Origin of the sequence: Salipiger bermudensis (assembly GCF_017309175.1) — a bacterium.
In the GTDB taxonomy this organism is placed as follows: domain Bacteria; phylum Pseudomonadota; class Alphaproteobacteria; order Rhodobacterales; family Rhodobacteraceae; genus Salipiger; species Salipiger bermudensis.
The window spans coordinates 1-113,844 of the sequence record NZ_JAEKJV010000005.1; the positions used below are offsets into that span (position 1 = coordinate 1).

The 113,844-nt window shown below is 67.1% G+C and carries 103 protein-coding genes (1 of these 103 only partly in view); 67 read left to right on the top strand and 36 right to left on the bottom strand.

Annotated features, from left to right (window positions below; all coding sequences use genetic code 11):
• The first annotated feature begins 167 nt into the window (after positions 1-167).
• Entirely contained in the window at positions 168-1,799 is a 1,632-nt protein-coding gene (locus JF542_RS08055) for a flavin-containing monooxygenase (RefSeq protein WP_207075464.1), read from the top strand.
• 1 nt (position 1,800) lies between these two features.
• Here the strand turns inward: JF542_RS08055 and JF542_RS08060 are convergent, their stop codons facing one another.
• The 3 genes from JF542_RS08060 to JF542_RS08070 all read right to left on the bottom strand — a co-directional run bounded on the left by JF542_RS08060 (position 1,801) and on the right by JF542_RS08070 (position 5,089).
• On the bottom strand, positions 1,801-2,685 hold the full coding sequence (locus JF542_RS08060; protein ID WP_207075465.1) for a helix-turn-helix domain-containing protein: 885 nt from the start codon (positions 2,683-2,685) through the stop codon (positions 1,801-1,803).
• Positions 2,686-2,775: 90 nt separating this feature from the next.
• On the bottom strand, positions 2,776-3,975 hold the full coding sequence (gene acmB, locus JF542_RS08065; protein ID WP_207075466.1) for a methyl acetate hydrolase AcmB: 1,200 nt from the start codon (positions 3,973-3,975) through the stop codon (positions 2,776-2,778).
• Positions 3,976-4,081: 106 nt separating this feature from the next.
• Positions 4,082-5,089, bottom strand: coding sequence for an AraC family transcriptional regulator (locus tag JF542_RS08070; protein WP_207075467.1), 1,008 nt, complete (start codon positions 5,087-5,089; stop codon positions 4,082-4,084).
• A gap of 400 nt (positions 5,090-5,489) precedes the next feature.
• On the opposite strand from JF542_RS08070, the gene JF542_RS08075 reads away from it, so the two are divergent.
• The 3 genes from JF542_RS08075 to JF542_RS08085 all read left to right on the top strand — a co-directional run bounded on the left by JF542_RS08075 (position 5,490) and on the right by JF542_RS08085 (position 10,309).
• Entirely contained in the window at positions 5,490-7,229 is a 1,740-nt protein-coding gene (locus JF542_RS08075) for a sigma-54-dependent Fis family transcriptional regulator (protein WP_207075468.1), read from the top strand.
• A gap of 140 nt (positions 7,230-7,369) precedes the next feature.
• Positions 7,370-9,169: an NAD(P)/FAD-dependent oxidoreductase gene (locus tag JF542_RS08080; protein ID WP_207075469.1), complete on the top strand. Its 1,800-nt coding sequence runs from the start codon at positions 7,370-7,372 to the stop codon at positions 9,167-9,169.
• An 87-nt stretch (positions 9,170-9,256) separates the two neighbouring features.
• On the top strand, positions 9,257-10,309 hold the full coding sequence (locus tag JF542_RS08085) for a 2,3-butanediol dehydrogenase (RefSeq protein ID WP_207075470.1): 1,053 nt from the start codon (positions 9,257-9,259) through the stop codon (positions 10,307-10,309).
• A gap of 254 nt (positions 10,310-10,563) precedes the next feature.
• Here JF542_RS08085 and JF542_RS08090 read toward each other — a convergent pair whose 3' ends face one another.
• The 5 genes from JF542_RS08090 to JF542_RS08110 all read right to left on the bottom strand — a co-directional run bounded on the left by JF542_RS08090 (position 10,564) and on the right by JF542_RS08110 (position 17,441).
• Positions 10,564-11,925, bottom strand: a complete 1,362-nt coding sequence (locus JF542_RS08090) for an efflux transporter outer membrane subunit (RefSeq protein ID WP_207075471.1) — start codon at positions 11,923-11,925, stop codon at positions 10,564-10,566.
• 33 nt (positions 11,926-11,958) lie between these two features.
• Positions 11,959-15,084 (bottom strand): efflux RND transporter permease subunit, encoded by a 3,126-nt coding sequence (locus JF542_RS08095; RefSeq protein ID WP_207075472.1) that lies wholly within the window; start codon positions 15,082-15,084, stop codon positions 11,959-11,961.
• A gap of 10 nt (positions 15,085-15,094) precedes the next feature.
• Positions 15,095-16,300, bottom strand: a complete 1,206-nt coding sequence (locus JF542_RS08100) for an efflux RND transporter periplasmic adaptor subunit (RefSeq protein ID WP_007799266.1) — start codon at positions 16,298-16,300, stop codon at positions 15,095-15,097.
• Positions 16,301-16,404: 104 nt separating this feature from the next.
• Positions 16,405-16,776: a DoxX family protein gene (locus tag JF542_RS08105; protein WP_007799269.1), complete on the bottom strand. Its 372-nt coding sequence runs from the start codon at positions 16,774-16,776 to the stop codon at positions 16,405-16,407.
• A 62-nt stretch (positions 16,777-16,838) separates the two neighbouring features.
• The gene (locus tag JF542_RS08110; protein WP_207075473.1) at positions 16,839-17,441 is read right to left on the bottom strand and encodes a superoxide dismutase; all 603 of its coding nucleotides are present in this window, start codon (positions 17,439-17,441) and stop codon (positions 16,839-16,841) included.
• Positions 17,442-17,530: 89 nt separating this feature from the next.
• Between JF542_RS08110 and JF542_RS08115 the strand changes: the two genes are divergently transcribed.
• On the top strand, positions 17,531-18,193 hold the full coding sequence (locus JF542_RS08115; RefSeq protein ID WP_224886805.1) for a helix-turn-helix transcriptional regulator: 663 nt from the start codon (positions 17,531-17,533) through the stop codon (positions 18,191-18,193).
• A 342-nt stretch (positions 18,194-18,535) separates the two neighbouring features.
• Here the strand turns inward: JF542_RS08115 and JF542_RS08120 are convergent, their stop codons facing one another.
• A complete protein-coding gene (locus tag JF542_RS08120) occupies positions 18,536-19,501 on the bottom strand; it encodes a Gfo/Idh/MocA family protein (protein ID WP_207075475.1) in 966 nt (321 codons plus the stop codon).
• A 351-nt stretch (positions 19,502-19,852) separates the two neighbouring features.
• Here JF542_RS08120 and JF542_RS08125 point away from each other — a divergent pair, with 351 nt between their 5' ends.
• From JF542_RS08125 to JF542_RS08155, 7 genes are all read left to right on the top strand, one after another.
• A complete protein-coding gene (locus JF542_RS08125) occupies positions 19,853-20,953 on the top strand; it encodes a transporter substrate-binding protein (RefSeq protein ID WP_007799278.1) in 1,101 nt (366 codons plus the stop codon).
• A complete protein-coding gene (locus JF542_RS08130) occupies positions 20,950-21,552 on the top strand; it encodes an ANTAR domain-containing response regulator (RefSeq protein WP_207075476.1) in 603 nt (200 codons plus the stop codon). Before JF542_RS08125 ends, JF542_RS08130 begins: the two co-directional genes overlap by 4 nt.
• The gene (locus JF542_RS08135; protein WP_263624415.1) at positions 21,545-22,435 is read left to right on the top strand and encodes an ABC transporter permease; all 891 of its coding nucleotides are present in this window, start codon (positions 21,545-21,547) and stop codon (positions 22,433-22,435) included. Before JF542_RS08130 ends, JF542_RS08135 begins: the two co-directional genes overlap by 8 nt.
• Positions 22,435-23,355, top strand: a complete 921-nt coding sequence (locus JF542_RS08140; protein WP_207075477.1) for an ABC transporter permease — start codon at positions 22,435-22,437, stop codon at positions 23,353-23,355. Before JF542_RS08135 ends, JF542_RS08140 begins: the two co-directional genes overlap by 1 nt.
• Before the next feature lie 128 nt (positions 23,356-23,483).
• A complete protein-coding gene (locus JF542_RS08145) occupies positions 23,484-25,103 on the top strand; it encodes an ABC transporter substrate-binding protein (protein ID WP_207075478.1) in 1,620 nt (539 codons plus the stop codon).
• 4 nt (positions 25,104-25,107) lie between these two features.
• Entirely contained in the window at positions 25,108-26,067 is a 960-nt protein-coding gene (locus JF542_RS08150) for an acetamidase/formamidase family protein (RefSeq protein WP_007799290.1), read from the top strand.
• Positions 26,064-27,863, top strand: coding sequence for an ABC transporter ATP-binding protein (locus JF542_RS08155; RefSeq protein ID WP_207075479.1), 1,800 nt, complete (start codon positions 26,064-26,066; stop codon positions 27,861-27,863). The genes JF542_RS08150 and JF542_RS08155 overlap by 4 nt, the downstream gene beginning before the upstream one ends.
• On the opposite strand, the gene JF542_RS08160 is transcribed toward JF542_RS08155, so the two are convergent.
• The 3 genes from JF542_RS08160 to JF542_RS08170 form a co-directional block, all read right to left on the bottom strand.
• Complete coding sequence (locus JF542_RS08160; RefSeq protein ID WP_207075480.1) at positions 27,860-29,233, bottom strand: class I SAM-dependent methyltransferase; 1,374 nt, start codon at positions 29,231-29,233, stop codon at positions 27,860-27,862. The genes JF542_RS08155 and JF542_RS08160 overlap by 4 nt on opposite strands.
• 189 nt (positions 29,234-29,422) lie before the next feature.
• Entirely contained in the window at positions 29,423-30,196 is a 774-nt protein-coding gene (locus tag JF542_RS08165; RefSeq protein ID WP_207075481.1) for a DsbA family protein, read from the bottom strand.
• A gap of 54 nt (positions 30,197-30,250) precedes the next feature.
• Complete coding sequence (locus JF542_RS08170) at positions 30,251-31,591, bottom strand: M48 family metalloprotease (protein ID WP_207075482.1); 1,341 nt, start codon at positions 31,589-31,591, stop codon at positions 30,251-30,253.
• Positions 31,592-31,647: 56 nt separating this feature from the next.
• Between JF542_RS08170 and JF542_RS08175 the strand changes: the two genes are divergently transcribed.
• From JF542_RS08175 to JF542_RS08185, 3 genes are all read left to right on the top strand, one after another.
• Positions 31,648-32,793 (top strand): pyridoxal phosphate-dependent aminotransferase, encoded by a 1,146-nt coding sequence (locus JF542_RS08175; protein WP_207075483.1) that lies wholly within the window; start codon positions 31,648-31,650, stop codon positions 32,791-32,793.
• A 129-nt stretch (positions 32,794-32,922) separates the two neighbouring features.
• Positions 32,923-34,125 carry an N-acetylmuramoyl-L-alanine amidase gene (locus JF542_RS08180; protein ID WP_207075484.1) on the top strand — a complete coding sequence of 401 codons (1,203 nt, stop codon included), beginning with the start codon at positions 32,923-32,925 and terminating at the stop codon, positions 34,123-34,125.
• A 104-nt stretch (positions 34,126-34,229) separates the two neighbouring features.
• On the top strand, positions 34,230-36,767 hold the full coding sequence (locus JF542_RS08185) for a penicillin-binding protein 1A (protein WP_007799304.1): 2,538 nt from the start codon (positions 34,230-34,232) through the stop codon (positions 36,765-36,767).
• 253 nt (positions 36,768-37,020) lie between these two features.
• Here JF542_RS08185 and JF542_RS08190 read toward each other — a convergent pair whose 3' ends face one another.
• Genes JF542_RS08190 through JF542_RS08205 form a run of 4 tightly spaced genes read right to left on the bottom strand, consistent with a single transcriptional unit; the run spans position 37,021 to position 40,777 of the window.
• Entirely contained in the window at positions 37,021-37,983 is a 963-nt protein-coding gene (locus JF542_RS08190) for an ABC transporter substrate-binding protein (protein WP_207075485.1), read from the bottom strand.
• A 12-nt stretch (positions 37,984-37,995) separates the two neighbouring features.
• Complete coding sequence (locus JF542_RS08195; RefSeq protein WP_207075486.1) at positions 37,996-38,814, bottom strand: ABC transporter ATP-binding protein; 819 nt, start codon at positions 38,812-38,814, stop codon at positions 37,996-37,998.
• Complete coding sequence (locus tag JF542_RS08200) at positions 38,814-39,647, bottom strand: ABC transporter permease (RefSeq protein WP_207075487.1); 834 nt, start codon at positions 39,645-39,647, stop codon at positions 38,814-38,816. The genes JF542_RS08195 and JF542_RS08200 overlap by 1 nt, the downstream gene beginning before the upstream one ends.
• A complete protein-coding gene (locus JF542_RS08205; protein WP_242533670.1) occupies positions 39,638-40,777 on the bottom strand; it encodes an aryl-sulfate sulfotransferase in 1,140 nt (379 codons plus the stop codon). Before JF542_RS08205 ends, JF542_RS08200 begins: the two co-directional genes overlap by 10 nt.
• A 157-nt stretch (positions 40,778-40,934) precedes the next feature.
• Here JF542_RS08205 and JF542_RS08210 point away from each other — a divergent pair, with 157 nt between their 5' ends.
• The 4 genes from JF542_RS08210 to JF542_RS08225 all read left to right on the top strand — a co-directional run bounded on the left by JF542_RS08210 (position 40,935) and on the right by JF542_RS08225 (position 45,810).
• Positions 40,935-41,963, top strand: coding sequence for a LacI family DNA-binding transcriptional regulator (locus JF542_RS08210; protein WP_207075489.1), 1,029 nt, complete (start codon positions 40,935-40,937; stop codon positions 41,961-41,963).
• Positions 41,964-42,083: 120 nt separating this feature from the next.
• A complete protein-coding gene (prfB, locus tag JF542_RS08215; protein ID WP_007799315.1) occupies positions 42,084-43,205 on the top strand; it encodes a peptide chain release factor 2 in 1,122 nt (373 codons plus the stop codon).
• Between the two features lie 225 nt (positions 43,206-43,430).
• On the top strand, positions 43,431-44,864 hold the full coding sequence (locus JF542_RS08220; protein WP_207075490.1) for a phospholipase D-like domain-containing protein: 1,434 nt from the start codon (positions 43,431-43,433) through the stop codon (positions 44,862-44,864).
• A 139-nt stretch (positions 44,865-45,003) separates the two neighbouring features.
• Complete coding sequence (locus JF542_RS08225) at positions 45,004-45,810, top strand: DUF2189 domain-containing protein (protein WP_007799318.1); 807 nt, start codon at positions 45,004-45,006, stop codon at positions 45,808-45,810.
• Between the two features lie 18 nt (positions 45,811-45,828).
• Here the strand turns inward: JF542_RS08225 and JF542_RS08230 are convergent, their stop codons facing one another.
• Positions 45,829-46,626: a helix-turn-helix domain-containing protein gene (locus JF542_RS08230; protein WP_207075491.1), complete on the bottom strand. Its 798-nt coding sequence runs from the start codon at positions 46,624-46,626 to the stop codon at positions 45,829-45,831.
• A 253-nt stretch (positions 46,627-46,879) separates the two neighbouring features.
• Here JF542_RS08230 and JF542_RS08235 point away from each other — a divergent pair, with 253 nt between their 5' ends.
• Positions 46,880-47,251 carry a hypothetical protein gene (locus tag JF542_RS08235; protein ID WP_007799321.1) on the top strand — a complete coding sequence of 124 codons (372 nt, stop codon included), beginning with the start codon at positions 46,880-46,882 and terminating at the stop codon, positions 47,249-47,251.
• A 161-nt stretch (positions 47,252-47,412) separates the two neighbouring features.
• On the opposite strand, the gene ilvN is transcribed toward JF542_RS08235, so the two are convergent.
• Genes ilvN through JF542_RS08250 form a run of 3 tightly spaced genes read right to left on the bottom strand, consistent with a single transcriptional unit; the run spans position 47,413 to position 50,803 of the window.
• Positions 47,413-47,976, bottom strand: coding sequence for an acetolactate synthase small subunit (ilvN, locus tag JF542_RS08240; protein ID WP_007799323.1), 564 nt, complete (start codon positions 47,974-47,976; stop codon positions 47,413-47,415).
• A 16-nt stretch (positions 47,977-47,992) separates the two neighbouring features.
• Positions 47,993-49,021, bottom strand: a complete 1,029-nt coding sequence (locus JF542_RS08245) for an acyltransferase family protein (RefSeq protein ID WP_207075492.1) — start codon at positions 49,019-49,021, stop codon at positions 47,993-47,995.
• Positions 49,022-49,048: 27 nt separating this feature from the next.
• Positions 49,049-50,803, bottom strand: a complete 1,755-nt coding sequence (locus JF542_RS08250; RefSeq protein WP_207075493.1) for an acetolactate synthase 3 large subunit — start codon at positions 50,801-50,803, stop codon at positions 49,049-49,051.
• Between the two features lie 778 nt (positions 50,804-51,581).
• Between JF542_RS08250 and JF542_RS08255 the strand changes: the two genes are divergently transcribed.
• Positions 51,582-51,797: a hypothetical protein gene (locus tag JF542_RS08255; RefSeq protein ID WP_207075494.1), complete on the top strand. Its 216-nt coding sequence runs from the start codon at positions 51,582-51,584 to the stop codon at positions 51,795-51,797.
• 52 nt (positions 51,798-51,849) lie between these two features.
• Here the strand turns inward: JF542_RS08255 and JF542_RS08260 are convergent, their stop codons facing one another.
• Both JF542_RS08260 and JF542_RS08265 read right to left on the bottom strand, forming a co-directional pair.
• Complete coding sequence (locus JF542_RS08260; protein WP_007799332.1) at positions 51,850-52,494, bottom strand: response regulator transcription factor; 645 nt, start codon at positions 52,492-52,494, stop codon at positions 51,850-51,852.
• Positions 52,491-53,912, bottom strand: a complete 1,422-nt coding sequence (locus JF542_RS08265; RefSeq protein ID WP_007799334.1) for a cache domain-containing protein — start codon at positions 53,910-53,912, stop codon at positions 52,491-52,493. Before JF542_RS08265 ends, JF542_RS08260 begins: the two co-directional genes overlap by 4 nt.
• A 231-nt stretch (positions 53,913-54,143) precedes the next feature.
• Between JF542_RS08265 and JF542_RS08270 the strand changes: the two genes are divergently transcribed.
• The 3 genes from JF542_RS08270 to JF542_RS08280 all read left to right on the top strand — a co-directional run bounded on the left by JF542_RS08270 (position 54,144) and on the right by JF542_RS08280 (position 58,683).
• Positions 54,144-55,229 (top strand): TRAP transporter substrate-binding protein, encoded by a 1,086-nt coding sequence (locus JF542_RS08270; protein ID WP_007799336.1) that lies wholly within the window; start codon positions 54,144-54,146, stop codon positions 55,227-55,229.
• A gap of 155 nt (positions 55,230-55,384) precedes the next feature.
• The gene (locus tag JF542_RS08275; RefSeq protein WP_007799338.1) at positions 55,385-56,314 is read left to right on the top strand and encodes a TRAP transporter small permease subunit; all 930 of its coding nucleotides are present in this window, start codon (positions 55,385-55,387) and stop codon (positions 56,312-56,314) included.
• A gap of 14 nt (positions 56,315-56,328) precedes the next feature.
• Positions 56,329-58,683 (top strand): TRAP transporter large permease subunit, encoded by a 2,355-nt coding sequence (locus JF542_RS08280; RefSeq protein ID WP_007799339.1) that lies wholly within the window; start codon positions 56,329-56,331, stop codon positions 58,681-58,683.
• A 254-nt stretch (positions 58,684-58,937) separates the two neighbouring features.
• Here the strand turns inward: JF542_RS08280 and edd are convergent, their stop codons facing one another.
• The gene (gene edd / locus JF542_RS08285) at positions 58,938-60,743 is read right to left on the bottom strand and encodes a phosphogluconate dehydratase (RefSeq protein WP_207075495.1); all 1,806 of its coding nucleotides are present in this window, start codon (positions 60,741-60,743) and stop codon (positions 58,938-58,940) included.
• Positions 60,744-60,972: 229 nt separating this feature from the next.
• Here edd and JF542_RS08290 point away from each other — a divergent pair, with 229 nt between their 5' ends.
• The 3 genes from JF542_RS08290 (at position 60,973) to JF542_RS08300 (ending at position 63,894) form a co-directional block, all read left to right on the top strand.
• Positions 60,973-62,169 carry an RSP_2647 family RNA methyltransferase gene (locus JF542_RS08290; RefSeq protein WP_207075496.1) on the top strand — a complete coding sequence of 399 codons (1,197 nt, stop codon included), beginning with the start codon at positions 60,973-60,975 and terminating at the stop codon, positions 62,167-62,169.
• Complete coding sequence (locus tag JF542_RS08295) at positions 62,166-62,723, top strand: RSP_2648 family PIN domain-containing protein (protein ID WP_207075497.1); 558 nt, start codon at positions 62,166-62,168, stop codon at positions 62,721-62,723. The genes JF542_RS08290 and JF542_RS08295 overlap by 4 nt, the downstream gene beginning before the upstream one ends.
• Positions 62,724-62,814: 91 nt before the next feature.
• Positions 62,815-63,894 (top strand): ABC transporter ATP-binding protein, encoded by a 1,080-nt coding sequence (locus JF542_RS08300; RefSeq protein WP_007799349.1) that lies wholly within the window; start codon positions 62,815-62,817, stop codon positions 63,892-63,894.
• Positions 63,895-63,903: 9 nt separating this feature from the next.
• Here JF542_RS08300 and JF542_RS08305 read toward each other — a convergent pair whose 3' ends face one another.
• On the bottom strand, positions 63,904-64,806 hold the full coding sequence (locus JF542_RS08305) for an AEC family transporter (RefSeq protein WP_207075498.1): 903 nt from the start codon (positions 64,804-64,806) through the stop codon (positions 63,904-63,906).
• Positions 64,807-64,967: 161 nt separating this feature from the next.
• Here JF542_RS08305 and JF542_RS08310 point away from each other — a divergent pair, with 161 nt between their 5' ends.
• Positions 64,968-65,426, top strand: coding sequence for a GNAT family N-acetyltransferase (locus JF542_RS08310; RefSeq protein ID WP_207075499.1), 459 nt, complete (start codon positions 64,968-64,970; stop codon positions 65,424-65,426).
• Between the two features lie 156 nt (positions 65,427-65,582).
• Entirely contained in the window at positions 65,583-66,191 is a 609-nt protein-coding gene (locus JF542_RS08315) for a hypothetical protein (protein ID WP_007799354.1), read from the top strand.
• 6 nt (positions 66,192-66,197) lie between these two features.
• Here the strand turns inward: JF542_RS08315 and JF542_RS08320 are convergent, their stop codons facing one another.
• Positions 66,198-67,040, bottom strand: a complete 843-nt coding sequence (locus tag JF542_RS08320; protein WP_007799355.1) for an AAA family ATPase — start codon at positions 67,038-67,040, stop codon at positions 66,198-66,200.
• A gap of 459 nt (positions 67,041-67,499) precedes the next feature.
• Here JF542_RS08320 and dksA point away from each other — a divergent pair, with 459 nt between their 5' ends.
• Together dksA and JF542_RS08330 are read left to right on the top strand one after the other, a co-directional pair.
• On the top strand, positions 67,500-67,922 hold the full coding sequence (gene dksA / locus JF542_RS08325) for an RNA polymerase-binding protein DksA (protein ID WP_007799358.1): 423 nt from the start codon (positions 67,500-67,502) through the stop codon (positions 67,920-67,922).
• Between the two features lie 129 nt (positions 67,923-68,051).
• A complete protein-coding gene (locus tag JF542_RS08330; RefSeq protein ID WP_007799359.1) occupies positions 68,052-69,230 on the top strand; it encodes an FAD-dependent monooxygenase in 1,179 nt (392 codons plus the stop codon).
• A gap of 165 nt (positions 69,231-69,395) precedes the next feature.
• Here JF542_RS08330 and JF542_RS08335 read toward each other — a convergent pair whose 3' ends face one another.
• Entirely contained in the window at positions 69,396-69,854 is a 459-nt protein-coding gene (locus JF542_RS08335; RefSeq protein WP_007799361.1) for a CreA family protein, read from the bottom strand.
• Between the two features lie 21 nt (positions 69,855-69,875).
• The gene (locus tag JF542_RS08340; protein WP_207075500.1) at positions 69,876-70,346 is read right to left on the bottom strand and encodes a pyridoxamine 5'-phosphate oxidase family protein; all 471 of its coding nucleotides are present in this window, start codon (positions 70,344-70,346) and stop codon (positions 69,876-69,878) included.
• A 156-nt stretch (positions 70,347-70,502) separates the two neighbouring features.
• On the opposite strand from JF542_RS08340, the gene JF542_RS08345 reads away from it, so the two are divergent.
• The 36 genes from JF542_RS08345 (at position 70,503) to tdh (ending at position 105,883) form a co-directional block, all read left to right on the top strand.
• A complete protein-coding gene (locus JF542_RS08345) occupies positions 70,503-71,666 on the top strand; it encodes an isovaleryl-CoA dehydrogenase (protein ID WP_207075501.1) in 1,164 nt (387 codons plus the stop codon).
• Between the two features lie 100 nt (positions 71,667-71,766).
• The gene (locus tag JF542_RS08350) at positions 71,767-73,341 is read left to right on the top strand and encodes an AMP-binding protein (RefSeq protein ID WP_207075502.1); all 1,575 of its coding nucleotides are present in this window, start codon (positions 71,767-71,769) and stop codon (positions 73,339-73,341) included.
• Positions 73,338-74,942, top strand: coding sequence for a carboxyl transferase domain-containing protein (locus JF542_RS08355; protein ID WP_207075503.1), 1,605 nt, complete (start codon positions 73,338-73,340; stop codon positions 74,940-74,942). The genes JF542_RS08350 and JF542_RS08355 overlap by 4 nt, the downstream gene beginning before the upstream one ends.
• Positions 74,943-75,174: 232 nt before the next feature.
• On the top strand, positions 75,175-77,121 hold the full coding sequence (locus JF542_RS08360) for an acetyl/propionyl/methylcrotonyl-CoA carboxylase subunit alpha (RefSeq protein WP_207075504.1): 1,947 nt from the start codon (positions 75,175-75,177) through the stop codon (positions 77,119-77,121).
• On the top strand, positions 77,118-77,783 hold the full coding sequence (locus JF542_RS08365; RefSeq protein WP_207075505.1) for a glutathione S-transferase N-terminal domain-containing protein: 666 nt from the start codon (positions 77,118-77,120) through the stop codon (positions 77,781-77,783). The genes JF542_RS08360 and JF542_RS08365 overlap by 4 nt, the downstream gene beginning before the upstream one ends.
• 288 nt (positions 77,784-78,071) lie before the next feature.
• On the top strand, positions 78,072-78,923 hold the full coding sequence (locus JF542_RS08370; RefSeq protein ID WP_207075506.1) for a hydroxymethylglutaryl-CoA lyase: 852 nt from the start codon (positions 78,072-78,074) through the stop codon (positions 78,921-78,923).
• A gap of 36 nt (positions 78,924-78,959) precedes the next feature.
• The gene (locus JF542_RS08375) at positions 78,960-79,736 is read left to right on the top strand and encodes a crotonase/enoyl-CoA hydratase family protein (RefSeq protein ID WP_007799379.1); all 777 of its coding nucleotides are present in this window, start codon (positions 78,960-78,962) and stop codon (positions 79,734-79,736) included.
• Between the two features lie 134 nt (positions 79,737-79,870).
• Positions 79,871-80,197: a hypothetical protein gene (locus JF542_RS08380; protein WP_207075507.1), complete on the top strand. Its 327-nt coding sequence runs from the start codon at positions 79,871-79,873 to the stop codon at positions 80,195-80,197.
• 236 nt (positions 80,198-80,433) lie between these two features.
• The gene (locus JF542_RS08385; RefSeq protein WP_007799381.1) at positions 80,434-80,799 is read left to right on the top strand and encodes an NADH-quinone oxidoreductase subunit A; all 366 of its coding nucleotides are present in this window, start codon (positions 80,434-80,436) and stop codon (positions 80,797-80,799) included.
• Positions 80,790-81,410 carry a NuoB/complex I 20 kDa subunit family protein gene (locus tag JF542_RS08390; protein WP_007799382.1) on the top strand — a complete coding sequence of 207 codons (621 nt, stop codon included), beginning with the start codon at positions 80,790-80,792 and terminating at the stop codon, positions 81,408-81,410. Before JF542_RS08385 ends, JF542_RS08390 begins: the two co-directional genes overlap by 10 nt.
• A gap of 19 nt (positions 81,411-81,429) precedes the next feature.
• Positions 81,430-82,035, top strand: coding sequence for an NADH-quinone oxidoreductase subunit C (locus JF542_RS08395; RefSeq protein ID WP_040544730.1), 606 nt, complete (start codon positions 81,430-81,432; stop codon positions 82,033-82,035).
• Between the two features lie 76 nt (positions 82,036-82,111).
• The gene (locus tag JF542_RS08400) at positions 82,112-83,341 is read left to right on the top strand and encodes an NADH-quinone oxidoreductase subunit D (protein WP_207075648.1); all 1,230 of its coding nucleotides are present in this window, start codon (positions 82,112-82,114) and stop codon (positions 83,339-83,341) included.
• 106 nt (positions 83,342-83,447) lie between these two features.
• A complete protein-coding gene (locus tag JF542_RS08405; protein WP_207075508.1) occupies positions 83,448-83,783 on the top strand; it encodes a hypothetical protein in 336 nt (111 codons plus the stop codon).
• An 83-nt stretch (positions 83,784-83,866) separates the two neighbouring features.
• Entirely contained in the window at positions 83,867-85,015 is a 1,149-nt protein-coding gene (locus tag JF542_RS08410; protein WP_207075509.1) for an NADH-quinone oxidoreductase subunit E, read from the top strand.
• A gap of 35 nt (positions 85,016-85,050) precedes the next feature.
• Positions 85,051-85,776: an NADH-quinone oxidoreductase subunit E gene (locus JF542_RS08415; RefSeq protein ID WP_207075510.1), complete on the top strand. Its 726-nt coding sequence runs from the start codon at positions 85,051-85,053 to the stop codon at positions 85,774-85,776.
• A gap of 112 nt (positions 85,777-85,888) precedes the next feature.
• Positions 85,889-86,107 carry a DUF5337 domain-containing protein gene (locus JF542_RS08420; protein WP_040544732.1) on the top strand — a complete coding sequence of 73 codons (219 nt, stop codon included), beginning with the start codon at positions 85,889-85,891 and terminating at the stop codon, positions 86,105-86,107.
• A gap of 4 nt (positions 86,108-86,111) precedes the next feature.
• Positions 86,112-87,407, top strand: a complete 1,296-nt coding sequence (nuoF, locus tag JF542_RS08425; RefSeq protein ID WP_007799389.1) for an NADH-quinone oxidoreductase subunit NuoF — start codon at positions 86,112-86,114, stop codon at positions 87,405-87,407.
• A 2-nt stretch (positions 87,408-87,409) separates the two neighbouring features.
• Positions 87,410-87,862 (top strand): DUF5333 family protein, encoded by a 453-nt coding sequence (locus JF542_RS08430; protein ID WP_007799390.1) that lies wholly within the window; start codon positions 87,410-87,412, stop codon positions 87,860-87,862.
• 8 nt (positions 87,863-87,870) lie between these two features.
• Positions 87,871-88,224 carry a hypothetical protein gene (locus tag JF542_RS08435; protein ID WP_007799391.1) on the top strand — a complete coding sequence of 118 codons (354 nt, stop codon included), beginning with the start codon at positions 87,871-87,873 and terminating at the stop codon, positions 88,222-88,224.
• A 128-nt stretch (positions 88,225-88,352) separates the two neighbouring features.
• On the top strand, positions 88,353-88,766 hold the full coding sequence (locus tag JF542_RS08440) for a DUF5333 domain-containing protein (RefSeq protein WP_207075511.1): 414 nt from the start codon (positions 88,353-88,355) through the stop codon (positions 88,764-88,766).
• Positions 88,767-88,862: 96 nt separating this feature from the next.
• Positions 88,863-90,863, top strand: coding sequence for an NADH-quinone oxidoreductase subunit NuoG (gene nuoG / locus JF542_RS08445; RefSeq protein WP_207075512.1), 2,001 nt, complete (start codon positions 88,863-88,865; stop codon positions 90,861-90,863).
• Positions 90,864-90,865: 2 nt separating this feature from the next.
• On the top strand, positions 90,866-91,261 hold the full coding sequence (locus tag JF542_RS08450; protein ID WP_207075513.1) for a hypothetical protein: 396 nt from the start codon (positions 90,866-90,868) through the stop codon (positions 91,259-91,261).
• Positions 91,262-91,271: 10 nt separating this feature from the next.
• A complete protein-coding gene (gene nuoH / locus JF542_RS08455; protein ID WP_007799395.1) occupies positions 91,272-92,309 on the top strand; it encodes an NADH-quinone oxidoreductase subunit NuoH in 1,038 nt (345 codons plus the stop codon).
• Between the two features lie 8 nt (positions 92,310-92,317).
• The gene (gene nuoI / locus JF542_RS08460; protein WP_207075514.1) at positions 92,318-92,812 is read left to right on the top strand and encodes an NADH-quinone oxidoreductase subunit NuoI; all 495 of its coding nucleotides are present in this window, start codon (positions 92,318-92,320) and stop codon (positions 92,810-92,812) included.
• Between the two features lie 102 nt (positions 92,813-92,914).
• The gene (locus JF542_RS08465; protein ID WP_007799398.1) at positions 92,915-93,319 is read left to right on the top strand and encodes a carboxymuconolactone decarboxylase family protein; all 405 of its coding nucleotides are present in this window, start codon (positions 92,915-92,917) and stop codon (positions 93,317-93,319) included.
• Entirely contained in the window at positions 93,316-93,924 is a 609-nt protein-coding gene (locus JF542_RS08470; RefSeq protein WP_007799400.1) for an NADH-quinone oxidoreductase subunit J, read from the top strand. The genes JF542_RS08465 and JF542_RS08470 overlap by 4 nt, the downstream gene beginning before the upstream one ends.
• Positions 93,925-94,123: 199 nt before the next feature.
• The gene (nuoK, locus tag JF542_RS08475) at positions 94,124-94,429 is read left to right on the top strand and encodes an NADH-quinone oxidoreductase subunit NuoK (RefSeq protein ID WP_007799404.1); all 306 of its coding nucleotides are present in this window, start codon (positions 94,124-94,126) and stop codon (positions 94,427-94,429) included.
• A gap of 6 nt (positions 94,430-94,435) precedes the next feature.
• Positions 94,436-96,592 carry an NADH-quinone oxidoreductase subunit L gene (nuoL, locus tag JF542_RS08480; RefSeq protein ID WP_207075515.1) on the top strand — a complete coding sequence of 719 codons (2,157 nt, stop codon included), beginning with the start codon at positions 94,436-94,438 and terminating at the stop codon, positions 96,590-96,592.
• Positions 96,592-98,142: an NADH-quinone oxidoreductase subunit M gene (locus tag JF542_RS08485; protein ID WP_207075516.1), complete on the top strand. Its 1,551-nt coding sequence runs from the start codon at positions 96,592-96,594 to the stop codon at positions 98,140-98,142. Before nuoL ends, JF542_RS08485 begins: the two co-directional genes overlap by 1 nt.
• 11 nt (positions 98,143-98,153) lie before the next feature.
• Complete coding sequence (gene nuoN / locus JF542_RS08490) at positions 98,154-99,596, top strand: NADH-quinone oxidoreductase subunit NuoN (RefSeq protein WP_207075517.1); 1,443 nt, start codon at positions 98,154-98,156, stop codon at positions 99,594-99,596.
• A 126-nt stretch (positions 99,597-99,722) separates the two neighbouring features.
• On the top strand, positions 99,723-100,469 hold the full coding sequence (locus tag JF542_RS08495; protein WP_207075518.1) for a biotin--[acetyl-CoA-carboxylase] ligase: 747 nt from the start codon (positions 99,723-99,725) through the stop codon (positions 100,467-100,469).
• Positions 100,470-100,483: 14 nt separating this feature from the next.
• Complete coding sequence (locus JF542_RS08500; protein ID WP_007799414.1) at positions 100,484-101,263, top strand: type III pantothenate kinase; 780 nt, start codon at positions 100,484-100,486, stop codon at positions 101,261-101,263.
• Complete coding sequence (locus JF542_RS08505; protein ID WP_007799417.1) at positions 101,260-102,927, top strand: ribonuclease J; 1,668 nt, start codon at positions 101,260-101,262, stop codon at positions 102,925-102,927. Before JF542_RS08500 ends, JF542_RS08505 begins: the two co-directional genes overlap by 4 nt.
• A 50-nt stretch (positions 102,928-102,977) precedes the next feature.
• Positions 102,978-103,547 (top strand): helix-turn-helix domain-containing protein, encoded by a 570-nt coding sequence (locus JF542_RS08510; RefSeq protein ID WP_207075519.1) that lies wholly within the window; start codon positions 102,978-102,980, stop codon positions 103,545-103,547.
• 114 nt (positions 103,548-103,661) lie between these two features.
• On the top strand, positions 103,662-104,849 hold the full coding sequence (locus tag JF542_RS08515; protein ID WP_207075520.1) for a glycine C-acetyltransferase: 1,188 nt from the start codon (positions 103,662-103,664) through the stop codon (positions 104,847-104,849).
• Entirely contained in the window at positions 104,846-105,883 is a 1,038-nt protein-coding gene (gene tdh / locus JF542_RS08520) for an L-threonine 3-dehydrogenase (protein WP_207075521.1), read from the top strand. The genes JF542_RS08515 and tdh overlap by 4 nt, the downstream gene beginning before the upstream one ends.
• A gap of 69 nt (positions 105,884-105,952) precedes the next feature.
• Here the strand turns inward: tdh and JF542_RS08525 are convergent, their stop codons facing one another.
• From JF542_RS08525 to JF542_RS08565, 9 genes are all read right to left on the bottom strand, one after another.
• A complete protein-coding gene (locus tag JF542_RS08525) occupies positions 105,953-106,405 on the bottom strand; it encodes a MarR family winged helix-turn-helix transcriptional regulator (RefSeq protein ID WP_007799425.1) in 453 nt (150 codons plus the stop codon).
• An 89-nt stretch (positions 106,406-106,494) separates the two neighbouring features.
• Positions 106,495-107,196: an ABC transporter ATP-binding protein gene (locus tag JF542_RS08530; protein ID WP_207075522.1), complete on the bottom strand. Its 702-nt coding sequence runs from the start codon at positions 107,194-107,196 to the stop codon at positions 106,495-106,497.
• Positions 107,189-107,959 (bottom strand): ABC transporter ATP-binding protein, encoded by a 771-nt coding sequence (locus JF542_RS08535; protein ID WP_007799429.1) that lies wholly within the window; start codon positions 107,957-107,959, stop codon positions 107,189-107,191. The genes JF542_RS08530 and JF542_RS08535 overlap by 8 nt, the downstream gene beginning before the upstream one ends.
• Positions 107,959-109,815, bottom strand: a complete 1,857-nt coding sequence (locus tag JF542_RS08540) for an ABC transporter permease (RefSeq protein WP_207075523.1) — start codon at positions 109,813-109,815, stop codon at positions 107,959-107,961. The genes JF542_RS08535 and JF542_RS08540 overlap by 1 nt, the downstream gene beginning before the upstream one ends.
• Before the next feature lie 201 nt (positions 109,816-110,016).
• The gene (locus JF542_RS08545) at positions 110,017-111,225 is read right to left on the bottom strand and encodes an ABC transporter substrate-binding protein (protein ID WP_007799435.1); all 1,209 of its coding nucleotides are present in this window, start codon (positions 111,223-111,225) and stop codon (positions 110,017-110,019) included.
• A gap of 67 nt (positions 111,226-111,292) precedes the next feature.
• Entirely contained in the window at positions 111,293-112,363 is a 1,071-nt protein-coding gene (locus JF542_RS08550; protein ID WP_007799437.1) for an aromatic ring-hydroxylating dioxygenase subunit alpha, read from the bottom strand.
• Between the two features lie 52 nt (positions 112,364-112,415).
• The gene (locus JF542_RS08555; protein ID WP_207075524.1) at positions 112,416-112,994 is read right to left on the bottom strand and encodes an amino acid synthesis family protein; all 579 of its coding nucleotides are present in this window, start codon (positions 112,992-112,994) and stop codon (positions 112,416-112,418) included.
• Positions 112,991-113,575 carry an amino acid synthesis family protein gene (locus tag JF542_RS08560; RefSeq protein ID WP_207075525.1) on the bottom strand — a complete coding sequence of 195 codons (585 nt, stop codon included), beginning with the start codon at positions 113,573-113,575 and terminating at the stop codon, positions 112,991-112,993. The genes JF542_RS08555 and JF542_RS08560 overlap by 4 nt, the downstream gene beginning before the upstream one ends.
• Positions 113,568-113,844, bottom strand: the final stretch of a protein-coding gene (locus JF542_RS08565; RefSeq protein WP_207075526.1) for a UPF0280 family protein. The gene runs 587 nt beyond the window's last position; only the last 277 of its 864 coding nucleotides appear in the window; the start codon falls outside the window, past its right edge — the gene reads right to left on this strand; it ends in the stop codon at positions 113,568-113,570. The genes JF542_RS08560 and JF542_RS08565 overlap by 8 nt, the downstream gene beginning before the upstream one ends.

Here is a 113,844-nt window from a genome sequence, read left to right on the forward strand (position 1 = left end):
CCAACATCCCACACTGTGCTCCCCGATGACCTCGGGGGCATCATCCACATCAGTGTAAGGGGGTCATTTTTGGACGCCGATCACCCCGCTACGGGGTCAATTTTGCATGCCGGTTCACAGGCAGAGGAGACCGCCCCGGCTGCTAGGAAACCTGAAGGGAGAGAGACATGACGCGCAAGATTGACGCCCTCGTGATCGGCGCAGGCGTGGCGGGGCTGTACCAGCTTCACCAGCTTCGAGAGATGGGGATGGACGTGCACGGGGTCGAGGCGGGATCGGACCTCGGCGGCACGTGGTACTGGAACCGCTATCCCGGGGCCAAGTTCGACAGCGAGAGCTATATCTACCAGTACCTGTTCGACGAAAAGCTCTACAAGGACTGGACCTGTTCCGAACGCTTCCCGGCGCAGCCCGAGATCGAGCGCTGGATGCACTACGTTGCCGACCGGCTCGACCTGCGCAAGGATTTCACCTTCTCCGCGAGGGTGACGAAGGCGGATTTCAACGAGGACACCGGCCGCTGGAATGTCGCGACCGACACCGGCGAGACCTATGACACCCAGTTCCTTATCGGCTGCACCGGGATGCTCTCGGCACCGCTCACCGACCGCTTCAAGGGGCAGAACAGCTTCCGGGGCGAGATCGTTCATACCGGGCGATATCCGAAGGGCGGGCTTGATCTGGAAGGCAAGCGTGTCGGCGTCATCGGCATCGGCGCCACGGGGATCCAGGTGATCCAGACCATTGCGCCCATCGTCGGCTCGATGACGGTCTTCGTGCGCACCCCGCAATACGTGCTGCCGATGAAAAACCCGAAATACGGGCCTGACGAGGCCGCGGCCTACAAGGCGCGCTGGGACGAGCTGACGACCAACCTGCCGCACACCTTCACCGGCTTCGAATACGATTTCGAGCACAAATGGGCTGATTGCACGCCCGAGCAGCGCCGCGCGATCCTCGAGGAGATCCACGCTGACGGCTCGCTGAAGCTGTGGCTGGCGTCCTTCGCCGAGATGTTCTTCGACGAAGCGGTCTCGGAGGAGATCAGCCAGTTCGTCCGCGAGAAGATGGAGGCTCGGCTGAAGGATCCGAAGCTTATCGACATCCTCGTGCCAAAGCAGGGCGACTACGGGTTCGGCACCCACCGCGTGCCGCTGGAGACCAACTATCTCGAGGTCTACCTGCAGGACAACGTCACCGCCGTGTCGGTGAAAGAGAACCCCATCGCCGAAATCGTTCCCGAGGGCGTGAAGCTCGAGGACGGCACCGTGCACGCGCTTGACGTGATCATCATGGCGGTCGGCTTCGATGCGGGCTCCGGGGCTCTGAGCCGGATCGACATCACCGGCCGCGACGGTCTCAAGCTGAAGGACGAGTGGGGCAAGGAGATCCGCACCACGCTCGGACTGCAGAAATACGGCTTCCCCAACCTCTTCATGACAGGCGCGCCGCTCGCGCCGTCCGCCGCGCTTTGCAACATGACCACCTGCCTGCAGCAGCAGACCGAGTGGATCACCGACTGCATCAAGGCGATGCACGCGCAGGGGGCCACGGTGATCGAGCCCACCGCCGAGGGCGAGGAGGCCTGGGTGCAGCATCACGACGAGACGGCCAACGCGACGCTGATCGCGAAGACCAACAGCTGGTACACGGGCTCGAATGTGCCGGGCAAGCCGCGCCGGGTGCTGAGCTACACCGGCGGCGTCGGCACCTACCGGGCAAAATGCCAGGAGGCGGCGGACAAGGGCTACGAGGGCTTCGCCATGAGCAAGGCCCACGAGGTCGAAGCCGCCGAGTGAGCTACTGCGCCCGCCGTCGGAAAACGGCGGGCGTCTCTCCGAAGGCCGCCGAGAACATCCGTGTCAGGTGAGCCTGATCGGAAAAGCCGCAATCGGCGGCGATGGCCTTGATCGGCTCGGCGCTGCGGGCCAGCTTTTCGCGCGCCTTCTCGAGGCGGCGGGCGGTGACGAAGGCGTAGGGCGGCTTGCCGAAGCTGCGCCGGAACTGCCGGGCAAAACGGCAAGGTGTCAGGTCCAGTGCCTCGGCCATGCACCTGAGATCCAGCGCTTCGCCAAGATGGGCCTCGATGAACTCGAGAACGCGGGCCTTCTGTGCGGCGCTGAGCGTCCCGTCTTCGAACCGCTCCGGGGTCCGCGCTTCGGCGTAGCGGCGCAGCAGGTGCACGATCAGCCCCCGCGCCACGCTGTCGACGTAGAGCGCACCGCCGATGGCCTGGGCCCGCGCCTCCGCCGCGATCATGCTCATGGCGTGGGTCATCACCTCGTCGTCAGTCCGAAGCACGTCGGCCAGCGCCACGTCGGTGACGCAGCAATCCAGAACCTCGCTCGCCACTTCGGCGACCAGCGCGCTCGAGAGATAGACGTGGCAGACGTCGATCGGCGCATCCCACGACCAGGAGGCCTGTTGCGCCCGCGTCAGCAGGGAGGCCGCGCCGGGACCGAGTGTTTCCCGGCTCCAGCGCCCGTCGAAACGGCGCTGCATCGGCGTGACACCGTCGCGGTAGCCCACCAGCATGAAATCCTTCATCGCGGGGACGATCACGTCCTGCCCCTCATAGTGATAAGCGCGCAGGCCGACGCCGCGCCAGCCCAGCCCGTCGCTGGCCAGCAGCACCTTGCCCGGCACATGCGTCGGCAAGGCCTCGAAATCGATCAGGTCGGTCATCGCATCCTCCTCCCAAAGTCATGCGAAACGTCAGTGTCATGGCGGGGGCGACCTTTGGGCCGCCCCCTGCCGCTCGGCGATCCTCCCCGCTCAGGTCGCGCGCAGCGCGTCGTAGACGGCGGTCTCGAACGCGAGATAGCCGGGGAAGGAGATCGGATCGCCAAAGGGCAGGATCTGGGTCGCCCAATAGCCGCCGATGCCGTTGTGCCGGTCGATCCAGTAGAAGCTGTTGGCGAGCCCCGCCCAGCCGATGGCCCCGGCCGGGCGGCCGGTCGGGGCCTCCTCGGTGTTGACCATGAACGTGTATGACCAGTCCTTGCCGAGGCCCGGGAAGAACTCGGCGTCATTCGACAGGGACGGGATGACGCCGGGCAGCATCGTCACCTTCTGCGGCGGCACCAGCGCGCCCTTGACGGCCCAGTCCACGGTCTCCGGCTTCAGCACCCGCCCGTTCGGGCCGTCGCCGTCGTTCAGCCACATGCGGATGAACTTCATGTATTCCGGCACGGTGCCGTAGAGACCATGCCCGCCCATGTCGATCTCCGGGTTGTCGGGCAGGGCGAAGCCGTCCATCGGATCGAGCGCCATGCCGTCGCCACGGGCGTGGATGGTCGCGCTCCGGTCCTTCATCGCGTCGCTGCGGGTAAAGGCGATCTCGTTCATGTCCAGCGGATCGAAGACCCGCTCGCGCATGACCTCGCCAAGGCGCTTTCCCCGGATGCCCTCGACCACTTGGCCGACCCAGTCGATATTGGTGCCGTATTCCCACTTTTCGCCCGGATCGAAGAGCAGAGGCGTCTCCAGCGCCGCGCGGGTCCCGGTGACCACCGAGGGCTGACCGTGCTCTTCGGCCATGCGCTTGTACATCTCGTTGAAGAAGTCGTAGCCAAAACCCGCGGTGTGCAGCATCAGCTGCCGCGTGGTGATCTCGGTCTTCGGTGCGCGCAGGCGCGGCTGCCCTCCGGCATCGAAGCCTTCGAGCACCTGCACCTCGCCCAGCCAGGGCGCGTAGTCGCTGGCCGGCGCATCGAGGTCCAGAAGACCGTCCTCGACGCATTGCAGGGCGCAGGTGCCCGCGATGGCCTTGGTGGTCGAGAAGATGGCAAAGACGGTGTCCTCGGTCATCGGGTGGTCACCGAGGCGGCGGTCTCCGGCGGCACCGGAATAGATGTCACGCTCACGGTCGGTCACCATGGCGACGACGCCCGGAACGCGGGTCGATCCCTCGGTCACCTTGGTCAGAACCGCGTCCAGCGCGGATGCGAGATCTTCGGTATGGATGTCCTTCATCTTGTCCTCCCATTGAACATGCGAGAACCAGGATGCCTGCTCGCCGGGGCGGCCGCTGTCACCGAACGGCAGCGCCTGTTCGCGTTCGGAAGCCAAATTGCGCGCGTCAGCCGCTCTTGCGCCTGCGGGTCTGGGAGGGCGTCTCGCCGAAGCGCGCGCGGTATCGGCCCGCCAGCGCGCCGAAATTGCTGAAGCCCCAGGCGCTGGCGATCGCTGTCACGGTCATCTCCTCGGGCAGGGTTTCGAGGTCCTGCCGGAAGCCCTCCAACCGCCGCGCCACGAGAAAGCCACGCGGGGACAGGCCGCGAAACTTGCGGAACCCTCCCGAGAGCGTGCGTGCGGTGACCCCGACGCGTGCTGCCACATCGCCGATCGACGGCGCCTCGCGCGCCTCGGCGGTCAGGATCTCTTCCGCCCGGCGGACATATCCCGGGGCGGCACAGCGTGCGCCGGTCTCCAGCGACAGGCCCGCCGCGCCGGCCCATTGGCGCAGAAGCTCGACGCAGAGGATTTCCTCGATATGGCGCGCCATCGCCGTCTCGTGCGAGCCGCCATCGGCACGCACCAGCGTCCGCGCCGCGTAATCAAGCAGCGACAGCCAGGCCGATCCCGGCCCGCCGAACTTGACCCTGCGGGTCCAGAGATCGTCATCGGGGACGAAGCCGTACCAGCGCTCGGCGGTGTCTGCCATGACCTGATGCGGGATGGTGAGGTTCAGCTGCATGTGGTCCGGGTCGCCCTCGAGCCAGTAATCGGTGCGTGAGCAGTCCACCACGAAGCTCTCCCCAGCCCCGGTGGGGACCGAGCCGCCGTCGGTCTGGTGGTCGAGCGCGCCCTTGAGCGTGTTCAGCACCAGGATGTTCCCTGCCTCAGGGTCGAAGCGGTCAAGATGAATGCCCGTGCCGTAGGAAAAGCGGGTCATGGTCACCCGCCCGGCTCTTGCCGAGATCATCGTGGCATCCGGGTGTGCGTGTCTAACAAGGGGCCTGACCCGATAGGGCATGTAGACCGTCTGACAGAAAGCCTCGACCTCGTCCCAATCCATCGAGCGGGTCGCGCCGCCATGATGGATCCGTCGGCCTTCGGCATCCCGCACGAGGGCATCTTCCAACAAAATCCCGCTCCTCCTCGCGATTTCGATGAGCGCCGACGGTAACACAGTTTCGAGTTGGATCGATCTACTTTGGTGGCGCCTGGGCGCGTTGCGGCGCAACCTGCGCAAGTCCAGCGGCCTGCCAGCCCCGTGGTGGCGCAACTACTGGCGGCCCGTTCGGCGCCCGCCAACGCCGATGCGGACGTCATGGCGCGCCTCTTCGACCAAAGACGGCGGATGCCAAGCATCAGGAGCGAGTGGGAAATGCCCGCGCGGGCCGGCACGTCCCGACCCGTCAGCCGAATGGAGGCGTTGCGGCAAGCCGGCTCGCCCCTGTCGGCGGAGTGTCGCGGATATCGACCAAAGTTCATCCGGCGTTTGGGTTGGCCCGTGGTAGGGTCTGTGTCGAGGAGGGGCACGCATGATCGGGAGCAAGCATATCGAAGAGATCGCGCAGGTCCTGGATGGTCTTGCCACCGGGCGTGACAGCTATGTGGATGCGTCCTGGCGACGCTGTGTCGAACTCTACGGGATGGATCCCGAGCGCAGCGAGCCCGCCCATATTGTCACCGAAGCCGAATTCCGCGCCCATCGTGATCAGGCTGACTGGATGATCGGCGCAGCCCGCGCGAGCCTGCAGAGCCTCTTTCGGCAGGTCGCGGGGCAGAATTACGTGCTGCTGCTGACCGATGCCAAGGGCGTCTGCGTCGACTTCTTCGGTGACAGCCTCTTCGCGGACGAACTGCGCGGGGCGGGACTCTATCTCGGCTCGAACTGGTCCGAGGATCTTGCCGGAACCTGCGGCGTGGGAGCTTGCATCGTGACCGGCGAGCCGGTCACGGTCCATCAGGACGACCATTTCGGCAATGCCCACACGGCGCTCTCCTGCACCTCTGCGCCGATCTACGACAGCCTCGGCCAGCTGGCCGCGGTGCTCGACATCTCTTTGCTGCGCTCGCCCTCGCCGAAGAGCAGCCAGAACCTTGCCATGTCGCTGGTGACTGCGGCGGCGCGGCGGGTCGAGATGGCCAACCTGATGGCCGCGAGCCGTCGCGAATGGGTTTTGAGGTTTTCCTCCAGCCCGGAGTTCCTTGATGTGGACCCCGAGTGCGCGGTTGCTCTTGACGGCTCGGGCCGGGTGATCGGGGCCACCCATGCCGCGACACGGATGCTCTCGCGTGGGGGGCAGTTGATCGGAGAAAGGATCGACGGTCTGCTCGGGATCAGCGTCGACGATCTTCCCGACCTGATGCGTGATCGCCCGACCGAAGAGCGTGTCGTGGCGCTTGGCGATGGCGGTGCGGTCTTCGGTCACGCGATCGCGCCACAGGCTCCGCGCCGGCCACCGGGGACGACGGTCTCCCGCAGCTCCGGCGGCGTCCTGAACGGGCTCGCGGGCAGTGATCCCGGCTTGGACCGCCTCTTGTCGCGGGTGGAACGGCTCGCGCCGACAGAGGTTCCGCTGGTGCTCTGCGGAGAGAGCGGCAGCGGCAAGACAAAGCTCGCCCGCGCCGTTCACATGGCCTCAGGGCGGGGCGGATTCGCTACACTGGACTGCGCCGGGATGCAGGCCGACGAGATGGCCTCGGTAATCGAGGTGCAGCCCCGACCTGCGACGCTGCTGCTTCGGCGCATCGAGGACCTTTCCGAGACAGCCGCGCTTGCGCTGCCCGGGCTTCTGGATGCGCATTCCGACCTGCGACCGATCGCAACCAGCGGCCTCTCGCCAAGTGCTCTTCTTTCGCACGAGATCCTGCCGTGCGCGCTCTATCACCGACTTGCCGGGGCTGTCTTCGAGCTGCCGCCGTTGCGCGAGCGGCAAGATCTTGGCTGGCTGATCGAGCGGCTGCTGCGGCGGCGGTCCGGCGGCGAGATGCGTCTCACGCCCTCGGCCCGCGCAGAACTGATGGCCCGCGACTGGCCGGGTAATCTGCGCGAGCTGGGCAATGTGCTCGACGTGGCCTGTGCCCTGGCCGAAGGCTGCGTGATCGACCTGCCGGATCTGCCCGAGCCGCCGCGGCCCTGCGCCGAGGAGCAGAGCCTCGAGGCGGTGCTCGACGCCTGCAATTGGAACATGGCCCGCGCCGCACGGCGGCTCGGGGTGAACCGCTCGACGGTTCTGCGCCGGATCCGCAAGGAAGGGTTGCGCGCGCCGAACTGATGCGTTGCGCGGCGTTGCGTTTGCAACATGCTGCGATGCCGCAATCTGAGAGGCAGCCAAAATTGTCGGATTCGCGTGGCCCGAGGGCGGCAGGGCTCGCCACACTCTCCTCATCACATTGCCTATGAGGAGGATACGCAATGCTCGACTCGACCGTCACCGCCGAAGTGCAGGACATGCTCGACAGCCTGAACGCCGCCCTGGAGGAGGGCGACGCGCAGGCTGCCAGTGCACTCTTTGCCACCGACAGCTACTGGCGCGACCTGATCGCCGTCACCTGGAACCTGAAGACCGTGGAGGGGCCCGCCGGCGTGCAGGACATGCTCGCGGCCCAGCTCAAGCACACCAAGCCGCGCAGCTTTGCCATTCAGAAGGGAGAGCTCCCTGGAGAGGATGGCGGCGTCATCACCGCGTGGATCACCTTCGAGACCGCCGTCGGGCGGGGCTGGGGGCTGATGCGCCTGAAGGACGGCCGCATCTGGACGTTGCTGACAGCGCTGCAGGAGCTGAAGGGGTTCGAGGAAAACCGCGGCAAGCGCCGCCCGATGGGGGCCGAGCACGGTGCCGCGAAGAACCGCAAGTCGTGGAAGGAAAAGCGCGAGGCGGAGGCGGCTGAGCTCGGTTATACCGAGCAGCCCTATACCGTCATCATCGGCGGCGGGCAGGGCGGTATCGCGCTTGGCGCGCGGCTGCGTCAGCTCGGCGTGCCGACCATCGTGCTCGACAAGCATGACCGTCCGGGCGACCAGTGGCGGTCGCGGTACAAGTCGCTCTGCCTGCACGATCCGATCTGGTACGATCACCTGCCGTATATCAAGTTTCCCGACAACTGGCCGGTCTTCACGCCCAAGGACAAGGTCGGCGACTGGCTCGAGATGTACACCAAGGTTATGGAGATCAACTACTGGACCCGATCCGAGGTGCAGAAGGCGGCCTATGACGAGGCCACCGGCACATGGGAGGTCAAGGTCAATCGCGACGGCGAAGAGGTGACGCTGCGCCCGATCCAGCTGGTTCTGGCGACCGGCATGTCGGGCAAGGCCAACATCCCCTCCTTCCCGGGCATGGAGAGCTTCAAGGGCACGATCCAGCATTCCTCGCAGCACGAGGGGCCGGACGCGTGGACCGGCAAGAAGGTGGTGGTCGTCGGCTCGAACAACTCGGCGCACGACATCTGCGCTGCGCTCTGGGAGGCCGATGCCGATGTGACGATGGTGCAGCGCAGCTCGACCCATATCGTGCGCTCGGACACGCTCATGGAGATCGGCCTCGGCGCGCTCTACTCGGAGGAGGCTGTTGCCAGCGGCATGACGACCGAGAAAGCCGACATGGTCTTTGCTTCGCTGCCCTACCGGATCATGCACGAGTTCCAGATCCCGCTCTACGACCAGATGAAGGAACGCGACGCCGAGTTCTATGCCGGGCTTGAGAAGGCCGGGTTCGATCTCGACTGGGGCGATGACGGCTCGGGCCTGTTCATGAAGTACCTGCGCCGCGGTTCAGGATATTACATCGACGTAGGCGCCAGCCAGCTCATCATCGACGGTGAGGTGAAGCTGGTGAAGGGGCAGGTGGAACGCTTCGACGAGACCGGTGTGGTGCTGGCCGATGGGACGCATCTCGAGGCCGACCTCGTGGTGATGGCCACGGGCTACGGCAGCATGAACGGCTGGGCCGCGGATCTCATCAATCAGGAGGTGGCGGACAAGGTCGGCAAGGTCTGGGGGCTCGGCTCCGACACCACCAAGGATCCCGGCCCCTGGGAGGGCGAACAGCGCAACATGTGGAAGCCGACGCAGCAGGAGAACCTCTGGTTTCACGGCGGCAACCTGCACCAGTCGCGGCACTACTCTCTGTATCTCGCGTTGCAACTGAAGGCCCGGATGGAGGGCATCGACACCCCCGTCTACGGCCTGCAGGAGGTGCATCACCTGTCGTGATGCCCTCTCCGGCGCGCCGCGATGGCGCGCCGCGCGCCCGGCCAGTCCTCCCGCCGGGCGCATCCTTTCTGACATCGGAGAAAAGACATGAAAGCAGCACGTTGGCATGGCGTGAAGGATATCCGCGTCGAAGATATCGCAGACCCGCAGCCCGGTAAGGGCGAGGTGAAGGTCAAGGTTGCCTGGACCGGAATCTGCGGCAGCGACCTGCACGAGTACCTGGCCGGGCCGATCTTTGTGCCGGTGGACGAAGACCACCCCCTGAGCCACGACAAGGCGCCGATCACCATGGGGCACGAATATTGCGGTACGGTCGCCGAGCTGGGCGACGGCGTCACCGAGCTCGCGGTCGGCGACCGCGTCGCGATCGAGCCGATCTTTGCCTGCGGGGCTTGCCCGGCCTGCCTCGAGGGCAAGTACAACCTCTGCGACAGCCTTGGCTTTGTCGGCCTGTCCGGCGGACATGGTGGTTTCGCCGCGCACAGCGTCGTGCCCGCGCGCATGGTCCACAAGATGCCTGAAGGACTGTCGATGGAACAAGGCGCGCTCGTAGAGCCTGCGGCCGTCGCACTGCACGCTGTGCGCCTGTCCAGGATCAAGGCCGGTGACAAGGCCGCCGTCTTTGGCGCGGGCCCGATCGGGCTTCTGGTGGTGGAGTCGCTGCGCGTGGCCGGCGCCTCCGAAATCCACGTCGTCGAACCGTCGCACGTTCGGCGACAAAAGGCGCTGGATCTCGGCGCGACATCGGTGATCGATCCGACGGCGACCGACGCAGTGGCTGACATCCGCGCCGCCACGGGTGGGGTTCATGTCGCCTTCGAAGTGACCGGTGTGCCTCAGGTCCTGCCGCAGTGCATCGACGCGACCCGGCACGAAGGGCAGGTTCTGGTCGTTTCAATCTGGGAACAGGAGGCCTCCTTCCAGCCCAACACGGTCGTGCTCAAGGAGCGACAGGTGCAGGGCACCATCGCCTATCGCAACGTCTATCCGGCGGTGATGGCGCTGATGACCCAAGGCTATTTCAGCGCCGATCAGCTGGTCACGAAGCGCATCGCTTTGGAGGATATCGTCACCGAAGGTTTCGAGGCACTGGTCGCGGAGAAATCTCATGTGAAGATCCTCGTCGAGGCACCCGGCTGACGCCCCACCAGATAGAAAGCCGGCCGCCCGGGAAACGAAGGGCGGCCGGCGTCCCGCAAATCGCGACAGGCTGGTCAGAGGCGTGCGCCGACATGCCGCGAACATTCTGGTTCATATGCACGTCCGATCACACTTCCGAATTGCAGGTGTGAGCCCGGTCCGGCAGGATCACGTTCCGGCGTTCCCTACAGTGCCGTTTCTTGTGTGGATGGCCGCGCATGGCGGCCATCCCGGCGGACGACCGGACGTGCTGGTCAGCCGCCGGAGGTTGGTGGAAGGGACCAGCCCTTGCCTGCAGCGACCTGCAGTCTTGCCCAACTTGCCGCGAGATCCCGCACGCTGGATGCCAGCGTCAGGCGGGCGCCAGCGAGAGAGCGCTGGACCTCGAGATAGTCGAGCAGGGTTGTCGTTCCTCCTTCGTAAGTCGTGCGCGACAGCGCCACGGCCCGCTCGAACGAAGCCACGCTGCGCCGGTAGCCGGCGACCGCGCGGCGGTCGCGCAGGACGTCGCTCTGCGCCGCCTGCACCTCCTCGACTGCGCCCAGGACGGCGCCGCGCCACCCGAGCTCCGCTTGCTGCGCCTGCGCCACGGCGGCGTCGCGATTGGCGCGCAGCACGCCTTGGTTCAGCACCGGGATCGACAGTTGAGGCCCATAGCTCCAGCTGTTCACGCCTTCGGAAGTGGAGACCGTTCCGCCAAGCCGCAGAGACGGGTAAAGCTGCGCCTCGCTGACCCCGACGCGGGCCGTTGCGGCGGCAAGCTCGGCCTCGGCGGCGCGCAGGTCGGGGCGGTTGCGCAGCAGATCCGCCGGAACCCCCGCCGAGGCGCTGCTGCCGGGACGGGGCTGGGCGGCGCCGCGTTGCAGGCGGGCCTCGAGACCCTGCACGGGCTGCGCCAGAAGCGTCGCGATGGCATAGGTCGCGGCGTAGTAGCCCTGTTCGAGACCGGGCAGCGTGGCCTGCGCCTCGTCGAGCGCCGCTTGCGCCTGTGCCTCGTCCAGCGCGGTGGCCGCGCCCGCCTCGCGCTGGCTCTGCACGAGGCTGAGCGTATCGCGCCGGGTTGCCACGGTCTCGCGACTGATCGCGAGTGCGTTCTGGTAGTAGCGCAGGTCGATGTAATTGCTGACAAGCGCCGAAAGCAGCGCCAGCCGCGCGGTGCCGACGCCCAGCTCTGCCGCTTGCAGGTCGGCGAGCGCCGCCTCGCGGGACCGCCGCTCGCCGCCGAAGAGGTCGAGCATCAATGCCGGGGCGAAGATCGCGCCGGAGGTGTTGGTGGTCCCGGAGATCTCCTCGCCGCCGGCGCGGATGGTGTCCGCCGTCAGCCCGCCGCTGACCTGCGCCGGCAGGCCGGTCGCGCGGGCGGCGGCCTGCGCCTCGGCCACGCGGCTCAGCGCGGTCCGGATGTCGAGGTTCTGGCGCAGGCCGGCCTGCACGAGTTCACTCAACAGCGCATCGTCATATGAGCGCCACCACGATTGCAGTGCAGCATCGCCCACCGGCTGCGCATCGCCTTCGGCAAAGGTGGCCGCAAGCGGCTGGATCGGGGGTTCATGATCGGGGCCGACGGTGCAGGCGCAGAGCGCCAGCACGGCCGGAAGGAGGGCGTAACGTATCATGGTCTGTCTTTCAGAAAAGGACGGGCAGGGCGGTCAGTCCTGCGCAGGCGTGCCGAGGCGCTTGTGGGTGCCGGTGAGCTTCATCACGAAGACGAAGAACACCGGCGCGAAGATCACCCCCAGAACGGTGGCCGAGATCATCCCGCCCACCACGTTGATGCCGATGGCGTTCTGGCTGGCCGCCGAGGGACCGGTGGCGATGGCCATCGGGATCACCCCCATGGTGAAGGCCAGCGAGGTCATCAGGATCGGGCGGAAGCGCAGGCGGCAGGCCTCGACCGTGGCGTCGATGAGGCCCTTGCCCTCGGTGATGAGATCCTTGGCAACCTCGACGATCAGGATGGCGTTCTTGGCCGATAGCCCGACGATGGTGATGAGGCCCACGGTGAAGAACACGTCGTTCGACAGCCCCGTCAGCGTCACCGCCGCCACCGCCCCGATGGCGCCCATCGGCACGATCAGCATCACCGCCAGCGGGATCGACCAGCTTCCGTAAAGCCCCGCGAGGCAGAGGAAGACGAAGAGCACCGACAGCCCGATCAGGATCGGCGCCTGGCTGCCGCTTTCGATCTCCTGCAAGGACTGCCCGGTCCACTGGTAGCCGAAGCCCGGCGGCAGCTCTGCCGCGATGCGCTGCATCTCGGCCAGCGCCTCGCCCGAGGAGTACCCCGGCGCGGCCTCGCCGTTGATGCGGATCGATGGGTAGCCGTTGTAGCCGACGATCTGCGACGGGCCGAAGCCCCACTCGGCGCTCGCAAAGGACGACAGCGGCACCATCCCGCCCTGCACGTTACGGACGTTGAGCTTGAGCACCTCTTCGATACTGCTGCGCGCCTCGGCCTCGGCCTGCACGATCACGCTCTGCATCTTGCCGTCATTGGGGAAGTCGTTGACGTAGCCCGACCCGAGCGCGACCGAGATGGTGCGGTTGATCTCGCCGAAGGTGACGCCGAAGGCATTGGCCTTCTCGCGGTCCACGTCGAGACGCAGCTGCGGCCCGGGTTGCAGCCCTTCGATATACATCTGGCCAAGGATCGGACTTTCGGCACCCGCGCCCATGATCTGGCCGGCTGCCTGTTGCAGCGCGGCGTTGCCGAGGTTTGCGCGGTCCTGAAGCCGGAAGCTGAAGCCCGAGCCGGTCCCGAGGCCCTGAATGGGGGGCGGCGAGATGGCGAAGGCAAAGCTGTCGCGGATCGAGAACAGCATCCCCGACAGTTTCCCGGCAAGCGAGGCCGCGCCCAACTCGGGGCGTTCCCGTTCGGCCCAGTCCTCAAGCGTCACGAAGCTGACGGCAGAGTTCGGCCCCTGTCCCGAGAAGGAGAAGCCCTGGATCGTCACCACGTCGGCCACGCCCTCGGTCCCGAGGGCGAAGGCCTCGGCCTGCTTCGTCACTTCGCGCATGCGGAACGAGGTCGCCTCGGGCGGCGACTGCATCGACGCGATGAGATAGCCCTGGTCCTCCTGCGGCAGGAAGGCAGCGGGGATCTGCACGTAGACATACCCCAGCCCCGCCACCAGCGCGGCATAGATCACCATCATCCGCCCCGAACGCTTCACCAGCCCGCGCACGCCCCCGGCATAGCCTTTCGACGCGCGTTCGAAATTGCGGTTGAACCAGCCCGCCGGACCCTTGCGGGCATGGCCGTGGCCCTTGGGGATCGGCTTGAGGAAGGTCGCACACAGGGCAGGGGTCAGCGACAGCGCGAGGAAGGCCGAGAAGAAGATCGACACCACCATCGTGAGCGAGAACTGCTGGTAGATGATGCCCACCGAGCCGGGGAAGAAGGCCAGCGGGATGAACACCGCCATCAGCGCCAGCGTGATGCCGACGATGGCACCCGAGATCTGGCCCATCGCCTTCTTCGACGCCTCGCGGGGGGAGAGCCCCTCCTCGGACATGATGCGCTCGACGTTTTCCACCACGACGATGGCGTCGTCGACGAGGATGCCGATGGCGAGGATCATCGCGAACATGGTCAGCACGTTGATGGAGAAGCCCGCGGCGAGCATCACCGCCAGTGTGCCCGCCAGCGCGATCGGCACCACCAGCATCGGGATCAGCGTGTAGCGCAGGTTCTGAAGGAAGATCAGCATCACCACGAAGACCAGCGCCACCGCCTCAAGCAGCGTATGCACCACCTTCTCGATCGACGCTGACACGAAGGGCGTGGTGTCATAGGGGATCGACGCCTCGACGCCTTCGGGGAAGCCCGCCGACAGCTCGTCCAGCAGGGTGCGGACGCCTTCGGCAGTGTCGAGCGCGTTGCCGGTGGGCGACAGCTGAATCCCGATCTGCGCGGCTTCCTCGCCGTTGAGATAGGCCTTGAAGGAGTAGAATTCGGCGTCCATTTCGATGCGCGCCACGTCCGACAGGCGCACGATGGAGCCGTTTTCGCCAGCCCGCAGGACGATCTGGCCGAACTCCGCAGGGGTGCGCAGCTGGCCGGTGACCAGAAGCGTCGCCTGGGTCTGCTGGCCCTCGGGCGCGGGATCAACGCCGACGGAGCCCGCCGAGACCTGCGCGTTCTGCTCCGAGATGGCGGCGGTGATGTCGGTGACCGACAGATCGAGCCCGACAAGCTTGGCCGGGTCGATCCAGACCCGCATTGCCCGTTCGGCCGAGAACAGCTGCGCCTTGCCGACACCCTCGACCCGGCGGATTTCGTTCAGCACGAAGCGGGTGGCGTAATCGGCAAGCCCCACGGAATCATATCCGGACCCCGGAGCCCCGGCGAGCGAGACGAACATCAGGTAGCTGCTGCCCGCCTCCTCGACCAGAAGGCCCTCCTGCTGCACCTGCGGCGGCAGCGAGGATTCCACCCGGCGCAGGCGGTTCTGCGTTTCCACCACGGCCTGCGACACGCTGCTGCCGGAGGCGAAGGTGACGGTGATGGTCACCGCGCCCGTCGCCTCGGAGGTCGACTCGAAGTAAAGCAGGTTCGGAATGCCGTTCAGCTCTTCCTCGATGGGGCGGGTGACCTGTTGATAGAGGTCCTCGGGCGAGGCCCCGGCGAAACGGGTGGAGATGGTGACCTGCGGCGGGGCGACATCGGGATATTGCGCCACCGGCAGCGACGGCAGCGACAGCGCCCCCGCCAGCGTGATGAAGATCGCGATGACCCAGGCAAGCACCGGGTTGTCGATGAAGAAACGTGCCATGGATCGGGCCTCAGTTCGCGGCTGCGGGCTGCAGCGCGTCGATGGCGCGGCTGCAGGTGTCGGTGGGCGCATCCTCCGCGCCCGCGGGATCGGTCCAGCAGACCGGGGTGACCGGCGCCCCGGGGCCAATCTTCTGGAACCCGTCGACGATCACCATGTCGCCGGGGGCAAGACCCTCTTCGATGGTGAGGCTGTTGTCGTCGCTGCGCCCTTCCGAGACGGGGCGGGGCGCAACAGTTCCGTCTTCGGCGACAAGCATCAGCTGCGCCTGACCCGAGGCGTCGCGCCGCAGCGCCTGCGCCGGGACGACCAGTGCCGCCTCGCGCACTGCCTGTGCCACGCGCACGCGCACATACATGCCGGGCAGCAATGTGCCGTCGGGGTTGGGCACCTCGGCGCGCAGCGTCACCTGCCCGCTGGAGCGCTCGACCGACGCCTCGGAGAACAGCAGCTTGCCGGGATGCGGGTAGAGCGAGCCGTCGTCGAGATAGAGTTGCACCTCCGCGGCACCGGGGGCCAGCTCGGTGATCTCGCCCGCTTCCATCGCGCGGCGCAGGCGCAGCAGTTCCGATACCGGCTGCTGCATGTCGGCATAGACCGTATCGAGCGCCTGGATCGTGGTCATCACCTCGCCCTGTGCGCTCACCAGCGCGCCCTCGGTGGTCAGCGCCCGGCCGGTGCGCCCGGCAATGGGGGCGCGCACCTCTGCGTATCCGAGATTGATCTCGGCAGCGCGCAGCTGCGCCTGTGCTTCGGCCAGCGCGGCATTGGCCTGAAGCACGGCGGTCTGCGCGGTGTCGAGATCCGCTTGGCTCGCGACATTGCGAGACCGCAGGGAGCTCAGGCGCGTTTCGGTCTGGCGGGCGTCGGCAACTCCTGCCTCGGCCCGTGCGACGGTGGCGCGGGCGGCGTCGACGGCGACCTCGTAGGGCTGGCGGTCCAGCTCGTAGAGCACGTCGCCCGCCTCGACGGTGCTTCCTTGCGTGAAGACGCGGGCCTCGACGATGCCGCCGATGCGGGGGCGGACCTCGGCGACGCGGGTGGGGCTGATGCGGCCGGGCAGCTCGGAGGCCACCTCGACGCGCTGCGGTTCGGCGACGATGACACCGACCGAGGGCGGCGGATAGCCCTGCGCCCCCGCAGGGGCAGGAGCAAGCGCCAGAACGGCAAGCAAGGGAAGGGCGGCACGGCGCGCGGGCCGAGGGATCGGGTACATATCGGAACTCCGGGGAAAGGGCCGCCGGTCGGCCCTCCGCGGTCGGAGGGCCGGTGCGCTGTCACCGCAGGCGGGTCAGGTCTTGGGCAGAAAGGTTGGGGAAGTCAGCCGCCGGGGCGGAAGCCTTTCGGGCGGCGTACCGGGCGCCACAGCGCGGCGGTCAGCAGCGCGACGGACATCACGATGAGCGGGGGCACCGCGTGCCCGTATTCACCGTGCAGCAGCACCGTCAGCGCTGCCGCGGCCATGACGGACGCACCCAGAAGGCTGCCGACGAAGCGGGTGCGCGGCAGCAGGATCAAGAGCGCCGCGAGCCATTCGAGAAGGCCGGTGAGGCGGTTGAAGCCGCTCGGGTAGCCCCAGCGGTCGTAATCGGCGAGGATCTCGGGCGAGGCGAACATGTTGAGCGTGCCGCCGAGCAGGAAGAAAGCTGCAAGCAGCCAGGCCGGGATGGCGCGCCAGGGGAGGGATTTCATCGGTAGGCTCCTTCTACGCGGCGGGTTGGCCGGCCCCATGCGTCGGGGCCGGCCGCTTGGCGTCAGGCCAGGTTGGCTTCGGCGAACTCGTAGCTCGCGAGATTGTCGAGGAAGTTGGTCACGTAATCCGGACGGCGGTTGCGGAAATCGACGTAGTAGCTGTGCTCCCACACGTCGAGACCGAGCAGGGCGGTGCCCTCGCCGGTGGCCAGCGGGTTGACGCCATTGGCGGTCTTGGTGACGCCGAGGCTGCCGTCGGCCTTCTGGATCAGCCAGGCCCAACCCGAGCCGAACTGCGTGGTCGCGGCGGTCTTGAACGCGGCCTTGAAGTCGTCGACCGAGCCGAAGCTGTCGATCAGCTTTGCCTCGAGCGTGCCGGGGATGCCGCCGCCATTGGGCGACAGAGCGTTCCAGAAGTGGATGTGGTTCCAGTGCTGACCGGCCTGATTGAACACGCCCGCGAGCGCATCGTCAGCGTAGCTCAGCGTGACGATCTCCTCGAGGGTTTTGCCCTGAAGGGCGGCGTTGCCGTCGACGAAACCGTTGAGCGCGGTGACATAGGCCTGGTGGTGCTTGTCGTGGTGGAGCTCAAGGGTTTCCTGGCTCATGCCACGCTCGGCAAGGGCGGAATGGGCGTAGTTCAGGGCGGGAAGTTCGAAGGTCATCTTTGGTCTCCTGTCGAGCCAGCGCTTGCGCGCCGGGACCCGTTTGGTTATTTAAGCAAGCAAAGGCTTTGAAAAACATTGGAGCGAATATGTCAAGCGATGACTTGGAAAAAGGGGCGTGGTCCCCGCGCGCCCCTTCCGAGCGGCTGCTGATGACGCTCAAGATGCATGGCGCCCAGACGTCGGCAGACGTCGGTCGGCGACAGGGCATCACTGGTGAGGCCGCACGCCAGCAGCTTGGCAAGCTGCAGGAGGATGGGCTGGTGCGTGAAGAGCGGCGCAGCGCCGGGCGCGGGCGACCCGCGGTCTACTGGCACCTGACCGACAAGGCGCAGGCGCGGTTTCCCGACACCCATGCCGCGCTGACCGTGGACATCCTCCGCAGCATCTCCGAGGTGCTGGGCCCGGAAGCGCTGGACCGGATCATCGCCGAGCGCGAGGGGGTGACGCTCGAGAAGTACCGCACCGCCATGTCCGGCTGCAGCGACACCCGCGACCGGCTCGAGAAGCTTGCCGAGATGCGCAGCGCCGAGGGCTACATGGCGCAGGTCGAAGTGGACGACGATGGCACGCTGCGGCTGGTCGAGAACCATTGCCCGATCTGCGCAGCGGCGAGTTTCTGCCAGGGCTTCTGCCGCGCCGAGAAGGCCGTGTTCCAGAACGTGCTCGGCCCGAACGTCCGGATTGAACGGGATGAGCATATCGTCGGTGGCGGACGGCGCTGCACCTACCTTGTACGCGAAGGCGCGTAAGGCTGTCGGGTCCAGGCCGACAGACCCGGGATCACCGTGACACCGGAGGGGCCGCGCAGGACAGTCGGACACAAGTCGTATCCTCCCGGACAACTTGCGCCGCGTGGATCGTTTCTGCCCCGAGGCTCGGCTGGCGCAGCTTTTGGGAACACCGGGCTCTCGTTGGCCTTGGTGACTGCAACGGTGATGACCCCAAGCCAACAGGGCGGCGCCGTTGCAGAGCCGCAGCCCTGGGCGTGAGCGCCGCTTGCCTCGCCGAGGTCAGGTCACCCGGACGATCTCGGCGGTGCCCGGGGTCTTGAAACGGATCTCCCCCGGTCTGCGGTTGCCTTCGCGTCGCGGCTAGCGGTCTGAGCCACGCAGCATTTCTTCGACCAGCCGCTGCACGTCGAGCGCCTCGCGCGGGGTGGCGAGCGGGTGCGGTCGGCCCGCGACGCAGAGCGCAAGCGCATCGAGCTGCGCGCGGAGCGCCACCGCGCGCGGATCGGCGGGGGCAGGGGAGACCGGCTCGAAGGGTCCCCCGCGCGACACCGACTCGTCCGAGAAGTTCGACACGCGATGGCTGGCCAGGCTGCCCTTCACGGTGAACTCCTGCCGGTCTGGCTGCGCGCCGCCGACACTGGCGAGTATCGACACCGGCACACCGCCCACGGTCTCGAGCCGCGCCAGCAGCGCGGTTTCGCAAAGCACCGGGTCGGCGGGATAGGAGGGCTGCGCCCAGACCACCGAGAGCGGCCCGAGGATGCGCTGGGTGAAGAACAGGAAATGCGACAGCACCTCGCGGGTCATGCCGCCCTCGGCGCGGAAGCGCAGCCAGTCCGCCGCCTGTTGCCATGCCCGCGGCCAGGCGGCGTAGGTTACCACCATGTCGACGCCCGCCATCTCGCCCATCGCGCCCGAGGAGGCTGCGTCCGAGATGTTGGCGAGCGCCGCTCCCGCGGCTTGCGTGAAGTTCACCGCCGCCGGCACGCCGCTGGCCTCGAGCGCCGCCACCAGCGCCTCGCTCTCGCCGAGGTCGACCCCGAGCGGCTTTTCGAGGAACACTGCCTTGCCCGCAGCGGCGGCGGCGAGGGCGTAGGCCTTGCGCGGCACCGGCGGGCAGGCGAGGTAGACCACATCGGCCGCGGCCATCGCCGCTTCGGCAGAGGCGGCAAGCGGTACGCCGGGGGCAAGCCGTTGTGCCTCGGCACAGGCCTCGGGGGCCGGATCCCACATCGCCACGGGGGCAAACTCTTCATGCGGGAGCATGTGCTCCAGCATCCGCCGCCCCATGATTCCCAGCCCGATGATCGCCGTCTTGACCGCCATGTCCGTTCCCGTTCCTGCAGCTTTCGTTGCGGGTCGTTGTAGCGGCCACCCGGGAGGGAGCGCCATCACAAAGCCCGTGCATGTCCCGTTTTGACCGAGAGGCCGGGGCCGGCGATGCCGTCTCCGGGAGGTGTGGCAGCGGTCGCACCGCGCGGGGCTGCCTGTTTTCTGTGCGTCCGGGGCCGGAGCGGGACGCGCGAGCGCCGCATTTCCGGCCGGCCAAGTTGACATAGAGTCCACGACGCGCCGATAGTGACCTCAACATAGCTGGCAAAAGCGCCTCGCGATCCTGCGGTCCGTCTCTCGAGACGGCTGGGATCAGCGGGGCTTTTTTCGTTTTTGGAGGGCGTCTTGACGCGCGAAATCGACCTCGGAATCCTGTTCTCCCGCTCCGGAACCTACAGCCTGATCAGCGAGGCCAAGCGGACCGGCGCGCTGAAGGCGGTGGCGCAGGTCAACGCCGATCCCGCGCTTGATATCGTGTTCAACCCGGTGGAGCGCGACCCGCAGGGCAATATCGACGCCTATGCGCCGCTCTGCGAAGAGATCCTGCGCGACAGCGGGGCGCGGCACGTGATCGGCTGCACCACCTCGTGGAGCCGCAAGGAGGTGATCCCGGCGCTCGAGCGCATGGACGGGGCGCTCTGGTACCCGGCGCCCTACGAGGGGTTCGAGGCGTCCGACCGCATCGTCTATGCCCATGCCTGCCCGAACCAGCACCTGCTGCCGCTGCTCGACTATGCCTTCGCGCAGTTCGGGCGGCGCAGCTACCTGACCGGCTCGAACTACATCTGGGGCTGGGAGATAAACCGGCTGGCGCGCGAGATCGGCAGCCGCACGGGGGGCGAGGTGCTGGGCGAGCGCTACCTGCCGCTGGGCACCACCGAGGTGGCGCGCATCGTCGACGAGATCGCCGCGCTGAAGCCGGATTTCGTGCTCAACCAGCTGATCGGGAAGTCGCAATATGCCTTCCTCGACGCCATCGCCGAGCTGCGCCGAAGCGATCCGTTCTTTGCCGAGGGCCATTGCCCGGTGCTGTCGTGCAACCTTACCGAATGCGAGCTCGGTGCCATCGGGCCATCGGCCGAGGGGGTGATCTCGGCAGGGCCGTGGTTCCGCGGCCTGCACCCGGCGCTGCCGGGCAATGGCGGCCGCGAGGATTTCGGCTCGTCGCTCGAGGCGGCGGCCCATGCCTCGGTGATGACGCTGGCGCAGCTGCTCAACGGCGCGCCCGGTGCCGAGGCGCTGTCGCTCTCCGAGCTTCTGGCGCAGCGCCGCGCGGCCGAGCTCGGGATCAGCCCGCGCACCCACCACACCCGCCTGCCGGTGGCCATCGCGCAGGTCAGGGCAGGGGCCTTCGTGCCGCTGCGCACCGGGGCGCCGGTCGAGGCCGATCCCTATCTCACCCGCGAGCGCGACCCCGCGCCGGTGCCGCTTCGGGTGGTGAAATGAGACGCCGTCTGCGCATCCCGGATCTGGGCGGCGCGCGCGCCGCGATCCTGCATCGCCCGCATGCCACGGTCACCGCGCTGGTGCGCCAGCTTCAGGCCATCGGGCTCGAGGTGGATTGCCACTGGCCCGACCTGCCGGCGTCGGCCCGGGCGGCGGATTATCTCTTCATCGATGTCGACACCGCCTATGATGACCAGTTCCCGTGGGAGCCGGGCGAGGCACCGCTGCCGACCATCGCGCTGGTGGGCTCCGAGGCGCCGGGCCGCATCGAGTGGCTGATGAATTTCGGCGCCGATGCTCAGATCCTCAAACCGGTGGGCGATGGCGGGGTCTATTCGGCCCTGCTGATCGCGCGGGCCACCTTCGACGCGCGCGTCGAACTGGCCGACGAGATCGACGCCCTCAAGCGCCGTCTCGGCCAGCGCCAGACGGTGGTGCAGGCGGTGGCGGTGCTCGCCGCGCGCGGCAAGACCGAGAACGAGGCCTACGAGCAGCTACGCGGCATGGCGATGGCGTGGCGCGTGAGTTTCGAGGACGCCGCCGATCGCATCGTCGCCGCCGCCAAACCCACGCATCAGGACGAGATCGACCATGGCTGACATCGCCCCCATCGAGACCCGCCCGGCAGCGCCGGCGGGCGCGCTGCGCCGCCTGATGCGCCGCAAGCTGGCGCTGTTCGGCCTCGCCATCATCGCGCTGGTGGTCGGCGGCGCGGTCTTCGCGCCATGGATCGCTCCGTTCGAGCCCGACGAGCAGCTCTTCGAGGGGCTGTCCCTCTACGGCGAGCCGATGCCGCCCGGCGGGCCGTTCCTGATGGGCACGGACCTCTTGGGGCGCGACCTGTTCACCCGGATGCTCTATGGCGCTCAGACCTCGCTGGTGATCGGCGTGGTGGCCAATGGGGTGGCGCTGGTGATCGGTACGCTTGTGGGGGTGCTCGCAGGGTTCGTGCGCGGCTGGTTCGGCGCTGCGCTGATGCGCTTCACCGACCTGATGATGGCCTTCCCGGCGCTGTTGCTGGCGATCTGCCTTGCGGCCTTGTTCCAGCCCTCGCTGTGGATCGTCGCGATGGTGATCGCGCTGGTCAACTGGGTGCAGACTGCGCGCGTGGTCTATACCGAGACTACCAGCCTTGCCGAGCGCGAGTTCATCGCCGCGGAGAAGACGCTCGGCGCCTCGCAGTCGCGCATCCTGTTCCGTCACATCCTGCCGCACCTGATCCCGACACTGATCGTCTGGGGCACGCTCGGAATCTCGGTGACGGTGCTGCTCGAGGCGACGCTGAGCTTCCTCGGTGTGGGCGTGCAGCCGCCGACGCCCTCATGGGGCAACATCATCTTCGAGAACCAGACCTATTTCCAGGCCGCGCCCTGGCTGGTCTTCATCCCCGGCGCGGCGATCCTGCTGCTGGCGCTGGCCTTCAACCTCGTGGGCGACGCGCTGCGCGACGTGCTCGACCCGACCCAGAGGGGGAACGACTGATGCTCGGCTACCTGACCCGGCGCCTGATCCAGTCCGCCCTGATTCTGCTGGGGGTGAGCTTCATCACCTTCATCCTGCTCTACGTGCTGCCCGCCGACCCGGTGCGCCAGATCGCCGGGCGTTCGGCCACCGCGCAGACGGTGGAGAACATCCGCCACCAGCTCGGGCTCGATCAGCCGCTGCTGGTCCAGTACTGGCGCTATCTCACCGGGCTGGTGCAGGGCGACATGGGGCGCAGCTACCTGCAGAAGACCGAGGTGGCGACGCTGATCGCGGCGCGTTTGCCGGCCTCGCTGCTGCTGATGGCGGGGGGCATCGTTTGCGAGCTCCTGATCGGCCTGACGTTCGGCATCGTCGCGGCGGTGTTCCGCGGCCGACCGCTCGATCAGGGGCTGATGGTGACGAGCTTCGTCGCGGTCTCGGCGCCGCAATTCGTGGTCGGCCTGCTGCTTCTCTACCTCTTCGCGGTGCAGCTCGGCTGGTTCCCGATCGGGGGCTACGGCACCTTCGCGCATCTGGTACTGCCCGCGATCACCCTCGGGATCATGGGATCGGGCTGGTACAGCCGCATGATGCGCTCTTCCATGGTCGAGGTGCTGCGGCAGGACTACATCCGCACCGCCCGCGCCAAGGGTCTGACCCGTGGCCGCATCCTGCTGCGTCACGCGCTGCCCAACGCCATCCTGCCCATCATTGCCATGATCGGCATCGACATCGGCATCTTTATGGGCGGCATCGTCGTGGTCGAGAGCGTGTTCGGCTGGCCCGGCATCGGCCAGCTCGCATGGCAGGCGATCCAGCGCGTCGACATCCCCGTGATCATGGGCGTCACCATGGTCTCGGCCACCGCCATCGTGCTCGGCAACCTGCTGGCCGATCTCGTCACCCCTCTCATCGATCCGCGCATCAAGCTGCGGTGACCCCGTTTCCAAACGGTCCCGGCATCGTTGCCGGGGCTCAACGCCACCACCCACGGACGACACACGACCCAAGACCAGAGCCACCACTCACGGACCCGGCCATACCATCCAACAGGGAGTAATAAAAAATGAAAGCACTTCTCACCTCCACCGCGATCCTGCTCGCTTCGGCGATCCCGGCGCTTGCGCAGGGCTATACCCCCGATCCCGACGCCACGCCCGGCGGCATGATCACCGTCACCTACAAGGATGACGTCGCCACGCTCGACCCGGCGATCGGCTATGACTGGCAGAACTGGTCGATGATCAAGTCGCTGTTCGACGGTCTGATGGATTACGTGCCCGGCACCACCGAGCTGCGCCCCGGTCTTGCCGAGAGCTACGAGGTCAGCGAGGACGGCACCGTCTTCACCTTCACGCTGCGCGAGGGCGTCACCTTCCACAACGGACGCGAGATGACCGCCGAGGACGTGAAGTATTCGCTCGACCGCGTCACCACCCCCGAGACCCAGTCGCCGGGTGCGGGCTTCTTCGCCTCCATTGCCGGCTTTGATGAAATCTCCGCGGGGGAGGCCGACACGCTTTCGGGGGTCGAGGTGGTCGATCCGCTGACTGTCAAAATCACCCTGTCGCGCCCCGACGCCACCTTCCTGCACGTGATGGCGCTGAACTTCGCCTCCATCGTGCCCAAGGAAGCGGTCGATGAGTACGGCACCGATTTCGGCAAGCACCCGGTCGGCACCGGCGCCTTCAAGCTCGGCGAGTGGACCATTGGCCAGCGCCTCGTGTTCGAGAAGAACGCCGAGTACTGGCGTGACGGCGTGCCCTATCTCGACGGCGTGACCTTCGAGGTCGGGCAGGAACCGATCGTGGCGCTGCTGCGTCTGCAGCAGGGCGAGGTCGACGTGCCCGGCGACGGCATCCCGCCGGCGAAGTTCCAGGAGGTCATGGGGGATCCGGATCAGGCGGCCCGCGTCGTCGAGGGCGGCCAACTGCACACCGGCTACATCACGCTGAACGTGGGCATCGAGCCGCTCGATCAGCTGCCGGTGCGCGAGGCGATCAACATGGCGATCAACAAGGAGCGCATCACCCAGATCATCAACGGCCGGGCCGTACCGGCGACCCAGCCGCTGCCGCCGTCGATGCCGGGCTACACCGGCGGCTACGAGGGCTTTGCCTTTGACGCCGAGTCCGCCAAGGCCAAGCTCGCCGATGCCGGTCTGGGCGACGGGTTCTCGACCGAGCTCTTCGTGATGAACACGGATCCCAACCCGCGCATCGCGCAGGCCATCCAGCAGGACCTCAAGGCGATCGGCGTCGATGTCGAGATCCGCTCCCTCGCGCAGGCCAACGTGATCGAGGCCGGTGGCGCCGGCGAGGCGCCGATGATCTGGTCGGGCGGCATGGCATGGATCGCCGACTTCCCGGATCCGTCGAACTTCTACGGCCCGATCCTCGGCTGCGCCGGCGCGGGCGAGGGCGGCTGGAACTGGTCCAAGTTCTGCGACGAGAGCATCGACGCGATGGCGACCGAGGCCGACAGCTTCACCGACCCCTCGGCGCCCGAGCGGCTCGAGATGTGGTCGGACGTCTACATGAAGGTGATGGAAGAGGCGCCGTGGGTGCCGGTGTTCAACGAGCAGCGCTACACCATGAAGTCCGAGCGCATGGGCGGTGACGACGCGCTCTATGTCGATCCGGTCTCGATCCCGGTGAACTACGATTACGTCTACGTGACCGAGTGATCCTATGTGCAAGCACTGCGACTACACGATCCACGGCGCGCAGCACCATTTTGGCTGGGACAATTCCATTGTCCCGGCCCTGACGGTGGCACCGGGATCGACAATCCTCTTCAATTGCATGGATTCTTCGGCGGGCCAGCTTGGCCCGTCGAGCACCGTCGCCGATGTCGAGGCGCTGGATTTCGGCAAGATCAACCCGGTGTCGGGGCCGGTCTATATCGACGGCGCCGAGCCGGGCGACGCGCTCAAGATCACCATCGAGGGCTTTAGCCCGCAGAAGCGTGACGGCACCGCATGGGGCTGGACCGCCAACATCCCGGGCTTCGGCCTGCTGGCGGACCAGTTCACCGACCCGGCGCTCACCATCTGGACCTTCGACGCCGACACCATGGCGCCGGCGCTCTGGGGCGAGCAGGGCCGCGTGCCGCTGAAGCCGTTCACCGGCACCATCGGCGTCGCGCAGGCCGAGCCGGGGCTGCACTCGATCGTGCCGCCGCGGCGCACGGGCGGCAATCTCGACGTGCGCGACATTGCCACCGGGACCGAGCTCTACCTGCCGGTCGAGGTGGCCGGCGCGCTGTTCTCGGTGGGCGACACCCATGCGGCGCAGGGCGATGGCGAGGTCTGCGGCACTGCCATCGAAAGCCCGATGGACGTGACGCTGACCCTCGATCTGGTGAAGGGCGCCAATCTGAAGATGCCGCGCTTCACCACGCCGGGGCCCGTGACCCGGCATCTCGATGCCAAAGGCTATGAGGTCACCACCGGGGTCGGACCCGACTTGATGAGCGGCGCCCGCGATGCGGTGGCCGGCATGGTCGACCTGCTCTCGGCGCGCTACGGCATGGCGCCGGTCGATGCCTACATGCTGGTCTCGACCTGCGGCGATCTGCGGATCTCCGAGATCGTCGACATGCCGAACTGGGTAGTGTCGTTCTACTTCCCCCGCGCGGTCTTCGAATGACGGCCGCGGCGCAGACCCTTGCCGCCCCCGCAACGGGGGCGGCCGCCGCGCCGTTGCTCTCGGTGCGCGAGCTGACCGTGTCGGTGCGCGACCGGGGCGTGACGCGCCCGCTGGTCGAGGGGCTGAGCTTCGATCTGCGCGCCGGTGAGACGCTGGCCATCGCCGGAGAGAGCGGATCGGGCAAGTCGATCACCTCGCTGGCGCTGATGGGGCTGCTGCCCAACAACGTCACCGTCACCTCCGGTCAGGCGCTGCTCGACGGCACCGACCTGCCGTCTCTGCCCGAGGCTTCGATGCGCGACTATCGCGGTGCGAAGGTGGCGATGATCTTCCAAGAGCCGATGACCTCGCTCAACCCGGTGCACAGCGTCGGCAGCCAGCTGGTCGAGGCGATCCGCGCCCACGAGCCGGTCTCCCGGCGCGAGGCCCACGCTGCCGCCGTCGAGGCGCTGCGCCGGGTGCGGATCTCCGAGCCCGAGCGCCGCATGGGCCAGTACCCGCACGAGCTGTCGGGCGGGATGCGCCAGCGCGTGATGATCGCCATGGCGCTGGTGATGAGCCCGGCGCTGCTGATCGCTGACGAGCCCACCACGGCGCTCGACGTGACGGTGCAGCGCGAGGTGCTCGACCTGCTGCGCGACCTGCAGGAGAGCACCGGCACGGCGATCATCCTGATCACCCATGACATGGGTGTGGTGGCCGAATCCGCCGACCGCGCCGTGGTCATGAAGGCCGGGCGCATGGTCGAGGCCGGCCCGGTCGAGACGCTCTTCCGCGCCCCGCAGGAGGCCTATACCCGTGACCTGCTCGCCGCCGTGCCGCGGCTCGGGGCAGGGGCCGAGCGCGCCGCGCCGCTGCCGCCCGAGGCACCGGTTCCGGTGGCCCGGCTGGTCGAGGCGCAGGTGCAGTTCGACATCGGCGCGAATTTCTTCGGCCGCCCGACCCACCGCGTGCACGCGGTCGAGGGGGTGAGCTTCGACATCCGCCCCGGCGAGACCTTCGGCCTCGTCGGCGAGAGCGGCTGCGGCAAGTCCACCATTGCCAAGGCGCTGGCCGGGCTGGTGCCGCATGAGGGGCATGTGGAGGTTGCAGGCAAGCGCCTCGCCACGCTGACCGCGCAGGGCCGCAAGGAGATCTGCCGAGACGTGCAGATGGTGTTCCAGGATCCGATGGCGGCGCTCGATCCGCGCATGACGGTGGGCGAGGCGGTGGCCGAGCCGCTGCTGATCCACGGCGTCGGAAGCCCCGATGAGCGCCGCGCCCGCGCCGAGGAGCTGTTCCGCCGTGTGGGCCTCACCCCCGGGCAGATGAGCCGCTACCCGCACGAGTTCTCCGGTGGTCAGCGGCAGCGCATCTGCGTCGCCCGCGCACTGGCGCTGCGTCCGAAGCTGATCATCTGCGACGAGAGCGTCTCGGCGCTTGACGTCTCGGTACAGGCGCGGGTGCTGGAGCTGCTCGAGGAATTGCAGCAGGAGACCGAGGTCTCCTACCTGTTCATCAGCCACGACATGGCGGTGGTCGAGAACGTGGTCGACCGGCTGGCGGTGATGTATCTCGGCCAGATCGTCGAGATGGGCACCCGCGATCAGGTCTTCGACAACCCCCGCCATCCCTACACGCAGCGCCTGCTCGACGCGGTGCCGGTGCCCGATCCCTCGCGCAAGGGGCGGCCCTATGCCCGGCCCGTGGGCGACATGCCCTCGCCGATCCGGGTCATCGGAGATGCACCGGCGCGGCTGCCGCTGCGTGACATCGGCGACGGCCATCTGGTGGCGGACGGGGGCCCCGGGCTCTAGAGCGTGAGCCCCAGCGCCTGCATCCGGTCGATCTGCGCCGGATCGCCCGACTCGAGCCCGAAGCCCGCGCGCTGCAACGTCTTCGGCACGATCACCACGCCACCGGTTTCGGGCGAAACGAGGCCGGGCAGGATGCGCCGGCCAGCCTCGAGATGGTGTTTGGCCACGGTGTTGAAGGCCCGGGTGCGATCGCGCGCCGCCGCCACCTCGGCCTCGTCGCGCACCGCCATCAGGTTGCCCTTGATGAGCTGCACCAGCACCGTCTGCAGTGCCCTCTGGGGATCGAGGTCGAGCCCGTCGACGATCTCGCCGATGGGATGCGCGCCGTCCGCGGCGAGCTCCGCCACACGCGCCTCGATCTCGGGCGTGGCCACGGGTGTGTCCTTGACCGGCAGGTCGGCGAGCAGGCCGAAGCCCGCCTCGCGGCTCCAGCCCAGAACCCTGAGCGCGCGCAGCTCGGCGATCATCTCCGAGGTGGTGAGCCGCAGCGCGCCGCGGTGGAACAGGTCGGCGCGGAAGGTGCGGTTGTACGAGAGATCGCGCGCGGTCTGGCCCCAGCCCTGCTCGCCGCCGCGCCGGATCAGGTCGAGCCGGGTCCCGTCGAGGAACAGCGCGTCGAACTGTTCGTGCAGCTCGCAGGGGCAGGCGAAGCCGAGCTTTGCGGGCTCGAGCGCCTCGGCCAGGTCGGTAAACCAGACCGCGCTGCCATGCGCCGCGCCCAACTCGTGGGCGAGGAAGGCGTCGGACTGTTTCGAGAGCCGCTGCCAGAGCGCGTCGAGGGCCGGGTTCTGGGCATAGGAAAGCCATGCCGCGACGGCATCGCGTGCAGCTGCGTATCGCGTGTCGCCCGCGCCCGCAGGCGCCTCGCGGAAGATCTGCCGGATCGGTGCGGCAGCGGCCCAGCCGGCGGCGCAGTTGTAGCCGTTGTAGACCAGCGCGCCGGGCGCCAGCCAGCCGCCCAGAAGCGCGACGATGTCGCCGCGGGTCTCGGCGTCGACCCAGCTCCAGACGCCGTGCATGGCGGCATAGTCGAACCGGTCCTCGGGGCGCTGGGCCGCGAGATCGGCAAAGCCCGCCTCCTCGACGCGGATGTTGGTGAGGCCGATCTCGGCGATCAACGCGCGGGCGCGGACCACGTGTTCGGGCATGAAGTCGATCCCGAGGAATTCGGCCTCGGGATAGCAGGCGGCCAGCGCGATCAGCGTATGCGCCGAGCCGCAGCCAAGCTCGAGAAAGCGGAAGCGCCGGGTCGAAGGGCCCGAGATGCGCGCGGTGAGCAACGCCGGACGCCAGCGGAAGGGCGAGATCTCGGGCTGCATGGTATCGAAATAGGCGCTATCGACGGGATAGCCCCGGGACCAGTCGGACATGACAATAATCTCTCTCTCAAACGCGGGCATCCTGCCAGAGGCCGGGGGCTCGCGGAAGGGCCGTTCGAGAGATCGCGGCGTTTGGCCCGGGCGAGGGGCCAATGCGGCGCGCGCAGGCGCCTGACCGAGCTGTCGTTTGTCCGACGAGATGCGCCGCCCGGCGCGGGCGAGCGAGCGGCGCGGGAGGTGTCAGCCCTCGGAGCGGATCTGGTCCACCAGCTGGCGCATGCCGTCGAGCGGCACGTAGCCGCGCAGCATCTGGTCGCTGAAGACGAAGCTCGGCGTGCCGTTGATCTGAAGCCGCGTCGCCAGTTCGCGGGTCTCCTGGATGCGGCGCGTCACTTCCTCGTCCGACATCCGCGCGATGATCGCCTCGGCATCGAGCCCCAGCGTATCGGCCAGACGGCGCAGCACCGGTTCGGAGGGCTCGCCCTCGAGGGTGATCAGCGCGTCATGCACCGCCTTGTAGGCCTCGTCGCCGGCCTCCATCAGCGTCGCGATGGCGAAGCGCGAGGAGGTGACCGAGGCCTCGCCGAGGATCGGGAACTCCTTCATGATGAAGCGGATGTTGCCGTCGCTCGAAATCAGCTCCTCGACTTCCGGAAAGGCACGGCGGCAATAACCGCAGCGGTAGTCCGAGAATTCGACGATGGTGATGTCGCCGTCGGGGTTGCCGCCGACATAGGAATAGCCGTCGCGGAACAGCGCGTCGGCATTGTCGGCCACGATCTGCTGATCGGCCACCGCCTGCTGCTCGGCCTGACGGTTCTCGAGCGCGTTGACCGCCTCCATGATGACCTGCGGGTTCTCGAGGAGGTACTCGCGCACCTGTGTGCCGAAGGCCTCGCGCTGCTCGGGTGTCATGGCGGAGAAGTCGAAGTCCTGCGCTGTCGCCGGCAGCGCGGCGGCGAGACCGGCGGCGAGGGTCAGCGCGGCGGCGGGGCGGGTCAGTCGGGTCAGCATGGCAGCTCCTGTCTTTGTTCGTTGAGAGACCTGTATCGGTCGCATCGTCCGGTGTCAGCGTTTCTTTTCGGCTCGGGCGGCGGCATCGGCCACGTCCTGCGCCCGGCGATAGGGGGCGGAGCCGCGCGGCAGGAGCCCCAGCGCGCGATTGGCGTGGATCCCGGCATCGTGCAGGCGGCCCTGAAGCGCGTAGCGCTGTGCCGTGGCCTCCGACGCCATGCCGGTGTTGCCGGTCTTGGCGTAGGCCACCGCGAGGTCACGCAGCACCCGGTTGTCGCGCCAGTCGCGGTCTCGGGCCTCTTCCAGCGTGCGCAGCGCGGCGTCGTATTGCCCGGCGGCAAGCTGTGCCCGGCCGAGCCCGGCGAGGATCTGGGCGTTGCGCGGGGCGAGCTGACGGGCCTGGCCGTAGACCTGCACCGCCGGCCCGGCCTGCCGACTCTCGAGCAGGATCTCGCCCTTGAGGTCGCGCAGGAAGGGATCGTTGGGGCGCAGCGCGATGGCGCCGTCGATGGCGCGCAGGGCGCGCCTCAGGTCGGATTGCCGGTGCTGCGCCACGGCCTCGGCCATCATCGCGATGTCCTTGCTCGGCAGGCGCTCGAGCCGGCGCAGCGTCCAGCTGGGCGCGCGCAGGAAGGCGGCGAGCTTGGCGCGGGCGCGGGCGAACCAGTAGACGGTTGAAGGATCGGCGGCGGCCCCCTGTCCCGGCGAGGCGGCGACCAGCCCCTGCAGTGCGCGCAGGCGGTCGCGGGTGAGCGGGTGGGTCTGGACGTAAAGGTCCTGCCGCGGCGCCGAGAGCAGCTCCTGCCCGCGGAAGATCTCCTGCACCTCGACGGCGCCGCGCGGGTCGAGCCCGGCATTCACCATGCTGCGGATCGAGCTGATGTCCGCGGCGCTTTCCTCGGCGCGGGTGTGGGCCATGAACTTGTTCATTGCCGAGGCCGACGAGCCCATCATGATCGCGGCGGCGGCATCTCCGCTGCCGGTGCTGACCCCGGTGGCGGCAGCCAGCGCCATGCCGAGCAGCGTGGCGGTGCGGGCGTTGCGCATGTTGCCGAGCCGGCGGGCGATGTGGCCATTGGTGATATGGGCCGCCTCGTGCGCGATCACGGCTTGCAGCTGCGCCGGGGTGTCGAGCTTCAGGATCAGCCCGGAATGGATGTAGATGGTGCTGTTGTCGACGATAAAGGCGTTGAGGCTGTCATCCCTGACCATCACCACCTTGACCTGAGACGGGCTGAGCCCGGCGCCGCGCAGCACTGGCGCCGCGACCATCGCCAGAGCGTGCTCGATATCGGCATCGCGCAGCAGGGTGACGGCGCGCGCGGGCAGGGCAGCCACGAGCAGGGTGGCCACGAGCAGCAGCGCGGCAAACGGTCGTGCAACGGCGGCGGACATTGACCCTCCCCGGTATCCTCAATACTCCCAATCCCGAGCCACCATGGGAGAGCAGGATGCGAAACTCAAGCCGCGGCGCGGTCGATCCCTTCATCGTGATGGATGTCATGGAGGCGGCGCGCGCCGCCGAGGAAGCCGGACGCCACATCATTCACATGGAGGTGGGCCAGCCTTCGTCTCCGGCGCCCGCCCATGCCCGCGCGGTGCTGGCCGAGACCATGACATCCGATCCCCTGGGCTATACCGTGGCGCTCGGCCTGCCGGCGCTGCGCCAGCGCATCGCGCGGCTCTATGGCGAGTGGTACAACGTCGATCTCGACCCGGCCCGCGTGGTGGTCACGCCGGGCTCGTCCGGGGGCTTCATCCTCGCCTTCACCGCGATGTTCGACGCCGGAGACCGGGTGGCGCTGGGGATGCCGGGCTACCCGTCCTACCGGCAGATCCTCAAGGCGCTCGATCTGGTGCCCGTGGAGGTGCCCGCCAAGCCCGAGAACGGCTACCAGCTCGAGCCCGGGGATCTGACGGGCGTCGACTATCAGGGGCTGATGATGGCCTCGCCGGCGAACCCCACCGGGACGATGCTCGACCGTGCCGAGCTTGGCGCGATGATCGAGACATGCCAGGCGCAGGGCGCGGCGTTCCTGTCGGACGAGATCTATCACGGCATCGAGTATGACAAGCGCGCGGTGACCGCGCTCGAGCTGTCGGACGATGTCTGCGTGATCAACTCGTTCTCGAAGTATTTCTCGATGACCGGCTGGCGCGTCGGCTGGCTGGTGCTGCCCGAGCGCTCGGTGCGGCAGGTCGAGCGGCTGGCGCAGAACCTGTTCATTTGCCCGTCGCACGCGGCGCAGGTGGCGGCGCTGGCGGCGATGGATTGCGGAGAAGAGCTGCAGGAGAACCTCGCGGTCTATGCACGCAACCGGGAGTTGATGCTCGAAGGGCTGCCCAAGGCCGGCTTCGACCGTATCGCGCCTCCGGACGGGGCCTTCTACGTCTATGCCGATGTCAGCCACCTGACCGAGGACAGCCGCGCCTTTGCGGCCGAGATCCTCGACAAGGCGGGGGTGGCAGTGACGCCGGGGCTGGATTTCGATCCCGAGCGCGGCCACGGCACGCTGCGGTTTTCCTATGCCCGCAGCACGGCGGATATCGAGGAGGGGCTGTCGCGGCTTCAGGATTTCATGAAGACGCGTGGGTAAGCCCAAGATTTTTAGGACTAAAAATCTTGGGCTGAAGAATTTCCGCACGAAAATTCTTGGCCGTCGCGCGGGCTGCAAATCCGGCTGGGGCGTGCTAGCGTGATGCAAAACAACATGATCGATTGGCGGATGAGCAGGATCTTCCTTCTTCTGGCGGCGCTCTTTCTGGGCTCCGCCGCAGCGGCACAGGACCTTGGCGGGCGCGCTCTGTTCGAGCGCGGCGCGCTTGAGGACCGGCGTGGCGGCACCGAGTTGACCCTCGGCCTGAGCCAGGGCGTGCCGTGGCGCGCCTTCACCCTGACAGATCCGGCCCGACTGGTGGTGGATTTCCGCGAGGTCGACTGGCAAGGGGCGGATCCCGCGGCCATGGGCCGGTCCGACACGGTCGAGGCGCTGCGCGTCGGGCGCATCCGATCGGGCTGGTCGCGACTGGTGGCCGAGCTCGCCGAGCCGATGGTGATCGGGCGGGCAGGGATGCGCGTCACCGAGACCACCGGCGAGGCGCGGCTGTCGCTGCGCCTCGAGCCCGCCAGCCCCGAGGAGATGGCCGCCGCCTCCGGCGCGCCGCGTGACCCGCGTTGGGATCTGCCCGAGCCCCGCGCCACTGCCGCGCCGCCGCGCGATCCCTCGGCGCCGCTGCGCATCATGCTCGATCCCGGGCATGGGGGCATCGATCCGGGCGCGCAGCGTGACGGCCACAGCGAAGCCGACCTGATGCTCACCTTCGCCCGAGAGCTGCGCGACGTGCTGCGCCGTGCCGGCTACGCGGTCGAGATGACCCGCGAGGAAGATGTCTTCGTCTCGCTCGAGGCGCGCGTGGCGCTTGCGCATCAGGCTGGCGCGGACCTGTTCGTGTCCTTGCACGCGGACGCCATCGAGGAGGGCATCGCCCACGGCGCCACCGTCTACACCCTGTCGGACGACGCCTCGGACGCGGCCTCGGCGGCGCTGGCCGAGCGCCATGACCGTGACGACATCCTCGCCGGGCTCGATCTCTCGGGGGCCGATGATCGGGTCGCCGACGTGCTGCTCGACCTCGCCCGGCTTGACAATTCCCCGCGCAGCACGGCGCTGGCGAAGCATCTCGTCGACCGCATCCGCAACGCCGTGGGCACGGTACACAAGCGGCCGCTGCGCCATGCGGGCTTCTCTGTGCTCAAGGCGGCCGACATTCCCTCGGTGCTGGTCGAGGTCGGGTTTCTGTCCACGGCCAAGGATCTCGACAACCTGCAGGACGCGTTCTGGCGCGCCGGCATGGCGGCGGGCATCCGCGACGGCATCGCGGCCTGGGCGCTCGAGGATGCGGCGCTGGCACGGTTGCGCAGGCAATAGACGCGGCCTGACCGGTGGCAGTGCCCTGCCGTCACGCCCCCGTGTGTTTTGACCGCGGGCCATGCAGGGTATAAGGACACGGCAATCTTCAGAGGCGGCCCTCAGTGACTCGGTTCATTCTTTCCTTTTTCGGCGGCATCTTCAGCATCATCACGCTGGGGATCATGATGTTCGCGCTCACGGTGGGCGCGGTGATCTGGATCTATGGTCAGGACCTGCCCAGCCACGAGAGCCTGGCGCAGTACACCCCGCCGACGATCAGCCGGATCTACAGCCAGGAAGGCCGGATCATCGACGAGTTCGCGCAGGAGCGGCGGCTGTTCACCCCTGCTGACCAGATCCCCGACCTGGTGAAAGAGGCGTTCATCTCGGCCGAGGACAAGAACTTCTACACCCACCAGGGCTATGATCCGCGCGGCATTGCCGCGGCGGTGGTCGATGCAGTGAAATCCCGCGGCCGCGACGTGCGCGGTGCCTCGACCATCACCCAGCAGGTCATGAAGAACTTCCTTCTCGACGGCGACCGTCGCGCCGAGCGCAAGATCAAGGAGATCATCCTTGCCACCCGCGTCGAGCAGGCGCTGAGCAAGGAAAAGATCCTCGAGCTCTATCTCAACGAGATCTTTCTCGGCCAGAACTCCTACGGCGTGACCGCTGCGGCCCAGACCTATTTCAACAAGACCCTGTCAGAGCTCGAACCGCACGAGGCGGCGTTCCTCGCGTCGATGCCGAAGGCTCCGTCGGACTATCACCCGGTGCGCAACAAGGAGCGGCTTCTGCAGCGCCGCGACTACGTCCTGCGCGAGATGCATGACAACGGCTACCTCTCGGACGAGGTCTACGAGCAGGAGCGCGCGCAGCCACTGCGTTCGGTGCAGAACGGCGATTTCGAGCCCTACCAGCGCTCGCTGCCGCCGCGCGATTATTTCACCGACGAGATCCGCCGTCAGCTGACCCGCGACTTCGGCGAGGGCGAGTTCTTCTCGGGCGGTTTCAGCGTGCGCGCCACGCTCGATCCCGAGATGCAGACCAAGGCGGCGGAATCGCTGCGCATCTCGCTCGAGAACTATGACCGCAGCCTCGGCCGCTGGCGCGGCACCGGCAAGACCATTCCCGAGGAACAGCTGGGCTCGGAAGAGGCCTGGCGCGAGGCGCTGTCCAACACCTCTGTGGCGCGCGACATCGACCTCGAGAGCGAGTGGCTCCCGGCGGTGGTGCTCGAGGTCGGTGACAGCGCCATGCGCCTCGGCATCGAGGGCGTGGCGACCGATGACGCCCGCGGCACGTCGGTCCCGCGCGACGACATCTCGTGGGTCCGCGGCAGCTTCCGCGACAATTTCGAGCGCGGCGACGTGGTGCATGTGCGCGAGATGACCGCCGACAATGACGGCAGCTTCATCCGCTGGACGCTGCGGCAGGTGCCGCGGGTGCAGGGCGCCTTCATGGCGATGGACGTGCACACCGGCCGTGTGATCGCCATGCAGGGCGGCTTCTCGTACCAGGATTCGGTGTTCAACCGTGCCACCCAGGCGCAGCGCCAGCCGGGCTCGTCCTTCAAGCCCTTCGTCTACGCCTCGGCGCTCGACTCGGGCTATGCGCCCTCGACCATCGTGATCGACGCACCGATCGAGATCGACACCCCGCAGGGCGTGTGGCGTCCGAAGAACTCGTCCAACACCTATTACGGTCCGACCCCGCTGCGCACCGGCATCGAGCAGTCGCGGAACCTGATGACCATCCGTCTCGCACAGGAAATCGGCATGGACACGGTGGGCCGCTATGCCGAGAAGTTCGGCGTCTATGATCACCTGGGCCGCTTCCTGTCGAACGCGCTCGGTGCCGACGAGACCACGCTCTACAAGATGATCTCGGCCTATGCGATGTTCGCCAATGGTGGCGAGCGCGTCGAGCCGACGCTGGTCGACCGGGTGCAGGACCGCTACGGTCGCACGATCTACAACCATGAAAGCGCCAAGGGCAATGAGCGGGTCTGCATCGACTGCGCCGAGGACAGCCTGCCGCCGGGGGTGAGCCCCACGATCCGCAACAACCGCGAGCGCATCATGGATGCGGTCACCGCCTATCAGCTGACCTCGATGATGCAGGGCGTGGTCGAGCGCGGCACCGCCGCGCGGGTGGTCGATCTGGGTGTGCCCACCGCCGGCAAGACCGGCACCACCAACGACGCGAAGGACGTGTGGTTCATCGGCTTCACCTCGAACATCGTGGCGGGCTGCTACATCGGCTACGACAACCCCAGCCCGATGGGGCGTGGTGCCTACGGGGCCTCGATGTGCGGCCCGGTGTTCCAGCGCTTCATGACCGAGGCAGTGCAGAAATACGGTGGCGGTGCCTTCGACGTGCCCGAGGCTTGCGAGTTCATTAATATCGACCGTTTCTCGGGCGCTCGCCTCGGGCCGGATGCGTCGGGCCCCAACGTGGTGGCCGAGTGCTTCCGCCGTGGTCAGGAGCCGATGTTCGGGATCCAGCTCGATGGCGGCTGGGCGATGTCTGGCAATTTCGACCTGATCCAGCCCGATGGCAGCACCCGGGCGCGCGAAGTCACCACCTCGACCGGGCGCAAGGCGACCGTCGGACCGAAGGCGAGCTTCGGCACGCTGTCCTCGGGCGGGCTGTACTGAGCGCAAGGCGCGGTTTCCGCCCGCCTGCGCGGGCGGACAGGCTTGGGGGGCGCTGCCCCCCACGCGCGCCGGGCGCGCGTTCCCCCCGAGGTATTTTCGAACCAGAGAAGGGATGGGCGCCGGGACAGGCGGCGGGCGCGTTCGCGGGCTGGCCGAGTGGCTTGATGGGGTGGATCAGAGCCGGACTTGGGACGTGAAAAGCCCCGCCGGCGCGCGACGGGGCTTGGTCTTTTCTGGACGGAGGGGGCGGGCCTCAGGGCAGGTCGACCGCCTCCGGTGCCGCTTTCTCGAGCGGGGCGGGGGCGAAATGCGTCAGCATCTCGGCCCGGTCGACGGCCTCGCCCCTCACCACGCCTTTCGACAGCACCCAGTCGGCCTCGGCCACCAGCAGATCGGCGAGCGCGGTGTCGAGCTTGAGGCCGACATCGACATCCTGCCACATGGTGGCGAGCGCCTCGGGGCTCATTGCGCCCTGCATCGAGGCACTGACCGCCTCCATCGCCGCCGCCGGGTCGGCCTTCACATCGGCATCCGCCTTGGCCAGCGCGGCCATGAAGGCCTCGAGCGTTGCGGACCGGTCGCCGGTCATCTCGGGCGAGGCGGCGAGAATGTAGTGCACCTCGTAGCCGGGCACCCGCAGTTCGGCATAGTCGTCGCCGAGCGTGTTGGCGGCGGCGCCGTAGAAGGTCGGGAAGGGCACGATGGCATCGAGATCGCCGCGCGCCAGCGCCGGGACCAGATCCGGCGGTGCCGCGCCGACCACCTCGGCCTCGACACCGGCCTCGGCGAGGATCTCGTCGAGGTAGAAATTGACGTTGGTGCCGATGGTGGTGCCGATCTTCTTGCCGGCGAGCTCGGCTGGCGAGGCGACCGCGCCCGAGGCGGTGTTCACAATCACCCGGGAGCCGGTGAAGCGCGCGAGATCGCCGATCACGGCGAACTCCTGCCCGGTCAGGGCGCCGACCGCGGCCGGGAATTCCGCCATGAAGGTGACATCGACCTGACCGCCGATCATCGCCTCGAAGCCTTCGCGCCCGGTGCGGAAGGCGACGAACTCGATGTCGAGCCCCGCCTCTTCGAAATAGCCGTTCTGGATCGCCACGTCGACCTGAGGCGTCTGCGGGTTCGGGGTCCAGGCGAAGGTCAGCTCCTCGGCGCTTGCCGCAAGCGGAGCGAGCAGCGCGGCGGCCAGTGCCAGTTTGGAAAGGTGGGTCACGGTAAATCTCCCTTAGAGGCTGTCTGCGAGGTCTGTCTTGGGGTGAAGGAGGTCGAGGATCTCGTCCCGGATCTCCAGAAGGTCGCTTCCCGAGCGGCTGAAGGCGCGCGGGCGCTGCTGGGTCAGGTGGTAGTGGCGGATCAGCCGCCCCGGCGCCTGGCTCATGACCTGCACGTGGTCCGAGAGCAGAAGCGCCTCGTCCACGTCGTGGGTCACGAAGAGCACGGTGGCGCGGTGCTTGCGCCAGATATTGAGAAGAAGCTCGTGCATCACCAACCTGGTCTGCGCGTCGAGCGCGCCGAAGGGTTCGTCCATCAGCAACACCTTGGGCCCGACAGCGAAGGTGCGCGCGATGGCGACCCTCTGCTTCATGCCGCCCGAGAGCTGCTGCGGGTACTTGTCGGCATGGGCCTCGAGCCCGACCTCGGCGAGGGCGGCGCGGGCGCGGTCGATCTCTTCGCCCTGGGGCAGGCCGAACTGCTTGAGCCCGTAGCGCACGTTGTTGAGCGCGGTGAACCACGGGAACAGCGCGTATTGCTGGAAGATCACGCCAACCTCGGGGGAAGGGCCCGCGATTGGCTTGCCGTCGAGGCGCAGGCTGCCTTCGGAGGGTTTCACGAAGCCTGCGATGGCGTTCATCAGCGTGGACTTGCCGCAGCCCGAAGGCCCGATCAGCGCGGTGAAGGTGCCCGGCTCGAGCACGTGGGAGGTGCGCGAGAGCGCCGTCACCGGCCCCTGCCGCCCCTTGAAGCGGATCACCACGTCGTCGATCTCGACGCGGCCTTTCTGAGTGTCGGTCTTGTGAGTGTCGGTCATGAGATCTTCAGCCATCAGCCCTGCTCCCAGTGCACGAGTTTCTTGCCGATGGCGTGGACGATGAGGTCCGCCACCGCGCCGAGGATGCCGAGGATGATCAGCAGCGAGAACATCCGGTCGGTGCGCACGTATTGCCGTGCTTCCTGAAGCCGGAAGCCGATGCCCGACGAGGCGCCGGACAGTTCGGCCGCCACGAGGCTCAGGAAGGCCAGCGCCACGCCGAGCCGGATGCCGGCGAAGATGTGCGGCGCGGCGGCGGGCAGCACCACGGTGAGGAATTCGCGCATCCTCGAGGCCCCCAGCGAGCGCGAGGCGCGCAGGTAGGTTTCGGGGACGTATTCCATGCCGTGATGGGTGTTGAACCAGACCGTGAGGAACACGGTGTAGCTGACCACGAAGTATTTCGAGCCCTCTCCGATGCCGAACCAGACGATGGCCACCGGGACCAGCGCGATGGCCGGGATCGGGCGCAGCAGGTTGAGGAACGGGTTGAGCAGGGTCCGCACCAGCGCCACGCGGCCGGTGAGCAGACCCAGCGCCACGCCGAGCGTGGCACCGATGCCGAAGCCCACGCCGGCCCGGCCCAGCGATTTCGCGAGGTCTGTCTGCAGCGTGCCGTTCTGCCACATCTCGACCGTGGCGGACCAGACCGACCACGGCGCGGGAAAGATCGCCTCCTTGACCATGCCCGAGGCGCCCACCAGTGCCCAGATGCCGAGGATGAAGGCAAAGGAGATCAGCGGCAGCCCGGCCTTCGCGCCCCATTTCGCGCCTTGCGACAGGAAGGGGGCGATCCTTGGCGATGTGCGTCCTTTGGTCGGGTCTTCGCTCATGTCGGTCACAGCCATGTCACCTGCTCCGCGCTGTAGCGATGCGCCCGGAAGCAGCCATTGTGAGAGCCCTTGATGAACTGGTTCACCGGGGCAGGGTACTCGGCGAAGTCGGGGATCACGAATTCCCAGACGGTCTCGCCTGCCGGCGTCACCTCGAAGAGCCGGCCAAAGGCGCTCTCGCAGATCAGGGTGTTGCCGTTGGGCAGCCGCTCGGCGCTGCCCATGAAGGGCGAGAAGAAGCTCGGCGCGTTGGGGTCGGTGTAGCTCCATGTGACCTGCATGGTCGCGGGATCGAACTCCAGCGCACGCGAGAACGGGTTCGAGGAGCCCATGCGCAGGTTGCCGTTGTCGAAGACCAGCACCGTGCCGCCCTCCATCATGATCGGCGTGTGCTGCTGGGCGACGAGGTCGGCGCCCGCGTGCCAGACGATGCGGCCGCTCGCCTTCTCGACCGCGATCACGCCCGAGGTGGTGCGCAGGCTCATCAGGATCAGCCCGCTCTCGGTCTCGGACACACCGTTGATCATCGGCCAGTGGCGGCGGTCGAAGATCGGGTGAACCGGCAGGTCGGCGGGGTCGATGTGGTCCCAGATGCACCATTCCCAGACCACCTCGCCCTTGCGGTTCACCTGCCGCACGATGTCGGACTGGAAGATGCCGTCAGCGCCGTCCTTGCGCGGGTCGCCGCCGCAGATGCGCTTGGCAAGGTGCGCCGGGAGCTCGGCGGCCACGGTGTAGAGCAAGTCGCCATTGGGCAGCCACTGGGCGTCGTGGTGGTGGTAGATGTCTTCATGGCGCCAGACGATCTCGCCCTCGGGCGTCGCCTCGTAGAAATCGCCGCCATGCCAGAGATCCCATGCCGGGTAGAGTGCGGCCGAGGTGGCGTGGCTGCCGTTGTAGCCGAGATTGCCATTGGGCAGCAGTACCGCGTCGCGGCCCGGGCGCACCGGCATCTGCCACTGATGCGCGATGCGGCCTTCGACATCCACCATGTCGACCACGCCGCCGCCGGTCTGGCGGGCATAGAGCGTGTAGCCGCCGAAGCTCTTTTCCCGGTCGAGCGCGGTCAGCCCGAGCCGGCGCCGCTCCAGCGTCACGGCGCTGGCCTGTTCGGGGTCGAAAGTGCCTTTGGTCGTATCGAGCATTGCCGTCTCCATAAGTTGTAAAACGTTTTAATGCACTATTGCCTTGCGCTGGGTGTTGTTAAAACGTTTTAATGACTCAAAAGGCGCGATTTCTTGATGACGCCGCCCGAACGGGCGGAAACAAGCGTCTAGCGACGAAAAAACAGGCGGAGTTTGAATGGCGATGGGCGCAGACGGTCCCCGCAAACGGGCAACCATCAAGGACGTGGCGCAGGCGGCCGGGGTGTCTCCGGGCACGGTCTCCAACGCGCTCAGCGGGAAGCGGCGGGTCGATTCGGCGACGCAGGCGCGGATCACGGCGGCGATCGAGCGGCTGGGTTACGTGCCCAACCTCGCGGCACGGGGCATGCGCACCGGGCGGGCGGGCACCATCGCGATCTTCTCCTCGATGCCGACCGCCGTCGCCGCAGGCGCAGCCCGGCTCGGCTTCCTGATGGAGATCGCCGCCTCCGCCGCGATTGCCGCGCTCGAGAGCAACACCGCCCTGTTGCTGGTGCCGCCGATCGAGGATCCGGTTCGCGCGCTCTCCACCATCGCCTTCGATGGCGCGATCCTCGTGGAGCCCGAGACCGAGGATCCCTACCTGTCGCTGCTGGCGGCGCGCGGCGTGCCCACCATGGTCATCGGCCCTGCCACCGAGGACCAGCCCCTTGCGGTGCGGATCGACTACCGCCGGATGGCCGAAACACTGTTCGACCACCTGCACGATGTCGGCGCCCGGGATATCCTGCTGGTCGTGGGCCAGAGCGGACGGGCCTCGAACATTGCCTTTCGCGAGGTCTTCAGCCAGCGCAGCACGGCGCACGGTCTGCCGGGGCAGGAAATCGTCCTGCCGGAGGCCGAGGCGGAGCGCGGCGCGCAGGCGGCGCTGCGCGCGCACGTGGCCGAGTTCGGTGCCCCGGACGCGGTGCTCGTGCCCATCGACGCCATGGCCACCGGCGTCATGGCCGCACTGAGGGAGCTTGGGTTGACGGTGCCGGGCGATGTGCGCGTCGCGACCCGCTACGACGGCATCCGGGCGCGCAGCGAGAGCCCGGCGCTGACTTCGCTCGACCTGCATCTCGATCAGGTTGCCGAGCTTGCGGCCCGGGGCCTTGTCGGCGCGCTGGACACCGGCGCCGGCGCGATGGTCGTCGATGCACCCGAGCCGGACCTGCTGGTGCGGGGCTCGACGGTTTTGTCCTGACGCCCCTTGCCCGGGGGGCTTGGCAGGCCTTGCCCGCAAACGAGGGGAGGCGGGCGCTTGAAGGGGAGGCGGTGCTGGTTTATGTCCCCCTGACCACAGTTTTCCCGAAAAGAGACCGCCATGCGTGCCGAGACCCAGAAGACCGTCGAAAAGATCGAGAAGTCGCTCGACCTGCTTGGCCAGCGGCTCGACTGGGAGACCGCGCCGCACCGGCTCGAGGAATTCAACGCCCGCGTCGAGGATCCCAACCTCTGGGACGATCCGCAGGCGGCACAGAAGCTGATGCGCGACCGCCAGTTCCTCGTCGATGCGATGGAGACCTATACCTCGATCAAGCAGGAGCTGTCGGACAATGTCGAGCTGATCGAGCTTGGCGAGATGGAAGAGGATGATGAGGTCGTCTCCGAGGCCGAGGGCGCGCTCAAGGCACTGGCAGAGAAAGCCGGCCAGAAAGAGCTCGAGGCGCTGCTCGACGGCGAGGCCGATGGCAACGACACCTTCCTCGAGATCAATGCCGGCGCGGGCGGCACCGAGGCCTGCGACTGGGCCGCGATGCTGCAGCGGATGTACGTGCGCTGGGCCGAGAAGCGCGGCTACGAGGTCGAGCTGCAATCGGAGGAAGCGGGCGCCGAGGCGGGCATCAAGTCGGTGGCCTACAAGATTTCCGGCACCAACGCCTATGGCTGGCTGAAATCCGAGAGCGGCGTGCACCGGCTGGTTCGGATCTCGCCCTTCGGCAAGGGCACGCGCGAGACCTCTTTCGCGTCGGTCTGGGTCTACCCTGTGGTCGACGACAACATCGAGATCGACGTGAACCCGTCGGATATCCGGGTCGACACCTACCGCTCCTCGGGCGCCGGTGGCCAGCACGTGAACACCACCGACTCGGCGGTTCGGATCACCCACATGCCCACCGGCATCGTGGTGACCAGCTCGGAGAAGTCGCAGCACCAGAACCGCGACATCGCCATGAAGGCGCTGAAATCGCGGCTCTACCAGATGGAGCTTGACCGCCGTAACGCCGAGATCAACGCCCAGCACGAGGCCAAGGGCGATGCCGGCTGGGGCAACCAGATCCGCTCCTACGTGCTGCAGCCCTATCAGATGGTGAAGGACCTGCGCACCAGCCACGAGACCTCGGACACCCAAGGGGTGCTCGACGGTGATCTCGATCCGTTCATGGCGGCCACGCTGGCCCAAAAGGCGGCGGGCAAGAGCCGCGCCGACGCGCAGGCCGACTAAGGACGGATCGCGCCCCGCCCGGGCGCTTGCCGCGGTGTGGAGCGCTCGCTACTCTTGCCGGAAAACGGCCAGGGCAGGGCGATGGGCAACACGATCATGACAGCGACCGCGGGGGCGGCCGGGGCAGGGCGCCGCGGTCTGTGGCTGATGGCAGGCCTTGTGGCTCTGGCGCTGCTTTCCGGCTGCGCAGCGCCATGGCGCGCGGACTATCCAAGGCAGCACAGCGTGGCATTCGCCCAGAGCGCGGACACCCGGCTCGCGCGGCAGGTGCGGGCGCTTGGCGATCCGGGCGATGGACGCTCCGGCGTGGCGCTGGTGAGCGACGGTCCCACTGCGCTGTCGCTGCGGCTGGGACTGACAGGGCGTGCCGAGCGCAGCATCGACGCGCAGTATTACCTCCTGCATGATGATCCCTCCGGTCATCTCTTCGTCGGCCAGCTGATGCGCGCGGCGGATCGCGGCGTGCGCGTGCGGCTGCTGCTCGATGACATGGATGCGGCGGCCTATGACGACATCCTGACCGCGCTGGCTCGGCATCCGAACGTGCAGATCCGCCTGTTCAACCCGTTCCCGCGCGGGCTTGCGCGGCCGGTGGTGACCGCGCTCGAGTTCCTGCGGGTGAACCGGCGCATGCACAACAAGTCGATGACCTTCGACAATGTCGTCACGCTGGTCGGCGGGCGCAATATCGGGGATGAGTACTTCGCCGCCAAGGACGAGAGCAACTACAATGATCTCGACCTGCTGGCGGCGGGGCCGGTGGCCGCCGAGGTCTCGCGGCAGTTCGATGCCTACTGGAACAGCGACAAGGCGGTGCCGGTGGCGGCGGTCTCGGACGACGGGCTGTCGCTCGCGGCGGCGCGCGAGCGGCTCGGGCGCCGCATGCAGGCGGCGCTGCATACGCCCTACGGCGAAGCGCTTGAAGCAGGGCGGAAGGCGTTCCTTCCCGGGGCGGAGACCCGGCTCGACTGGGTTCCGGCGCGGGTGATCGCGGATCCGGTGGAGAAGTCGAGCCGACGGGCGCGCAGCAGCGACAGGGTTACCGGGCAGATCCTGCCCTACATCACCGGTGCGCAGGAGGAACTCTTCGTGTCCTCGGCCTATTTCGTGCCGCTCCGGCAGGGAGTCGACCTGCTTGGCGGCCTTGCGGATCGCGGGGTCGAGGTGACGGTGCTGACCAACTCGATGGACTCGACCGACGTGCTCTCGGTCTATGGACATTATGCGCTCTGGCGCAATGCGCTGCTTCGCCGCGACGTGGCGCTCTGGGAGCTTCGCGCCGACAGCGCGCGGCCCGACCGGGATCGGCTCGGACTGGGGGCGTCCCAGTCCTCTCTGCATACCAAGGCCTTCGCCATCGACCGGCGCCATCTGTTCGTGGGCTCGTTCAACTGGGATCCGCGCTCGGTCTGGATCAACACCGAGATGGGCATTCTGATCGACAGTCCCGCGCTGGCAACCGAAGCGACAGAGCTGTTCCGCAAGACACTCGTGGAAAACGCCTATCGTGTCACGCTGAACGACGAGGGTGACCTGCTCTGGGAAGAGCGGCGCGATGCCAGGACGCTGGTGCTGCACCGCGGCGAGCCCATCGACTCGCACTGGCGGGCGTTCATGAGCCGGCTTTACGCGCTCTTGCCGATCGGCGGGCAGCTCTGACCGTTTCTGGCACCGAAACTGCGGGCCTGTCCTCGCGCCCCGGCGGCACGTCTTCCGCGCGCAAAGATCTTGCGCGGGGCCACGGGTTCCGGGTTACACTCGGCTTCGGAGGAGAGGTCGTGCCAGAGGGAGGTTCGCGATGCCTGAGACGCCGCAGCATGGGGTGCCGCCGCTGGGAGAGGTCAGCTTCGCCACGCTGAAGGAAGCGCTGCGGCGCGGGGGCCTCGACATGATGCGTGCGCCGGGCTTTGCGCTGGTCTTCGCAGGCTTCTACGTGCTGGCCGGCCTGGCGATGAGCTGGATCACCTGGGCCACCGGGCAGAGCTACTGGCTGGTGCTGGCGGCGATCGGCTTCCCGCTGCTGGGGCCCTTCGCGGCCGTCGGGTTCTACGACGTGAGCCGCCGGCTCGAGCGCGGCCTGCCGATGGACTGGATGCAGATCTTCAGCGTCATCCTGCGCCAGTCGAAGCGTCAGCTGCCGTCGATCTGCGCGGTGATCGTGATCGTCTTCCTGTTCTGGTTCTTTCTCGCGCACATGATCTTTGCGCTGTTCCTCGGGCTTTCGGTGATGACCAACGTCTCATCGAGCTTCGACGTCTATCTGAGCATGGAAGGGCTGACGATGCTGGGTGTGGGGTCTGTGGTCGGGGCGGGCTTTGCGGCACTGCTCTACATGATCACCGTGTTGGCGCTGCCGCTGCTGCTCGACCGCGAGGTGGATTTCGTCACCGCGATGATCACCTCGTTCCAGTACGTCCAGGCCCACCCTGTGGTGATGTTCGCATGGGCGGCGTTCATCGCCGTGGCGACCTTCCTCGCGATGCTGCCGGCGTTTCTTGGCCTCTTCCTCGTGCTGCCGCTGCTCGGCCATGCCACCTGGCACCTCTACGACCTGATCAAGTCGGGCGCAGCCCCGGAGACGACCGGCGGCGCCGTGGCGGCCTGACGCGGACCCGCGTCGGCCTCAGACGAAGGGGTCGCCGATCCGCAGCTGCTTGCGGTGGAAGGTGGGAAGCTTGTCCTCGGTGACGTAGCCTGCGGTGCGGGCCGTCGCGAGCACCTGGTGCATGTCATGGCCGAGATACTCATAGACCAGCCGCGCGGCGCGGCGCGTGGTCGGGCTCTCGGGCGTGGTGCGCAGCGTGTAGCCGACCCAGTAGATCTTGGCGAGCGCCGGAATCCGCGCGAGGTAGTTGAACGAGCTCGTCACCGAGTCCCGCCGGCTCACGAGAATTGCCAGCCCTTCGGCCTGAGGCATGACCAATCCGCGGAATTCGCGGGTCGGCGCATCGGTTGACATGCCATGCATTTCCATCGCCGCTTTCGGCTCGAAACCGCGCAGGAAGGCGAAGTTGTCACGCCGCGAGATCTGTACCAGTCCCACGATGAAACTGTCGGGATCTGTAAAAGAGGCGCGGGAAAAACGGTAGAACCCCGACGGAAAGTCGGCCTCGTCGATCGGAATGACGACGCCGCCGCCCACGAAGTCCGAGATATAGGGGTGATGCAGCAGCCCTTTCGGGTCTCCGCCGAGTTCATCGACCGGTTCGAGCAGAATTCGGGCATCAACGCCGAAGAATTTGCAGATCCGGTGAAGAACATCTGGACGCGGGAAACTCTCCCCGGCAAGATACCGGTTAAATTGAGTGCGGTTGATGCCCAGGTCGCGGCATAGTTGCGAGACGGACGCCGCAGTTTGTCCAAGCTGACGCAGATTCGCGCCAAAGACGCTTCGTAATTCGGCCGGACTCCGCTGGTTCATGTGTCTATCTGTCTCGAGTTGTATCCGGATCGCCGCCAAGGGCCAGGAGATTGTGGCTAAACCTTGTCGTCAAATGGGCGAAAACACACACAAAATTCCCGATTGACGCCAAGTAGCGTCTAAGGTGACGCTGCTTCGCATCAACCTTTATCGAATTTGCCACAAATTGCAACCCGGAGACACGTTTCGCGGAATGTGATGTGACAGGGAAATGCTCCACCTTGTTTCACATCGAATTGTTGGGAACGTGAAAATGTCGCAGACGATGTACGGGGTTGTCCTCTGGGCGGACCACAAAGATCAGAAAGCTGTCATTTGGTGCGAGGATCACGGAGATCTCGCCCTCTATCACGACGCCGAGGCGAGCGTGCATGACGGAGTGTCGCTCGACGAAGGCGATCTCATCGAATTCGATCTCAAGCAGGAAGAGAACCTGCGCCTGGCTCAAAATCCCCGACGGCTGGCGCAGAATCACTATCCCGGTCTCGCTCAGGCACTGCGTCACGCCGATGCATCCCGAAACACCGGCCCGACGGTGCCAAATGAGACCGGGAACGTGATCCCTTTCCGGGGTCGCACTCCCGCTTATCCGACCGGACCGCTCCGCGCGATCCACGCAAGCTGATTTCCCGGCTTCCACTCACACCCACACTCACGCTGAAGCGCCCGGCCCCCGAAAGGCCGGGCGTTTCTACTTGTGCGCGTCGGGCGTGGCCGCAAAGAAAAGGCCCGGGACGCGCGTGCAAGCAGCGTCCCGGGCCGTGACTGGCGGGCGGAAAAGTGCGGTCAGTCAGTGCCGCGCGACAGCGCCGCGACACCGGTACGCGCCACCTGCACAAGGCCCAGCGGGCGCATCAGGTCGGCGAAGGCGTCAATCTTGTCGGGCGCGCCGGTGAGCTGGAAGATGAAGCTCTCCAGCGTCGAGTCGACCACCTGCGCGCGGAAGATATCGGCCAGGCGCAGCGCCTCGACCCGCTTGTCGCCGCTGCCATTGACCTTCATCAGCGCCAGCTCGCGCTCGACCGAGCTGCCCTCGGCGGTCAGGTCGTGCACGTCGCGCACCGAGACGATGCGCCCGAGCTGGGCCTTGATCTGCTCGATCACCTGCGGCGTGCCGGTGGTGACGATGGTGATGCGCGACAGGTGACCTTCGTGATCGACCTCGGCCACGGTCAGGCTGTCGATGTTGTAGCCCCGGCCCGAGAACAGGCCGATGACGCGGGCCAGCACGCCCGGCTCGTTCTCGACCAGCACGGTGATGGTGTGCGCCTCCTGCACGTCCGAGAAGGTCGGGCGCAGGTTGTAGGCCGAATGCTTGGACGAGCCTTTCTTGATCTGTAGCGCGGACATGGTCGTTCCTTTCTGGTCAGAACCCGGCAAGGCGCGGGTCGGCGAATTTGCGCAGCAGCGCGTTCAACAGGATCGGTCCCGCCAAGCCGATGGCGGTGCCGGAGACAAGGTGCAGCGTGGCGTCATCGCTGACGCGCTGCAGCGCCACACGGGTGGCGGCGGAAAAGATCGTGTGCGCGAGGAAGATCGGCATCGAAAGGACGCCGAGCCACGCGAGCAGCCGTCCCGGCGCGCTCTGCGCCGGAACCAGCCCCGCCAGTGCCGCGCACAGGCACAGGCTCAGGGCAATGGAGGCCGCTAGGTAGGGGCCAAGCCGCTCGGGCAGGTCCGGCACCGTCAGGCCGGCCATCTCGATCGCGGCGAAGAGCGCGACCGCGGCGAGGCCGGCGGCAAGGCCGATCCGCGGCAGCGGCAGGCGCGCCAGCCAGATCCCCAGCACGAACACCGCGGCGTGGATCGCGGCGGGGCTGAACAGCACGCCGAAATCGATGCCCGAGAACAGCACCAGCGCCAACACCGCGAGCAACAGGCCGAACCACGTCGCGGTGGGCAGCGGCGTCCGGGGCAGGGCGCAGACCGGCAGGGCGAGCGCGTGCAGGATGAACAGCGCCCAGAGGAACCACAGGTGGTTCTGCGGCGGCAGCGGCAGCACCATCAGAGCCTCGAGACCGACCGGCGAATTGGCGGCGGCTCCGGCAGCGATCTTGAAGCCGGCAAAGACATAGGTCCACAGAACCAGCGGCCAGAGCAGCCGCAGCACCCGGCTCTTGAGCGCCTCTCCCAGCCTCCGTCGTCGCGCCCAGCCCTCGAACGTGTAGCCCGAGAGCAGGAAGAACAGCGGCATGTGGAAGGTGTAGATCAGTTGCTCGACGGTCGCGATGGTGCCGGGATCGGACAGGATGCCCGATCCCGCGAGCCCCAGCCAGCAATGGCCGACCACCACGAGCACGATGCCCACGCCCTTGGCCTGGTCGAGCCAGGCCACCCGCGCTGCGGTGGGGGGGATGGGCGCATCGCTGCGCGCGGCGGTCGCGACCGGGCTCACCTTGGCCTCCCTCCGGCCGTGCGGTCCTCAGACCAGCACGGCGCCCTTGCCGGCGATGGCGTTGGTGGCCTGAGCGTCGCCCAGCAGCATCTTGTTGTGCGGCTCGCCCGACGGGATCATCGGGAAGCAGTTCTCGTGCTTCTCGACGAGGCAGTCGAAGATCACCGGGCCGTCGTGGTTCAGCATCTCCATGATCGCGTCGTCGAGATCGGCAGGATCCTTGCAGATGATGCCCTTGGCACCGAATGCCTCGGCGAGCTTGACGAAATCGGGCAGGGCCTCGGACCAGCTCGAGGAATAGCGCTCGCCATGCAGCAGCTGTTGCCACTGGCGCACCATGCCCAGGCGCTCGTTGTTGAGGATGAACTGCTTGACCGGCAGACGGTACTGCACCGCGGTGCCCATCTCCTGCATGTTCATCAGCCACGAGGCCTCGCCCGCGACGTTGATCACCAGCGCCTCCGGGTGCGCGACCTGCACGCCCACCGAGGACGGGAAGCCGTAGCCCATGGTGCCGAGGCCACCGGAGGTCATCCAGCGGTTGGGATCCTCGAAGCCGAGGTACTGCGCGGCCCACATCTGGTGCTGGCCGACCTCGGTGGTGATGTAGCGATCCCGGCCCTTGGTCAGCGCCTCGAGACGCTCGAGCGCGTATTGCGGTTTGATCGTGGTCTCGGAGGTCTTGTAGGTCAGGCACTTGACCTGCTTCCACTCCTCGATCTGGCGCCACCACTTGGCCAGCGCCTCGCGGTTGACCTTGCGGCCGCGGGCCTTCCACACCTTGAGCATGTCCTCGAGCACGTGGCCCACATCGCCGACGATCGGCAGGTCGGTCTTGATGACCTTGTTGATCGAGGACGGGTCGATGTCGATATGCGCCTTCTTCGACTTCGGCGAGAACGCGTCGAGCCGGCCGGTGATGCGGTCGTCGAAGCGGGCGCCGATGTTGATCATCAGGTCACAGCCATGCATCGCGAGGTTGGCCTCGTAGAGGCCGTGCATCCCCAGCATACCGAGCCAGTTCTTGCCCGAGGCCGGGTAGGAGCCCAGGCCCATCAGGGTCGAGGTGATCGGAATGCCGGTGGCCTCGACCAGCTCGCGCAGGAGCTGGCTCGCCGCCGGACCGGAATTGATCACGCCGCCGCCGGTGTAGAACACCGGGCGTTCCGCCGTCTCGATGGCCTCGACCAGCGCGGTGATGGTCTCCATGTCGCCCTTGACCTGCGGCTGGTAGTGGCCGACCGGCGCCTTGGGCTTCGGCGTGTACTCGCTGCTGGCGAACTGCACGTCCTTGGGGATGTCGATCAGCACCGGGCCCGGGCGGCCCGAGGCCGAGACGTGGAACGCCTGATGGATCACCGAGGACAGGTCCTTGGTGTCCTTCACCAGCCAGTTGTGCTTGGTGCAGGGGCGGGTGATGCCGACGGTGTCGGCCTCCTGGAAGGCATCGGAGCCGATCATGAAGGTCGGCACCTGGCCCGAGAGCACCACGATCGGGATCGAGTCCATCAGCGCGTCGGTGAGGCCGGTGACCGCGTTGGTCGCGCCGGGGCCCGAGGTGACAAGCGCAACACCCACCTTGCCGGTCGAGCGGGCATAGCCTTCGGCGGCGTGCACCGCGGCCTGCTCGTGGCGGACAAGGATGTGCTGGATGTCGTTCTGCTGAAAGATCTCGTCATAAATCGGTAGAACGGCGCCGCCGGGATAGCCGAATACCGTGTCCACACCCTGATCCTTGAGGGCCTGAACCACCATTTTCGCTCCGGTCATCTGACGTGTCATCGCGTGTCTCCGTTTACGACGTCATTCATTGTCTTGCGCATAAAAAAGCCCCCGAGGATTTCGGGGGCGCATGGGGGACCATTATGGTTCCGAGTTACCGGCCCATGCGCCATTTTCCTACAATAAGTACCAGACGATCCACGGCGTGGACTCCTTCATTGCGCCGCGGGACCTTAGGAGGATGGGGAGGGGGCGTCAACCTCGCAAACCGGCAAAAAGCACGGGTTGCGTGAGATTATTTTTCCGGAAGTTGCTTTGAGGAGGTGAATTGGGACATTTTCAGAAAGAAATTCGACCCAATGCGAAATGGGGCAGGAGGGCTCACCCTTTTCGCGGGGCCGAGAGCGGGGGCTGATCCGTTCCGGGGAATGGCTGCGACCATGCGCCGAGCGAGAGGGATTCTCTCTGCTCGGAAGCTCAGCACGTCGCCTGCGCGGAACACGGCCGCAGGCCGCGGCGTCATCGTCTGCCCGACCCGAGGGGCTGGCGATCGGGCCGGATCTGGCGCAGAGGTTCGGGGTCGTTCGGACTTGGCTGGTCTGGACAAGAGGATCGGGCGGCAGATCGTCCGCGCGGGACGGCGATGTCGCGTCAGGCGTCCCCATCAGCGAGAGGGCAGCAACCGCAAGGCAGCATTCCGGAGATCGGCACCAGTCCCTCTGCCGCAAGCGCGACCCCCTGACGCGGTCACGGATCCGCGCGGCTTCGTGAGTTGCGTGAAACATGATATCCCGGCACACTGAACCAAACAGTTCAATAATGCCGAAGGGAGAGTGACATGGCTTTTTACTGTGCGAACCGCCTGAACTCGGGTCGTGATTTCACGATGTTCCGTGCCGGCATTCTGATGGCGCTGCTGGCGCTCGTGCATCTCATGGGCAGCCTGCAGATCGACGAGGGCGAGGTGGCGCGTGACGCGCAGGCTCAGCCGCACGTGATCCCGGCCATTGCCGCATCGGAAACGGCAGACTCCGAGGCCGGCCCACTGATCTGACGCAGGATCAAGCGCCGGACCGGTCCTCGCGTGGCCGGTCGTCACCTATTTCTCAGACATTCACCCCGGTGCCCTGCAGCACGCCATGCTCGAGCGCGTAGCGCGTGAGCCCGGCGGTGGAGCTGATCCCCAGCTTGCGCTTGATGTTCTTGCGGTGCGTCTCGACGGTGCGCACAGAAATATCCAGCGCCAGCGCCACCTCCTTGTTCGACTTGCCCTGCGCCAGCTGCAGCAGCACCGTCTGCTCGCGGTTGGTGAGCTGCTCGCGCCCGCCCGACATCACCGGGCGCAACGCGCCCTCGGCGCCGGTGCAGAGATAGCGCTCACCGGACATCACCGCATCGATGGCGCGCTTGATCTCGTCGGTGGGCACGTCCTTGAGGACGTAGCCCATCGCCCCATGGCCGAGCGCGTTCGAGATGTACTCCGGCGTGTCATGCATCGACAGCACGAGGATGCGGGTCTCTGGGCGCTGCTCGAGGATCATCTCGGTGGCCGAGAGACCGTTCAGACCAGGCATGTTGAGATCCATCAGGATCACGTCGGGGGCCAGCGCCTCGAGCCGGTCGATCACCTCTTGTCCGCCTGACAGCGTGGCCGCGACCTCAATGTCGTCGTAGCTCTCGAGGATGGCCTCGATGCCTTCGGCCACGAGCGGGTGATCGTCGACGATGACAACACGGGTGGGACGGGTCATGCACGTGCCCTCGGCGGATTGGCGGCCCCCTCTTCGGGGGGCAGCAGGTGGGACAGGGGGATTTGGGCTTCGATAACCGTGCCCGAGCGCGAGGACAAGACGCGCAGGCTGCCGCCGAGCTGATCCATGCGCTCCTGCATGTTGCGCAGCCCGATTCCCGGGCGTCCGGTGCCTTCCTCGGGGGCAATACCGCAGCCGTTGTCGGAAACCCGCAACGTGGCGCCACGGCGATGGCCGCGCAGGTCCATCTCGACCCGGGTGGCGCCGGAATGGCGCTCGATATTGGTCAGCGCCTCCTGCGCAATGCGGTAGAGCGCAATGCGGCCCTCCTGGTCGATGCGGTTGCGGAACACCACGGTCTCGAAGCGGGTGTCGATGCCGGTGCGGGCGTGGAAATCCTCGGTCAGCGCCTTGAGCGCCGGGCCAAGCCCGAGATCGTCGAGCATTCCCGGCCGCAGGTCGCGGCTGATCCGGCGCACCTCCTGGATGGCGCCCGAGAGGTTCTCCTGCCCGCGCTCCAGCGCCTGCTCGGCGCGGGCGTCTCCGGTGGCGAGCCGGCGCCGCGCGATGTCGAGCGCGTATTTCACCCCTACGAGGATCTGGCTGATGCCGTCATGCAGTTCGCGCGCCACCCGGCCGCGCTCTTCTTCCTGCGCGTCGAAGACACGCTGGGTCAGCTCCTTGAGCTTGGCATCCGCCAGCCGCCGCTCGCGCAGGTTCATCATCAGCCCGGACAGGAACACGGTGAGCAGGGCGATGAGCGTGATCGCCCCGATATAGAGGAAGGTGCGTTGCACCCGCGCCTCGACCCCGGCGCGCGCAAGCGCCACCTCCTCGACGATGTCGTCGATCCAGACGCCCGTGCCCACCGCCCATTGCCAGTCCTGGAAGCCCAGCACGAAGGTGATCATCCGCGCCTCCTCGCCGGTCGAGGGCTTGGGCCAGAGATAGGTGTGATAGCCCGAGCCCTGCCGGGCGATCTCGATCAGCCGGTCCGTGATCGGGGTCCCCTCGCTGTCGGTCAGGCCCGACCAGTCCTTGCCGATCATCGAGGTGCGGCGCGGCGAGACCAGGTTGGTGCCGTCGTAATCGTAGACGAAGAACGAGCCGTCCTCGCCGTAGATCATCGCCGCGAGGATCTGGGCCACGCGGGTCTTGGCCTGCTCGTCATCGGGGGCCGCGACGCCGTAGATGAAGTAGAAGCCGTTTCGCGCCTGGGTGACGTAGTTGCGCAGCTCCTGCTTCTTGGTCTCGATGAGCGTGGTCTCGAGCGCCCGGATCTCGCGCTCGGCCACGGCGCGCGACTGCCACGCCACGACCGCCGCGATCGCCGCGGCGGCGAGGATCAGCGGCACAGAGGCGAGCAGGAACAGTTTCTGCCCGTAGCTTGGGCGCAGGCGGTCGAGAATCGAGGGCATGGCTTTCGATAGTCGGTGATTCGGGTCTGATCAAACCACGAAACCGCAGGCTTCCCCAACGGCAGCAGGTTTCAAACCTGCCGTTTTGCAGAGCTTTCGCGCAAGATTGCTGCCGGTCTCCGTAGCAATGGGTATTTTCGCGCGGGATTTCACGAACTAGTGTGACCGGACTTAAACGATCCGCGCGTGCCGGAGGAGCGGTGTGCGCAACAATACCATGGGAGGATATTCATGGATCGTCGTTCCTTTCTGAGGGCCACCACTGCCGGTGGCGCTGCCGCTGCCGCGTCTGCACTTGCCGCCCCGGCCTATGCGCAGGGCAAGCGCACCCTCACCCTCGTGACCACCTGGGGCCGTGGCCTCGCCGGCGTTCACGACAGCGCACAGTACTGCGCAGACCAGATCACTGCCGCCACCGATGGCGAGCTGACCGTCGAGCTGAAGGCCGCCGGTGAGCTCGTGGGCGCCTTCGAGGTGTTCGACGCGGTCTCCGCCGGTCAGGCCGACATGTACCACGGCGTCGACTACTACTTCCTCGGCCAGCACCCGGCTCTGAGCTTTTTCAGCCAGGTGCCGTTCGGCATGAACTTCATGGAATACGCCAACTGGTTCTACCACGATGGCGGCCGCGAGCTCTGCGACGAGCTCTACTCGATCTTCGGCCTCAAGGCGTTCCCCGCCGGCAACACCGGCCCGCAGTCGGGTGGCTGGTTCTCCAAGGAGATCGGCTCGCCGGAAGACTTCCAGGGCCTCAAGTTCCGCATGCCGGGGCAGGGTGGCCAGGTGCTTGGCAAGCTCGGCGCCTCGGTGCAGAACCTGCCCGGCGCGGAAGTATACCAGGCGCTGTCCTCCGGCGCGATCGACGGCACCGAGTGGATCGGTCCCTGGGCCGACGAGAAGGCCGGCTTCCAGGAGATCACCAAGATCTACTACACCGCTGGCTTCCACGAGCCGGGCCCGAACCTGAACCTGACGATGAACCTCGAGGTCTTCGAGAGCCTGACCCCGGGTCAGCAGAAGATCGTCGAGCAGGTCTCGCGCGCGTCCAACCTCTGGAGCATGTCGCTGTTCATGGCCAACAACTCGGCCGCGCTGCAGCGGCTGCAGTCCGGTGGCGTCACCCTGATGGAATTCCCGGACAGCGTCTGGGATGCCTTCGGCGCCGCCGCCAAGGAGGTCATGGAAGAGCCGATGGGCGACGAACTCTACAAGCAGACCTACGACAGCTACATGGCGTCGCTGCAGAGCTCGGCCAACTGGGGCAGCCGCTCCGAGGGCGCGTTCTCGGCCCAGCGTAACCGCGTCATGGGTCTCTGAGACGACTCTAGAGCATGATCGACGCTCCCGCCTCGCGCGGGGGCGTCATCGCTTTTTAACAAAGCACCTGCGCCGCAGCGCTCCCCGGGACGGAGACGCGGCCCGCAGGACCGGACACACCGCAAAAGACACCGCAAAAGACAGGGGCACAGGTCATGGAAGAGGCGGCCACAGGCGGAGCGTTCAGTGCAATTCTGAGCGGCTTGGCCTGGTTTTTCGGCAATATAGCCATGTCCTTCTACAATCTTGGCTACGCGCTGACGCATCCGTCGAGCTGGCTGGACTGGTCGGACAAGGAAGCGATCATGCGGTTCGTCTACTACGGCGGATCGACCGAGTTCTTCTTCATCGTTCTCACCACTTTCTTGGTGCTCACCGGCATCGGCATGTGGCGCCACAACTTCATGTGGGCGCTGGTGCGCGGCTGCGAGGCCTTCGGCAACTCCGTGGGCCGCATCGCCGCATGGGCGGGCCTGATCATGGTGCTGCAGCAGGTGGTGATCATCTTCGTGCAGCGCATCTTCGCGCGGCCCGACATCTCGTTCGGCTTCGGCCTGCCGGTGACCTTCGATGTCAGCTGGTGGTCGGAAGAGCTCAAGCTCTACAACGCCATCGTGGTGACGCTGTGCCTGGCCTATACCTTCATCCAGGGCGGGCACGTGCGCGTCGACCTGATCTACGCGCCGGTGAAGTACCGCACCAAGAAGGTCATCGACATGTTCGGAAGCCTGTTCTTCATGATGCCGATGGCGACGCTGATGTGGCTCTACTCGTGGTTCTTCCTGTGGCGCCACCTGATCGTTCCCAACCCCTCGGCCTCCGAGACCCTTGAGCGTCTCGTGATGAAGGCCCGGGCGCTGCGCTGGAACGTCGAGACCATCGCCTTCAGCCCGAACGGCTTCTCGGCCTATTTCCTCTTCAAGATCCTCATCGTCGCCATGTGCGCCTTCATCTTCCTGCAGGCCGCGACGTTCTTCTGGCGCTCCTACCTCGAGTGGAAGGAAGGCCCGGAGAGCGAGGGCAAGTACCACGATCACGACCGGGTCGAGCAAGGCGAAGAAGCCTACGACCACGCCGAATTCTGAGAAGGACCACGTAAATGCTATTCGGACTCGATGGCGTCGAGATCGGCCTGATCATCGTCTTTCTCACGCTCTTCTCCGCGATCCTCTCGGGCTTCCCGGTGGCCTTTGCCATCGGCGGCGCGGGGGTGATCTCGTTCTTCATCATCGCGGCGCTCGACAGTGCCGGCCTGCTCGTTCACCAGGCCATCGACAGCGGCTCCGATGCCTACCGGGCACTGGTCGCGACCGGCGTGCGCGAGGACTCGATCTCGATCTTCCGCTACCCGGACCTGCCACGCTATGCGATGCCGGTCTTCGAGCGGGGCTGGGAGGTCGCGCTCGACCGCAACGTGTCGTTCATCGTCAACCGCATCAACGAGCGCGTCATCGCAGGCGCCAGCATCGAGACGCTGCTGGCGGTGCTGATGTTCGTGATGATGGGCATCGTGCTCGAGCGGTCCAAGATCGCCGACGACCTGCTCAAGACCATGGCGCGGGTGTTCGGCCCGCTGCCCGGCGGCCTTGCGGTGTCGATCGTGGTTGTGGGTGCCTTCCTTGCCGCCTCCACCGGCATCGTCGGCGCCACCGTGGTCACGATGGGCCTGCTGGCCCTGCCGACCATGCTGCGCAACAACTACTCGCCCGAGCTCGCCACCGGCGTCATCGCCGCGTCGGGCACGCTGGGCCAGATCATCCCGCCATCCATCGTGATCGTGCTTCTGGGCACGCTGGCGGGCGATCTCTACTCCACCGCGCAGGAGGCCCGGGCGCAGTCCATGGGCTGCACCGACGCGCTGACCTATCTTGGTGAGCCTGCCGTGGTCTCGGTCGGGACGCTGTTCCAGGCGGCGCTGCTGCCCGGCATCCTGCTCGCCGGTCTCTACGCGCTCTATGCCTTCGGCTTCGCGATGCTGAACCCGTCCAAGGCGCCGCCGGTGCATGGCTCGGGCGGCATGGGCGAGCCGGTGACCCGCGGCGAGGCCTTCACCTGGTATCTCGGTGTGCCGCTGCTGCTGATCGTGGCGACCATCGGCTTCAGCCAGATCAACGTGGTGGGCAGCCAGTCGACCGTGGTGTCGAGCTTCTCCGAAGCCGGCCAGGCCGCCAGCCTGCGGACCAACGTGGGCGAGCAGTGCCAGGCGGCGATGATCGAGCTGCACGGCCAGAGCGCCTGGGACCAGGCCGTTGCCGAGCAGGCCGAGATCGAGGCCGCGGGCGGCGTCGACACCGGTCATCGCCTCTCGGAAGAGGAGCGGGCCGCCGCAACCGCGGCCAAGATCGCGGGTGCCGCGCCCATCGGCACCGGCATCGCGATCCTGACGGTGCTGCTCGGCATCACCCTGGCCTGGGGCCGGGCGGTGTCGCCCAGCTCCGAGCCGCTGCCGCTGCAGATCGGCGCCGCCGGTCTGGCGCTGGGGCTGGTGATGGACGCGCTGTTCATCACGCCCACGACCTCGTCGGGGGCGACGGTGGTTCTGATGGCTGTGCCGTGGCTGCTGGCGCTCTACGGCTGCAAGCACGCGGCGCAGCGCCTGTCGCAGAACGAGCTGATCCGCGTGGTGTTCCCGCCGCTGGTGCTGATCGTGGCGGTGCTGGGCTCGATCCTCGGCGGCATCACCAACCCGACGCCCGCCGCGGCGCTCGGCGCGGCCGGTGCCATCATGCTCGCGGCCTATCGCAAGCTGCGCGAGGATGACCGTTCGCCGAAGATCATCCTGTGGTCGACCTTCGCGGTGATCATCATGATCCTCGTCGGCACCAACTTCGACCTGCGGGTCAATGCCGAGGAGGTCAGCGCTGAGAGCTGGATCGCCTTCATCGTGGCGCAGGCGGCGTATCTCTACGCGCTGTTCGGCCTGTTCTTCGCCTGCTGGGTGCTGTTCAAGGCGGGCGTGCTCGGGCCGGCGGTGCGCGAGACGGCGAAGGTCACATCGATGGTGTTCACCATCCTCGTGGCCTCGCAGCTGCTGAACCTCGTGGTGATCTCCTTCGGGGGCGAGCATTACATCCAGCAGTTCCTTCAGAGCTTCGACAACGAGCACAAGGTGTTCCTCGTGGTGATGCTGGTGCTCTTCGTGCTGGGCTTCGTGCTGGATTTCCTCGAGATCATCTACATCGTGGTGCCGATCGTGGGGCCGGTGATCTATGGCGGCTCGTTCGATCCGAAATGGGTGACCATCATGATCGCGGTGAACCTGCAGACCTCGTTCCTCACGCCGCCCTTCGGCTTCGCGCTGTTCTACCTGCGCGGCGTGGCACCGGCGAGCGTGACCACCGGCCATATCTACCGCGGCGTGCTGCCCTTCGTGGCGATCCAGGTGGCGGGGCTGGCACTGCTGTGGTTCCTGCCGGGCATCGTGACCATCGTTCCGGACCTGATCCCGAACTGATCAAGTCAGCTCCGGCAAAAGAAAAAGAGCGGGCCCTCGGGTCCGCTCTTCTCGTTTGGATCGCCCGTGTCCCGGGCCGGCAGGGGGGGGCGCTGCCCCCCGTCGCGTGCCGCGCCTCCCCCCGGGATATTTTCGGCCAGAAGAAGCAGGGGCGTCGTCAAGAGCCGGCAGGTCTTCTTCTGGCTCTAAATATCCCCGCCGGAGGCAGGCCGGACGGCGCGGCCGGGTGCGCCTTCCGATCGGGGCGGAGCGGTTCAGACCACCACGGCGGCGCCGTTCGAGGCGAAGCCGACATTCTGGCGGAAGGCCTCGAAGAGCTCGCGTCCGACGCCGTGGCCATTGCCTTCAAGATCGGCCATCACCGGCTCGCGGGCCTCGAAATCCTGCGCCAGGCAGGTGATCTCGCCCGCCACCGCGTCGACCCGCACGAGATCGCCGTCGCGCAGTCGCGCCAGCGGGCCGCCCTTGGCAGCCTCGGGCGAGATGTGGATCGCGGACGGCACCTTGCCAGAGGCGCCGGACATGCGGCCGTCGGTGACAAGCGCCACCTTGAGTCCCCGATCCTGCAGCACCGCCAGCGTCGGCGTGAGCCCGTGCAGTTCGGGCATGCCGTTGGCCGAGGGACCCTGGAAGCGCACCACCACGATGGTGTCCTCGGTGAACTCGCCGGCCTTGAACGCGGTCTTCACCGACTCCTGGTCGTGGAAGATCCGCGCCTTGGCCTCGATCACGTGCCGGGAGGCATCGACGGCGGAGGTCTTCATCATGCCGTGGCCGAGATTGCCGGTGAGCTGCTTGAGCCCGCCGGTCTTCTGGAACGCGTCCGAGGCCGGGCGCAGGATCTTGTCGTTCTGGGTCTCGCGCGGGGCGTCCTCGTAGACCACCGCGCCGTCCTTCAGCTTGGGCTCCTGGGTGTAGCGCGACAGCCCGTCGCCGGCGACGGTGCAGACATCCTCGTGCAGCAGCCCCGCATCGAGCAGCTCGCCGATCAGGTATTGCAGCCCACCCGCGGCGTGGAAATGGTTCACGTCGGCCAGCCCGTTGGGATAGACCTTGGCCATCAGCGGCGTGACCGAGGAGATCGCCTCGAAATCCTCGAGCTCGAGCTCGATACCCGCCGCACGCGCCATGGCCGGCAGGTGCAGCACCAGGTTGGTCGAGCCGCCGGTGGCCATCAGGCCGACCATGCCGTTGACGAAGGCCTTGGCGTCGAGAATGTCACAGACCGGGCGGTAATCGTTGCCGAGCTTGGTGATCTCGAGCGCGCGGGCGGCGCCTGCCACGGTCAGCGCGTCGCGCAGCGGCGTGTTGGGGTTGATGAAGGAGGCGCCCGGCAGGTGCAGCCCCATGAACTCCATCAGCATCTGGTTCGAGTTCGCGGTGCCGTAGAAGGTGCAGGTGCCCGGGCCATGATAGGAGGCCATCTCGGCCTTCATCAGCGCGTCGCGGCCGACCTCGCCGGTGGCGTATTGCTGGCGCACCTTGGATTTCTCGTCATTCGGCAGGCCCGAGGTCATCGGGCCGGCGGGCAGGAAGATGCCGGGGATGTAGCCGAAGGTGGCGGCGCCGATCACGAGGCCCGGGACGATCTTGTCGCAGACGCCGAGATAGATCGCCGCGTCATAGGTGTTGTGCGACAGCGACACGCCGGTCGCCAGCGCGATCACATCGCGCGAGAACAGCGACAGCTCCATGCCGACCTGGCCCTGCGTGACCCCGTCACACATCGCCGGCACGCCGCCGGCCACCTGTGCGGTGCCGCCGCCGGCTCGGGCCGCATCGCGGATGATCTGGGGAAAACGCTCGAAAGGCTGATGTGCCGACAGCATGTCGTTGTAGGACGTCACGATGCCGAGGTTGGGGGCACGGCCCTCGGCCAGCGCGCCCTGGTCCTGGCCCATGGCAGCATAGGCATGGGCCTGGTTGCCGCAGGTCAGATGCGCCCGTCGAGGGCCCTCGTCGGCGGCGCGGCGCATGCGGTCGAGATAGGTGGCGCGGCGGGTCTCGGACCGGGCCTCGATGGCCTCGGTAACCTTCGCGATCGTGGCGTCGAGCGGCATGGAAGCTCTCCCTTTGACTGGCCGTCCCGCCCGGATGGCGAGACATCGCTGCTGTCAGCATGTAACGCGGTTAGCGCTATCAGTAAAGCGCGCTCATGCGGTTGCACGGGCACACGGGGTCGCACGCAGGGAAAACGCCCAGAGTTGTCGCGCTGTTCGCCGATCGCGGGCAGGAGAGCACCGATTTCCGCGCTTCCCCTTGCCGGGCCGCGCGCGCTATAGGGGCGGCATGAGCTCTGATACCCTGCCAGTCGTCCGTCTGACGCCCAAAGCCAATGCCCGTGCCATCCGCCGTGGCTTTCCGTGGATCTATGCCAACGAGCTTGTGCTCGACCGGCGCACCAAGGGGCTCACGCCCGGCACCATCGCGGTGCTCGAGGATGGCGAGCGCAAGCCGGTGGGGCTGGTCGGCGTCACGCCTGCCTCCAAGATCGCCGGGCGGATGCTTGAGCGCGACACCGAGATCGAGATCGGCCGCGACTGGCTGGTGGCGAAACTGACCCGCGCGCTGGAACTGCGCGAGCGTCTCTTCGCGACGCCCTACTACCGGCTGGTCCATGCCGAGGCCGACGGTCTGCCCGGGGTCATCATCGACCGCTTCGGCGACACCTGCGTGGTGCAGCCCAACGCGGCCTGGGCCGAGGCGCTGCTGCCCGAGCTGACCGAGGCGCTGGCCGAGGTCACCGGCGTGGTCAACATTCTCAAGAACGCCGGCTCGCGCGGGCGCCAGCTCGAGGGGCTCGACGATGCCGACGCGGTGCTGCTGGGCGCCGCCCCCGAGGCGCCGCTGCCGGTGGAGATGAACGGCGCGACCTACATGGCCGATCTCACCGGCGGGCAGAAGACCGGCCTGTTCTACGACCAGCGCCCGAACCATGCCTTCGCCGCGCGTCTGGCGCAGGGGCAGCGGGTGCTCGACGTGTTCAGTCACGTGGGCGGCTTCGCGCTGGCGGCGCTCGCGGGCGGGGCCACAGAGGCTCTGTCGGTCGACGGCTCGGCGCCGGCGCTGGCGCTGGCCGAGGAAGGGGCAAGCCGCATGGGCGCGGCGGAGCGCTTCGCCACCCGCCAGGGGGATGCCTTCAACACCCTCACCGCGCTTGGCGAGGAGGGCGAACGTTTTGGCCTCGTGATCTGCGACCCGCCGGCCTTTGCGCCGGCCAAGCCGGCCCTCGAGGCCGGGCTGCGCGCTTACGAGAAGGTGGCGCGGTTCTCGGCGCCGCTTGTGGAGGAGGGCGGCTATCTCGTGCTTTGCTCCTGCTCGCACGCGGCGGACCTGTCGAGCTTCACCGGCGCCTGCCTGCGCGGCATCGGCCGGGCCGGGCGGCGCGCTCAGCTGATCCACACCGGCTTTGCCGGGCCGGATCATCCCCTGATGCCGCAACTGGCCGAGAGCGGCTATCTCAAGGCGCTGGTCTTCCGCCTGTGAAGGTGCTGCTCGACACCTGCGTCATCTACCCCACGGTGATGCGCGAGGTGCTGCTGGGCGTCGCGGCGAAAGGCGTGTTCGAGCCGCTGTGGTCGGCGCGCATCCTCGAGGAATGGGCGCTGGCCTCGCGCAAGCTCGGCCCCACGGGCGAGGTGCAGGCGCGGGGCGAGATCGCGCAGGTGCGCGCGGCCTGGCCGAAAGCCGAAGTGCGCTGGAAGCCGTCGCTCGAGCAGCGGCTGTGGCTGCCCGATGCCAATGACATCCATGTGCTCGCCGCCGCGGTGGCGGGCAGCGCCGATGTCATCGTCACCGAGAATGCCAAGGACTTCCCGCGCGGCGTGCTGGCCGAGGAGGGTGTTTCCCGCGTCGATGCCGACGGCTTCCTGCGCGGTCTCTTCGAAGCGCAGCCGGGGCTCGTGCGCGAGGCCTGCGAGAGCGTACTTGCCGAGGCGCGCCGGCTTTCGGGCGAGGACTGGACGATGCGGGCGCTGCTCAAGAAGGCGCGCCTGCCGCGGCTTGCCAAGGCGATGGAAAAGGCGGCCGAGGCGGGCTAACGCGGCCCCTGTGCTTGCCGCGACCGGATGGCGCTGGTAATCGCTGCCCGAATTCCGATATCTTCGCTCGGAAAAGACGGAAGGCAGGCACTTGCAGACACCCCGGCTGGAAATCCGAAATCTCGTGCGTCGCTTCGAGGGCCGCCGGGTCGTGGACGACGTGTCGCTGACCATCCAGCCCGGCCACGTCACCTGCCTGCTCGGGCCCTCGGGCTGCGGCAAGTCGACGACGCTGCGGATGATCGCCGGCGTCGACATGCAGGACGAGGGCGAGATCCATGTCGACGGCACCCTGATCTGCGACACCGTCTTCCGCATTCCGCCGGAGCGCCGCCAGATCGGGCTGATGTTTCAGGATTTCGCGCTGTTCCCGCATCTTTCGGTGGGCGACAACGTGGCCTTCGGACTCAAGGGCAGCAAGGCCGAAAAGCGCAAGCGCGCGGGCGAGCTGCTCGAGCGGGTGGGGCTGTCGCATTACATCGACGAGTTTCCGCACCAGCTTTCGGGCGGCGAGCAGCAGCGCGTGGCGCTGGCCCGCGCCCTGGCGCCGCGGCCCAAGATCATGCTGATGGACGAGCCTTTCTCGGGGCTCGACAACCGCCTGCGCGACGGCATCCGCGACGAGACGCTGGCGCTGCTGAAGGAAGAGGGGGCTTCGGTTCTGCTGGTCACGCACGAGCCGGAAGAGGCGATGCGCATGGCCGACGAGATCGCGCTGATGCGCGACGGGCGCATCGTGCAGCGCGGCGCGCCCTACAACATCTACAACAACCCGGCCGACAAGGCCGCGGTGGCGTTCTTCAGCGATATCAACGTTCTGCGCGGCGAAGTTCAGGGTGCGCTCACGCAGACGCCGTTTGGCCAGTTCCTTGCTCCCGGCGTGCCCGATGGCGGGCAGGTGGATATCGTCTTCCGCCCGCAGCATGTCAGCATCGACTTCGACCGCAATGGTCGCGGCCCCAACCCGACCGAGCTTGCCGGCACCCCGGCACGCGGCGTGGTCGAGCGGGCCCGCTTCATGGGATCGGAAAGCCTCGTCGAGTTCCGCATGGATTTCAACGACGAGGTGCTGAAGGTCACGGTGCCCAACGTCTTCATCCCCAAGCCCGGCACGCCGATGTGGCTCACCGTGCGGCGCAACCGCTGCTTCGTCTTCCCGGTGAAGGGCTAAGGCAAGGGCTCAGGCGAGCCACGCCAGCGAGATCAGCGACAGGACAGAGGTCCAGATGATCACCGGCGCCACCGCGTCGGTGCGCACCCCGTGCAGCAGCGCCAGCGCGAAGGCCATGGCGCCCGATGGCCCGGCGGCGGTCAGGGTGAAGAGGTCGTTCCAGCGCCCCTCGACGCCGCCGATCCCCAATGCCGCCGCCACCAGCGCCGGGAAGGCCAGCAGCTTGAGCCCCGAGATTGCCGCCACGACGGGGCTCGGGCGCAGGCTCTGTTGCGACAGGATCACCCCGAGCGCGAAGAGCGTGAGCGGCGCTGCGGCGGCACCGGCGAATTCCGCCGCGGTGATCAGCGGCGCGGGCAGGGGCAGACCGGAAATGTTCAGCACCGCGCCCGCAGCGATGGCAAGGAGGATCGGATTGGTGGCGATGCGGCGCCCCGCGCTGCTGAGCCCGGCGGAAGGGTTGGCGATCAGCTCGGCGCCAATGATGAAGATGCCGAAGACCAGAGAGGCATCCCACGCCACCAGTGCGGTCACAGGTAGCGCCGCCGCCTCGCCATAGATCAGGAACGAGATCGGCCAGATGTAGAGCAGCGAGTTGACGAAGACCACGGCCATCGCCAGCATCAACGCCTCGGCGGCCTCGCGCCTGAACATCCGGCGGGCGATCAGGAAGGCGATGCCGAAGCCAACCGCCTCGCAAAGACCGTAGAGCGCCAGCGCGCGGACATCGAACTCGGCAATGGGGACGGTGGCGACAAGTGGAAAGATCAGCGCCGGCTGCAGCAGCGTCAGCGACACCCGGTTCACCACCGCCGCCTCGGCGCGCGAGAAGGTGCCGCGCCAGCCAAGCCCGTAGCCAAGCGCGAGGATGGCAAAGACCGGAAGGATGTCGTGGGTGAGGATCTGAAACATGATGCGCCGAAATGGTATACCGCTCCGAGCCTGACCCGGCGACAGGCAGGCGTCAAGCTTGGGGGGAGGCCGGAAAAACTAGGGAAATGGGGGTTGAACCACCCCCGGCGGATATGTTTGCAGCGCAGGTCATGACCGAGATACCGCCCGAGAGGACGCCGATGACCGATCTGACGATACGACGCAATGTCGAGAATGACCTCGCCCCACTGGCCCGGCTGCTCGCCGATCCCGACGCGCTGACGCTGGTGAATCCCAACGCCAAACAGCCCTTCGACCCGGTGGAGTGGCAGGAAAAATGGCTGGGTGAAATGGATGACGAGGATTTCTACCTTGTCGATGCCGATGGCACCGAAGTCGGCTTCTTCGCACTCCGCGTGGGCATCGGCCCCGAGGTGCGCCACCTGACCTATGTCTTCGTCGCCGAGGAGATGCGCGGTGGCACCGGGCACCTGCTGGCCAGCTGGATCGAGCAAGCGGCGCGCGATCTCGGTGCGCTTACCATCACGCTGAAATGCGAGACTGACAACGCCCCCGCCATGCGCATCTACGAGGCCGCGGGCTATGAGGTGCTGAGCGAGAAGAACGGCATGGCGACCATGCGCCGCGACCTCGACTGAGGCGTCGCGCCGCTGGCGGTGCTCCGGTCTCTCCGGGCGGGCGCGCCCAAGGCGGTGATCGCCGGCACGTCGTGAGATTTCCGCTCCTTCAGGAACGCCACCGAGGGGGCCGCGTTGGGATGCTGACACCTATGGTATGGCAGACGGAGGCGCCCGATGTGGGACTGGATCACGCAAAACTCGGGCGCGCTCAGCGCCGTTCTGAACGCCGCGATGCTGGTGGTCTGGATCGCTTACCTGCAGCTGTTCTTCGTCAGCTTTCGGCGCTCGAACCGCACGGTGATCCATATCGGTCTGGCCGCCGCGCGGGACGGGGACGGACGTTGCCTGGTGACCAACATGGGCTCCGACACGGCCTATGTGCTCGCGGTCAAGATCGACCTCGATTTCGGCGAGGAGAGCCGCTCGGCGCTGGTCACCGACCGGGTCGAGGATGACGACCCGCTTGGCGGTGACTTCCGGGAAAAGACCAACGAAGGTCCGCTGGGCGGCGGCGAGGCGCTCGACATCGGCTCGCTGCGCCGCATCGTGCAGCGCGCCGCCCATCGCACCGGCGAGGAGCTGTCGCTCGAGCAATGCCGCGCGGTGACGCTCACGGTGATGGTGGCCTCGCAGCAGGCGCACCGCATGTCGGGCGGCTACAAGCGCTACGAGATCGAACGCGGCGACGACGGGGAGATGCGCTTCCGGCCCTCGGACGTGCTGACGCGACAGATCCGCCGCCGCAGCCAGCGCCGCGAGCTGCGCGACATGCTCAACGCCTGAGCCGCCTCAGCGCCCCTGGCGCCGCGCCATGAAGGCCAGCCGCTCGAAGAGGTGCACGTCCTGTTCGTTCTTCAGAAGCGCGCCGTGCAGCTTCGGCAGGGCGTTGGCGCCGTCGCGCTTGAGGTCCTCGGCATCGAGATCCTCGGCCAGCAGCAGCTTCAGCCAGTCGAGCACCTCTGAGGTCGACGGCTTCTTCTTCAGTCCCGGCTGTTCGCGCAGCTCATAGAACTGGGTCAGCGCAGAGGTCAGGAGGGCAGGCTTGATGTCGGGGTGGTGGACCTCGACGATCTTGCGCAGCGTGTCGTGGTCGGGGAACTTGATGTAGTGGAAGAAGCAGCGGCGCAGGAAAGCGTCGGGCAGTTCCTTCTCGTTGTTCGAGGTGATGATCACGATGGGTCGCTGGCGCGCCTTCACGGTCTCGCCGGTCTCGTAGACGTGGAACTCCATCTTGTCGAGTTCCTGAAGCAGGTCGTTGGGGAACTCGATATCCGCCTTGTCGACCTCGTCGATCAGCAGCACCACCTTGCCGTCGGCCTCGAAGGCCTGCCAGAGCTTGCCCTTGCGGATGTAGTTGGCGACGTCGTTCACTTTCTCGTCGCCAAGCTGGCTGTCGCGCAGCCGGCTCACCGCGTCGTACTCGTAGAGCCCCTGTTGCGCCTTGGTGGTCGATTTCACGTTCCACTCGATCATCGGCAGCCCAAGTGCCTGCGCCACCTGCCGTGCCAGCTCGGTCTTGCCGGTGCCGGGCTCGCCCTTGACCAGAAGCGGCCGCTCCAGCGTGATCGCGGCGTTCACCGCCATGGTCAGGTCGTCGGTCGAGACGTAATCGTCGGTGCCGTCAAAGCGCATCGTGGTCTCCGGAGTGGTTTCTCCTGAGGGGATAAAGACCGGATTGCAGCCATGCAAGCGCGCAGCAGGCGGCGCGATGCCGATGCACGCAATGCGGGCATGAAAGCTGGGGCGCGGCACTCCCCGCAGCCTGTTTCCGGCGCAGCGGTCGGACAGGCGGCAACGAATGCCGCGTCCGCTCAGCGTCGGAGGCAGCGCATGGGGCGCCATCTTGAATATCAATCATACATGTCGGTTTTTCGAGCGAAATCAGCACAATCGCGGGGCTCTCCCAAGATTGTCAAAGCATCACAGGCGAGGCGGCGATCACTTGGTGTGCGAATGGCGCGATTCAACCCCGCGCCGCGTGATTGTGTAGTGACAACCTGTCGGCCTTGGGATACTTCCAGCCTCGCAAGGGGTGCCGGCGCTGTTCAGGGTCAACCGGAGCGGTGGATCGGCTTTTCAGAGGGAGCAGAAATGAAGCCCGAAACCTTCCTACCGGACGACTACCGTCCCGCCGAGGACGAGCCGTTCATGAACGACCGTCAGCTCGAGTATTTCCGCCGCAAGCTGATTGCCTGGAAGAACGACATTCTTGCCGAAAGCCGCGACACCATCGAGGCCCTGCAGGAAGCCACGCGAAACATTCCCGACGTCACCGACCGCGCCAGCGAAGAGACCGACCGGGCGCTCGAGCTGCGCACGCGGGATCGCCAGCGCAAGCTGGTGTCCAAGATCGACTCGGCCCTGCGCCGCATCGATGAGGGGGAATACGGCTATTGCGAGGTCACCGGCGAACCGATCTCGCTCAAGCGCCTCGACGCCCGCCCGATCGCGACCATGAGCCTCGAGGCCCAAGAACGCCACGAGCGCCGCGAGAAGGTGCATCGCGACGACTGACACCGGCGGGCGGCCAATTTCCGGCCGCTGCGGCGGAAGACACGATACGCAGAGCGCCGGGGCGATTGCCTCGGCGTTTTGCGTCTTCGCCCCGGATCGACGGTCCGGCGGCGCCAGAGGAGAGACGGCATGGGGCTGGATGGCCGGCAGATCATCGTCGCGGGCGGCGGCATCGGAGGGCTGGCGGCCGCCCTGGCGCTGCGCCAGCGCGGGGCGGAGGTGCGGGTGCTCGAGCAGGCCGGTGCGATCACCGAGGTCGGTGCCGGCATCCAGGTGAGCCCGAACGGGCTGCGGGTGATCGAGGCGCTGGGACTGGGCGAGGCACTGCGCGCGCGCGCCTGCCGCGGCCGCGCGGTGCGGCTGCGCGACTACCGTGACGGCGCCGAGGTGACGCGGCTCGATCTCGACCGCCTGCCGTCGTCGCAGGGCTATTACTTCGTGCATCGCGCCGATCTGATCGCGCTCCTCGCCGATGCGGCGCGCGAGGCGGGGGTGACGATCCGGCTCTTGCAGAAGGTGGCCGGCGTCAGGCCAGGGCCGAAACCGGAGCTGTCTCTGGCCAATGGCGACACGGTGAGCGCCGATCTGGTCATCGGCGCAGATGGGCTGCACTCGGTGATCCGCGGTGCGCTGAACGGTGCCGCGGCGCCCTTTTTCACCCGGCAAGTGGCTTGGCGCACGGTGATCCCGAACCTAACCGGCCACCCGCCCGAGGCGCAGGTGCACATGGGCCCGGGGCAGCACCTTGTCAGCTACCCGCTGCGCGACGGTCTGAGCGTCAATATCGTGGCGGCGCAGGAGCGCGAGGCCTGGGCCGAGGAGGGCTGGGCCCACGAGGACGCGCCCGCCAATCTCCGCGCCGCCTTCGCGGGGTTCGGCGGCGATGTGCCGGTAATGCTGAACGCGGTCGAGCGGGTCGGGCTGTGGGGCCTGTTCCGCCACCCGGTGGCCCGGCACTGGTACGGAGACGGGCTGGCGCTGCTCGGCGATGCGGCCCATCCGACGCTGCCCTTCATGGCGCAGGGGGCAAACATGGCGCTCGAGGATGCCTGGTGCCTTGCGTCGCTGCTGGACACTGAGCCCGACACTGGCACGGCCCTGGGCCGCTACCAGGAAAGACGACGGCCGCGCTGCGAACGCATTGTTGCGGCCGCCAATGGCAATGCCTGGAAATACCATCTGCGCAATCCGCTGATCCGCAGCGCCGCGCATCTGGGCCTCGGGCTCGCTGGTCGCCTCGCACCCGACCGACTGATCCACCAGTTCGACTGGATCTACGGGCACGACGTGACCGCCGCGACCGGCTGACGTCGCTCCTTACCCCGGTGCCGCGCCCGGCCGCACGCGTCGGGACGCCTCCGGCGGGAGTATTTTTGACGAAGAGAAGCCAGGGGCGCAGCGCTCTTGGCTTCTTTGGTTCAGAAATACCTCGGGGGTGAATTGGCGCACAGCGCCAAGAGGGGGCTGGCCCCCTCACTCGCTGCCCGAGCCGTACAGTGGCACGGTCGATATCGCGAGCTTGGCCGATCCGTCCACGAGCTCGTTTGCATGCACGAGGTAGATCAGCGTCTGGTTGGCTTCGTCGAAAATCCGCTTCACCCGGAGGCTCTTGAAGATGATCGAGCGCGAGGCGCTGAACACGTCCTCACCATTCTCGTCACGATCAATGTCACCAATGGTGATCGGGCCGGTCTGACGGCACGCGATCGAAGCGTTCGAGGGATCCTCGAACCAGTTGCCCTTCGACAGCCGGTCGAGCAGGCCGCGGTCGAAATAGGCCACGTGGCAGGTGACGCCTTCGACCTTGGGGTCCGAGACCGCCTCGATCAGGATGTCGTTGCCGGTCCAGTCGACGCCGACCTCGCCGACCTGCTCGGCTTGGGTCATCAGGGGTGACAGGCAGAGCAGGGCGGCGAGGTGGAGCGATTTCATGGTGTGGTCCCGGTTGGTGATTCAGAAGACCACGCGACCATGCTCGCCAGCGTCCGGCGTGTCACCGGTGATATTGGCCTTTGCGATCTCGTAGAGGAAGCTTGCGCCGCCATCGCCGGACCAGATCTCGGCCTCGTGCGGGGTAAATTTCACCAGCTGCACGGCGCTGTCGTCGCGGCCATTCTCGAACCACGCGGCGGCGAAGGCGTTCCACAGCTCGTCGAGCTTGTCGCTGTCGTTTACCACGGCCAGTTTGCCGAACACGTTGGCGTAGAGATGCGCCTTCGAATCGGCAACGTGGAACGAGGCCTCGCCACCGCTCTTGGCGGCGCGGTCGGCTGCGCTGCCGCTTGCCGTGATAAACCAGATGGCTTTCTCGTCCGGGTCGCCCTGCGGCGACATCGGAACCGGGCGCTCTCCGTCGGCGGCGAGCAGACCGGCGCGCACGTCTTTCAGTTGGCTCCAGAATTCGGCTTTGAGATCCTTGGACATGATGCCCTCCTATGTCGTTGTTCATCGCCTCAACGCGTGTCGGGCGGCGGGCGTTCCGTGCCGTCGCGTCGGCATCCGATGACGGGGCTTGACGGCTGCGTGATCGGAAGCATAGATTTGAACAAGCGTTCAATAACCGCCGGGAGGAGGGCTGGAATGTTCAACGCGGTCATGAGCTTTGATCTGGGCGAGGATGTGAATGCGCTGCGCGAGATGGTGCATCGCTGGGCCCAGGATCGGGTGAAGCCGATGGCGGCCGAGGTCGATGCCTCGAACGCCTTTCCCAATGATCTGTGGACCGAGATGGGCGAGCTGGGCCTGCTCGGCATCACCGTGCCCGAAGAGTTCGGCGGCGCCGGCATGGGCTATCTCGCCCATGTCATCGCGGTCGAGGAGATCGCCCGCGCCTCGGCCTCGGTGTCGCTGTCCTACGGCGCGCATTCGAACCTCTGCGTCAACCAGATCAAGCTGAATGGCTCGGCCGAGCAGAAGGCGAAATACCTGCCCGGGTTGGTCTCGGGGCAACACGTCGGCGCGCTGGCGATGTCCGAGCCCGGTGCCGGCTCGGACGTGGTGAGCATGAAGCTGCGCGCCGAGAAGAAGAACGACCGCTTCGTGCTGAACGGCAACAAGTACTGGATCACCAACGGACCCGATGCCGACACGCTGGTGGTTTATGCCAAGACCGACCCGGAGGCGGGCTCCAAGGGCATCACCGCCTTCCTGATCGAGAAGTCGATGACCGGCTTCTCGACGAGCCCACATTTCGACAAGCTCGGGATGCGCGGGTCGAACACCGCCGAGCTGATCTTCGACGATGTCGAGGTGCCGTTCGAGAACATCCTCGGCGAGGAGGGCAAGGGCGTGCGGGTGCTGATGTCGGGACTCGATTACGAGCGCGTCGTGCTCGCGGGGATCGGCACCGGGATCATGGCGGCCTGTCTCGACGAGATCATGCCCTACATGGCCGAGCGCAAGCAGTTCGGCCAGCCGATCGGGAGCTTCCAGCTGATGCAGGGCAAGATCGCCGACATGTACACGGCGATGAACTCGGCCCGGGCCTATGTCTACGAGGTTGCCAAGGCCTGCGACCGGGGCGACGTGACCCGTCAGGACGCGGCGGCCTGCTGCCTCTACGCCTCCGAGCAGGCGATGGTGCAGGCGCATCAGGCGGTGCAGGCGATGGGCGGGGCGGGCTTCCTCGCCGATGCGCCGGTGGCGCGTCTGTTCCGCGATGCCAAGCTGATGGAGATCGGCGCCGGCACCTCCGAGATCCGCCGCATGCTGGTGGGTCGGGAACTGATGGCCGCCATGGGGTGAGAGGTGGCGAACGTCGCGAGATCGGGGTTTCGGACGGGCCAAGAATTTTAGCTAAAATTCTTGGCACCCCGCGCCGCAAGGGCAGTCGAGGGAGGAGAGGATGCAACCGACCCTGAGGGGCACAGACTATGCCGCGCTCTGCGAGGGCTTCGCGTGGCGCGTCCCGGAGCGGCTCAACATGGCCGCGCAGGTCTGCGACGACTGGGCGGCGCGAGCGCCGGAGCGGTGCGCGATCCTCGACATGCGCGCGGGCGACATGCGGCTGTGCAGCTACGGCGCGCTGCAGCGGCTGTCGCGCCGGGTCGAGGCCTGGCTGCGCGGGCAGGGCGTGGGCCGCGGCGACCGCGTGGGCGTGTTGCTGAGCCAGAGCCCGCTCTGCGCCGCGGCCCATATTGCCGCCTGGCGTATGGGGGCGATCTCGGTGCCGCTGTTCAAGCTCTTCAAGCACGACGCGCTTGCCTCGCGGCTGGGTGACAGCGGCGCGCGTGCGGTGGTGACCGACGATGAGGGCGCGGAAATGGTCGCGCCTTTCGGGCTGCCCACCGTTACGGAAGACGCTCTGCCGGAGCCCGGCGTGTGGCCCGCCGTCGAGACCGGGGCGGAGGATCCGGCGGTGTTGATCTATACCTCGGGCACCACCGGCAAGCCCAAGGGCGCGCTGCACGGGCACCGGGTGCTGACCGGCCACCTGCCGGGGGTCGAGATGAGCCACGACCTGCTGGGTCAGCCGGGTGACGTGCTCTGGACCCCGGCGGACTGGGCGTGGATCGGGGGGCTCTTCGATGTGCTGATGCCGGGGCTGGCGCTCGGCGTGCCGGTGGTGGCGGCGCGAATGCCGAGGTTCGGTGTTGAGGAGTGTCTGAGGATCTGCCGGGAAGCCTCTGTGAGAAATGTGTTTTTCCCACCCACGGCGCTGCGGATGTTGAAGGCCGAAGGCGCGCAGATCCCCGGGCTGCGCTCTGTGGCGAGCGGCGGCGAGCCGCTGGGGGCCGAGATGCTGGGCTGGGGGCGCGCCGCCTTTGGTGTCGAGATCAACGAGTTCTACGGACAGACCGAGTGCAACATGGTGGCCTCCTCCTGTAACGCGCTGTTCGAGGCGCGGCCCGGCTGCATCGGCAAGCCGGCGCCGGGGGTTCGCATCGGGGTGATCGACGATCAGGGGCTTGAGACGGATGGTGAGGGCGACGTTGCGATCCAGCGTGGGGCGGCCTCGATGATGCTGGAATACTGGCAGAACCCCGAGGCGACGGCGGAAAAGTTCCGCGGCGACTGGCTGGTGACGGGCGATCGGGGGATCTGGGAGCATGGCTTTCTGCGCTTCGTCGGGCGCGAGGATGACGTGATTACATCGGCCGGCTACCGCATCGGCCCGGCGGAGATCGAGGATTGCCTGCTGACCCATTCAGGCGTCGCCACGGTCGGTGTGGTTGGCAAACCCTGTGCGCTGCGCACCGAGCTGGTCAAGGCCTACGTGGTGCGCAAGGCGGGCCATGATCCAAGCGCCGAAGAGCTTCAGGACTGGGTCAAGGAGCGGCTCGCAAGCTATTCCTATCCAAGGGAAATCGGATTTCTCGATGCGTTGCCGATGACGGTGACGGGCAAGGTGATCCGCAAGCAACTCAAGGCCCGCGCGGCCGCCGAATGTGAGGCCGAGACGGCCGGGGAGGTTTCATGAAACTGGCGTCAACGGCAATCCCCTCGTCGGAGGGATTCACCGCCAACCGCGCCGCCCATCTCGAGGCGCTCGAAACCGTGCGCGCGGCGGCGGAACTGGCGGCGGCTGGCGGCGGTGCGCGGGCGCGCGAGCGGCACCTGTCGCGCGGCAAGATGCTGCCGCGGGAGCGCGTGGCCAACCTGCTCGATCCCGGCTCGCCCTTCCTCGAGATCGGGGCGACGGCCGCGCATGACATGTATGACGGCGCGGCTCCGGCAGCGGGGGTCATTGCCGGCATCGGGCGGGTGAATGGCCGCGAGGTCATGGTGGTCTGCAACGACGCCACGGTGAAGGGCGGCACTTACTACCCGATGAGCGTCAAGAAGCACCTGAGGGCGCAGGAGATCGCGGAGGAGAACCGGCTGCCCTGCGTCTACCTCGTGGACAGCGGCGGGGCCAACCTGCCGAACCAGGACGAGGTCTTCCCTGACCGAGACCATTTCGGCCGGATCTTCTACAACCAGGCGCGGATGAGCGCGAAGAACATCCCACAGATCGCCGTCGTGATGGGCTCGTGCACCGCCGGGGGCGCCTACGTACCGGCAATGTCGGACGTGACCATCATCGTCAAGGAGCAGGGCACGATCTTCCTTGCCGGTCCGCCGCTGGTGAAGGCGGCGACGGGCGAGGTGGTGAGCGCCGAGGATCTCGGCGGCGGCGACGTGCACACGCGGCTTTCGGGTGTGGCCGACTACCTCGCAGAGGACGATGCCCACGCGCTGGCCTTGGCGCGGCGGGCGGTGGGCTCGCTGGGCGGCATGGCGGGGGCCGGGCTGGTTCGCGAGACGCCGGAGGCGCCGGCCTACGATCCCGAGGAGATCCTCGGCGTGGTGCCGGGCGATCTGCGCACGCCCTACGACATCCGCGAGGTCATCGCGCGGCTTGTCGACGGCTCGCGTTTCGACGAGTTCAAGCCGCGCTACGGCGAGACGCTGGTGACCGGCTTCGCCCATGTGGATGGCTGGCCGGTGGGGATCATCGCCAACAACGGCGTGCTGTTCTCGGAGGCGGCGCAGAAGGGCGCGCATTTCATCGAGCTCTGTTCGCAGCGCCGTACGCCGCTGGTCTTCCTGCAGAACATCACCGGCTTCATGGTGGGGCGGAAATACGAGAACGAGGGCATCGCCCGCCATGGTGCCAAGATGGTGACAGCGGTGGCGACGACGAGCGTGCCGAAGATCACCATGCTGGTGGGCGGCTCCTTCGGGGCCGGCAATTACGGCATGGCGGGGCGGGCCTACCAGCCGCGCTTCCTGTGGAGCTGGCCCAACAGCCGGATTTCGGTGATGGGCGGCGAGCAGGCGGCGGGCGTGCTGGCCACCGTCAAGCGCGACGCCATCGAGCGTGGCGGCGGCGACTGGTCTGCCGAGGACGAGGCCGAGTTCAAGCGCCCGACCATCGAGATGTTCGAGCGCCAGTCGCACCCGCTCTATGCGTCGGCACGGCTCTGGGATGACGGCATCGTCGATCCGCGCAAGTCGCGCGAGGTGCTGTCGCTGTCGCTCTCGGCCAGCCTCAACGCGCCGATCGAGGAGACCCGCTTTGGCGTGTTCCGGATGTGACCCGGTGCCGGCGTCGGTCCGCCCCGGTGGCGGTGCTCCCGCCCGCCCACCCCGCACCGCCACCGGGGCGGGACCTCTGGTGGCGCGGCCGGTTGATATCGGAGTGGTTCGAGAGGTTGGAGAGGGGGCGGCATGGTGAGCATGCCGAGGAGGCTCTGCCCCGTCCGCGCAAGCGCGGACTCCCCGGGATATTTGAGGCCAGAAGAAGCCATGGGCGTCTGGGAGGACGGAGATGTTTGACACGGTACTGATCGCCAACCGGGGCGAGATCGCCTGCCGGGTGATGGAGACGGCGCGGGACATGGGGTTGCGCTGTGTCGCGGTCTATTCCGAGGCCGACGCGGGGGCAAAGCACGTCGCCATGGCGGACGAGGCGGTCTGCATCGGTGGGGCTGCGCCGGCGGAGAGCTACCTGCGCGGGGAGCGCATCATCGAGGCGGCGCTGGCCACCGGGGCGGGTGCGATCCACCCGGGCTACGGCTTCCTGTCGGAGAACCCGGATTTCGTCGAGGCGGTGGAGGCGGCGGGGTTGGTCTTTGTCGGCCCCGGCGCGGCGGCGATCCGGGCGATGGGGCTCAAGGATGCGGCCAAGCGGCTGATGCACGAGGCCGGCGTGCCGGTGGTGCCGGGCTATCACGGGGAAGCGCAGGATGCGCGCTTCCTCGCTGGCGAGGCCGAGGCCATTGGCTACCCGGTGCTGATCAAGGCGGTGGCGGGCGGCGGCGGCAAGGGAATGCGGCTGGTCGAGCGGGCGGAGGCGTTTGCCGACGCTCTGAAGAGCGCGCAGGCCGAGGCGCGCGGGGCGTTCGGCAACGAGGCGGTGCTGATCGAGAAGTTTGTCTCCAAGCCGCGCCATATCGAGGTGCAGGTCTTTGGCGACGGCACGCGGGCGGTGCATCTTTTCGAGCGCGACTGCTCTCTTCAGCGCCGGCACCAGAAGGTGATCGAGGAGGCGCCGGCACCGGGCATGACGCAGGAAATGCGCCAGGCCATGGGGGCTGCGGCGGTGCGCGCGGCCGAGGCCATCGGCTATAAGGGTGCGGGCACCATCGAGTTTATCGTCGACGGTTCGCGCGGGCTGCGCCCGGACGGGTTCTGGTTCATGGAGATGAACACCCGCCTGCAGGTGGAGCACCCGGTGACCGAGGCGATCACCGGGATCGACCTCGTGGAATGGCAGCTGCGGGTGGCCGCGGGCGAGCCGCTGCCGATGGCGCAGGAAGAGCTGGGCATCACTGGCCATGCCTTCGAGGCGCGACTCTATGCCGAGGACGTGCCGGCGGGGTTCCTGCCGGCCACCGGGCGGCTGGCGCGGCTCGCCTTCCCACCGGATGTGCGGGCCGATAGCGGCGTCCGCTCGGGCGATGTGATCTCGCCGCATTACGACCCGATGATCTCGAAGCTGATCGTGCACGGGCCGACGCGCGAGATCGCCCTGCGCAAGCTGGCGCGCGGGCTGGCGCAGACGCAGGTGGCAGGCACGGTCACCAACCTCGCCTTCCTGGGCGCGCTGGCGCGGCACCCGGGCTTTGCCCGGGGCGAGGTCGATACCGGGCTGATCGGGCGCGATATCGCCGCGCTGACCCAGGCGCCGGCGGCCCCGGCGGCGGTGCTGGCGCAGGCGGCGCTGTCGGCGGCGGGCCTGTGGCAGGGCGACGCGCCGCATCGGGGCTTTGCGCTCTGGGAGCCTCTGGCGCGCAGCGTGACCCTGCGCCATGCCGGCGAGGAGGTCGTCGCGACGCTGCGGGTCATGGCGCCGGGCAGGATCGAGGTCGCGCTCGGGGCGGACCGGGTGCTGGCCGAGCGGATGGGCGGTGCGTGGCGGCTCGACGGGCGCCCCGCGGCGGTGCTGTTCCGCGAGGGGGCGGAGATCAGCGTCTTTGCCGAGGGCGGGCAGGTCTTCGAGCTGGTCGATCCGCTGGAGCGGGCGGCAGAGGCTTCGGGTGGCAACCTGATCGAGGCGCCGATGCCGGGGCGCGTGGTCTCGGTGCATGCGGAGGCCGGGCAGCCGGTCAGCGCCGGCGACCGGCTGGCCGTGCTCGAGGCTATGAAGATGGAGCACACGCTGACCGCCTGGCGCGACGGGGTGGTGGCCGAGGTGCTGGTCGCGGCCGGCGCACAGGTCGAGGCGGGCGCCGCCCTGATGCGGCTCGAGGACGAGGCGGAGGACGCCGCGTGATCCGGCTGCATCACGTGCCGCAATCGCGCTCGATGCGGGTGCTGTGGCTGCTCTACGAGCTGGGTGTGCCCTTCGAGCTGGTGCTGCGGCCCTTCGACAAGTCGCTGCGCGGGCCGGACTATCTTTCGCTCTCGCCCGCCGGCCGGGTGCCGGCGCTGGAGATCGAGGGCGAGCGGATGTTCGAGAGCCTCGCGATGATGGAATATCTCTGCGAGCGCTTCCCGGAGGCGGGCTTGGGCCGGGCGCCGGGCAGCCCCGACCGTATGGGCTGGCTGAGCTGGCTGCACTTCGCCGAGACCATCAGCCAGCACGCGGCGGCGCTGACCCAGCAGCATCTCATGCTGCGCGAGGATGCGATGCGCTCGCCGATCATCATGCAGCTCGAGGCGAAGCGGCTTGAGAAATGCTATGCCGCGCTGGAGGCGCGGCTGTCGCCGCCGCTGGAGAAGCGCGACCATCTGCTGACCTCGGGGTTTTCGGCGGTCGATATCGCGGTCGGGCAGGCGGTCTACATGGCGCGGCATTTCGCGAAGATCGAGGGCTTTGCGGAGCTGAGCGCCTGGTATGCGCGGATCACCGGTCGGGACGGGTTCGCGAGATCCCTGCCGGGGCCGGAAGAGCGGCTCTACGGGCAGGACTTCTACCCGGCCTGGGAGAGCTGAGGGACATGGAGCGCGCCGTGCCGGCGCGCGCAGGTCGTCTCGCCGCCCGGGAGGCGGCTCGGGTTTGGGCCGCGTGGCGATGTCGGCGCGCGGTGCCCGGCCCATGTTCGCAGGGCGCGGGCGGGATTTGAGTATTTGGGACGTAGAGAAGATCGGGGTTGCGGGATCGACGTGTCTGCTACGGGAGGACGAGGTCGGAGGGCGTGCTGCGCCAGGCCCGGCAGAGGCGCGGATCGCGAGGGGCGGCTTTGAGTATTTGGAACGTAGAGAAAACAGGAGTGGCGCGGCATGGGTGAGCGGGTCGAGATCTTCGAGGTGGGGCCTCGGGACGGGTTGCAGAACGAGGCGCGGGAGATTTCGGCGGCGGAAAAGATCGCGCTCGTGGATTGCCTGTCGCGGGCCGGCTTCCGGCGTATCGAATGCGCCAGCTTCGTGAGCCCGAAATGGGTGCCGCAGATGGCGAGCTCCGGCGAAGTGCTGGCGGGGATCACCCGGGCAGACGGGGTGTCCTACGCGGCGCTCACGCCCAACATGAAGGGCTTCGAGGCGGCGATGGCGGCAGGGGCCGACGAGGTGGCGATTTTCGGCTCGGCCTCGGAAGGATTCAGCCGCGCCAATATCAACGCCTCGATTCAAGAGAGCCTTGCGCGCTTTGCGCCTGTGGCCGAGGCGGCGAACGCGCGCGGCGTGCCGGTCAGGGGCTATGTCTCCTGCGTCGTCGAGTGCCCCTATGACGGGGCCGTGGCGCCGGAGGCGGTGGCGCGGGTGGTCGCGGCGTTGCGCGACATGGGCTGCTACGAGGTCTCGCTCGGCGACACCATCGGGCGCGGTACGCCCGAGGCTGTTGATGCGATGCTTGCGGCGGTCCTGAGCGAGATACCGGCGGCGCGGCTGGCGGGGCATTTCCACGACACCTCCGGGCAGGCGCTCGACAATATCGAGGTGGCGCTGGGGCGCGGGCTGCGGGTCTTTGACGCTGCGGTCGGGGGCCTGGGCGGCTGCCCCTATGCGCCGGGCGCGGCCGGCAACGTGGCCACCGAGGCGGTGGCGGCGCGGCTTTCGGCGCTGGGTTACGAGCACGGGCTCGACATGGGCGTTCTTGAAGAGGCCGCCGGGATGGCGCGGGCAATGCGCGGCTGATCGCCGTGACGGACAACGGGACAGGGAGGACTGGCGATGGAGTTGATCAAGGTGACGCGCGATGGGCGCGGGGTGGCAGTGCTGACGCTGGCGCGGGCCGAGAAGCACAACGCGCTCTCAGCGCAGATGATGACCGAGCTCGAGGCGGCGGCGAAGGGGCTGGCCCGCGAGGACGACGTGCGCGTGGTGGTGCTGGCCGCCGAGGGACGCTCGTTCTGCGCCGGGGGCGACCTGGCCTGGATGCGCGCGCAGTTCGGCATGGACGCCGCGACCCGCAAGGCCGAGTCGCGGCGCATCGCCACGGCACTGGCGGCGCTGGCGGCGCTGCCGCAGCCGCTCATCGGCAGGGTGCAGGGCAATGCGCTGGGCGGCGGCGTCGGGCTGGTCTCGGTCTGCGACGTGGCGATCGGCACGGAGGCGGTGAAGATGGGCTTCACCGAGACACGGCTCGGGCTGATCCCGGCCAATATCGGCCCCTATGCCATCGCGCGCATGGGCGCGACGCGGGCGCGCGAGGTGTTCATGTCGGGCCGAGTGTTCGACGCCGCGGAGGCCATGCGACTCAACCTGCTCGCGAAGGTGGTCGCTCCGGAGGCGCTCGACGCGGCGGTCGAGGCCGAGATCGCGCCCTACCTCGGCTGCGCGCCCTTCGCGGTGCGCGACGCGAAGGCGCTGCTCAACGCCCTGGCGGGGCAGGTGAGCGAGGCCGATCTCGATTTTGCCATCGAGGCGCTGGCGAAGCGCTGGGAAACCGAGGAGGCGCGCGAGGGCATCGGCGCGTTTCTCGACAAGCGCAAGGCGCCCTGGGGCTGACCCGCGGGCAGGGGGTGTGTGATCCCGGCCCCGCCGCTTGCATCGTGGCGAAGGGGGCGGCAGGCTGAGACCTGTCGCAAGGAGACCGCGCCCTGATCCAGATCGCCCATTTCCATGCAACGCTTTGCCTTGCCGTGATCTTCTTCCAGATCGCGCTGATCTTTGGCGCGCCGCTGGCAGCGGTCGCGCCGGGGTCGACCGAGGCGGGCGCCTTGCCCTATCGCGGCCGGCTCTTCGCCGGACTCACCGCCTTCCTGATGCTGTTCGCCGCGCTGTCGATCATCTCGGCGGCGGGGTTTCCGGGACTGGTCTGGCCGCACTGGACCGGCTGGATCACGGTGGCACTGCACGCCGCCTCTGCCGGGCTGAGCCTTTTGTCGCGAAAGCCCGCCGAGCGCGCCGGCTGGGCGCCGGTCCAGGCGGTGCTGGCGGGACTGGCGCTGGTTGTCGTTACCGCCTGAGCGCCTCCGGCGGCGCGGCAATTGTATGCAGGAGTCGACGATAAAAATGTCGCGACCTTGCGGTGAGGGCACAAAATACAAGCTATCCTTCTAGAAAATCAGTGTTTTAACCAATTCTGAATATTTGAGCGGCTTGTTGACCCCGCCGGGTGTGAGCGATAAGTCACTCATAGCAAGGCAACATCGCCATGGTCTCCGCGCCGGTCGCTCGGCGCGCCTCGCAAAGGAGCCAGCAAGTGGAAGAGATGCTGAGGGAGTATCTCCCTATTCTCGTTTTCCTGGGCATCGCGGTCGCGCTCGGCGCCATCCTGATCCTCGCCGCCGTCGTGCTCGCCGTTCGTCATCCCGATCCCGAGAAGGTCTCGGCGTATGAATGCGGCTTCAACGCGTTCGACGACGCGCGCATGAAATTCGATGTCCGGTTCTACCTGGTCTCGATCCTGTTCATCATCTTCGATCTCGAGATCGCCTTCCTGTTCCCCTGGGCCGTGGCCTTCAAGGACGTGAGCATGGTGGGGTTCTGGTCGATGATGGTGTTCCTCGGCGTGCTGACCGCTGGCTTTGCCTATGAATGGAAGAAAGGGGCGCTGGAATGGGAGTGAGCGACGAGCAAACACCGCTGGTGACCGACGTACAGGGCGACGGACGCCAGGGTCCGAGGGTCAAGTCGGGCCCGTCCTCCCCGGTCGCCTACGGCACCTACCGCGCCGGCGGCGACCAGGAGGTCGCCACGCAGGCGCTGAACCGCGAGCTCTCGGACAAGGGCTTCCTGCTGACCTCGGTCGATGACGTGATCAACTGGGCCCGCACCGGCAGCCTGCACTGGATGACCTTCGGCCTGGCGTGCTGTGCCATCGAGATGATGCACACCTCGATGCCGCGCTACGATCTCGAGCGGTTCGGCAGCGCCCCGCGCGCCAGCCCGCGACAGTCTGACCTGATGATCGTCGCCGGCACCCTGACCAACAAGATGGCCCCGGCGCTGCGCAAGGTCTACGACCAGATGCCCGAGCCGCGCTACGTGATCTCCATGGGCTCCTGCGCCAATGGCGGCGGGTATTACCACTACAGCTACTCGGTTGTGCGCGGCTGCGACCGCATCGTGCCCGTGGATGTCTACGTGCCCGGCTGCCCGCCGACCGCGGAGGCGCTGCTTTACGGCCTGATGGCGCTTCAGAAGAAGATCCGCCGCACCGGCACGATCGTGCGATAGGCGAGGCGGGGAGAGAGCTATGACGCAAGCAATGAAAGAACTCGGCGGCCATCTCGAGATCCGGCGCCCCGACTGCGTGCTCGGCTGGTCCGTGGCCTTTGACGAGCTGACCGTCGACGTGACCCCGGCCAACATCCCGGGCTTCGTTGAGTTTCTGAAGACCGATCCGTCCTGCCGGTTCTCGACCCTGGTCGATATCACCGCGGTCGATCACCCCGAGCGGCCCAAGCGCTTCGACGTGGTCTACCACTTCCTGTCGATGTACCAGAACCAGCGTATCCGGCTGCGCGTGGCGGTGCGGGAGGATGACGTCGTGCCGTCGGTCACCGGCACCCACCCGAGCGCCGACTGGTTCGAGCGCGAGGTGTTCGACATGTTCGGCATCATCTTCTCGGGCCACCCGGACTTGCGCCGTATTCTCACCGATTACGGCTTCCGCGGCCACCCGCTGCGCAAGGACTTCCCGACCACCGGCTATGTCGAGGTGCGCTACGACGAAGAGCTCAAGCGCGTGGTCTACGAGCCGGTGAGCCTGGTGCAGGAGTATCGCCAGTTCGACTTCATGTCGCCCTGGGAAGGGGCGCAATACGTGCTGCCCGGCGACGAGAAGGCAGAGGCGAAGTGATGCGCGCAACGTCAGAGGCCAAGATTTTTAGGATTAAAGATCTTCGCGCCCCCGCGATGAGAGGACTGTTGACATGATGGACGGCTCGAAATTCGACGACGGCAGCACCGACGCGCTGTCGGGCGAGCAGCAGATCCGCAACTTCAACATCAACTTCGGGCCGCAGCACCCGGCGGCGCACGGCGTGCTGCGCCTCGTGCTCGAACTCGACGGCGAAATCGTCGAGCGCTGCGATCCGCATATCGGCCTGCTGCACCGCGGCACCGAGAAGCTGATGGAGAGCCGCACCTACCTGCAGAACCTGCCCTATTTCGACCGGCTCGACTATGTCGGCACGATGAACCAGGAACATGCCTGGTGCTTGGCAATCGAGCGCCTGACCGGCGTCGAGGTGCCGCGCCGGGCGCAGCTCATCCGCGTGCTTTACTGCGAGATCGGGCGCATCCTGAACCACTTGCTGAACGTGACCACGCAGGCCATGGACGTGGGCGCGCTGACGCCGCCGCTCTGGGGCTTCGAAGAGCGCGAGAAGCTGATGATCTTCTACGAGCGCGCCTGCGGGGCGCGCCTGCACGCGGCCTATTTCCGCCCCGGTGGTGTGCATCAGGATCTTCCGCCCGAGCTGATCGACGACCTCGATACCTGGTGCGACGAATTCCCGGCCCGGCTGCAGGACATTGATGACCTGCTGACCGAGAACCGGATCTTCAAGCAGCGCAACGCCGATATCGGCGTCGTGACCGAGGACGATATCCAGAAATACGGCTTCTCCGGCGTGCTCGTACGCGGCTCGGGCCTCGCATGGGACCTGCGCCGCGCGCAGCCCTACGAGTGCTACGACGAGTTCGAGTTCCAGATTCCCGTCGGCAAGAACGGCGATTGCTATGATCGCTACCTCTGCCGCATGGCCGAGATGCGCGAGAGCGTGAAGATCATGAAGCAGGCGCTCGAGAAGCTGCGCCTGCCGGAAAACCAGGGCGATGTGCTGGCGCGCGGCAAGGTGACGCCTCCGAAGCGCTCCGAGATGAAAACCTCGATGGAGGCGCTCATCCACCACTTCAAGCTCTATACCGAGGGCTTCCACGTGCCCGAGGGCGAGGTCTATGCCTGCGTCGAGGCGCCCAAGGGCGAGTTCGGCGTCTATCTGGTGGCCGACGGCAGCAACAAGCCTTACCGCGCCAAACTGCGTGCGCCGGGCTTCCTGCACCTGCAGGCGATGGATTACATCTGCAAGGGTCACCAGCTGGCCGACGTGGCGGCGATCCTCGGCTCGCTCGACATCGTGTTCGGCGAGGTCGACCGCTGAGGCGGCACTTCTGATGACGGGCGGGGCACCGGCGCGTGCCCGGCCGAGCGGCGTTTCTCGGAGGACTTCGGGGGCCGCGCCAAAGACAAGAGAACGAGGGAACGACATGCTGAAGAAAAGCTGGGTGCTGCTGCCGCTCATCGCAACCGCCGGCTGCCTTGCGCTGCCCCCCCAGGGCATCGAGGACGCGCAGCTGCGGGCCTTTGACGAGGCGGTCGCCTCGATCGGCTGCAGCCTCGACTACGAGGCGGATTACCTGCCGGTCGAACTGCAGACCGGCCTGACCCGCGAACAGGTCCAGCAGGTCGCCAACTACCGCATCGCGGCGGGCGCGGGCGAGTCGACCGAGGTCGGCGGCTTCCGCCTGACCACCGGCAGCTGCACGCCGAGCGCCGAGGCACCGGTGGCCGAAGCCGCGCCCGCGCCGATGGGCGCCGGCTGAGCCCAATGCCCGGCTTTGCCGCCATATCCGTCCCGAGCGCCCGGCGCCGGTAGAGACACCCTCAACAAGAGGCCATCCGACTGATGCTTCGCCGCCTTCATCCCGACCAGCCCGAGAGTTTCGCCTTCACCCAAGCCAACATGGCGTGGGCCGAGGGGCAGATCAGCAAGTATCCCGCCGGTCGCCAGGCCAGCGCGGTGATCCCGCTGCTGTGGCGGGCGCAGGAGCAGGAGGGCTGGCTCAGCCGTCCGGCGATCGAGGCCGTGGCCGAGATGCTCGACATGGCCTATATCCGGGTGCTCGAGGTCGCGACCTTCTACTTCATGTTCCAGCTGCAGCCGGTGGGCTCGGTGGCACATGTGCAGATCTGCGGCACCACGACCTGCATGATCTGCGATGCCGAGGATCTGATGGCGGTCTGCAAGGACAAGATCGCGCCCAAGGCGCATGAGGTCTCCGCCGATGGCAAGTTCTCGTGGGAAGAGGTCGAGTGTCTCGGGTCCTGCGCCAACGCGCCGATGGCCCAGATCGGCAAGGATTACTACGAGGATCTCACCGCAGAGCGCCTTTCCGAGATCCTCGACGAGCTCGCCGCCGGCAAGGTGCCGGTGCCGGGGCCGCAGAACGGCCGCTATTCCTCCGAGCCCAAGGGCGGCCCGGTGGTGCTGACCGAGCATGTCGAGGGCCGGGCGGAATACAACGCCTCGGTCGAGCTTGCCACGACCATCGGCGACACGGTCAAGCGCATCGATGGCACCGAGGTGCCGCTGCGCACCCCGTGGCGCGACCGCTCGGATGAAAAGGGCGATGCCGAGCCCGAAACCCATGCTCCGAAGCTCGCCGAGGACGTTCCGGCGGACGACACCGGCGTCGACAAGCGCGAGGCGCCGGTCGAGCCTGCCGCCAAGGTCGAAAGCCCGGCCGAGGACGAGGAGGTGGGCACCCGCCCCGAGGCGCTCGAGGGGCCGCGCGAAGGCGGGGCGGACGATCTCAAGCAGATCAAGGGCGTCGGGCCCAAGCTCGAGGAGCTGTGCCACAGCCTCGGCTTCTTTCATTTCGATCAGATCGCAAACTGGTCCGAGGACGAGGTCGCCTGGGTCGATGCGAACCTTCAAGGCTTCAAGGGCCGGGTCACCCGGGATGGCTGGGTGGATCAGGCGAAAGTCCTATCCTCCGGTGGAGAGACGGAATTCTCCGGTCGTGCTAAGAAGGGGGACGTCAGCGAAGACTGACGCGGACCCACACGACCTTTTAGGGGAGGATTGGAATGACGGACATGGCAACGAACGGGACCTGCAAGCGCAACTGCTGGATTGCAGCGTCGGTGATCGGTGTGCTCGTGGCGCTGTTTGCGCTCGGGGGTCACAGGGGGCTCGTCGCGGCGATCCTGCTCGGGATCCTGGCGGCGGCGCTGCTCGGAAGCCTGTTCGTCTGGCTGACCTGCGCCCCGGTGCCGAAGCTCGGCGCCCGCAAGGCCAGCGCCCCGGCACAACCGGCGACGCCGAAGCCGGCAGCCCCCGCGGCAGAGCCAAAGCCTGCCAAGGTCGAGGAGGATCCGACCGCATCCGAGGAGGCTGTCGCCGAGCCCGCGCGTGATGAGCCGCTGATCAAGCCGAGCAAGCCGCTCGCCGGTCAGGCCGAGCTGGCGTCGCGCAAGGGTGACTGGAAATACGAGGCCGAGGCCGCGCCGGTCTCCGAAGGCGAGGGCACCCAGCCCGAGGCCCTCTCCGGCCCGCGCGAGAGCGGCGCCGACGACCTGAAGGAGATCAAGGGCGTCGGTCCAAAGCTCGAGACCTTGCTGCATGAGTTGGGGATCTACCATTTCGACCAGATCGCCGGTTGGAGCGCCGCCGAGGTCGCGTGGATGGACGCCAACCTCAAGGGCTTCCGCGGCCGCGTGTCGCGCGACGACTGGATCGGCCAGGCCAAGATCCTTGCGGCCGGGGGCGAGACCGATTTCTCGACCCGCGTCGACAAGGGCGAGGTCTACTGAGGCCGGCAATCAAGACCCGCTCCGGACAAGTGTCGGGGCGGAAGATCACACAAAGGGGCGTGGCGCGATGGGCGCGCCGCAGGGGCCCCAAGGCCAAGGAAAGGGCCAGAGCATGACCGACCGGGACCGCCACAACCGGCAGGGGCGCATCATCGCGCTCGTGATCGCCGGCACCGGGCTGGCCTGGATCGCCGCCATGCTGGCCGGCGAGGCGCTGGGATGGTCCCAGCGCACACGCGCCTTCTTCGACCTAGCGGCGATCGCCGGGTTCGGGACGGCGATCTGGATGATTTACGGGCTCTGGCGCGCGCGCCAGCAGAACAAGGACTGATGCGATGCTGAAGGACGAGGACCGCATTTTCACCAATCTCTACGGCATGCATGACCGCACGCTGCAGGGTGCGAAGAAGCGTGGCCACTGGGACGGAACCGCCGGGATCCTCGGCAAGGGCCGCGACTGGATCATCGACGAGATGAAGGCCTCGGGGCTGCGCGGCCGCGGCGGGGCGGGCTTCCCGACCGGCCTCAAGTGGTCCTTCATGCCCAAGGAGAGCGACGGTCGCCCGGCCTATCTGGTGATCAACGCCGACGAATCCGAGCCCGCGACCTGCAAGGACCGCGAGATCATGCGCCACGATCCGCACACGCTGATCGAAGGCGCGCTGATCGCCAGCTTCGCCATGGGAGCGCACACCTCCTATATCTACATCCGCGGCGAATATATCCGCGAGCGCGAGGCGCTTCAGGCGGCCATCGACGAGGCTTATGACGCCGGCATGATCGGCAAGAACGCCTGCGGCTCGGGCTGGGATTTCGACCTCTACCTGCACCACGGCGCCGGCGCCTATATCTGCGGCGAGGAAACCTCGCTGTTGGAAAGCCTCGAGGGCAAGAAGGGCATGCCGCGCATGAAGCCGCCGTTCCCGGCGGGCGCGGGCCTCTACGGCTGCCCGACCACGGTCAACAACGTCGAGAGCATCGCCGTCGTGCCGACCATCCTGCGCCGCGGCGCGAGCTGGTTCTCGGGCTTCGGTCGCAAGAACAACTCCGGCACCAAGCTCATGGGCCTCACCGGCCACGTCAACACGCCCTCGGTCTTCGAGGAAGAGATGTCGCTCTCGGTGCGCGAGATCATCGAGAAGCACGGCGGCGGCATCCGGGGCGGCTGGGACAACCTGAAGGCCATCATCCCCGGCGGCGCCTCCTGTCCGATCCTGCCCAAGGACAAGCTCGAGGATGCGATCTTCGATTTCGACTGGATGCGCGAGAACAAGTCGAGCTTCGGCACCGGCTGCATGATCGTGATGGATCAGAACACCGACGTGGTGAAGGCTGTCTGGCGGCTGTCTAAGTTCTTCAAACACGAGAGCTGCGGCCAGTGCACCCCGTGCCGCGAGGGCACCGGCTGGATGATGCGCGTGATGGACCGGCTGGTGCGCGGCGAGGCCGAAGTCGAAGAGATCGACATGCTGCTCGACGTGACCAAGCAGGTCGAGGGCCACACCATCTGCGCCCTAGGCGACGCGGCGGCCTGGCCGATCCAGGGCCTGATCCGGCATTTCCGCGAAGAGATCGAGGACCGCATCAAGGCCAAGAAGACCGGCCGCATGGGCGCGATGGCGGCAGAGTGAGCATGACGTTGCGCGCCGCATATCTCCTCGCGCCGGCCGTGGCGCTGCTGCTCGCGGGCTGTGCCCCCGGCACGGGCGTTGGCACGGGCGCGACCGGCGGAGCGGCGCTGCCCTCGGGAAGTTCGCTCGAGGCGCGCTGGGAGCGGCGCGTGGTCACGCTTCTGGTGGCCGAGCGTATCGCCGATGCCTGCTACGGGGAGGGGATCTACCTCGCGCCGTCGCCCTATGGCGGTGCGGTGCATCGTGCCACCGAGGAGATGGTCGCCGCGGGCGAGGATCGCGCCGCGCTCGACGCGGTGTTTGCGGGACATGATTTCAACACCACCACGACCGCGGTCGAGAGCTATCTCGCCTCGCGCGGCGGGTCGGTGGAGGCGCCGGCCAGCCTCTGCGCCGTGGGTGAGGCCGAGATCGCCGAAGGCTCCGAGGTGGGTCGGGTGCTGACGAGACTATGAAGGACGGGATGGGCAAGGTGAGCAAGCGAAACGGCATCGGGACTTGGGCGGCGCTGGCGCTGACGGCGCTGGCCCTCGCGGGATGTGGCGGCGTCGAGAACGACTACAATTACGGTGGCGTCACCTTTACCGGCAAGGCCAAGCCGGTGAAGGGCGACCGGACGAGCTTTGTCTCGACCGCAGGTCCCGCCAGTGCCTCGCTCGACGGTGCCATCGGCGGCGCGAACTACGAGGGCATCAAGTACTGCATCGACTATCTCGGCACCTCCGATATCGAGTGGCAGGTCGGCCCCGACACGCCGCGCCAGCAGCTTGATCTGAGCGACAACCGCGTGACCTTCCGGGGGCGCTGCGTCGAGTGAGAGGTTTCGCCGTCATATCAGCGGCCTGCCGCGCATGTTATTGCATAACGCAACGTGCGGTCCCCACCTCGGGATGTGGAGACGTGCGCCCGCGCGCGCGCTTCGCAACCCCGCATCGGAGGACTGACATGCGCATCATCAAGACGCTTCTGCTGGCCTGCGCGACCACGGTCGCGAGCCTGCCCGCCGCCGCCACCGCCAAGGCGCCGCTGGGTCAGGTCAAGGAGATCAACGACGGCCTTCTGGCGGTGGGCATCGCCGACGAGATCCGCAAGACGTGCGGCGATATCGATGCCCGCATGATCACTGCCTACGCCTATCTCGCGAAGCTGAAGTCGCGGGCGCGTTCGCTGGGCTACAGCGAGGACGAGATCGAGGACTACGTGACCTCGAAGGACGAGAAGAAGAAAATGCGCGCCAAGGGCGAGGCATGGCTCGAGGCCCGAGGCGTGACGCTGGGCCAGGAAGCCGGCTACTGCCGCGTCGGCCGCGAAGAAATCAGCAGGGGCTCGCAGATCGGCGCGCTCCTGAGGGCCCGGTGATGCGGCGCGGCGCAGAGAACGCCACGACGCTCCTTGCCGGAGCCGCGGACGGCCTCTGCGCCGCGCCGAGCACAAATTCTGTCTGGGAAGATGCCAATGAGTGACCTGCGCAAGATCATCATCGACGGGAAAGAGCTGGAGGTCGATCCGGCCATGACGCTGATCCAGGCCTGTGAGCAGGCCGGGATCGAGATCCCGCGCTTCTGCTACCACGAGCGCCTGTCGATCGCTGGCAACTGCCGCATGTGCCTTGTCGAGGTGGTGGGCGGCCCGCCCAAGCCCGCGGCCTCCTGCGCCATGCAGGTGCGTGACCTGCGCCCCGGGCCCGAGGGCCAGCCGCCGGTGGTCAAGACCAACTCGCCGATGGTCAAGAAGGCGCGCGAGGGGGTGATGGAGTTCCTGCTCATCAACCACCCGCTCGATTGCCCGATCTGCGACCAGGGCGGCGAATGCGACCTGCAGGACCAGGCAATGGCCTATGGTGTCGACTTCTCGCGCTTCCGCGAGCCCAAGCGCGCCGTCGACGATCTCGATCTCGGCCCGCTGGTCGAGACCCACATGACCCGCTGCATCTCCTGCACCCGCTGCGTGCGCTTCACCACCGAGGTGGCGGGCATCGCGCAGATGGGCCAGACCGGCCGCGGCGAGGATGCGGAGATCACCAGCTACCTGAACCAGACGCTGGATTCGAACCTGCAAGGCAACATCATCGACCTGTGCCCGGTGGGCGCGCTGGTGTCCAAGCCCTACGCCTTTACCGCCCGCCCGTGGGAGCTGACCAAGACCGAGAGCATCGACGTGATGGATGCGCTCGGCTCCAACATCCGGGTCGACACCAAGGGCCGCGAAGTGATGCGCTTCCTGCCGCGCAACCATGACGGCGTGAACGAGGAGTGGATCTCGGACAAGACCCGCTTCGTCTGGGACGGCCTGCGCCGCCAGCGCCTCGACAGGCCCTATATCCGCGACAACGGCAAGCTGCGCCCGGCCACCTGGCCCGAGGCGCTGACCAAGGTCGCCGAGGTGCTGAAGGGCGCCAAGAAGCCCGTCGGCCTCGTCGGCGATCTCGCCTCCGTCGAGTCGGCGTTCTCGCTCAAGACCCTGATCGAGGGGCAGGGCGGTTCGGTCGAGTGCCGCACCGACAACACCAAGCTGCCCGCCGGCAACCGCTCGGCCTACGTCGGCAACGCGCTGATCGAGGACCTCGACGTCGCAAGCGAGGTCATCCTCGTGGGCGCAAACCCGGCGCAGGAAGCGCCGGTGCTCAACGCCCGCATCCGCAAGGCCTGGCTGCACGGTGCCACCGTGAAGCTGATCGGCGAGCAGGTGGACCTGACCTATGATTACGAGCATCTCGGCGCCGACCGCGCCGCTCTCTCCGCCGCCGAGGCGGGCGAGGGTGCTGTGGTCATCGTCGGGCAGGGCGCGCTGCAGGAGGCCGACGGCGCCGCGGTGCTCTCCACCGCGATGAAGCTGGCCGAGGCCGCCTCTGCCAAGTTCATGGTGCTGCACACCGCCGCCGCCCGCGTCGGCGCGCTCGACGTGAACGCGGTGACCGAGGGCGGCATGGATGCCGCCATCGACGGGGCCGACGTGATCTGGAACCTCGGCGCCGACGAGCTCGAGATCGCCGAGGGGCCCTTCGTGATCTATCAGGGCAGCCACGGCGACCGTGGCGCGCACCGCGCCGACGTGATCCTGCCGGGCGCCGCCTACACGGAAGAGAACGGGCTCTTCGTTAACACCGAGGGCCGTCCGCAGCTTGCCATGCGCGCCTGCTTCCCGCCGGGTGAGGCCAAAGAGAACTGGGCCATTTTGCGCGCCCTGTCGGCCGAGCTTGGCGCGACGCTGCCTTGGGACAGCCTGCCGCAGCTGCGTCAGAAGCTGGTCGCCGAGGTGCCGCATCTGGCGCGGATCGACGAGGTGCCGGGCAACACCTGGGCCAGCACCGAGCCGGGCTCGCTGGGCAAGGCGTCGTTCCGCTACGCGATCAAGGATTTCTACCTGAGCAACCCGATCGCGCGGTCGAGCGTGCTGATGGCCGAGCTGTCGGCCAACGCCAAGGCCCGCCGCGACCAGCCGCTCGCCGCCGAATGACCATGCGGACGCGCCTCTCCCTCTCCTGCCTCGCGTTGACGGCGCTGGCCTCCTGCGCCGAGACGGCACAGGAGCCCGATGCGCCGTTCGTGCCGGTCTACGAGGGGGTGGAGACTCGGCTGCTCGATGGCGATCTGGTGAATTTCTTCGTGCAGATGCGCGGCGCCCGCGATGCGGCGGATGTCGAGGATTACGCCCGTTGCGCCGCGGCGCAGTACGCGCTGATCCGCGGCTACGGATTCGCGCGGCATCTGCGCACGAATGTCGCGCAAGAGGGTGGCCTCTGGCGCGGAGATGCTGTTTACACGATCTCGGCGGCGTTGCCCGCGGGGCTGAAGACGATCGACGCGGAAGTCGTCGCGTCAGCCTGCGCCGAGAACGAAATACCGATGGTGTGAGGGACACTTGATGGCAGACTTCTTCTCAACCCCACTCGGAACCTTCGTGATCATCCTGGCCCAGTGCCTGGCCGTGCTCGGCTTCGTGATGATCTCGCTGCTGTTCCTGGTCTACGGTGACCGCAAGATCTGGGCCGCGGTCCAAATGCGGCGCGGGCCGAACGTCGTGGGCACCTTCGGCATCCTGCAATCGGTGGCCGACGCGCTGAAATACGTGCTCAAGGAGGTGGTGATCCCCGCCGGTTCCGACAAGGCGGTGTTCATCCTCGCGCCCATGATCTCGTTCGTCATGTCGATGATCGCCTGGGCGGTGATCCCGTTCTCGGACGGCTGGGTGCTCTCGGACATCAACGTGGCCATCCTCTACGTCTTCGCGATCTCCTCGCTCGAGGTCTACGGCGTGATCATGGGCGGCTGGGCGTCGAACTCGAAATACCCGTTCCTCGGCTCGCTGCGCTCTGCCGCGCAGATGATCTCTTACGAGGTGTCGATCGGCCTGATCATCATCGGCGTGATCATCTCGACCGGCTCGATGAACTTCGGCAACATCGTGCAGGCGCAGGACACCGGCTGGGGCTTCTTCGGCTGGTACTGGCTGCCGCATTTCCCGATGGTCTTCCTGTTCTTCATCTCGGCGCTGGCCGAGACCAACCGCCCGCCCTTCGACCTGCCGGAAGCGGAATCCGAGCTCGTCGCCGGCTACCAGGTGGAGTACTCGGCCACGCCGTTCCTGCTCTTCATGGCCGGTGAATACATCGCCATCTTCCTGATGTGCGCGCTGACCTCGCTGCTCTTCTTCGGCGGCTGGCTGTCGCCGATCCCGGGTCTGCCGGACGGCGCGCTGTGGATGGTCGGCAAGATGGCCTTCTTCTTCTTCATCTTCGCGATGGTGAAGGCGATCACGCCCCGCTATCGCTACGACCAGCTCATGCGTCTTGGCTGGAAGGTGTTCCTTCCGTTCAGCCTCGTGTGGGTGGTCTTCGTGTCCTTTGCCGCCAAGTTCGGCTGGTTCTGGGGCATCTTCGCCCGCTGGACCACGGGAGGTTAAGCTAGCTCATGACTCAGATCGATTACGGCCGCGCGGCCAAGTATTTCCTGCTCACCGACTTCATCAAGGGCTTCGCCCTGGGCCTGAAATACTTCTTCGCGCCGAAGCCCACGCTCAACTACCCGCACGAGAAGGGCCCTCTGTCGCCGCGCTTCCGCGGCGAGCACGCGCTGCGACGCTATCCCAATGGCGAAGAGCGCTGCATCGCCTGCAAACTGTGCGAGGCGATCTGCCCGGCGCAGGCCATCACCATCGATGCCGAGCCGCGCGATGACGGCAGCCGCCGCACCACGCGCTACGACATCGACATGACCAAGTGCATCTATTGCGGCTTCTGCCAGGAGGCCTGCCCGGTCGACGCCATCGTCGAGGGGCCGAACTTCGAGTTTGCCACCGAGACCCGCGAAGAGCTGTTCTACGACAAGCAGAAGCTGCTCGAGAACGGCGAGCGCTGGGAAGCCGAGATCGCCCGCAACCTCGAACTGGACGCGCCCTACCGCTGAGCCGAGAGAGATCGCCATGACCGCCACCCGCACCGCCCTTTCCGCAAGCCGCTGCCGCCCCGCGCGGCGGTGTGGCGGTGCGCTTGACCAAGGATCGACGGCATGACCGAAAAGACCCCGTTCGAGCTGATGATGCAGCAGGCGCAGGAGATGGCGAAGGCCTTCAACCCCGCGCTCGAGAGCTTCTCGCCGCGCGAGTACGAAAAGCTCTGGCCGACCATGCCCAAGGATTTCATGGAGTTCTGGTTCGGCCGCGGCATGTCGAAGGAGGGTCTCGACAGCAAGACCCGGCTTCTGCTGACGCTGGCGGGGTTGACGATGCAGGGCGCGCAGGCCGATACGCCGGTCAGGATGACCGTGCGCCACCTGATCGAGGCCGGCGCCACCAAGGACGAGATCGCCGAGACCATCGCCCACATGTCGATGTTCGCCGGCATACCCGCCATGACCCGCGCCATGGAGCTTGCGCGCGAGGTGATGGAAGACAACAAGGATGACGAAGAATGACCGTGTTCGCCTTCTACCTGTTCGCGCTCTGCACCATCGTCGGCGGGCTGTTCACCGTGATCAGCCGAAACCCGGTGCACTCGGTGCTCTGGCTGATCCTGGCCTTCCTCAGCTCGGCCGGGCTGTTCGTGCTGCTGGGGGCGGAGTTCGTGGCGATGCTGCTGATCATCGTCTACGTGGGCGCGGTGGCGGTGCTGTTCCTCTTCGTGGTGATGATGCTCGATGTCGATTTCGCCGAGCTTCGGGCCGGGATGGCGAAGTACATGCCGCTGGCGCTGCTGATCGGGGTGATCCTCCTGATGCAGCTCGGCATGGCCTTCGGCGTGTGGGAGGTCTCCGAGATCGCCGCGTCGCAGCTCTCGGCCCCGACGCCGCTCGCCACCGAGACCCAGAACACCGCGGCGCTCGGCCTGCTGCTTTATGACCGTTATTTCCTGCTGTTCCAGCTCGCCGGCCTGATCCTGCTGGTGGCGATGATCGGGGCCATCGTGCTGACGCTGCGCCACCGCCAGGACGTCAAGCGCCAGAACGTGCTGGCGCAGATGTACCGCGATCCGAAGAAGGCGATGGAACTTCGGGATGTGAAACCGGGGCAGGGGCTCTAAGGCCGCCGCCCGGCTCGCCCGCCCGGGCGAGCGACCAGAACGGGGCCCGCGGGCCCGACGCAAGACAAATGCTCCGCAACAGGGGCGGAAGAGGGACAGCGATGAGCGTAGCCAGTTGGATAGCCATCTTTTTCGCGGGGATCTTCGTTCCCGTCGTCCTCGGGGTGCGCCAGTCGCGGCGCCGGAACGGAGAGCGCACATGATCGGAGTCGAGCATTACCTCACAGTGGCGGCGGTGCTGTTCGTCACCGGCATCTTCGGGATCTTCCTGAACCGGAAGAACGTCATCATCCTGCTGATGAGCATCGAGCTCATCCTGCTCTCGGTGAACATCAACTTCGTGGCCTTCTCGGCGCATCTCGGCGATCTCGCGGGGCAGGTCTTCACGCTCTTCGTGCTCACCGTGGCCGCAGCCGAGGCGGCGATCGGCCTCGCGATCCTCGTCTGCTTCTTCCGCAACCGCGGCTCGATCGCCGTGGAAGACGTCAACGTGATGAAAGGCTAAAGCGAGATGGAGACGATCATCCTCTTCGCGCCGCTCGTGGGCGCCATCATCGGTGGCTTCGGCTGGAAGATCATCGGCGAGACCGCCGCGATGTGGACCACCACCGGCCTGCTGTTCCTGGCCTGCCTGCTGTCGTGGATCGTGTTCCTGACGCTGGGCGAGGCGCACACGGTATCGCTGTTCCGCTTCATCGAGAGCGGCACGCTCTCGACCGAGTGGGCGATCCGCGTCGACCGGCTGACCGCGATCATGCTGATCGTGGTGACCACGGTCTCGGCGCTCGTGCACCTCTACAGCTTCGGCTACATGGCGCATGACCCTCAGTTCGAGCACACGCCCTACAAGGCGCGCTTCTTCGCCTATCTCTCGCTCTTTACCTTCGCGATGCTGTCGCTGGTGACCGCCGACAACCTCGTGCAGATGTTCTTCGGCTGGGAGGGCGTGGGCCTGGCGTCGTACCTGCTGATTGGCTTCTACTACAAGAAGCCCTCGGCCAACGCCGCCGCGATGAAGGCCTTCGTGGTCAACCGGGTTGGCGATTTCGGCTTTGCGCTCGGGATCTTCGGGCTGTTCTACCTGACCGACAGCATCCAGTTCGACATCATCTTCAACGAAGTGCCGAACATCGCCGAGACCCAGCTCCACTTCCTGTGGCGCGAGTGGAACGCGGCAAACCTGATCGCCTTCCTGCTGTTCATCGGCGCGATGGGTAAATCGGCGCAGCTTCTGCTGCACACCTGGCTGCCCGACGCGATGGAAGGCCCGACGCCGGTTTCGGCGCTGATCCACGCCGCCACCATGGTGACCGCGGGCGTGTTCCTCGTCTGCCGCATGTCGCCGCTGATGGAGTTCGCGCCTGAGGCCACCGCCTTCATCACCTTCCTCGGCGCGACCACGGCGTTCTTCGCCGCCACCGTCGGCCTCGTGCAGAACGACATCAAGCGCGTCATCGCCTATTCGACCTGTTCGCAGCTCGGCTACATGTTCGTGGCCGCCGGCGTCGGCGTCTACTCGGTGGCGATGTTCCACCTGCTGACCCACGCCTTCTTCAAGGCGATGCTGTTCCTCGGCGCGGGCTCAGTGATCCACGCCATGCATCACGAGCAGGACATGCGCAATTACGGCGCGCTCAAGAACAAGATCCCGATGACCTTCTGGGCGATGATGATCGGCACGCTGGCGATCACCGGCGTCGGCATCCCGCTCACCGGCTGGTTCGGCTTCGCGGGCTTCGTCTCCAAGGACGCGATCATCGAGAGCGCCTGGGCCGGCACCGCCGGGGGCTATGCCTTCTGGATGCTGGTCATCGCGGCGCTGTTCACCAGCTTCTACAGCTGGCGCCTGATCTTCCTGACCTTCTTCGGCAAGGCGCGGGGCGACAAGCACACCCACGAGCACGCACATGAAAGCCCCAAGGTGATGCTGATCCCGCTCGGCGTTCTTGCCATCGGCGCGGTGTTCTCGGGCATGGTGTTCTACAAGTCCTTCTTTGGCGACCATGACAAGGTGCTGAGCTTCTTCGGAATGCCCGCGCATCACGCCGAGGCCTCCGAAGGCGGCCATGGCAGCGAGACTGGCACCGAGACCGCGGAAGCCGGCCACGGCGAGGAGGCTGCGCCCGCAGCCGAAGAGGCCCCCGCGGAAGAGACCGCAGCCGCCGACGCGACGCATGGCGAGGAGGGCGCAGAGACCCACGCCGCCACCGGGCTCGACTATGGCGCGATCTACATGGCGCCGGACAACACGGTGATGGACGACGCGCACCACGCGCCGGTCTGGGTGAAGCTCTCGCCCTTCATCGCCATGGTGCTGGGCTTCGTGGTGGCCTACTGGTTCTATATCGTGAACCCGACGCTGCCGCGCAAACTCGCCGAGAACCAGCGTCCGCTGTACCTGTTCCTGCTGAACAAGTGGTATTTCGACGAGGCCTATGACTTCCTCTTCGTCCGCCCCGCCAAGGCGGTGGGCCGGTTCTTCTGGAAGCGCGGTGACGGCAACGTTATCGATGGCACCATCAACGGCGTCGCGATGGGGATCATCCCCTTCCTGACCAAGCTCGCAGGACGCGCGCAGTCCGGCTACATCTTCACCTACGCCTTCGCCATGGTGATCGGGATCGCGATCCTGGTGACCTGGATGTCGATCCTCGGAGGGGCCCACTAATGGATAACCTGCTGTCCATCGTCACCTTCCTGCCCGCGCTGGCGGCGCTGATCCTGGCGCTGTTCCTGCGCGGCGGGGATGCTGCCGCCGACCGCAACGCCAAGTGGCTGGCGATGATCGCCACCTCGGCGACCTTCGTGATCTCGCTGTTCATCCTGTTCCAGTTCGATGCCTCGAACACCGGCTTCCAGATGGTGGAAGAGGGGACTTGGATCATGGGGATGAACTACAAGATGGGCGTGGACGGTATCTCGGTGCTGTTCGTCATGCTCACCACCTTCATGATGCCGCTGACCATCCTCGCGAGCTGGGACGTCAAGCTGCGGGTGAAGGAATACATGATCGCCTTCCTGCTGCTCGAGACGTTGATGCTCGGCGTGTTCATGGCGCTCGACCTGGTGCTGTTCTACCTGTTCTTCGAGGCAGGCCTGATCCCGATGTTCCTGATCATCGGCATCTGGGGCGGCAAGAACCGCATCTATGCCAGCTTCAAGTTCTTCCTCTACACCTTCCTCGGCTCGGTCCTGATGCTGGTGGCGATGGTGGCGATGTATGCCGATGCCGGCACCACCGACATCCCGACGCTGCTGGCGCACGAGTTCGCCTTCGCCGATTTCGAGGTGCTGGGCATCCACATCGTCGGTGGCCTGCAGACCATGCTCTGGCTCGCCTTCTTCGCCAGCTTCGCGGTGAAGATGCCGATGTGGCCGGTGCACACCTGGCTGCCCGACGCGCACGTTCAGGCGCCCACGGCCGGCTCGGTCGTGCTGGCGGCGATCCTGCTGAAGATGGGCGGCTACGGCTTCCTGCGCTTCTCCCTGCCGATGTTCCCGGTGGGCTCCGAGGTCATGGCACCGCTGGTGTTCTGGATGTCGGCCATCGCCATCGTCTACACCTCGCTCGTTGCGCTGGTGCAGGAGGACATGAAGAAGCTCATCGCCTATTCGTCGGTCGCTCACATGGGCTACGTGACCATGGGCATCTTCGCCGCCAACCAGCAGGGCATCGACGGCGCCATCTTCCAAATGATCAGCCACGGCTTCATCTCGGGCGCGCTGTTCCTCTGCGTCGGCGTGATCTACGACCGGATGCACACCCGCGAGATCGACGCCTATGGCGGCCTGGTGAACCGGATGCCGGCCTACGCGCTGATCTTCATGCTCTTCACCATGGCCAATGTCGGCCTGCCGGGCACCTCTGGCTTCATCGGCGAATTCCTGACGCTGATGGGCATCTTCCAGGTCAACACCTGGGTCGCCGCCGTGGCCGCCTCGGGGGTGATCTTCTCGGCGGCCTACGCGCTCTGGCTCTACCGCCGCGTGGTGCTGGGCGACCTGATCAAGGAGAGCCTGCGCACCATCCAGGACATGACCGCGCGCGAGAAGTGGATCTTCGCGCCGTTGGTGGTCATGACGCTCTGGCTCGGGGTCTACCCGGCGGCGGCGCTGGACATCATCGGGCCCTCGGTCGAGGCGCTCGTGGGCAATTATGACACGGCCGTCGCGGCCGCCGATCTTGGCGGACCGACCGTGGCCGAAGCGAACCACTAAGGGGGCGGGGCATGATCTCGGCTGATCTCAACATCATCCTCCCGGAGATCGTTCTGGCGGTCTTTGCCACGCTGGCACTGATCGGCGCGGTCTATACCGGCAAGGACAAGCTTGCCCCGGTGCTGGTCTGGGCCAGCGCTGCGGTGATGCTGGTCATGGCGCTCTGGATCGGCACCACCGGCGGGCAGGACCAGACGGCGTTCTGGGGCATGTTCATCGACGATGCCTTCTCGCGCTTCGCCAAGGTGGCGATCCTGCTCTCGGCGGCGGTCGTTCTGCTGATGTCCGAGGGCTACATGTCGCGCCACGGGCTCCTGCGCTTCGAGTACCCGGTGCTGGTGCTGCTCTCGGTCGTGGGCATGATGGTCATGGTTTCGGCCGGTGACCTGATGACGCTCTACATGGGGCTCGAGCTGCAATCGCTGGCGCTCTACGTCGTGGCCTCGCTGCGCCGCGACAGCGAGCGTTCGACCGAGGCCGGCCTGAAATACTTCGTGCTCGGCGCGCTGAGCTCGGGCCTGCTGCTCTACGGCGCCTCGCTGGTTTACGGCTTCGCCGGCACCACGCTGTTCTCCGGCGTCATCGCGGCGGCCACCGAGGGGCACATGTCGATCGGCCTTCTGATCGGCCTGGTGCTGATGATCTCGGGCCTGGCGTTCAAGGTCTCGGCAGTGCCGTTCCACATGTGGACGCCTGACGTCTACGAAGGTTCGCCGACCCCGGTCACCGCGTTCTTTGCCACCGCGCCGAAGGTTGCCGCGATGGGTCTCTTCGCACGGCTGCTCTTCGACGCCTTCGGCGGTGCCATTGCCGACTGGAGCCAGGTCGTGGCGCTGCTGTCGCTGCTGTCGATGTTCCTCGGCGCCATCGCCGCCATCGGCCAGCGCAACATCAAGCGCCTGATGGCCTATTCCTCGATCACCCATATGGGCTTTGCCCTGATGGGGCTGGCCGCGGGCACCGAGTTCGGCGTGCAGGCGATGCTGGTCTACATGGCAATCTACGTCACGATGAATGTCGGTACCTTCGCCTTCATCCTGTCGCTGAGCCGCGAGGGCCAGCCGGTGACCGATATCGGCGCGCTGGGGATGTATTCCAAGCGCGAACCGGGCAAGGCGCTGGCGATGCTGGTGCTGCTGTTCTCCCTCGCGGGCGTGCCACCGCTGGTGGGCTTCTTCGGCAAGCTCTACGTGCTGCAAGCGGCCTATGGCGGCGGGCTGGCATGGCTGGCGGTGGCCGGTGTGATCGCCTCGGTGATCAGCGCCTTCTACTACCTGCGCATCGTCTACTTCATGTATTTCGGTGAGGAGCGCGAGGACGCGCTGGATACCGGCGGGTCCCCGGTGCTCTGGGGCTTCCTGATGGTCTCGGCCTTCCTGATGGTGGCGGGGGTGGTGAACCTCTTCGGCGTCGAGGGCGCCGCGGCCGCGGCGGCGGCGACGCTTGTCAACTGAGCCGCACCGCCAGATGCTTGCAAACGGTGACGCGCCTCTGGCGCGTCGCTTTTTTCGTGCCGCCTGCGGCGGGTTTGCCTCCGGCGGGGATATTTTGAGCCAGAAGAAACACAACGGGGCGCGGGCGTGAGCTGGCCCGCGGGATATGGCCGCCGGGTGCTGGCGGAGATCGACAGCACCAATGCCGAAGCCGCGCGGTTGGCGGGGACGCTGGCGGGGCCCGAATGGATCTGCGCCCTGCGTCAGACCGCCGGGCGCGGGCGGCGCGGGCGGGCCTGGGCCAACCCCGAGGGCAATTTCGCCGCCACGCTGCTGACCATGCCGCGAGAGGCGCCGCAACTCGTGGCGCTGCGCAGCTTCGTGGCCTCTCTGGCGCTGTTCGATGCCTTCTCCGCGGCCACCGGCCGGGTCGACGGGCTGGCGCTGAAATGGCCCAACGACGTGCTGCTCAATGGCGGCAAGGTGGCGGGCATCCTGCTCGAGAGCCTCGGCCAGCGCCGCGGCGTGGCGCATCTGGCGATCGGCATCGGGGTCAACCTCGTGGCCGCGCCCGGCGCCGACGAGGTCGAGCCCGGTGCGCTGCGTCCGGTGTCGCTCTTGTCGGAGACCGGGGTGCACGTGGAGCCCGAGGCGCTTCTCGAGCTGCTGGCCAGCGCCTATGCCGAGCACGAGGCCCGGTTCGTGACCTATGGCTTCGCGCCGCTGCGCGAGGCCTGGCTGGCGCGCGCCGCGCGGCTGGGCGAGGTGATCACCGCGCGCACCGGCACGGCCGAGATCACAGGCACCTTCGAGACCGTGGACGCCGGCGGAAATCTGGTGTTGAAGAGCAGCGCCGGGCGGCAGGCGATCGCCGCGGCGGACGTGTTTTTCTGAGGGAGGAGGCACTGATGCTTCTCGCCATCGACTGCGGCAACACCAACACGGTCTTCTCGATCTGGGATGGCGAGCGCTTCCTCGCCACCTGGCGGACCTCGACCGAGCATCAGCGCACCGCCGACCAGTATTACGTCTGGCTCTCGACCCTGATGGAGTTCCAGGGCATCGAGGCCGACATCACCGACATGATCATCTCGTCGACCGTGCCGCGGGTGGTGTTCAACCTGCGCGTCCTGGCCGACCGCTATTTCAACACGCGACCCTATGTGGTCGGCAAGCCCGATTGCCGGCTGCCGGTGGATGTGCGCGTCGATGCGGGCACCGCGGTGGGGCCGGACCGTCTTGTAAACACGGTGGCGGGTTACGATCTATATGGCGGCGACCTGATCGTGGTGGACTTCGGCACCGCCACCACCTTCGACGTGGTGGCAGGGGACGGGGCTTACGTCGGCGGCGTGATCGCGCCGGGCGTGAACCTCAGCCTCGAGGCGCTGCACCAGGCCGCCGCCGCGTTGCCGCATGTGGACATCACCAAGCCGCAGCGCGTGGTGGGCACAAACACCGTGGCCTGCATGCAATCCGGCGTGTTCTGGGGCTATGTCGGCCTCGTCCGTGAAATTTGCGACCGCATCAAGGCCGAACGTGATCGGCCGATGAGGGTCATCTCAACAGGCGGGCTGGCGCCTCTTTTCCAGCAATCCGAGGACCTGTTCGACGAGTGGGTGGATGAACTCACCATGCATGGTCTGACCGTCATACACAGCTACAACAAGAGGCAGGAAACTGCATGAGTAACGAGCGTATCATCTACCTCCCGCTGGGGGGCGCCGGCGAGATCGGCATGAACTGCTATGTCTACGGATATGGCGAACCGGGCAAGGAGCGTCTGATCGTCGTCGATCTGGGCGTCGCCTTCCCCGACATGGACAGCAGCCCCGGCGTCGACATCATCTTCGCCGACATCGCCTGGCTGGAGCAGAACCGCGACCGCATCGAGGCGGTGTTCATCACCCACGCCCACGAGGACCATATCGGCGCCGTGGGCCATTGCTTCGAGCGGCTCGGCGTCCGGATCCACGCCCGCGCCTTCACCGCCAACCTGGCGCGCCAGAAGCTGGCCGAGTACGGCTATTCCGAGGACACGGTGCAGACCTGCTCGAAATGGCCCGAGACCGTCGAGGCGGGGCCGTTCAAGGTCGGCTTCCTGCCGATCTCGCACTCGATCCCGGAAAGCTCGGCGCTGGTCATCGACACGCCCGGCGGGCGGCTGATCCACTCGGGCGACTTCAAGCTCGACCCGACCCCGATCGTTGGCGAAGCCTTCGATCCCGAGCTCTTCGCCGAGGTCTCGGCGGGCGGCGTCAAGGCGCTGATCTGCGACTCGACCAATGTGTTCTCGCCCAACCCGGGGCGCTCGGAGGTCGAGGTCGGGCCGAATATCGAGGAACTGGTCGCCGGCGCGCCCAACATGGTGGTCGCCACCACCTTCGCCTCCAACGTGGCGCGGGTTAAGACGCTGGCCGAGGCGGGCTCCAAGGCGGGCCGCTCGATCTGCCTTCTGGGCCGCGCCATGCGCCGGATGATCGAGGCCGCCATCGAGACCGGCGTGCTGACCGATTTCCCGCCGGTGATCGGGCCCGAGGACGCGGTGCAGATCCCGCGCGAGAACGTCATGCTGATCGTCACCGGCAGCCAGGGCGAGCGCCGCGCCGCCAGCGCGCAGCTGTCGCGGGGCAAGTACAACGGCATCGAGTTGAAGGAGGGCGATATGTTCCTGTTCTCCTCCAAGACCATCCCGGGCAACGAGAAGGATGTGATCCGGATCATGAACAACCTGTCGGAGAAGGGCGTCGACGTGGTCGATGACAGCGCCGGCAAGTATCACGTGTCGGGCCATGCCAATGGGCCCGATCTCGAGCGGCTGCACGAGATCGTGTCGCCGCAGCTGGTGATCCCGATGCATGGCGAACACCGTCACCTGCGCGAGCACGTCAAGCTTGCCAAGGCCAAGGGCCGTGCCGGCGTGCTGGCGGTCAACGGCATGATGATGGACCTGAGCGGCAACGAGCCCACCGTGGCCGAGTGGATCGACGCGGGCCGCACCTATCTCGACGGCTCGGTGCAGATCGGTGCGCTTGACGGCATCGTGCGCGACCGCATCCGCATGGCGCTGAACGGCCATGTCATCGTGACGGTGATCCTCGACGAGGATGACGAGCCGCTGGGCGAGCCGTGGTGCGAGCTGAAGGGCCTGCCCGAGACCGGGCGCTCCAACGCCTCGCTGGTCGAGGTGCTGGAAGAGGACCTGAGCCAGTTCCTCGGCCGTGCCGGCGAGAAGACCCTCACCGATGACGACAAGATCGAGGAGGGCATGCGCCGCATCGTGCGCAACACCGCCCAGAACGAAATCGGCAAGAAGCCGGAAGTCACCATCGTGGTCAGCCGCCTGTCCTGAGGCGGCCGACACCGTTGACGCGGTCGCCGCCTTGCGCCATGCCATCCGTCATGACGGATCATGACGCAGAGGCGGTGCTCGGCCGCATTCCCGGACGCCTGAAAGAGGCGCGGCAGGCCCGTGGCCTGTCGCTCGACGCGGTGGCGAAACTGTCGGGCGTCAGCCGCTCGATGGTCAGCCAGATCGAGCGCGGCGAAAGCAACCCGACGGTGGCGACGCTGTGGAACCTCACCCGCGCTCTGCAGGTGGATTTCGCCGGGCTGCTGGAGCTCGGCCAGCCCGAGCGCGGCATCGAGGTGATCCGCGCCGCGCAGGCGCCGACGATCACCGGCCACGGGCAGGGCTGCCACATCACCATCCTCTCGGAGCCCGAGAAAGTGGGCATCTACGAGATCTACGACATCCGCTTCGATCCCGGCGGTGCGCTCGAGAGCGGGCCGCACGGGCAGGGCGCACGCGAGCATCTGACGGTGCTCGAGGGCGGTCTCAGCGTGGTTTCGGGCGACGCGCAGGAGACACTCGCGCCGGGCGACACGGCGCGCTACGCTGCCGATGTCGCACATGCGATCCGCGCCGGCGAGCGGGGCGCCCGCTGCTTCCTGATCGTGGAGACGCCATGAGGGTGTGGTGTGTGACGTCATAGCGGATGTGAATCCGCGATAACGTATCTTTTACATTGACCTGAAATCCGTAATGTCGGAAAAGGGGCGCAATCCAACGGAAGGAGTGCCCTCATGTCCGATGCTTTTCTCAGCCACATGCGCGACACGCTCGCGGGGATCGAGGCCGACGGCCTGATGAAGACCGAGCGGCTGATCACCTCGCCGCAGGGCACCCGCGTCGGCGTCGATGGGCGCGAGCTGATCAATCTCTGCGCCAACAACTACCTCGGGCTCGCCGATCACCCGGCGCTGGTCGAGGCGGCGACGGAAGCGATGCGCGATCACGGCTATGGCATGGCCTCGGTGCGCTTCATCTGCGGCACGCAGGATCTGCACCGTGAGCTGGAGCAGCGGTTGGCAGCCTTCCTCGGAACCGAGGACAGCATCCTTTTCGCTGCCTGTTTCGATGCCAACGGCGCGCTCTTCGAGCCGCTTCTGGGGCCGGAGGATGCGGTGATCTCGGATGCGCTGAACCACGCCTCGATCATCGACGGCATCCGGCTCTGCAAGGCCAAGCGCTACCGCTACGCCAATTCCGACATGGCGGATCTCGAGGCGCAGCTGCAGGCGGCGCGGGCGGATGGCGCGCGCCATATCATGATCGCCACCGACGGGGTGTTCTCGATGGATGGCTACCTTGCCAAGCTGCCCGAGATCCGCGCGCTGGCCGATCAATACGATGCGCTGCTGATGGTCGACGATTGCCATGCGACCGGCTTCATGGGGCCGAAGGGCGCGGGCACGCCAGCCCATTGCGGGGTCAGCGCAGACATCCTCACCGGGACGCTGGGCAAGGCGCTAGGCGGCGCGCTTGGCGGCTATATCGCCGGCCCGCAGCCGGTGATCGACCTGCTGCGCCAGCGCGCGCGGCCCTATCTCTTCTCCAATGCGCTGCCGCCTGCGGTGGTGGCCGCGGGGCTCAAGGCGCTCGATCTGGTCGAGCAGGGCGACGACCTGCGCGCGCAGCTCTTCGAGAATTCCCGCTACTGGCGCGACGGGCTGACCGAGATCGGGTTCGACCTTCTCGAGGGTGAGCACCCGATCATCCCGGTGATGCTGTATGATGCCCGCAAGGCGCAGGCGATGGCGCAGCGGCTCTACGAGCTTGGCGTCTACGTGTCGGGGTTCTTCTTCCCGGTGGTGCCCAAGGGCCGCGCCCGCATTCGCACCCAGATGAACGCCGCGCTGACCCGCGCGGATCTTGACGAGGCCCTCGCCGCCTTTGACCGGGCCGGCCGCGACACAGGGGTGCTGACATGACCAACCAGATGATCGCATTGGAGAAGTCGAAGCCGGAGCCGGGTCTCTGGCAGGTCGAGGCGCCGGTGCCCGAGATCGGCCCCGAGGATGTGCTGATCCGGATCAACAAGACCGGCATCTGCGGCACCGACATCCATATCTGGAACTGGGACGAGTGGGCGCAGCGCACCGTGCCGGTGCCGCTGATCACCGGCCACGAATTCGCCGGCGAGATCGTCGAGCTGGGCCGCGACGTGACCGGTCTCGAGATTGGCCAGCGCTGCTCGGGCGAGGGGCATCTCATCGGGCGTCAGAGCCGGCAGAGCCGCGCCGGGCGCTTTCATCTCGATCCAGAGACCCGCGGCATCGGCGTCAACGAGCAGGGCGCTTTCGCGGAGTTTCTGCGCCTGCCGGCCTTCAACGTGGTGCCGCTGCCCGATGCCGTCGACGACGAGATCGGCGCGATCCTAGATCCGCTGGGCAACGCGGTGCACACGGCGCTGAGCTATGATCTGGTGGGCGAGGACGTGCTGATCACCGGCGCCGGCCCCATCGGCATCATGGCGGCGGCGGTGGCCAGGCATGTGGGCGCGCGGCACGTGGTCATCACCGACGTGAATCCAGCGCGGCTCGAGCTTGCGGCGCAGGTGACGGACGTGGTGCCGGTCAACGTGGCGCAGGAGGATCTGCGCGACGTGGCGGCGCGGCTGAAGATGAAGCAGGGCTTCGACGTCGGCCTCGAGATGTCGGGCAATCAGGCGGCGCTCGACCAGATGGTCGAAAGCCTCGTGATGGGCGGGCGCATCGCGCTGCTGGGCATTCCGCCGGGCAAGAGCCCGGTTGACTGGTCGCGCATCGTGTTCAAGGCGATCACGCTCAAGGGCATCTATGGCCGCGAGATCTTCGAGACCTGGTACAAGATGATCGCGATGCTGGAGAACGGGCTCGACGTGCGCCGGGTGATCACACACCGCTTCGCGGCAACGGACTTTCGCGAGGGGTTCGAGATCATGCGCAGCGGGCTCTCGGGGAAGGTGGTGCTGGACTGGCGCTGAGGGCGTAAGATGTCCCGGGTTTCGGCGCCTGAGAGGGCGGGCGGCGCCTTTTGAAGCGGTCCTTGCCCGTCACTCCCCGCCGAGCTTCTTGAGCAAGCGCAGCAGCGTCTCCTTCTCGCGCTCGCGCAGGGGGGACAGCGTCTCGGCGCTCACCGCGATGGCGGCATCCACCGCCGCGTCGATCAGCGCCACGCCATCCGCGGTGAGCGAGACGAGATGGCGGCGGCGGTCCACCGGGTCGGCTTCGGTCTTCAGCAGGCCGCGCGCGATCAGCCGGTCGACCACGCCCTTGGTCGTCGCCCCGTCCATGGCCACCGAGCGGCCCAGCAGGTTCTGCGAGGTCGGACCGTCCTCGGCCAGCCGGTGCATCACCGAGAACTGCGTGGGCGTCAGTTTTCCCGGCACGCTTTCAGCGAAGATGTTCGAGTTGCGCTGGTAGGCCTTGCGGAGCAGGAACCCGATCTGTTCGTCGAGCACGTAGCCATGTTCGGCGCTGGTGCGGGCTTTCGGCGTGTCTTCCAAGAAATCGGACCTCCTGTCTGGCGCTCCATCCTTGCAAAAAGAGCGCCCCTTTGGCGATTATGCTGCAGTGCAGTATAGGCGCTTGTGGCTCAGACGGAAAGATAGGCGTCGCGGATCTCGGGATGTGCCTCCAACTCCTTGAAACTGCCATCGAACTTCTTCTCGCCGCCCTCGATGATGATGGCCCGGTCGGCCACGGCGCGGGCGAAATGCAGGTTCTGCTCGGAGATCATCACCGTCAGCCCTTCGGCCTTGAGCTTCAGGATCGTCGCCGCCATCTGCTCGACGATCACCGGCGCGATGCCCTCGGAGGGCTCGTCGAGCAGCAGCAGCGAGGGGTTGCCCATCAGCGTGCGCGCGATGGTCAGCATCTGCTGCTCGCCGCCCGACATGTGCTTGCCGCGATTGGCGCGGCGCTCGGAGAGGTTGGGAAAGATCTCGAAGAGCTGCTCGACGGTCCATTGCGGCGCGTCCTGGCGCCGCGGCTGGCGCCCGACCTCGAGGTTCTCGACCACCGTCAGGTCGGTGAAGATGCGCCGGTCCTCGGGGACGTAGCCGATGCCGTCCTTGGCGACCCGGAAGGCCGGTTGGCCGATGAGGTTTTCGCCCTGAAACACCACCTGTCCCTGCTTCGGGCGGACAAGCTGCATCACCGATTTCATCGTGGTGGATTTGCCCGCGCCGTTGCGGCCCAGAAGTGCCACCACCTCGCCGCGACGCACCTCGAAGCTCAGGTCGTTGAGGATGTGGGCCTTGCCGTAATAGCTGTGGATGCGCTCGACGCTAAGCATGGGACTCCTCCTTGAAGAGCGTCCCGCCGCCCAGATAGACCTCCTGGACCTGCGGGTTGTTGCGCACGGCGGTGGCGTCGCCATCGGCGATCAGCTCGCCGCGGTTCAGCACCATGATGTGATGGGAATGGGCAAAGACCACGTCCATGTCGTGCTCGGTAAACAGCACCGAGACGCCCTGGTCGCGGACGATGTCGGCGACGAGCTGCATCAGCTCGACGCGGGCGCTCGGGGCCATGCCGGCGGTAGGCTCGTCCATCAGCAGCAGGCGCGGCCGGTGGCAGAGCGCGATGGCCAGCTCGAGCCGCTTGAGATCGCCATAGGCGAGGATCGAGCAGGGTCGGTCGGCCTGATCCTGCATCGACACGGTCTCGAGGAACTCGAACGCCTCCTCGCGGTAGAGCTTCCACGCCCGGGACCCGAACGAGAAGATCTTGCGGTGATGGCTCATCAGCGCCATCTGCACGTTCTCGATCACCGTCATCGACTGGTAGGTGCCGGTGATCTGGAAGGTCCGTCCCACGCCCCGGCGCCAGATGTCGCGGGGCTTGTGGCCGGTGATCCGCTCGCCCTCGAAGAAGACCTCGCCTTCGGTGGGTTTGAGCTGCCCCATCAGCATGTTGAAGCAGGTCGACTTGCCGGCGCCGTTGGGGCCGATCAGCGCCTTCAGCTCGCCCTTGGCGACGCTGAAGGACACGCCGTTGACCGCGAGAAAGCCGTCATAGCTCTTCTTGAGGGTCTCGACTCTAAGGATCTCGGACATCAGACCGTCTCCTCATCGGTGTTGCGGATGCGGCGCCAGAGCGTGCGCAGGGTGCCGACGATGCCCTCGGGCATCACGATCACCACGGCGATGATCACCAGACCCAGCAGCAGGCGCCAGTATTCGAGGCGGGTCAGCCAGTCCTCGACCACGGTCATGAATCCTGCGCCGACGACCCCGCCGGCCAGCGTCTTCACACCGCCGAGGAAGACCACGATCAGCGCGTCGAAGCTCTTGGCGATCTCCAGCTCGGTGGGAAAGACCGAGCCCTTGGCGAAGACGAAGATGCCGCCCGCCAGACCGGCCATGGCGCCGGCGAGGGCGAAGGCCACGAACTGCACGCGCTTAACGTCGATGCCGGTGGCCTCGGCCTGACGCGGGCTGTCGCGCCCGGCGCGCAGCGCGTAGCCGAAGGGCGAGTGAATGACGTGGCGCAGGAACAGGATGCCGCCGACGCCGAGGATCAGGGCAAAATAGTAGTAGGTCTCGGTGCCCGAGAGCCACTCGGAGGGCCAGATGTTGACCAGGCCGTCATCGCCGCGCGTGACCGCGCGCCACTGGAAGGCAAGGCTCCAGACCAGCTGGCTGAAGGCCAGTGTCAGCATGGCGAAATAGACCCCGGTGAGGCGGATGCAGAACCAGCCGATGCCGAGCGCCAGCAGGCCTGCGGCCAGCGGCGCGAACAAGAAGGCCAGCTCCATCGGCGTGTCGGTGTGGAACACCAGCAGTGCCGCCGCATAGGCGCCGCCGCCGAAGAAGGCGGCATGGCCGAAGCTCACCAGCCCGCCGGAGCCGAGGATGAAATGCAGCGAGGCGGCGAAGAGCGCGAAGATGACCATGTCGATGGTCAGGATCAGCATGAACTGGTCGACGAAGAGCGGCAGCAGCGCGAGGCCCAGCAGCAGCGCCGCGATCAGCGCCTGACCCATTGGGCCATAGGGGCGGATCGGGGTTTCCGGCGCGCCGACCTGCCCGTGCTCGCCGGCGACTTCCTCTTGGCCCAGAAGCCCGTAGGGGCGGATGATCAGCACCACGGCCATGACCACGAACATCAGCACCAGCGTCGATTGCGGCAGGTAGGTGACGCCGAAGACGTTCAGGACCGAGATCAGCACCGAGGCGATGAAGGCGCCGGGCAGGGAGCCCATGCCGCCGATCACCACCACCACGAAGACCGCGCCGATGATGTTGAAATCCATCAGCAGATCGGCGCCGCCCTTGGGCAGTTGCAGCGCACCGCCCCAGCCGGCAAGCGCCGAGCCGAGCGCGAAGACGCCGGTGAAGAGCCAGGCCTGGTTGACGCCGAGCGCGCCGACCATCTCGCGGTCCTGCGTGGCGGCGCGCACCAGCACGCCGAGCCGGGTCTTGGTGATGAGATACCAGAGCGCGAAGAGGATGAAGGGGGTGATGGCGATCAGGATGATGTCGTACTTGGGCACCGGCTCGCCGAAGATCCGCCAGACGCCGCGCAGGCCCGGGGCGCGCGGCCCGAGCCGGTCCTCGGCGCCCCAGATCATCAGCGCGAGATCCTGGATCACGAGGATCACGCCGAAGGTGGCGACAAGCTGGAACAGCTCGGGCGCGCGGTAGATCGGGCGCAGCACCACCATCTCGACAAAGGCGCCGATCAGCCCGACCGCGATGCCGGTGAGCAGGATGGCGCCCCAGAAGCCCACCGCGCCGGGCAGGATCTCCATCAGGTAGATGCCGATGAAGGCGCCGAGCATGTAGAACGAGCCATGCGCGAAGTTGACGATCCGGGTGACGCCGAAGATCAGCGACAGCCCGGAGGCGACGAGGAACAGAGCCGCCGCATTGGCGAGCCCCGTCAGGAACTGGGCGAATAAGAAGGCCATGGTCCGGGTGGTGCTTTCCTGTCAGGCGTTCGGGCGCAGTGGGTCGCGGGCGCAGGACGGCTGCGCACTGCCCCGTGGTCGGGTGCGGATGAGGCAGGGGGGAGGGGCTCTGCCCCTCTTGGCCCGTAGGGCCAATTCACCCCGGAGTATTTGTCGACGTAGAGAAGCAGGGGGCGCGGCACGGGCGGCGCCCCCGCTCGGTCACTCGGCCGGACGCATGGCGGTGATGTCCTCGTCGGAGGGCATGTAGGGGGCCGGGTCCTTGTATTCCCAGTCCACCATCACGCCCTTGCCATCCTCGAGCGCGGTGGTGCCGACCCAGGCGCCGAGCGTCGACTGGTTGTCGATCTCGCGGTAGGTCAGCTCGCCGATGGGGGTGTTCTCGACCGTGAGGCCCTCGAAGGCCGCGACCAGCGACTCGGTGTCGGTGGCACCGGCGGCCTCGATGCCGGCGGCGATCGACTGGGCGGTCATGTAGCCCACGAGGCTGCCGATCTTCGGGGTCTCGCCTGTGGCTTCGGTATAGGCGTCGACGAAGGTCTTGCCGGGGGTGCCGTCCTCGAAGCCATACCAGGGGAAGCCGGTGACGAACCAGCCCTCGGGGGCCTCGTCGCCGAGCGGCTCGAGATATTCCGGCTCGCCGGTGAGAAGGCCGTAGACATTGCGGCCGTCGAACAGGCCGCGGTCGCCGCCGTCGCGCACGAACTTGGCGAGGTCGGTGCCGAAGGTGACGTTGTAGATCGCGTCGGGCTTGGCGCGCTCGATGGCCTGCACCTCGGCGCCGGCATCGATCTTGAACAGCGCCGGCCACTGCTCGGCGACGAACTCGACCTCGGGCTTCAGGCGCTTGAGGTTGGCCTTGAAGGCCTCGACCGCGTCCTGCCCGTAGGCGTAATTCGGCGCGATGGTGGCATACTTGATTGCGTCGGTCTTTGCGGCCTCCTCGGCCAGCATCGCGGCCTGAACCCAGGTCGAGGCGCGCAGGCGGAAGGTGTAGGGGTTGCCCGACTTCCACACCAGGCTGTCAGCCAGCGGCTCGGAGGCGAGGTAGAGATAGCCCTTCTCGGCGGCGAAGCTCGACAGCGCGAGACCCACGTGGCTGAGGATGGTGCCGGTCAGCATCACGGCGCCGTCGCGGGTCATCAGCTCTTCGGCGATCTTCACCGCTTCGGCCGGGTCGCCCTGGTCGTCGCGGAAGATGAACTCGAGCTCCTGGCCCAGCACGCCGCCGGCCTCGTTGATCTCGGACAGCGCCAGCTCGATGCCCAGCTTGTAGGGCTCGGCGAAGGCGGCCATGCGCTTGTAGTGGTTGATCTCGCCGACCTTGATGGTCTCCTGCGCGAAGCCCGCTGCGGGCACCAGCGCCATGGCGGCGGCCGTGGCAAGCACGGTGCGTCTCAGAAAGTTCATGGGGATATACTCTCCTGTTGGTGGCGTTGCCCTGGCGGCAACTTTTGGTATCCCGGTCTTACGCCGGTTAATCGTGGTAGACAAACGCCGGCGAGGGATCGGCGGCGAGGTCCTCGGTGCGTTCCAGTTCCAGAAGTTCGTTGATGCGCTTGCGATAGACAAGGGGGCCCTTGTCGATGGCGATGCGGATGGGGCGGCGCGTCTGCGGGCGCATCTCCTCCTCCTGCACCGCCTCGAGGATCTCCTTGTCCTCGTCAAAGGCCTTGCGGAACATGGTGTCCATGCGCTCGGCCGCCTCCGCGTCGTCGGTGGCGGTGTTGCGCAGATGCATCCAGCGGTCGATGGTGTAGGTCTCGGTGACCGGCGTCATGAAATGCAGCGCGAAGATGCGCACGCCCTCGCCGCGATCCTCCTCGGCGCATTTCTTCTCGGTCTCGATGGAGCCGAAATCGATCACCGCCGTGCAAGGCGTGTAGAGGTAGTAGTAATGCCAGCGGTCGACATTGCCGGAAAAGCCGCCGAAGGCCTTGAAGAAGCCGATCGGTTCGGCGTCGCGAATCCAGCGCCACGCGACGATGGCCTCGCCCTCGGTCTGCACATGCACCGGCACGTTCTCGGACGCCGCGTTGCCCAGCGTGGTGGGGTGCACGAAGCTCACATGCGCCGGGTCGACGAGGTTCTCGGCCACGTTGAGGTAGTTCGACTTGAGATGCAGCGCGTCGCCGTGATGCGCGGCCCAGGCCGGGTCGGAGAACTCGGGCATGTCGAAGACCTGCGCTTCGTCGGCTTTTTCGGGGTCGCCCATCCAGATCCAGACGATGCCGTGTTTCTCGACGATCGGGTAGGAGATCACGTAGGCGGATTTCGGAAGGTTGGTCTGGCCGGGCACCCGGACGCAGGCGCCGGAGCAGTCGAAGGTCAGCCCATGATAGCCGCATTGCACGGTGTCGCCGATGCGCTTGCCCTTGGAGAGCGGCAGCAGGCGGTGCGGGCAACGATCCTCGAGCGCCGCGACCGCGCCATCGGACTTGCGGAACATCACGACATTGTCGCCGAGGATGGTGAAGCGGCGCAGCTCGTCGTCGATTTCCGTCGACCAGCCAGCGACATACCAGGCGTTCTTCACGAAATTCGTCATCGTCTTGCTCCCTTGCAATCTCGCTCGGTTCGTCAGCGAAGTCCTGTTCCGTTCAGCGCAATCCGTCGGCGCCCTCGATCTCGTCCTGTCTCAGGCCGCCCACCCGGGGCAGCGGTCGTCCGGTCTGTTGCAGCACCACCGCGACAACGATCTCGCCCGGGCGTGGCGCGTCGGGCAGGCGCAGGCGCATGGCGTCGAAATGGCTGCGCACGTAAGCGGCATCCTTGTGGCCAAGCGGCACGTCGAGGATCTCGCCGGCGCGGCCGATGGCCTTTGACGAGGGGACCAGCGCCTTGCCGCCGCCGATCACCGCGCGCAGCGGCGCGCCGAGCTTGGGGTGCAGCAGCGCCGCGGCGTGCTCCAGCTCGCCAAGCTCGCCCACCAGCGCGGCCTTGCCGTAGCCCTCGATGTCATCCGGGGCGCAGCCGAGCGCGGCCAGCGCCTCGTTGCCCAAGCGCGTGCCGAGCTCTGCGCCGGTCTCGATCAGCTCCGAGAGGTCCTTGGCATAGGTGCCGGCGAAAGGGTTCTCGATCACCGCGGCGGCGAGTGCCCGGCGGGCGGGCGGCGTCACCGCCTGGCCCATCTCGGAGCGGGTCTCCTCGACCAGCGTGATGATCTTGCGCAGCTTCAACGGAGCCCGTCCTCGCCCTTGACCTGATCCTTGGTGAGACCGCCGATGCGGGCATGGATGCGGCCCGCGGTGGTCATCACCAGAACCAGCGCGATCTCGTTGGGGCGCGGCGCGTCGGGCACGCCGACCTCGACCGCGTCGTAATGGGTGCGCACGTAGGAGGCATTTGTGTGGGTCACCGGCACGTCGAGGCGGGTGCCGGCGGCACCGACCTTCTTGGTCGAGGGCACGATGGCCATGCTCTCCGCGATGGCGTCGCGCATGGCGTAGCCGCCGGGCACGTGCCAGAGCGCGCCATGCTCGATCTCGCCATTGACGCCGACGATGGCCCCCTTGCCGTAGCCTTCCACCAAGGAGGCATCGCCGCCGAGCGCGTCGATGCACATCTTGGCCATCTCGGCGCCGAGGGGCTCGAGATCTTTCATGAAGGGCAGGATGTCCTCGACATAGCCGCCCGCGTAGGGATTCTCGATCACCGCGATGGCGGCGGCGCGCTTCTGCGGCGCCTCGGGGGCAGGGCCGCCCTCGTGGAAGATGGTTTCGACCTGGACCAGCGTCTTGCGGACCTTCACCTCAGGCATATTCGGGCTCCTCCTGGGAAATGGCATCGCCGATGGCCGTGCGCTGGCCTGCCGCGGCAAGGCAGGCGGCGCGGATCAGGCCGCGGCGGATGTAGTCTTGGGCCAGCGCGTGCCCGGCGTCCAGCGCCTGTCGCGCCTCATCGGGGGCAAGCGGACCGACATTGGTGGTGACGTACCGCGCGCCGAGATCGCTGTCCGGGGCGAGGTCTCTGGCGGGCACGCGCGCGATGGCGGGATGGCCGGGCAGATCGACGGCGTTGGCAATCAGC

Coding starts and splice junctions, on each gene's coding strand:
- nuoL (WP_207075515.1), top strand. CDS start 94,436: ATGGAGACGATCATCCTCTTCGCGCCGCTCGTGGGCGCCATCATCGGT.
- ilvN (WP_007799323.1), bottom strand. CDS start 47,976: ATGTCCGCGCTACAGATCAAGAAAGGCTCGTCCAAGCATTCGGCCTAC.
- JF542_RS08510 (WP_207075519.1), top strand. CDS start 102,978: ATGACGGATCATGACGCAGAGGCGGTGCTCGGCCGCATTCCCGGACGC.
- edd (WP_207075495.1), bottom strand. CDS start 60,743: ATGCCGCTCGACGCCACGATCGCGAAGGTTACCGAGGCCATCGAGGCC.
- JF542_RS08205 (WP_242533670.1), bottom strand. CDS start 40,777: ATGCTCGATACGACCAAAGGCACTTTCGACCCCGAACAGGCCAGCGCC.
- JF542_RS08115 (WP_224886805.1), top strand. CDS start 17,531: ATGTCAAGCGATGACTTGGAAAAAGGGGCGTGGTCCCCGCGCGCCCCT.
- JF542_RS08405 (WP_207075508.1), top strand. CDS start 83,448: ATGCTGAAGAAAAGCTGGGTGCTGCTGCCGCTCATCGCAACCGCCGGC.
- JF542_RS08165 (WP_207075481.1), bottom strand. CDS start 30,196: ATGCTGACCCGACTGACCCGCCCCGCCGCCGCGCTGACCCTCGCCGCC.
- JF542_RS08100 (WP_007799266.1), bottom strand. CDS start 16,300: ATGTACCCGATCCCTCGGCCCGCGCGCCGTGCCGCCCTTCCCTTGCTT.
- JF542_RS08335 (WP_007799361.1), bottom strand. CDS start 69,854: ATGAAATCGCTCCACCTCGCCGCCCTGCTCTGCCTGTCACCCCTGATG.
- JF542_RS08135 (WP_263624415.1), top strand. CDS start 21,545: ATGGCTGACATCGCCCCCATCGAGACCCGCCCGGCAGCGCCGGCGGGC.
- JF542_RS08515 (WP_207075520.1), top strand. CDS start 103,662: ATGTCCGATGCTTTTCTCAGCCACATGCGCGACACGCTCGCGGGGATC.
- JF542_RS08170 (WP_207075482.1), bottom strand. CDS start 31,591: ATGTCCGCCGCCGTTGCACGACCGTTTGCCGCGCTGCTGCTCGTGGCC.
- JF542_RS08265 (WP_007799334.1), bottom strand. CDS start 53,912: ATGCCCTCGATTCTCGACCGCCTGCGCCCAAGCTACGGGCAGAAACTG.
- tdh (WP_207075521.1), top strand. CDS start 104,846: ATGACCAACCAGATGATCGCATTGGAGAAGTCGAAGCCGGAGCCGGGT.
- JF542_RS08560 (WP_207075525.1), bottom strand. CDS start 113,575: ATGCCTGAGGTGAAGGTCCGCAAGACGCTGGTCCAGGTCGAAACCATC.
- dksA (WP_007799358.1), top strand. CDS start 67,500: ATGAAGCCCGAAACCTTCCTACCGGACGACTACCGTCCCGCCGAGGAC.
- JF542_RS08150 (WP_007799290.1), top strand. CDS start 25,108: ATGTGCAAGCACTGCGACTACACGATCCACGGCGCGCAGCACCATTTT.
- JF542_RS08535 (WP_007799429.1), bottom strand. CDS start 107,959: ATGTCCGAGATCCTTAGAGTCGAGACCCTCAAGAAGAGCTATGACGGC.
- JF542_RS08345 (WP_207075501.1), top strand. CDS start 70,503: ATGTTCAACGCGGTCATGAGCTTTGATCTGGGCGAGGATGTGAATGCG.
- JF542_RS08060 (WP_207075465.1), bottom strand. CDS start 2,685: ATGACCGACCTGATCGATTTCGAGGCCTTGCCGACGCATGTGCCGGGC.
- nuoK (WP_007799404.1), top strand. CDS start 94,124: ATGATCGGAGTCGAGCATTACCTCACAGTGGCGGCGGTGCTGTTCGTC.
- JF542_RS08055 (WP_207075464.1), top strand. CDS start 168: ATGACGCGCAAGATTGACGCCCTCGTGATCGGCGCAGGCGTGGCGGGG.
- JF542_RS08465 (WP_007799398.1), top strand. CDS start 92,915: ATGACCGAAAAGACCCCGTTCGAGCTGATGATGCAGCAGGCGCAGGAG.
- JF542_RS08415 (WP_207075510.1), top strand. CDS start 85,051: ATGACGGACATGGCAACGAACGGGACCTGCAAGCGCAACTGCTGGATT.
- JF542_RS08505 (WP_007799417.1), top strand. CDS start 101,260: ATGAGTAACGAGCGTATCATCTACCTCCCGCTGGGGGGCGCCGGCGAG.
- JF542_RS08310 (WP_207075499.1), top strand. CDS start 64,968: ATGACCGATCTGACGATACGACGCAATGTCGAGAATGACCTCGCCCCA.
- JF542_RS08210 (WP_207075489.1), top strand. CDS start 40,935: ATGGCGATGGGCGCAGACGGTCCCCGCAAACGGGCAACCATCAAGGAC.
- JF542_RS08080 (WP_207075469.1), top strand. CDS start 7,370: ATGCTCGACTCGACCGTCACCGCCGAAGTGCAGGACATGCTCGACAGC.
- JF542_RS08120 (WP_207075475.1), bottom strand. CDS start 19,501: ATGGCGGTCAAGACGGCGATCATCGGGCTGGGAATCATGGGGCGGCGG.
- JF542_RS08085 (WP_207075470.1), top strand. CDS start 9,257: ATGAAAGCAGCACGTTGGCATGGCGTGAAGGATATCCGCGTCGAAGAT.
- nuoI (WP_207075514.1), top strand. CDS start 92,318: ATGACTCAGATCGATTACGGCCGCGCGGCCAAGTATTTCCTGCTCACC.
- nuoG (WP_207075512.1), top strand. CDS start 88,863: ATGAGTGACCTGCGCAAGATCATCATCGACGGGAAAGAGCTGGAGGTC.
- acmB (WP_207075466.1), bottom strand. CDS start 3,975: ATGAAGGACATCCATACCGAAGATCTCGCATCCGCGCTGGACGCGGTT.
- JF542_RS08530 (WP_207075522.1), bottom strand. CDS start 107,196: ATGCTTAGCGTCGAGCGCATCCACAGCTATTACGGCAAGGCCCACATC.
- JF542_RS08160 (WP_207075480.1), bottom strand. CDS start 29,233: ATGTCCGACTGGTCCCGGGGCTATCCCGTCGATAGCGCCTATTTCGAT.
- JF542_RS08540 (WP_207075523.1), bottom strand. CDS start 109,815: ATGGCCTTCTTATTCGCCCAGTTCCTGACGGGGCTCGCCAATGCGGCG.
- JF542_RS08195 (WP_207075486.1), bottom strand. CDS start 38,814: ATGGCTGAAGATCTCATGACCGACACTCACAAGACCGACACTCAGAAA.
- JF542_RS08450 (WP_207075513.1), top strand. CDS start 90,866: ATGCGGACGCGCCTCTCCCTCTCCTGCCTCGCGTTGACGGCGCTGGCC.
- JF542_RS08230 (WP_207075491.1), bottom strand. CDS start 46,626: ATGAACCAGCGGAGTCCGGCCGAATTACGAAGCGTCTTTGGCGCGAAT.
- nuoH (WP_007799395.1), top strand. CDS start 91,272: ATGGCAGACTTCTTCTCAACCCCACTCGGAACCTTCGTGATCATCCTG.
- JF542_RS08390 (WP_007799382.1), top strand. CDS start 80,790: ATGGGAGTGAGCGACGAGCAAACACCGCTGGTGACCGACGTACAGGGC.
- nuoF (WP_007799389.1), top strand. CDS start 86,112: ATGCTGAAGGACGAGGACCGCATTTTCACCAATCTCTACGGCATGCAT.
- JF542_RS08485 (WP_207075516.1), top strand. CDS start 96,592: ATGGATAACCTGCTGTCCATCGTCACCTTCCTGCCCGCGCTGGCGGCG.
- JF542_RS08145 (WP_207075478.1), top strand. CDS start 23,484: ATGAAAGCACTTCTCACCTCCACCGCGATCCTGCTCGCTTCGGCGATC.
- JF542_RS08250 (WP_207075493.1), bottom strand. CDS start 50,803: ATGACACGTCAGATGACCGGAGCGAAAATGGTGGTTCAGGCCCTCAAG.
- JF542_RS08545 (WP_007799435.1), bottom strand. CDS start 111,225: ATGAACTTTCTGAGACGCACCGTGCTTGCCACGGCCGCCGCCATGGCG.
- JF542_RS08330 (WP_007799359.1), top strand. CDS start 68,052: ATGGGGCTGGATGGCCGGCAGATCATCGTCGCGGGCGGCGGCATCGGA.
- JF542_RS08320 (WP_007799355.1), bottom strand. CDS start 67,040: ATGCGCTTTGACGGCACCGACGATTACGTCTCGACCGACGACCTGACC.
- JF542_RS08275 (WP_007799338.1), top strand. CDS start 55,385: ATGGAAGAGGCGGCCACAGGCGGAGCGTTCAGTGCAATTCTGAGCGGC.
- JF542_RS08430 (WP_007799390.1), top strand. CDS start 87,410: ATGACGTTGCGCGCCGCATATCTCCTCGCGCCGGCCGTGGCGCTGCTG.
- JF542_RS08410 (WP_207075509.1), top strand. CDS start 83,867: ATGCTTCGCCGCCTTCATCCCGACCAGCCCGAGAGTTTCGCCTTCACC.
- JF542_RS08270 (WP_007799336.1), top strand. CDS start 54,144: ATGGATCGTCGTTCCTTTCTGAGGGCCACCACTGCCGGTGGCGCTGCC.
- JF542_RS08130 (WP_207075476.1), top strand. CDS start 20,950: ATGAGACGCCGTCTGCGCATCCCGGATCTGGGCGGCGCGCGCGCCGCG.
- JF542_RS08470 (WP_007799400.1), top strand. CDS start 93,316: ATGACCGTGTTCGCCTTCTACCTGTTCGCGCTCTGCACCATCGTCGGC.
- JF542_RS08375 (WP_007799379.1), top strand. CDS start 78,960: ATGGAGTTGATCAAGGTGACGCGCGATGGGCGCGGGGTGGCAGTGCTG.
- JF542_RS08255 (WP_207075494.1), top strand. CDS start 51,582: ATGGCTTTTTACTGTGCGAACCGCCTGAACTCGGGTCGTGATTTCACG.
- JF542_RS08075 (WP_207075468.1), top strand. CDS start 5,490: ATGATCGGGAGCAAGCATATCGAAGAGATCGCGCAGGTCCTGGATGGT.
- JF542_RS08420 (WP_040544732.1), top strand. CDS start 85,889: ATGACCGACCGGGACCGCCACAACCGGCAGGGGCGCATCATCGCGCTC.
- JF542_RS08235 (WP_007799321.1), top strand. CDS start 46,880: ATGTCGCAGACGATGTACGGGGTTGTCCTCTGGGCGGACCACAAAGAT.
- JF542_RS08175 (WP_207075483.1), top strand. CDS start 31,648: ATGCGAAACTCAAGCCGCGGCGCGGTCGATCCCTTCATCGTGATGGAT.
- JF542_RS08180 (WP_207075484.1), top strand. CDS start 32,923: ATGAGCAGGATCTTCCTTCTTCTGGCGGCGCTCTTTCTGGGCTCCGCC.
- JF542_RS08280 (WP_007799339.1), top strand. CDS start 56,329: ATGCTATTCGGACTCGATGGCGTCGAGATCGGCCTGATCATCGTCTTT.
- JF542_RS08370 (WP_207075506.1), top strand. CDS start 78,072: ATGGGTGAGCGGGTCGAGATCTTCGAGGTGGGGCCTCGGGACGGGTTG.
- JF542_RS08225 (WP_007799318.1), top strand. CDS start 45,004: ATGCCTGAGACGCCGCAGCATGGGGTGCCGCCGCTGGGAGAGGTCAGC.
- JF542_RS08500 (WP_007799414.1), top strand. CDS start 100,484: ATGCTTCTCGCCATCGACTGCGGCAACACCAACACGGTCTTCTCGATC.
- JF542_RS08200 (WP_207075487.1), bottom strand. CDS start 39,647: ATGGCTGTGACCGACATGAGCGAAGACCCGACCAAAGGACGCACATCG.
- prfB (WP_007799315.1), top strand. CDS start 42,084: ATGCGTGCCGAGACCCAGAAGACCGTCGAAAAGATCGAGAAGTCGCTC.
- JF542_RS08440 (WP_207075511.1), top strand. CDS start 88,353: ATGCGCATCATCAAGACGCTTCTGCTGGCCTGCGCGACCACGGTCGCG.
- JF542_RS08550 (WP_007799437.1), bottom strand. CDS start 112,363: ATGACGAATTTCGTGAAGAACGCCTGGTATGTCGCTGGCTGGTCGACG.
- JF542_RS08340 (WP_207075500.1), bottom strand. CDS start 70,346: ATGTCCAAGGATCTCAAAGCCGAATTCTGGAGCCAACTGAAAGACGTG.
- JF542_RS08360 (WP_207075504.1), top strand. CDS start 75,175: ATGTTTGACACGGTACTGATCGCCAACCGGGGCGAGATCGCCTGCCGG.
- JF542_RS08095 (WP_207075472.1), bottom strand. CDS start 15,084: ATGGCACGTTTCTTCATCGACAACCCGGTGCTTGCCTGGGTCATCGCG.
- JF542_RS08105 (WP_007799269.1), bottom strand. CDS start 16,776: ATGAAATCCCTCCCCTGGCGCGCCATCCCGGCCTGGCTGCTTGCAGCT.
- JF542_RS08140 (WP_207075477.1), top strand. CDS start 22,435: ATGCTCGGCTACCTGACCCGGCGCCTGATCCAGTCCGCCCTGATTCTG.
- JF542_RS08110 (WP_207075473.1), bottom strand. CDS start 17,441: ATGACCTTCGAACTTCCCGCCCTGAACTACGCCCATTCCGCCCTTGCC.
- JF542_RS08090 (WP_207075471.1), bottom strand. CDS start 11,925: ATGATACGTTACGCCCTCCTTCCGGCCGTGCTGGCGCTCTGCGCCTGC.
- JF542_RS08350 (WP_207075502.1), top strand. CDS start 71,767: ATGCAACCGACCCTGAGGGGCACAGACTATGCCGCGCTCTGCGAGGGC.
- JF542_RS08355 (WP_207075503.1), top strand. CDS start 73,338: ATGAAACTGGCGTCAACGGCAATCCCCTCGTCGGAGGGATTCACCGCC.
- JF542_RS08395 (WP_040544730.1), top strand. CDS start 81,430: ATGACGCAAGCAATGAAAGAACTCGGCGGCCATCTCGAGATCCGGCGC.
- nuoN (WP_207075517.1), top strand. CDS start 98,154: ATGATCTCGGCTGATCTCAACATCATCCTCCCGGAGATCGTTCTGGCG.
- JF542_RS08155 (WP_207075479.1), top strand. CDS start 26,064: ATGACGGCCGCGGCGCAGACCCTTGCCGCCCCCGCAACGGGGGCGGCC.
- JF542_RS08435 (WP_007799391.1), top strand. CDS start 87,871: ATGGGCAAGGTGAGCAAGCGAAACGGCATCGGGACTTGGGCGGCGCTG.
- JF542_RS08400 (WP_207075648.1), top strand. CDS start 82,112: ATGGACGGCTCGAAATTCGACGACGGCAGCACCGACGCGCTGTCGGGC.
- JF542_RS08315 (WP_007799354.1), top strand. CDS start 65,583: ATGTGGGACTGGATCACGCAAAACTCGGGCGCGCTCAGCGCCGTTCTG.
- JF542_RS08260 (WP_007799332.1), bottom strand. CDS start 52,494: ATGACCCGTCCCACCCGTGTTGTCATCGTCGACGATCACCCGCTCGTG.
- JF542_RS08305 (WP_207075498.1), bottom strand. CDS start 64,806: ATGTTTCAGATCCTCACCCACGACATCCTTCCGGTCTTTGCCATCCTC.
- JF542_RS08290 (WP_207075496.1), top strand. CDS start 60,973: ATGAGCTCTGATACCCTGCCAGTCGTCCGTCTGACGCCCAAAGCCAAT.